This is a genomic window from Collinsella sp. BG-O-102 (genome assembly GCF_023656745.1).
Classification (GTDB): domain Bacteria; phylum Actinomycetota; class Coriobacteriia; order Coriobacteriales; family Coriobacteriaceae; genus Collinsella.
Genome location: NZ_JAMOKO010000004.1, coordinates 57179 through 162237 on the forward strand (window position 1 = coordinate 57179; position 105059 = coordinate 162237).

A 105059-nucleotide genomic window follows, 5' to 3' on the forward strand; every position below is an offset into this window, starting at 1 on the left:
GCGGGCTCGCCGGAGAAGAGTCGCTCCATGATATGGGCGATCATGTCGGTCACTCCCGCGGCGGTCTGGCAGGCGGGCAGGCTGAAGGTCAGCTCCGGGTCGAGGAAGGCGATGGCCGGGCGGTTGAGGTCCGTGTTAATGCTGCATTTGAGGTGCTCCTCGTCGTTGCTGATAACGCAGGAGTTAGAGGCCTCGGAACCGGATGCGGGGATGGTCACCACGCAGGCGACGTCGATGCGGTCGGCGGGAACGGCGCGCTTGCGGAAGAAGTCCCATACGTCGCCGTCGTATACCGCCCCAGTGCGATGGCCTTCGCGCAGTCCATGACGGAGCCGCCGCCCACGGGCAGGATGATGTCGGCGTCGTTTGCCCGTGCGAGCTCGACGCCTTCTCGTGCCAAGCCTATTTCGGGGTTTGGACGCACCCCTCCAAGCCCGATGTGCTCCACGCCCGCGGCATCGAGCGATGCCCTCACGCGGACGAGCGTTCCGCAGCGAACTGCGGAACCCCTGCCGTAGACAATGAGCGCTCAGCGGTAGCCGGAGGCGGACAGAGTCCCCCAACCTTGTCGGTCGCTTTTCGCCCAAAGACAAAGCGGGTGGGGGAGTAGAAGGAGAAATCGTTCATGGAGCTCCAATCTGGCGTTTCGCCCTACATGCGCGGAGGAGTTTTTCGGGCGCATCGCCTGCGTTCGCGTCGCAATCTCGGCGGCGCGGTGCGGTCCGCGGATTCCATCGTATCGCCCGCGGCACCCCTTACCGACGATTGAGGCGAGTCTGCATTTCGCGGCGCGACGTCCACCTGGCGGACGATATCCGTTCGCGACACGTGGCCGTCCCGGTCGCAATAGCGTATGCGCACCGGGTTGCCGAGATGGGCCTGCGACCCCTTCTCCTGATGCGAGCGCGCGAGACGGGTGAGCAGCGGCGCGAGCACCTGCTCGACCGTCTCCTCCCGATACCACGCCGCCACGGGCAACCCGTTCACGTCAAACCCGTACGTTCGCCATGCCATTCGCCTCGCCGCCTTCGCCGAACGAAACCGCGTATCCAGACCGCCGGTCCCCCACCCAGCACTTCGACGAGCCTTCGCGCTCACTTCTGCGGTCGGGATGCGCCCGCGAGGCGCTCGGCAGGCAGCGCCATTTCCGCTCGCTGTGTCGAGCGCGAGTGTCGAGAAGTCGCCATATGCCACTCAGATGTAGCATGGAGTGCCGAAGTGCACGCGCCCGTGACGAAACACTGGCGCCAACCCGTTCCGCGCACCACCCCGCCCGTAAGGTGTGTGGCGAAAGGAGGACCAGCCGCATGAACATCCCCGAGACACAGAGCCTACCTCGATCGCATTCCGCACGAGCTTCTCTGACATTTCCGCCCATTACCACGTGGAGGTCCCCGTCGCGGAGATCGCCTACGCATACGACTACATCAATTCCCGGCATGCCCCGCGCAGGCAGGCCACGCTGAACGACGGGTCCGCGGCCCGGCAGGACGAATGACGCGCTTCGGCACAGGCCATGCCGAAACGCGTCACGCAAGCAAAGGAAGGAAGCCAACATCACATGAGCATCATCGCAGCACGCATCGACAACCGCCTGCTACACGGCATAGTGGCAACCCAGTGGGTACCCGAGTTCCGTCCGCAGCGTCTCATGGTCATCGATGACATCGTCGCCAACGACCCGACCAAGAAGGCCGCCATGCGGATGGCAAAGCCCTCGGGAGTCGCCCTCTCCATTATCAACAAGGAGACGGCTCTCACGAACTATCGGGCGGGCAAGTACGACGACCACACGGTCTTCATCGTGGCGCGAGACCCCCAGACCATCCTCGACGTCATACAGACGGGCCAGGTTGTTCCCACACTCGTGGTCGGAGGCACAGTCTTTCCCGAAGAGGGGTCAGACGCCGTCCAGGTGAGCAGTCGCGCCTACGTCACCAAAGACGAGCTGCCCGCATATCGAGCGATTGCTGGCACCGGCTGCGACATCACCGTTCGCTATGTGCCGGCCGACAAGCCCGTAGAGCTCTCCAGCATCATCACGCTTTAGCAAGGGAGTGAACTTATGACACCATCCATCATCCAGATAGCCGTCGTTACACTCATCGCCTTCATCTACGGAGCCGAGAAGAACGCGGGACAAATTCTCACGAACATGTCCGTCACGCCAGCATGGTTCGTCGGACTTGCGCTCGGCGACCCCGTAACCGGCCTCGCCGTCGGCGCCATCGTCCAACTCATGAGCCTGGGCGTGGCGGCCATGGGAGGAGCCTCCGTCCCCGACTATCCCACTGCCGCCATCATTGGCGCCGTCGTTGCCATCACCTCGGGTCAGGAGGCGAGCGTCGGCGTTGCCGCCGGAATCGCAGTCGGCATGCTCGGCCTTCAGCTCGACGTCATCGCCAAGACGGCAAACGGCTTCCTCGGGCGTACCTCGCAGCGCTTTGCCGAAGAGGGCAAGTACTCGCAGATGAAGAGCGTACTTTTCCTCGGTCCGGTCTTCTATGGCCTTACGGCGGCCATCCCCACGTTTGCCGTACTGCTCTTTGGCGCCGATGCCGTCAACGCTTTCCTCTCCGTCATGCCCTCCTGGTTCACGACCGGCCTCTCCATCGCCGCCGGTATCCTCCCCGTCGTCGGCCTTGCGATGCTTCTGTCCTTCATGCCAATGAAGAAATTCATCGCCTACGCCATCGTTGGCTTCGTTCTGGCCGCCTACCTGCAGATAAGCATTCTCCCCATTGCCCTGCTCGGTGCCGCCGCGGCCATCGAGTACTACAAGTCGCACAGCAATCCGTCCGTAAACGCCCTCGACGCTGGAGGTCTGGAAGATGAGTAACGAAGTTAACGCCACCAAGGCAAACGAAGCGCCAACCCGCCTGGCAGACGGAACGTACCAGCCAGTCCTCACCGTTTCCGATCTCGACCGTTGCGGCCGCCGCTGGATGCTCGGCGCGTCCATCTATAACTATGAGTCCCAGTGTGCCCCGGCGGTCATGTTCGCAACCGAACCCGCCCTGCGCAAGATCTATGCAGGAGACGAGGAGGGCTACCGCAGGTCACTTCTGAGCACCTATCGCTATTACAATGCGACTCCCCAGGTAAGCGGCCTGCTCCTCGGCGCCGGCCTAGCCTTGGAGGACAAGGGGCACAATGACGCCATCGACGCGGTCCAAGACCTTAAGATTGGCCTCATGGGCTCCCTCTCAGGAGTCGGCGATACGATCTTCGCCATCCTCATTCCCACCATCTTCGGCTCCATCGCCGCCTACATGGGACAGGCGGGAAACCCCGTCGGCGTGCTTCTCTGGCTCGCCGTCGCCATCGCCATCTTCGTATGGAAGCTCTTTGACTGGCGCATAGGCTATAAGTTCGGCGACAAGCTCTTCACGACCCTTGCCGAGAAGATGTCCGTTTTCACCGAGTCGACGTCGGCACTTGGCATGATGGTCGTCGGTGCGCTCATCCCCACCGTCATCAAGGTCTCGTGTGGTCTCACGTTCACCATGGGTGACGTCACGCTCGACGTCCAGACGGGCATCCTCGACCAAATCATGGTCGGCATGCTGCCCGTAATAGCCACAGCCATCGTCTACGCCCTCGTCAAGCGCAAGGTCAGCATCAACAAGATTGTCCTCGGCATCCTCATCATCTCGTGGGTGTGCGCGGCTTTCGGCATTCTTGCTGCCTAGCCTAGGGCTAGACCAACCCACAAAGGACGCATTATGAGGCACATCATCATTGCATCGCACTACGGCCTGGCAGCCGGACTCGGAGACACGCTCAAGGCCATCATAGGACCGGGGCACGACATCAGGGTTGTCTGCGCGTTTACAGACGAAACCCCGCTCGAGGAGAAGCTCGCCAGCGCATTCGAGGGCATCGCCGAAGATGACGAGACCCTCGTTCTCACCGACATCCTTCAGGGCAGCGTAAACCAGCTCGTAGCCTGCTCGGCTCCGCGAGGCGCGTTCATAGTGACCGGCGTAAACCTTCCCGTGGCCCTCGAGCTCTCGCTCCACGCCGGACAGCTTACTCCCGATGTGGTGAGGCATGTCGTCACCCAAGCCAAAGAGCAGCTCGTCTACCTCGGAGATCTTACTCCGGACGTTGACGAAGAAGACGAATAGGAAAGACGCGACAGTAAGGAGGACGAGACATGCGCAAAGTCCCGACCAATAACCAGCACCTGTTCTACCAACCGAAGGACGTGTGGGTGGGAGACGTCATGCCCTTCGGCAAGGACGGCACGTTCTATCTATACCACCAGCGTGACACGCGCGACCCCGCTCCGCTTGCCGAAGGACAGCCCTTTGGGTGGTCGCTCGCGACCACCCAGGACTTCGTGACGTACCAGGAACACGGAACGGCGATCCCCCACGGCGGAGAAGACGACCAAGACCAGTTCATCTACGCCGGAACCGTTTACGAGGCAAAAGGGGAGGTACGCGCTTTCTATACCGGGTTTAACCGCAACTACCTGCGAGAAGGCAAAACGTCCCAGGTGCTCATGCAGGCGAAGGCCTGCTCGGATGATTATGCGACGTGGAAAAAGACGGGCGTTGCAGTAGAGCTCACGCCTCAGCCAGGATACGATGGGCGCAACTGGCGCGACCCTTTCGTAATATGGGATGACGACCGGAAGGAATACCTCCTCGTACTGGGCACGCGTAAGGGAGACGACCCCTCCAAAACCCTCCAAACTGGCAGGCTCGTTCACTTTACGTCGAAGGACCTCGAGCACTGGCAGTTCAAGGGCGACTTCTGGGCCCCCGGCCTCTACACCATGTTCGAAATGCCAGACATTTTTAAAATTGGCGATTGGTGGTACCTGGTCTACTCTGAGTACAGCGACGAGAACAAGATCGTCTACCGCATGAGCCGCGATCTCTACGGTCCGTGGGAGAAGCCGAGAGATGACGCCTTCGACGGGAGGGCGTATTACGCCGGACGGACCGCCTTCGACGGATCGCGCAGGATTCTGTCCGGCTGGGTCCCCACGCGCGAGAACGACGATGACCGGGCCAACTGGCTTTGGGGTGGCTCGTTTATGCCCCATGAGGTGTACCAGCGCCCCAATGGCACCCTCGGCGTTCGCCCTCCCCAAAGCATAAAGGATGCGTTCGAGTGCCCTGATGCCGTCCCGGATATCGAGCTTCGCGGAGACCACGAACGAACGGAGTGCGTAATCACCGAAAACGCAGGCGAGATCTTCTGCTTCGAGGCAGACGTGACGTTCAGGGACGCTTGCGACTTCTCAATTCGAGCCTACAAGAATCTCGAGACCGACGAGTCGTACGAATACCGCTTCGACCTCGACGCGAATCGGCTCTCGTTCGACAAGAGCCCCTGTTACAAGTGGTTCCGCGTAATGGATAAGGGGCTTTGGAGGCCAGTCTGGCTCGAGTCCGGGCGTTCTTACCACCTGCAGCTCATCGTTGACGACAACATCCTCGTCCTCTACCTCGACGGTACCGCACTCACGACACGCGTCTGCGAGAAGTTCGGCCACTCGCTTGCTGTTACGGTAACGAATGGCGAACTCAAACTGTCCAACATAGCCTTGGCGAAGGGGCTGCGCGAACAGGAAAAGTAAGCCAGTGAACCTCGTCGCCACAGCGACTCCCCCAGCAAAACACGCGAACAACGGGTCCGGCCGCATTCCGGCGACCGGACTCGTCCTGTGCCCTGATGGCACATGGCCCCGGGCTGCCGACAGCGAGGCGGCCTTAGGGGCCTCGCCTACAGATTCCTGAGTGCGTCGACGAGGGAGACCTTGCCCGCGGTGACCTCGTCGGCCTGCTTGATGACCTTTGCGGGCACGACGGCCACCACAGCGCCGGCGGCAGAGTCGATTCGAGCGATGTGGTCAGAGACGGAGCGAACGGCGAGCCGCTTGCCGACAGGGAGGCAGTCAAAGGTGGCAAAGCGCACTCCTACGGTTGGGATACGCCCGTGAGGCGCTCGGCGGACAGCGCTGTTGCCGCTCGCTGTGTCGAGCGCAGGTGTCGAGAAGTCGCCATATGCCACTACAGATGTATCATGGAGTGCCGAAGTTCACGTGCCCGTGACAAAACGCGGGCGCCAACCCGTCCCGAGCACCACCCCGCCCGTAAGGTGTGGGACGAAAGGAGGACCAGCCGCATGAACATCCCCGAGACACAGAAAGACCTGCTTGCCTACCTCGATCGCATCACGCGCGAGCTTGGCAGCACGCGGGGCGGGCGCATCCAGAACCGTCTCGACCACTTCACCACGGCATCTATAACCGACTCGCTCGCCATCTCGCGCAGCCTGGCAAGTCAGTATCTCAACGAGCTCGTGCGCGCTGGCCTCGTGGTGAAAGCAGGGGCACGACCGGTGTGCTACTTCCACCGCCGCTCCCTCGAACGCTTCTTCCAGTCTCGCATTGAGCGTAGCACCTACCCTTCGGTCGAGCAGCTCTTCGCCACGCTCGGAAACGGCGAGCGACTCGACTTCGACCGCGCAATCGGTCACGAGCTGAGCCTTGCGCCCTGCATCAGCCAGCTCTGCGCCGCGCTCAAGTACCCGCCAGCTGGCCTGCCCATCCTGCTCTGTGGCGCCTCGGGAACCGGCAAGGGTCTACTCGCCGAACTTGCCCTCGAATACGGCAAGAACGTCGGCGTCCTGCAGCAGGAAGCCAAGCTTGTGAGCATCGACTGCTCGCATTACGCAGACGATGCCCGCGCGCTCACTCACGACCTGTGCGCAGATGGCGGGCCTGCAGATCGGGCGAGCGGCGGCATCGTTTATCTCAAGGACGTCGACGCCCTCTCACCCGCTGCCCAGGACGCGCTCTTGGAGTGGGCCTCCGCACAGGCGGGCGCCATTGTGCCAGCCCCTGCTGTGCGCCTTATCTTTGCCACCTCAAACGAGGCAGACAGTACCGAGTGCCGCAGCCTCACGCGTCGCATCCCCATGTCCGCCCAGGTGCCGTCTCTGCGCGAGCGCACCCAGGAGGAGCGTGAGGAACTGACTCTCCACTTCCTCAAGGAGGAGGGCCGACGCATAGGACGCGACATCCTCATAAGTCGCGGAGCCTTCCGAGCCCTCGCCGGCACCAACTTCGAGGAGAACGTACGCGGCCTGCGCGACTGCATCACCAACTGTTGCGCCGAGGCCTATCTAGACACGAAGGGTGAAAGCCTGGAGATTCGCACCTACCAGCTTCCCTCCGCAATCCTTGCCGGCTCCGCACTCGAGCGCAGCGAGAACGACATGCAGCTCATCGACACCACCCGGAGCATCCAAAGCCAGGCGGACGACCGCGCACGGCATGTACTCGACGCCATGCTGGAGCCATACGAGAGCTATCGCGAAGGCACGCTTGATGGGGGCGCGTGCAGCGCTCAGCTGGTGGAGCGAGCCCGCGACCTCGAGGACTACCTGGCGTTCGGGCAAAACCCGGGCCGCTCGAAGTCCGACGCATACGAGCAGATCGCCGACAGCGTCGTCACTTCCGTGAACGAACTCTACTCGATCGATTTGTCCCGAAAGAGCTCGCATCTAATCGCCCAGGGCATCTGCCTCCAGCTGTGGCCGCCCGCAAGCCTCTCGCGTTGGAAGAGCTCCCATGCAAGCGAGCTTTCCGGCATGCGCGGCGTCGTGGCCCAGCGCAACCGCTTTGCCGTTACTGTCTGCGCCTGCATCGCTGATGAACTCAAGGCCACGCTCGGCATCGCACTCGACGATCTCACGTGTCTGCTCGTCCTTGCGCATGCGGCACTCGCACTCGACCCGTCTAAGCGTCGTCGGAGCGTCGGTATCGTCCTCAGTCATGGCTACTCGACCGCCACGAGCATCGCCGACGCCGCCAATCGGATTCTTGACACGAGGGTCTTCGAGGCCATCGACATGCCCTACGACCAGAAGGTTACGGACGTCGCTGTTCCTCTTCAGCAAATCATCGACCGCTTCTCCTACGCAGACGAGGTCGTCATCCTCGTGGACATGGGATCGCTCCAGGATATTTATAAGAGTCTGGAATCCACCTCCGGCATGACGCTCGGCATCATAAACAACGCCTCTACCGGCCTTGCGGTGGAGGTTGGCGCCGGACTTATCGCGGGTCGCTCCGTGCGAGAGGTTCTCGACGATGCTGCGGCAGCTTGCACCTGTAATTATCACATCGTGGCGCGCAACGCCCGACCGGACGCGATTGTCTTCTGCTCCGAAGGCGGACTTGACGCAGCTGCGCGGATCCGCGATCTCGTGGCGCAGAGCCTGCCTGGCGAGTCCCCCGCGCGGCTTGTCGCCGTTGACTGGCGGCAGCTCGCCAATAACGGATCTGAGGATGCCGCCTTCTCCCAGTACAACGTGCGCTCGGTCATCGGCACGGACAATCCGCACGCCGACGGAGTCCCGTTCATTTCGCTCGAGGAACTCATCGCCGGCGAAGGAACGGCCCAGATAGACCGCGCCTTCGCACGCTTGCTCGACGCGGACAGCTTGCGCACGTTCCACCAGAATCTCGTCAAGAACATGACCCTCAGGAACGTGGTCGAGTCCATCACAATCCTTAACCCCAACAAGCTCTTCGGCGAAATCGAGAGTGCCGCAGAGCGGCTCCAGCAGCTCACCGGAGACGTGATTGGCGCTCGTGTGAGCATGGGGCTCTACGTGCACCTGTGTTGTCTCGTGGAGCGCCTCGTGACCAGAAGCCCCATCGAGAACTACGCAGACGAGCAGCGCTTCGCCAATGAACACAACGATTTCGTCGAGGCATTCCGCACGAGCTTCTCTGACATTTCCGCCCATTACCACGTGGAGGTCCCCGTCACGGAGATCGCCTACGCATACGACTACATCAATTCCCGGCATGCCCCGCGCAGGCAGGCCACGCCGAACGATGGGCCCGCGGCTCAGCAGGACGAGTGACGCGCCTCGCAAGCAAAGGAAGGAAGCCAACATCACACGAGCATCATCGATCGCTGCGTGCAAGGCGGCGGGCCTCACCGTGTTCGCCAAGCGCGAGGAGCGTTTTGGTTTTTCGCAAGCAAATGCGGACGAAATCAGCGACCAGATTCCCGATACGCTCAAACATGCAGGGCCCCTATGTGTTTAACCTCATTTTTCCGTGTGCGGTAGAATGGAGTCGTTGAGATCGCGAACGCCTTAAAGGGAGAGTTTTTGTGGATGCGCATCTGGATGGGGGCTCTTCCGCCCCGCTGTATCAACAGGTGCTCGATTTGCTTAAGAGCGATATCGAACAGGGGACATATCCCGTTGACTCGCAGATTCCAACGGAACTTGAGCTTTCTAAGATGTACGGCGTGGGAAGGGTCACGGTTCGCCGCGCAATAGAGGAGCTTGTGGGCGAGGGGTATCTCACCAAGCGGCAGGGGCGTGGTACGTTTGTGACCGCGACAAAGATAATTCGCAAGGTGCATCAGAAGGACGATGTTCAGAGTTTTACCCAAGCATGCGCTGAAAACGGCATGAAGGCGGGCGCTCGCGTCGTTGCCCGCAAGACCGTTGCCGCCGATCGCGACCTCGCTTCTTTCTTTGGCTTGGATGAAGGCTCTGACCTCATCTTGGTCTCACGCGTGCGTACCGCAGACGGCGTGCCGGTCCTGTTCGAGAACAACTACTATCCTGTCGATGGATTCGAATTTCTCAAAGATATCGGTCTCTCCAATTGTTCGATATTCGAGGCCGTGGGGGAGCGTACGGGTAGGTATCCCTGCTCGTCCGATCCCTGCAGGCTGGAGATCGCCCGTGCGGGAATTGATGCCGCCCGCGAGCTCAAGGTCCCAGTAGGGGAGCCGCTGTTCTTCATGAACGCGGGCTTTCTCGATTCCAACGGAGAGCGCTTCTGCTATGGCAGACAGTACTACGTGGGTTCGCGCTACAGCTTCGATATCTAGCGGCTCTGTCTCACACAGCGCTGTTCTCGTATTGCCGCGGCAGGTCCGTTTAGCGCGTAAAAGTTACCACTTATAGAACAACCTAATATGTTTCTTGACCGACGCCTTCATGCAGGTTATACATAGAACAACCTAAGATGTTTGCCTATACGTGAAGGATTTTTGGCAAGCATCGTTGCTCTGGCAGGAGGTTAAGAATGCCGGATGCCAAACAGGAGAAGCCCAAGCGCAGATTCCATCTCCAGCTTCCCCATGTGTACACCATCGCGTTCATGCTGATCGTGTTCTTCGCGGTGCTCACATGGATCGTCCCATCGGGTCAGTTCGACCGCCAGACCATTCAGACGGCCGCGGGCGAGCGAGAAGTCGCCGTAGCCGGAACGTACCAAGAGGTCGACAAGGTCTACACCGATTCGGAGACGGGGGAGACCGTCGATCTGCGACAGGGCATCGATGCCGTCCTGCAGGCTCCCGCCAAGGGCATTCAGGCTGCGGCCGATGTCGTCGCGTTCGTCCTGCTGATCGGCGGATCGTTCGCCATCGTCACCAAGACCAACGCCCTAAACGCCGGCATGAGCCGCGTGATCAAGAAGCTGAAGAACAAGGACATCTTGATCATCCCCATCTCCATGATCCTGCTCTCGATCTGCGGCACCACGTTCGGCATGTCCGAGGAGGCGCTGCCGTTCTACGCGATCTTCATCCCCATCATGCTGAGCATCGGGTATGACTCCATGACCGCGTTCATCATCTGCTTCCTCGGCCCCAACCTTGGTTACTGCGCATCCACTATTGATCCTTTCAACGTGCTGATCGCCCAGGGCGTTATCGGCATCGAGGGAAATCCCCAGCTTTGGCTCCGCGCCATCCTGTGGGTCATCTTCACCGCCGCGGGCATTTTCTGGGCCATGCGCTACGCGCGCCGCGTCAAGCTCGATCCCAAGTCCTCCATCACCTATGAGGACGATAAGCAGAAGCGCATCGAGTTCTCTGTCACCGATGCCTCTATCGAAGAGGAGTTCACGCTTCGCCACAAGCTCGTCCTCATTGATTTCGCGGTCGGCATGGGCGTTATCGTGTGGGGCCTCGTTACCCAGGGCTGGTATATGGACGAGATCTCCATGGTGTTCCTGGCCATGGGCCTTCTTGCCGGCATACTCGGCGGCCTGGACGAGAAGACCATTGCGGAGGAGTTCGTCCGCGGAATCGCCGACTTCGCCTACGCAGCCTGCATCATCGGCATCGCCCGCGGCATCCTGGTCGTCGCAGAGGGCGGAATGATCATCGACTCTATTCTTAACTGGCTCGTCGGACTCCTTGCGGGCGCTCCGTCCTTCATCTATACCACCTTCATGTACATCGTCCTCGGCCTGCTTTCGCTGCTGGTTCCTTCCAGCTCCGGCCTCGCTGCACTCACCATGCCCGTCATGGGCCCGCTGACCGAGCTTATGGGCCTCAATCCCGGGGCTGCCGTCACCGCTCTGCAGTTCGCGAACCAGACCGTCAACACCATCAGCCCCGTTGCGGGCATGACCGTCGCGGGTCTTGCCGTGGCGAAGATCTCCTTCGGGCAATGGTGGAAGACCATCTGGAAGTTCTTTATCTTCATGGTTCTGTTCGGATTGGTCGCGACTGTGATCTCCGGCCTACTGCCGATGTAGGAGGTGCCCAGCATGGATTTAAGCGCTTCCACACCCCGTCTGCGTCGCGAGCAGGTCGCCGGCATGAACATTCACTACATCATGTGGTCGCTCGATTACTTCCTTGATGCTCAGCAGCGCCTTGGCTTCAAAACCATCGAGCTTTGGGCGGCCGAGCCGCACGTGACGCTGGACCACACGGGGTATTTCGAGGCCGACGAGCTTCGCCGCAAGATCGAGTCCCGCGGACTCTCCGTGAGCTCCCTGTGTCCGGAGAACGTGGTGTATCCGTGGCAGTACGCTGCCAGAAAGCCCCTCCACGCGCAGCGGAGCCTCGCTTACTTTAAGCACGGCATCGAGCTCGCCGAGGTGCTCGGCGCCCCGTATATGTCCATCAACTCCGGTTGGGGCGATTGGGACGAGGACCGCGAGGAGGCTTGGAAGCGCTCTGCCGAGCACTTGGCGATTCTTGCGGACTATGCCGGCGAGCACGGCGTGACCCTCTGCATGGAGAGCCTGAGGCCGGAAGAGAGCAACTTGGTGGTTACACTCGCGGACGCCAGGCGCATGCTTGACCAAGTAGCCAGCCCGCACCTTACTCCAATGGTGGACACTACCGCTATGGGAGTCGCCGGCGAGAGCCTTGAAGAGTGGTTTGCCGAGTTTGGCGATGGTGCCATAAGGAACATGCGCTTCATTGATGGCGACCCATATGGCCATCTGGTTTGGGGCGATGGAAAGCACAGTATGGACGATTTCGTACGCGTCCTCAACGCGCATGGGTTCGAGGGCTATCTTGGTCAGGAGATCACCGATGGAAGGTATTTCGATGATCCCGCAGCAGCGGACCGGCACAACATGGACGCCTTCGAGAGGTATTTTGTCGACTAGCGCGTAGCTCCCATTCGCGTGGGGAAGTCAACACGCTTGACGAGAAGACTCGCAGTAAACGTTGGCGGATTCGTCCGCCGTATCGAAAGGAAGAATAACAATGAACGCACATGATCTTATCGCCGACGCAATCGCTGAAAAGGGCGGTTTCGATAGCGTCTTCTGGGTTGCCTGCGGCGGCTCCCTCATCGACCTGCTGCCCGCCCACGAGCTGCTCAAGCGCGAGGCGACTGCGTTTGCCAGCGAGGCGTATACCGCCCGCGAGTTCGATATCATGCGTCCCAAGCGCCTGGGCGAAAAGTCCCTTGTCATCGCTTGCAGCCACTCCGGCAACACCCCCGAGGTAATCGATGCGTGCTCGATCGCCAAGGCGGCGGGCGCGACCGTTATCGTGCAGACGGACAACGCGGGTTCCGGCATCGATAACGGTGAGTGGACGTGCTGGGTATATCCGTGGGGCGAGGGAGTTCCGCAGGCGGAGGTGCCCGCCGGCATCTCTTTGGCTCTCGCTTCCGAGCTCCTGGATCAGCAGGAAGGTTATGCCGACCTTGCCGACATGTACGAAGGCATCGCCAAGATGGACCAGATCCTGCCTGCAGCTCGCGAGAAGGTCAACGCCGAACTCTGCGACCGTTTTGCCGCCCTGTGCCAGGACCACAAGTTCCTGTATATCTTGGGGTCCGGTCCCGTGTTTAGCCAGGCCTATGGCTTCGCTATCTGCTCGCTTATGGAGATGCAGTGGCAGAGCTGCGCCTATATCCACTCCGGCGAGTACTTCCACGGCCCCTTCGAGGTGACCGAGCCCGGAGTCTTCTACTTCCTGCAGATGTCTTCTAGTGAGTGCCGAGCCATGGATGAGCGCGCCCTCGCATTCCTCGAGACCCATACCGACACTCTTATGGTGCTCGACGCCATGGAGTACGGCATGGACCAAGTACCGGCGAGCGTTCGCGCGTTCCTTGATCCAATCCTGTTCTACGCGATGAACTGTGAGCTGCGCTCCGCTCGCGGCAAGGTGTTCGACCATCACCCGGACGTGCGTCGTTACATGGGCATCGAGAAGTACTAGCGATTTTAAAACGGGGCGCGAGGCGCGTTGAGACGTGCGAATCCCTCGCGCCCCGTCTGCTCGCCGTAACCACGGCGGTTTACCTGAATGGAGATAACCATGGCAGCCTATCCTATAAGCGTGCTTGGCTTTGGAGACAACGTTGTCGATAAGTACGAGCACATCAAGACCATGTATCCCGGCGGCAATGCAGTTAACTTCGCCGTCTTCGCCAAGAAGCTCGGCGTCGATCGCAGCGCCTACATGGGAATCTTCGGATCAGATGAGGAGGCCGAGCACGTTATAGCATCGCTCGAGGACGAGGGCGTCGAGCTTCTTCGCTGCCAGCAGGTCCTGGGCGTCAACGGCGCCGCTCGCGTGACCGTTGACGAGACCGGGGACCGTATCTTCCTGGGCTCCAATGAAGGCGGCATACGTGGCGACATGCGCTACGTGATAGACCGCTTCGCCGCCGAGTACGTCAGCGGCTTCGATTTGGTGCACAGCGGCAACTACTGCTTCACCGAGCGCGAGCTCCCCAAGATCAAGGCTGCCGGCGTGCCTATCAGCTTCGACTTCTCCGATGACTCCACCGACGAGTACTTCGGGCAGATTGCGCCATTTGTGACGTACGCCTTTATGTCCATGGGCGACGCTTCCCTGGAGGATATCAAGGCGAAGCTCGAGTGGGTGAAGGCCCTTGGCCCTCAAATCGTATGCGCATCGCGCGGGAGCAAGGGCTCCGTCGCCTATGACGGCGAAAACTTCTACGAGCAGGGCATCAAGCCCGTGGCGCCCGAGGAGCTCAAAGACGCTATGGCGGCCGGAGATTCACTGCTGACGGCGTTTTTGGTCACCTATCTTTCCAAGAAGAAGGCCGGCGAGTGCGGCGAGGCCGCGATTCGCGAGAGCTTGGACTTCGCTGCCGGTTTTGCGGCGGAGACCTGCAAGATCGAGGGCAGTTGGGGCCACCCGCTGGTCTACGAGAACTAGTTTTTTGTCGTGGCGGGGTGTCTTGGGGCGCCCCGCATTGCGTTAGGAGTCAAGATGTCCGTTCGTGCCTGCGCGGCAGGATTTTGCTGCGCCGATGTCTACCAGAATCTGGATCCCCTGGGTTGCATCCAAGGGGGCCTCTCAGGAGCGCTTCGAGGGGTGCTTCTTGAGTATATGAAGGCAAAAGGGATATGCAATCTTCATATACGGCCTTCTTTTAGAGGGCGTTGTCCTTACTCTTTCATCTCCTTGCCTATGGACATTTTGTCCATAGGCAAGAGTCCATGGTCGAGATCATGGTGAAGTTCTGCGGCCAGTAATTACTGCATTACATATTCTGTTGTCACCTGGGAGGCTCGCTTTTGCGGGCCTCTTTGCGTTGCTAAGGGGCCATGGTCTGTCGATAAATAAAGCGCCCGCTTGCGGGGGAGCAAGCGGGCGCCGTTGAGCGAATATGTTTGCGGCCCTAGCCGCTGCGGGTGATGGGTCCTCGACTAGTTAGTCGTGCCGGAATCGTCGCCCGAATCGGAGCCAGAAAGCGAAACCGTCAACGTGATCGTGCTGTCGGTGGACTGCTTGCCAGTGGGGGAGACGCCCGTAACGGTGGCGTTTTCGTTGCCGCTCACGGGGTTACCGTTCTGATCGCAGAATGCGATGTTGTAGAACCCGGCGTTGTTGAGCGCGGTAACGGCGGCGGAGATGCTCTTGCCGTACAGGTTGCCCGGAACGCTGGCTTTGCCGGACTTCTTGGCAATGACGACGGTAATCGTGGCGCCAGGCTTCTGCTTGCCGCTGGGGTTCCAGCTAATCACGGTGCCCTCGGTAACCGAATCGTTCTCCTGGTAGCTCACGTCGACGCCAAAGCCTGCCATATCGAGGGCGTTGCGCGCCTGGGCCTCGGTCATGTCGGTCAGATCGGGGACGGAGGTGGTGTCAGGACCGCTGGAGACCTTGTACGAGATGGTCGTGCCCTTCTCGACTTCCTTACCGGGTTCGGTGCCCTGCTCAAAGACCTGGCCCTCATCGGCCTCGTTGGCCTCCTCGGAGGCGTTGCCCTTCAGGCCAACGCTTGCCAGCGCGGCTTCTGCCTGGTCCTTGGTCAGGCCGACAAGCCGGGGAACCTCAACCTTCTCGGAGGGCTTGGGGCCCTTGGAGATTACCAGGTTCACCTTGGTGCCCTTGGCCTTCTTGGTTTTGCCGTTGGGCGTCTGCTCGGCGACCTTGCCCTCGTCGATATCGTCGTTGTAGCTTTGGTCGATGGTGCCGACCTCGAGGCCGGCTTCCTTGATCTGCTCGACGGCAGTCTGCTGGTCCTTGCCCAGCACATCGGGCACGGTGACCTGCTCGCCGCCAAAGAGTCCTGTGGCAAAGGCCACCACGATACCGATGACGGCAACGGCTGCCACCACGGCGGCGATGATCTTGTTCTTGTTGGATTTGGGCTTTTCGACCTCGTAGGAGCCGGTGGAGCCCGAAACCGAGCCACGAGCGGTATTCTGGCCGCTCACGCCCGAGACGGGACGTACCATGGCGCGCGTCTGATCGGAAAGCTCGCGAGTCTTGGTGGCGCCCAGCTCACCGGGTGCACCGATGATGCGCGTGGGCTCCGAGATGTTGACGGCACGGCCCGACAGGTAGCTGTTGAGCACCTGACGCAGCTCGTCGGCGGTCTGGAAGCGGTTTGCCGGGTCCTTCTCCATGCACTTGAGGATGATGCGCTCAAGGTCGGCGTCGACACCGGAGTTGATCTGGCTCGGCGGAATAGGCAGCTCGTTGACCTGCTTGAGTGCGACCGAGATGGCGTCATCACCGTCAAAGGGCACGCGGCCGGTGGCGCACTCGTACATCACGACGCCCAGCGAGTAGATATCCGAGGTGGGGCCGAGGTCCTGACCACGGGTCTGCTCGGGACTGACGTAGTGGGCGGTTCCCAGCACGTTGTTGTCTTGCGTGAGGTGGCTGTTCTTGGCGCGCGCGATGCCAAAGTCCATCACCTTGATGTTGCCGTCGGGCAGCACCATGATGTTCTGCGGCTTGATGTCGCGGTGGATGATCTCGTGCTTGTGGGCGACCGAAAGCGCGGAGCTGATCTGCGAGCCGATCTGGGCGACCTTCTTGGGGTCGAGGGCGCCGTGGCTCTTGATGCCGCTCTTAAGGTCGGTGCCGCGCAGGTACTCCATGACGATGTAATATGTGTCGCCGTCCTTGCCCCAATCGTAGACGCCCACGATATAGGGGGAGGAGAGACCGGCTGCTGCCTGGGCCTCCTGCTTAAAGCGTGCGGCGAAGGTTGCGTCGCCAGCATACTGCGGCAGCATGATCTTGACGGCAACCGTGCGGTCGAGGACCTGGTCCTGTGCACGGTAGACGGTCGCCATGCCGCCTGTCCCCACCTTATCCTTGAGGAGGTATCTTCCCCCGAGGACCCTCTGTTCCATTCCTGCTCCTAACATAACTATTCGCTCAACGATGTGTGTAGTACCTACGATGTGGCCGCTGGGGCCGTGTGGCGCGTTGCCGCTAACTCTTCGGCCGCGGCGCGCCTCGGGTGTCCGATTCAATCATGGGCATCACGCTCCCTGTGCGGCGAGCGCCGCGGTCAGGACGATGCCGGCAATCTTGGCCGCCTTGACGTCGTGTTTGTCGTAATCCTCCAAGGCCACCGAGATGGCGACCGTGGGTGAATCGTAAGGTGCAAAGCCAACGAACGTCGAGTTGACGTTGGTGCCGCCGGTCTCGGGCGAGCCGGTCTTGCCGGCGACCTTGACGCCGGGGACCTGGGCATCGGTGCCGGTACCGGACTGGACGACGGCGAGCATGGCCTGCTTGACCTGGTCGGCCGTGGCGGAGCTGACGGCCTGACCCAGCGAGCGGGACTGCGTGGTCTTGACCACAGTTCCGTCCGGGGCGAGTACCTGGGCTACAAAGTACGGGTCCATGACCACGCCACTGTTAGCGATGGCGGCGGCAATCACGGCGCTTTGCATGACGGTGGTCTGCGGGCCGGGCGTGTGGTCCATGCCGACAGGCTGGCCGGCGCCGGCCCAAGCGGTCTCCCACTCGGTCATGAGCGACGGGTCTGCCATGATGGAGGCCGCGGAGGTCAGGTCCTGGCCGAGCTTTTGGCCGTAGCCAAAGGCGTTGGCAAACTGCACGAGCGTGTTTGCGCCAACTTCGTTTGCCACCTGGCCAAAGACGACGTTGGAGGACACGGCAAAGGCCTGCTGCAGGCTGATGGTGCCGTAGCTCTCGTTGGCATAGTTGGTGACCGGTGCGTTGCCGATGTCCATGGAGCCGGGCGCCTGGTAGGTGCTGGTAAGGCTGGCGGTGCCGGTCTCGAGTGCCGCGGAAAGCGTAACGACCTTAAACGTGGAGCCCGGCGTGTACAGCGCGTCCATGGCGCGATTGTACATAGAGCCGTCCTCGCCGCCGCCAGCCTGCAGTAGGGCGTCGATGTTGGTGTTGTCGTAGGTGGGCGAGCTGGCACATGCGAGCACCGCGCCGGTACGCGGGTCGATGACCACTACAGCGCCCTTAAAGCCCTTGAGTGCCTGCTCGGCCGCCGTCTGGATGCGCGAGTCGATGGTGAGCTTGGCGGTGTTGCCCGGCTGGGTCTGGCCCGCGAGCGACGCGATGGCGTTGTTCCAGCTGGAGTAGTCCTTAGAACCGGTGAGCGTGTCGTTCATGACGCTCTCGATGGCGGTGGTGCCATACTGCTGGCTCACGTAGCCAACCACGTGCGCTGCCAGGTTACCGTTGGGGTAGGAGCGTACGTAGGTGCCGTCCTCCTGCTGCAGCGACTCGGCCAGCGTCACGCCGTCGGACGTGATGATGGAACCGCGCTGGATGTACTTGGAGCGGGCGATGGTGTGGTTGTTGGTCGGCATGTCCTGATAGTCCTTGGCCTTGATGACCTGGACATAGGTGAGGTTGCCGATAAGGATGGCGAATAGCGCCGTAAAGGCGAGCACCGCACGGGTTAGACGGTTGGCGAGCGCAACGCGGCCGAGCACACCGGATTCAGGCGTGTCGAGCAGGCGACGGCGCATGCGCGAGCCGACGGAATGGCTGCCGCTGCCGTAGGAAGACGAGGTGGCAAAGCGCGTGCCCGTCGGGGCGGCGGCAGATGCGACCTGATCATCGGTGATGGCGGCCATGGTGCCGGTGCCGGTAAGCTCGGCCTCGCGTCCGGTCGCCTCGTCACCGGCGCGCAGCAGGAGCGCGACGATGATAAAGCTTGCCAGCAGCGAGGAACCGCCCTGGCTCATAAAGGGCAGGGTGACGCCGGTCAACGGGATCAGGCGGGTAACGCCGCCCACGATCAAAAAGGCCTGGAAGCTGATGGCGGCCGTAAGGCCCGTGGCACTAAAAGCGGCGAGATCGGATTTAGCGCGGGCAGCCGTGGTGAGGCCACGCACGGCAAAGAGCATAAACAGGATGAGCACGGCGCCGCCGCCCAAAAGGCCCATCTCCTCGCCGATGGCCGAGAAGATAAAGTCGGACTCGACGACAGGGATGTTGTTGGCCATGCCGTTGCCGATACCAACACCGACCAGACCGCCATCGGCAAGCGAGAAGAGCGACTGGACGATCTGGTAGCCCTGGCCCTGGGCGTCCTTAAACGGATCGACCCAAACTTGGAAGCGCACCTGAACGTGCGACAGGAACTTGTAGGCGCCCACGGCGCCGACGGCCAAGAGCGCAAGGCCGATAACGACATACGAAAAGCGCCCCGTGGCAACGTAGAGCATCAGCAAGAAGATAGTGTAGAACAGCACGGCCGAACCCAGGTCGCGTTCGAAGACGACGACGAGCAGGCACACACCCCACACGGCAAACAGCGGCAGCAGCAGTCGCAGGCGAGGGATCTTAAAGCCCAAGATCTTGCGGTTGGAGATGGAGAGCAGCTCGCGGTTTTCGGCCAGGTACCCGGCCAGGAACAGCACGATAAAGACCTTGGCGAACTCGCCAGGCTGGATGGTAAAGCCCGCGATGCGAATCCACAGCTTGGAGCCCGAGATCGTGGTGCCGATAAAGATAGGCAGCATCAGCAGGATGATGCCGATGATGCCAAAGGTGTACTTGTAGCGCATGACCACGTCGAGGTTTTTGACCAGTGCGAGCGTTCCCACCATCAGGGCCACCGAGACAAACAGGATGATGAGCTGTGAGATGGCGAGAGCGGGGGCGAGGCGTGTCACGAACGTGATGCCGATGCCCGAAAGTATAAATACGATGGGTAGGATGGCGGGGTCGGCGCCGGGCGCCAAGATGCGCACGGCGATATGTGCCGCGGCGAAGGCGGCAAAGAGGCCGATCGGCACGGCGAGCGTCTCAAAGGAGATGGCGGCGCCCGCGGTGAGCACGTACATCGCATACAGCAGGATGACGGGGAACGCCGAGGCGATGAGCAAGAGCAGCTCGGTGTTGCGGCGACTCATAAGCGGCACTCCCTTTCTAATTCTTATCGGAGGCTTCGGCCTCGGCGGACTGTTCGGCGGTTTTCTCGGAATCTGATTCGGAGGTCGATCCCTGATTGGTGTTGTCGCGAATCGTCTGCGCGTCAATCACCTGGCGGGTCTGCTCCTCGTCGATCTGGTGGCGGTACTTGGATATCGTGTCCTGCGCATCGTCAACACTTGTTTGCGGAATACCCGCCTTGAGGCGGTTTTGCGTGTCTTCGGGCAGGTCGGACAGCTTGATACTGGTTTCGCTTTCGAGCCAGTGAAGCTTGAGTCCGAGCGGCTTGCCGGGAAGGCCGCGCCAGACGGCGACATTGCCCTGGTAGGTACCCAGGTAGTACGAGCCGGTGACACCCGTGTAGGCCCAGATGGCAGCCGCCAGCACCAAGACGAGACCTAAGACGACGCCGATGGTGACGTTGCGGCGACGCACGCGTTGCGCCTCGCGCATAACGCCATCGTCAACCAGGTCAACGACTACTACGGTCACGTTGTCGTGGCCGCCGGCGGCAAGCGCCGCGTCCACTAGGTTGTCAACGCAGATTTGCGCGGTTGAGGACTGCGTGGCGATGTTCTCGATATCGCTATCGGGAATCATGCTCGAAAGGCCGTCAGAGCACAGTATCAGGCGGTCGCCTTCCTCGATATGCAGAGTGAAGTGGTCGGCATACATGGCGGGGTCTGAGCCCAGCGCACGGGTGATGACCGAACGGTTGGGGTGGACGCGAGCCTCGTCTGCCGTGATCTCGCCGGCGTCCACGAGCTCCTCCACGTAGGAGTGGTCGCGGGTCACGCGGATGAGCGTGCCCTCGTGGAGCAGGTAGGCGCGAGAGTCGCCCACGTGGGCGATGGCGAGCGTGTCGTTTTCGATATAGGCGCAAGTGGCTGTGCAGCCCATGCCGGGCTTGCCTAGGCCGTTCAGGGCCGCCTCGATTACGGCGGCGTTAGCTGCCTCGACGGCTGCCGCCAGGCGTGCTGCGTCGGCGGACTGCGGGGCCGTCTTGGCAATAGTCTCGACGGCGATGGAAGAGGCTACCTCGCCGGCGGCGTGACCGCCCATGCCGTCGCATACGCAAAAGAGCGGCGACTGCACCAGGTAGGAATCCTCATTGTGCGGGCGCACACAGCCAACGTCGGAGCGGGCACCCCACATGAGTTGCGTGGTGGTGCCGGCATCATAGGTCGAGTCGGTCTCGATGCGCTCCTCGGTCAGGGGCTCAAAGCTCATGGTCGAGCCGGGGTCTTTGAGCTTGGCTTCAACGGCGGCTACGTCGATCTCGGCTGTGTCACCGGGAGAGACGGTGTCGGTCTCGGCGTTTGATTCGGAATCGCCGGTGTCCGGGGAGTCGGGCTCCTCGGACACGCGGGCGGTCGACTCGTCGTCTTGCGGGCTGACGTCTATAGGCTCGGGCGCCGGCGTAGACACGGGCGCAACCTCGGATGCCGGGGCTATGGGAAACGCCGGCGCGGCGGGCTCGGGTGCCGCAAACACCGCAGCGCTCTCGTTGATTGCCGCGGCGACAGGCTCTGCAAAGTGAGCTGGCGCCGGGGTTGCTTCGGGCGCTGTGGGCTGTTCCGCGGCATGTGCGCCGATGGGCGCCGCTACGGTATCCTCTTCGTCCTCGTTATCGGCGAGATCCGAAATATCATGCGTTACATGCGAAAGAGGCAGGGAGAACACGGTGTCCTCGGGTTCCACGGGTGCGGAGCCCGCCGGAGCGGCGTGGGCCGGCGCAGCTGTGGCGGCAGCCGGTGCCTCGGTCATAGTCGCGGACTTGTTCTCCTCGTCGATCATCGACGGTTCACCTTCATGACCACGTCGCCAATCTGGACTTCGTCGCCCTCGCGCAGCGTTGCGGGCTCCACAAGCTGGCGGCCGTTGACGAGCGTGCCGTTAAGCGAGTTGAGGTCTTCGATGATGAGCGCCGGGCCCTGCAGCGAAAAGCGCGCATGCGAGGCCGAGACGAACGGTTCGTTGATGCAGATGTCCGAAGATGGCGAGCGACCGACGATGACGGGGCCGAGCATGTCTACGTGGATGCCGCGGATACCGCGCGGACCCTTGTCCACATCGATCGTCCAGATAGCCGAGTCGCGGCGCTGTCCGCGCACAAGTCCCACGCCGGTCTTCATGACGGCGAACAGGAAGATATAGAGCAGGGCGACCAGGACGATGCGGCCTGCAAAAAGGACGATATCGATGTTCATAAGAGACTATCCCCTAAATTCAAAGGTGCTCAGGCCAAACGTCAGCAGATCGCCGTTGCGCAGCGGGCAGCGCGTAATGCGGCGGTTGTTGACGAGCGTGCCGTTGGTGGAATTGAGGTCCTCGATCGACCAATCCGAGCCCGTAAAGGTGAGCTGGGCGTGGCGGCGCGACACGTTGGGGTCGCGCAGGGCAATATCGGAAACCGAGCGCTCGCGACCGATAGTCACCTGTGCGGAGGTGATGCTATGGCTCTCGCCGCTCACGACGTCGACGAGCTGGGCGAGCGGGCGCTGCGGGGCGCGAGTGCTCGCCATGTTGGAGGCGATGCCGGCTGCGGCGCCTAGGCCCACGGCGGCACCGGTCGCGGCGGCTCCGCCCATGCCGGCAAGCGCGTCGCGCGAGACGGTCTGCGGCACCGGGATGGGTGCTGCGGCGGGGTCGGGGACGCTAGGCGCGAAGGGGTCTGCCACGGCAAGCGGGTCGGGAGCGGCGGCGCGAGGCGTCGGCTGCTGCTGGGGCATGGCGGCGGGGCGCTGCTGCTGCGGGGCAGCAAACTGCTGCTGGCCGGCGCGCGGGGCGCTGGCGGCACGGCTTGCCGCGGAGTTGTTTTGGCCCAGACCGTTTTGATAGGCGCGCTCTTCTTCGTACAGGCGGCCGAGCGTGGGGGCATCGACGTTCTCGGCAAAGACCGAGAACTTGCCGGCGCGCAGCTGCGGATCGATCATAAAGCGCACGAGGGGCTCGCCGACAAAGACATAGCGGCGCTTTTCGGCCTGCGCCTTCACAAACTCGCGGACCTCGCGCGAAAGCTCGGGGTAGAACGGGGCGAGCATGGGATCGTCGTCGGCGGCGATCAGGATGGTATAGAGTGCCGGCGCCGTGTTGACGCCGTTGATCACCAGAGTCTGATCCTCCATGTCGCGAGCGGCCTGCTTGGCAAGCTTCTTAAAGGAGAACGGGGCACGGGTGGCACCGAAGATGCCGGCCACGTGGTCCTCGAAGATGTTCAGGAAGTTCACGAAAGATCACTCTCCGTATAGGTTCTTTGGTATCCGAGCAAATATAGGCATATCCCAACGATTATAGAGGATAGGGTTCCCGCAACCGCCGCCTTGGCGACGACCGCGGCTGCAAGGCTGGCAATTTCCATATGGTGTGCAAGACAGGACGCCGCTGCGCAGCCGATGCCGGCGACAGCGATGGCGGCGATTACGGCAAGGTTTGAGCCCTGATCGGCACGCTTGGCATGGGCGTTGAGCAGCGCAGATGACGCCGCGGCAGTTGCCGCTACCAGCACAAAGGCAGCCCAAAGGAGTGGGTCTCCCAGCGCTGCGGCAACGTTACCGAGCCCCAGCACGCCTCCGGCTGAAAGCGCGACCGTGGCCAGACGGGCAAAAAGTGCGCCCATGCCCGTTGCCGCGGCGGCGCTTGCCGGGCCGAGCCAAAATGACGCGACGCCGGCGGTGACCCCAGCTGCCAGGAAGGTATTGCCGGTCAGACAGCCAAGCGCGAGTGCACAGGTGAGTGCGGCGCTCGCGGCAGCCTCGGTGCGACCCCAGGCGATCCACCAACCGGACATGGCGGCGGCAAAGATCACCGCGACGGGCAACATCGACAGGACGCCCTGTGCCTGCATGGTGGCGTTTGCCATGAGCACCAAAAAGCCCACAGCCGAGATGGCCGAGCCAATCTGGGGGGCCAGGCCGGCCGCCGCTCCGATCGCGATAGCCGCAATGACCAGGCCGGGAAGCGCCGCGACGCCGGCCGTCTGCATCAGCAAAAAGCTAAAGGCGCCGCACGTTAGCGCCGAGATAGCGTGCATGGCGTAGTCGCGCGCATGGCTCCAGCGCGTGCCTGCCCAGCCGAGTGCGGGGTCGACTTCGATGGTGTCGTCCTCGTAGTGCGACGGCTCGATATCGTCGAGCTCCTGCTCGTCATCCGAAAGTTCGCCAACCATTTGCTCCAGGCTGCGACGGCCTTCGCGCACGCTGCCCAGACCGGCAAGGAGCTGGTCGCAAAATGCCTCGATGCTGTTGGGGCGGTCCTGCGGCATGGGGGAGAGCGCGCTCATGAGCGCGGCCTCGGCTCCCGGGGGAAAGTGTGGTATCAGCTCGCTGGGATAGGTGGCGCCGCCGATGATGCGGCCGAGCGAGTCGGCGGGCGTGGCCGCCATAAAAGGAGCGCTGCCGCACAGGCCCTCGTAGATCACACAGGCGAGGGCAAAGACATCGGCGCGCTCGTCGACCGTGCCGGTCTCGATATCGAGCTGCTCGGGCGGCATGTAGCCGATGGTGCCGCCGCGTGAGCCGCCAAAGCCACCGGCGGACGACAGCCGCGCCATGCCAAAGTCGGTGAGCTTTACATTGCCCGAGTGGTCGATGAGCACGTTGGCGGGCTTAATGTCCAGGTGGAGTACGCCATTACTGTGGGCGAAGGTGAGCGCCTGGCCCAGGGCATCGGCAATGGCTGCGGCCTCGTCAAACGTGAGCGAATGGCCGTCCACGCGGTGCAAAAACTCGGCAAGCGACATGCCGTCGACATACTCCATGACCAGGTAGGCATAGGCGGTGTCGTGCGTAAAGTCGATAACCTGCACGATATTGGGATGTTGCAGCATGGCGGCGGTGTGGGCCTCGCGCAGCACATCCATGATGTCGCTGGCGGGCATGCCGGCGCCGTCCGTGAGGGGGATGCGCTTAATGGCGACGCGGCGGCGCAGGTGCGTATCGCGGCAGATCTCGATGGAGCCAAAACCGCCGGTCGCAAGCGTCTCGAGCGGCTGGTACCGCTTGAGCAGCTCGCGAGAGCTGGTGCCCTCCAAGGGAGCGTCCGGCGAGAACCGGGCGGTATGTTGCGAGAAAAGCGGCATGGCCAACCCTCGTGCGTTTAAAGTTCGTTTGCGAGCGGCAGGCGCGTGGCCGGGCCGTTCGCGGTGGCATAGTTGCTGCCAGTGTAGCACGCTTGGGTGGATGGCGAGGATAACGGGAGCGAGGCGGCCTGCTCGAGGCGGTCTCCTGGGCTCGACTTGGCCTCTGTCTCGGCTCATCCGGAAAGCGCATCCCAGTTTTCGGCCAAATACTGGGACATGCTTTCCGAATGGGGGGTGCTGCGGAAACTGCATCCCAGAATATTGCCCTGGAACGGGATGCGCTTTCCGAACCGGCGTCCAAAAGGAAACCGCATCCCGCTTTGATGTGGGGACTGCGAACAAAAGCCGGACCGTGATCTGGCGCGGATTGGAGTTCGCCTGAATCATTGATGCTGGCTGGTGTGAGAACAGAGATAAACGAGCGGCTCGAGCGATATAATGACACGCTATGGAGGCCGTATGCTCTTTTCCCGCCGTTCTGCTACATTTGCCTGCGCCATTGCGCTTGTCGTAATGGCGGTCACCCCTTATCACCGGTTTTCATCTTCAATCGGCCTAGCGTCAGGTGCAATGACCTGGCTCGTTATCCTGGGCGCATGCCTCGCGGCGTTTGTTCATGGTGCTGCGCTATGCAAGGGGGGAATGAGAAGGCCGAGGCATCTCGGTGCCATCGGTGTTTTCCTTGGTGTTATTGCAACGGTTCCCGAATGGGCCGACCTGGCTTTCTATGCTCGCGGAGACTCTATTCCAATCGTGTTTGCACCGATTTGGTTGTTACATGGCGTTTCGTGTGTCTCGTGCTTTGTTGGGTCGCTGCTTCTCTCATATGTTATTTGGGGCACGGCGGACTCTCCTTTGACGCAGAGGTCGACACGGACTGACGAAAGGGAAACTCGTCACCCGCAGGACGCGATTTTTACAGAAACAATAGCCGTCATGTCTTGCCTGCTGTTTTGCTGTCGAGTTTCATGGAGAGTCGTTCCCGAGCCATGGGGGATGCCCCCTGTAACGGCCGCGTCAATTGGCCTTGCGCTTTTTATTCCGTTGGTCTATCTCGCATTGACTGTGGCCCCGCCGTTTTGCCGCCCTCGTGCCTTTGGCCATGGGCGGCGCGACGTGTTTGCCTGTTCTGTGCTCGTAGCAGTTCCTATTGGTCTTATTCCGGCTGTTGAGGCGGCATACTTCGCAAGCGATGCCGTGGTCATTGCATTGCTGGCGATGGGGTCCGTTATCGCTGCTGCCTTCGTATGCATGTTGCTAAGGGGGAAACGGGACAACAATTCGGATATCGCCTGTGCGTCCGACACATTCGATGCGGGGGTGTTTTCCCCTGCCCTGTCGCCTAGAGAAGAGCAGTTTGTTCGACTGCTGCTCAAAGGGAAAACGCCGGCGGAAATTGCCAAGGAGACGGATACGAAGCCATCGACGGTGAGAACAACGCTTCACCGAGCATACGGGAAGGCGTCGGTTGCGGGCTCACGCGAGCTCGTGGCGCTGTTTGCGGGTGAGGGCGATACTGTAGGGCATGAGCTACCGCAGCGGCATGCTGACGATATAGTGGCATCAGCTCGAACGCGCCGGCTGTTTCGATACCTGCTCACATTATTCTTTATCCTCCTTGCGGCGGGGCCCTTGGTAATGGCGGATAGCGATTGGGGGTCCGGTGTTTCGCGGGCTGTCGCCTTTTCCCTCTTAAGCTACGCATTGGGTCTCGGACTGCTTCTGTCGCTACGCTACGCGGGTGGAAAAGCGAATCGTGGCGCTGCGCTGGATAGAGCGGGTGAAGCGATTTGGCTCGGAAGCCCGTACGTATGGGCGGTGCTATCTGCTGTGGAATGGTCTTTTATCTATATCGCGGCATTGATGTGCATACGCGTTCCGTTGATGGCTGTGCCGGTCCTGTTTTGCGGCGTGGCGTCTACGGCTTCGCTCGCTGTTGGGCTGCGTCCGTTTAAGGTGCATGCCCATGCTCGGGCTATCGTGCCGTTGGTGTCAATGGGCATGGTTGCCTTAATCTATGCGGTCGCTAGGGGGCGAATCCATGGACTTGCGGTGCTGACGGGGGTGCTGCTCACATATATAGTGATGCGAAGCTGTCCGCAGCGCAAAATGCTTGGGATATGGATGCTTTGCTTCGGGGCGACGGCTCCTGTTTGGGCTGTCTTGCTCAATATGGTGCAGGATCTGACGGTTTTCGAGCCGTTGTTCCTCGCGTCGTTGTTGGGGCAAAGTTCGGCTGTCAATGTCGTCGTGGCAACGGTGATTGTTTGCTGGTCTGTGCCCATGTTCGTTACGCACATCGCGCTCGCCCGCTCGGTTGAGGACGAGAAGGCCGTCTTGGAGTACCGGGCGAACGGGTCCACCGAAACGGCCCGCGTGCGCCAGCTGGCCCTGCTTACGTCGCGCTCCCTTTCTGATGTTCAGTCGCAAATTTTGCTGATGACGGCAGAGGGGGCAACGACAAAGGCCATTGCGGAGGATGTCGGTTACGCTGCATCTACGGTGCAAGCGCTGCGGTCTGCATCTTACCGCCAGTTGAAGATCAAGAATAAGGCGGAGCTAATTTTATTGTTATCGCAGGTAAATAACGTGTAAACGCCTGAGCAATCAACTCAATAGCGGGTGTTTACAGACATCTTTCTCTATTCATGCGAAGGTTGCCGTGCGTCGACGCATTGTTAACCGCTTTTGATTGGAGAAGGCCATGATTAAGCCAAGGAGCGCTATTGCTCGAATCGGAGTCGGCTTGGTGATTGCAGCTGGTCTGTCCCTAGGGGTTCCCGCTGCATCGTTTGCACAAGAGGAGTTTGACACCTCTCAGGTTTCCAGCATTACTCAAAACGCCGATACGGGAATTACGACCTGTACGAACAATGCCGATAAGGCATTTAGTTTTCAATGTGCCGGGACGAGTGCAACTGGCTACCGTCAAAAGGATGATTCCTCATCGCTCTATCTGGATATCCAGGGCCATACGGGAAATCCGCTTCGGTTATATACAGACGGTGCGTATAACACAAGCGGTAGCGGCAGCATGAATTGTACTCAGGGAACGTATCGTTCGAATCACAAGGGACAGTGGGAAATGTATAACCTCGTCCGTGAGAACGGGCGATCTGCGGCGCGACTGACTGCATGGGCGGAGTCTGGCTACGGCACTGTTATTGGCGTATGGAGCCCCGACTGCGTCGGGCATTTCCACAAGCTTCCCGCATAGTTGTTTGAAATGGCTCCCTTCCGGCTTTCTGGGTCGGAAGGGGGAGGAGGACGTATGAACCAAAAGCTCGCAAGATACGAACTGTCGAAAACGATTAGACGTCCAGCTTTTATCCTTGCTCTCTTGATTGCGGTCGCAGTTGCAATAGCTGCCGCGCTGGAGCCGTGGGCAAATTTGGAAAAAGAGCGCCACAACCTTCTTTCTTTTGGTTACGGCGTTGGCGTGCAAGCCGAAAATTATCTCGGTCAAACACGTGAAAGCAGCTTCGGTAACTGGATTGTTGTGAGCGCGAACGCGCCACTGTCTGCGTCGGTGTTTTTCTATGCACTGCCCCTGCTTGCAATGTTGGCTGGATCTTGGTCGTGTCTCTTTGAGCGTTTGAGTGGTTATGACATGCAGATATGCACGCGCGTTTCCAGAAAGGCGTACGTGAACGTAAAGATGCTGTCTGCTTTCCTCTCCGCGTTTACAGTGACTGCCATTCCTCTGCTCGTCAATTTCCTGATCGTCTCGATGCTTTTTCCTGCGTATCTTCCTCGGGTCGATGAGTCGACTTACGTAGGACTTTACCTGCATAGCTACTTCTCCGGTCTATTTTATTCGCATCCTTTGTCATATGTGCTCGCATACACGCTGTTCGATGCTGTCACGCTCGGGACTTTATCCATGGCTGTAACTGGCTTCTCAATTTTGTTTCGTAGCAGAATCAAAGCGATAATTGTCCCGTATCTGCTAATGGTTGCGTGGCATTTTGCAAATGGCTGGATCTTCGGCGTAATGGCTTGTGTGGGGTTTAACTGCAATATCCTCAACAGCATCAGGTCGGAATCGCTGAATAACTGGCCAGACATTCGAGCCGGTTTTGCGGAAATCATATTATTGACCCTTGCTTCGTTGGCTTTTTCTGGGGCGTGGAAAAGACGCGAGGTGGTCTGATGCTGTTTAGGCTGGTCGCCGCGGACCTGAGGACCGTTTTGAAGAAGAACATCCTTACTTTTATTGCAATTGCGGCAGTGACCGTTGCGAACTTGGTGTACGCCTACGGATTGTCTTCTGTGTATGGGGTTAGAACGGATACCTTGGGGTTTGCGGATAATCTTGCGCTCGTGTTTGCCGGATCTGCTCCGTTTGAGCCTAGGCCCGGGGTCATGTTTGTGCCTCCGCTAGGATGGCTATTTCTCATTCTGCTTATTCTCTATACAACACTCGACTATCCGACCGAATCGTTGCACGGGTTTGGTTTGCAAGCGCTTGTTCGATGCCGGGCAAGAACCCTTTGGTGGGTCTCGCGTTTTATCTTGGTGGCGGCAGTAACGGCATTTTCACTGCTCGTGGTGGTTTGCTCTGTTGTGATTTGGAGCTTGGTGGTGAGCTCCTCGTTCAGCGCGGTCATTCATGGTGAGTCGCTTCAACTGGCTAATTTGGCGCCGTGGTTTCTCAAAGCTGCCGAGGCAGATGCGCTGCCGTTTTTCATAGGTCTCTTATTTGCTTTTGAGGCGCTTGCGTTTGCGCAGGCAGCGGTTGGGTTTGTGCTTGGGTCGTCAGTCTCGTTTGTGGTTTTAATGAGCTACCTGATCTGCTCGGCATATGCACGACATTGGGCGCTATTGGGTAACGCCTTGATGCTGTTGCGCTGGGGTGGAATTGTCAAAGAGGGAATCGCGGCGGGCTCGAGTGTCTTGTCATCAATTGGGCTTATGTCGTTATGCCTATCGTTGGGTGGACTGTGGTTTCGAAGGGCCGACCTTATAGAAAAGGGGGACAAGATATGAGTGTGATCGTAAGGGGCGTATCGAAGCGCATGGGTAAAAACGATGTCCTGCGCAACGTGTCCATCGAGGTTGACCCTGGGACTGTGGTCGGGCTTCAGGGGATAAACGGTTCGGGTAAGACCATGCTCATGCGAGCGGTTTGCGGGTTGATCAAGCCTACCGAAGGCGAAATCTCTATCGATGGCCAAAGGCTTGGGGCGGACATCTCGTTCCCGCCGAGTCTGGGGATGTTGATCGAGGCGCCTTCCTTTTTGGGATATCTGTCTGGCTACGACAATCTGAAGCTCATCGCTCAGATCAAGGGCGTTGCCACCCCCGAGGACATTCGCTCTGCCCTGCGGCTCGTGGGGCTCGATGCAGACGAAAAAAAGAAGTTCCGAGCATACTCGCTTGGGATGAAGCAGCGTCTGGGGATAGCTGCGGCAATTATGGAGAAGCCGAAGCTGCTTGTTCTCGATGAGCCAACGAATGCCCTCGACGAAGCGGGCGTTGAAATGCTCAAGCGCGTTGTGGCGATGGCGGCATCAACGGGTCGCGAGGTCCTTCTGTCCAGCCATGACGGAGAGGTGCTCGAGGAACTGGCCGATCGGGTTTACTGCATGCGCGACGGTGCCGTTGTGAAAGTTCGGGAAAGGTCGTGAGCGCGATGAAGAAGACCCTGTGGACGAGAAGATCGGCGCTCGCGCTTTTTTGCTGTGCTGCTGCCGGCCTTGCGGGCATGAGGGTGAGCGTCGTTAACGGGAACCGGACGGTCATTCCTGAGAAATATTACGCGGAGGGCGAATGGCTCTCGATGGATGGAGCGTTTCTGGGGTCGAAGGATGTGGTGACTGATGGGTATTCGTTTTGCATAGACGGGGCAGAGTTGCTCACGCCGCGCGAGTATCTCAAACGAGCACATGACGATTATTCAAAATATGGCACCGTGGATACGAAAACGAGACTGAAGGATGCCGACATCACGTGCGTTATCGCCGTAAAGATGCGTGTCAGAAATAGGGATAATATCGACGGTGGAATCAAAGCGTATGTTTGGCATCTGGTCCCGGAGTCTGCGCCAAACTATGATTTTGTAGTCAATACCGATCTGATAACGCAAGCCATGCCGGTCCTTGGCGGCTCTGCTGCGTTTGCCGTGGAGGTTGGGGCAGAAAACGAGTTGCTCGTCCCATTTATGATGCAGAACACCAACGACTATTTCGAAGGTTACGAGACCGTCCGTTTTGAGAAAGCATTTCCCGGGACTTACACGATGAAGATGACCGATCTGCCGGAGCGGAGGCTCTTAAGGTTTGAAGTGAAATAGCTCGAGAGCAAGGCAAAACGGGTCCATTGGCGGTACGCGCGCCCGATTCCAGGCGCCCCGGCCCGGAATCGGGCGCGGGACGAGGCGCCTTCGGTGTCGGCCGGCCTACCGCTTCTTCTTGCTCTTCTTCTGCTTGCGCTGCTTGCCCTTGGTCTCCTGGGGCTTGTCGCCCTGTTTTGCTTCGGCAGCGGCCTTTTCTGCCTTCATCTTCTTGCGTTTGGTCTCGATGCGGAGCTTTTTGTTGATGCGCGCCTTAAGGAAGGGACCGAACTGCTCGGCATCGCCGCGGACAAAGGTGTCCTTAGGGATCGTCACGCCCTGGTCGGCGAACATGGCCACAAAGATGCGCTCGCCGTCGAGCACGTGGTCGAGCTTTTCAAACGGGAAGAACTGCGACTTGCCGCTCGTGCCCCAGACCATCAGACCGTCCTCGTTGGCGGCGACGCGGCGGTAGCGGCCACCCATGGACTCGTCGGCCTCAACGGCATCGATAAAGTCGCGGGCGAGGGTGTGGTGCAGGTTTTTGCTCCACCAGGCCAAAAAGGCGCCGAATACGATCAGGACGACGCCAAACTTGATCCAGTTACCGCCGGCCAACAGCATGCCAATACCGAGCAGCGCGGCAATTGCCGCGGCGACATACAGCGAGCCGCGACGCCTGGGCGAGGCGACCAGGCGGGCGAAGTCGGTGACCAGATCGTTTTCGTACTGATACTCGTTGAGGTACAGGATGCCGTCATCGGCTGCTGCCTGCGCCTCGAGCGCGACCTCGACCTGGTCGGCTGCTTCGGAGGGAACGAGGTTGCTCTCTGCGTCTGCCATGCTCTTTGGACTCCTATCGCGGCGGGCTCGCCGTACGGGTTATTATGGATGCAGTATGCCGTGCGACCGCATGGCCGCCGCGGCAACAGGACTCAGTATACCCGGGGGAGCACCCATGGAATCGTTGTACCGAAAGTATCGCCCGCTCACCTTTGACTCCGTGGTGGGCCAGCAGCATATCGTCTCGACGCTCGAGCACGCCATCACCGAGGGGCGCCTGTCCCACGCCTACCTGTTCTGCGGACCGCGCGGCACGGGCAAGACCACCATGGCGCGCATTCTGGCCAAGGCGCTGCTGTGCCGCAATGCCGAGGCGGCGCGCGCCGAGGGAGCAAGCGGCTGCATGCCCGACGGCACCTGCGAGGAGTGCGAACTCATCGCCGAGGGCAACCATCCGGACGTCTACGAGCTCGATGCCGCAAGCCGCACGGGCGTGGACAACGTGCGCGAGGAGATCATCAACTCCGTCAACTTTGCCCCGGTGCGCGGCAAGTACAAGATTTATATCATCGACGAGGTCCACATGCTCACGACGGCGGCGTTCAACGCGCTGCTCAAGACGCTTGAGGAGCCGCCGGCACACGTGATCTTTGTGCTGTGCACCACCGACCCGCAAAAGATTCTGGAGACCATCCTCTCGCGCTGCCAGCGTTTCGATTTCCATCGCATCGGCAACGAGGATATTGAGCATCGCCTGGCATACGTGTGCGAGCAGGAGGGCTTCGATTACGACGACGAGGCGCTGGCTATCGTGGCGCGTCATGCCAAGGGCGGCATGCGCGACGCGTTGTCCACGCTGGAGCAGCTGAGCGTCTTTGGCAACGGTTCTGTGCATGCGGACGACGCCCGCTCGCTTTTAGGCGAGGTTTCGGACCAGATTCTGGGCGAGTTTTCCCGTGCCATTGCCGATCGCGATGTTGCCGAGCTCTATGGACTGATTCGTGCGCAGGTCGAGGAAGGAAACGACCTGCTGGAACTGACGCGCGACCTGGTGGCGCATGTGCGTGACGTGTACGTTGCCTGCGTTGCCGGTGCCCGTGCCGAGCTGTTTGAGGGCGGCTCCGAGCAGGCCGAGGCGCTTGCTGCCGAGGCCGCTGCCTTTGGCGAGCATCCTGCCGACCGCCTGGCCCGTGTGCTGACAGTGCTCGACGATGCCGCACTGGAGATGAGGGGCGCGAGCGATGTGCGCCTGGTGCTCGAGATCGCCTGCACGCGCCTGGCACGTCCCGAGGCTGATATAACGATTGAGGCATTGGCCGAGCGCGTGGCACGCCTGGAGGCCATGGTTGCCAATGCCGCGGTGCCGGCGAGCGTGGCTGCTGCTCAGGCCGCCGCGCCTGCAGCATCCGTACCCGCTGCTGCCCAGCAGCCGACGCTAATTTCGGGCGTCCGTGCTGCTGCTCCGGCGGCATCCGCTGCCCCTGCTGCTACGTCCGCGCGCCAGGGCGGTATGCCTTGGGACCGTGGTGCTGCCGCTCCGGCTGCCCAGCCTGCGCCCAAGTCCGCGGCTCCTGCGCCGGCGCCCAAACCTGTAACGCCTGCACCTCAACCCGTTGCGGCTCCGGCCCCCGCGCCTGCCACCGTTCCGGCACCTAAGCCCCAGTCCAACAACGCCGCCCAGGTTGCTGCCGCTGGTGCCGCCGAGACCTCCGCGGTCGAGGATGCCGGAGAGCTGCAGCGCAAATGGGCTGAGGTTGTCGAGCGTGTCAAGGCGCGTCAGGCTTCCTACGCAGGGCTTTTGCTCAATGCCCGCGCCACAGCAGACGACGGCTCCAAGCTCACGGTCTCGTTCCCCGCGGGCTCGACCTTTGCCATCAAGATGCTCGGACGCGCCGACACGCAGTCGGTGGTCCTGCCGACAGTCAGTGCGGTCTTCGGTCGTCGCACCGTCGACTACGTCCTGGATGGAGGTGGCACGCTGGCTCCTCAACATGAGGAGCATTCTCCATCTGCACGGGCTGCGGCATCTGCGGACCCGCAACCCGTGTCCTCGGCGGCCCCTGCATCCTCGAACGTCAGCGCGACGCAGCCAAAAGCGGCACCGGTAGCGGCACCGACCCCGTCGGCGCCTGAACCCGCTGCGCCCAAACAGGCTGCTCCGGTCCCCGCGCCCAAGCCCGCCGCCGCGCCTGCGCCCAAGTCATCCGACCTGGGCAAAGCCCCCTGGCTGCGCTCCGACAACCCCGCTGGCGCTCCTGCCACGGGCAAGCTCCCGACCGAGCCCGCACCCCGAGCGCCCGAGCGCGCGTCCGCTCCCAAGGCTCAGCCGTCTGCGCAGTCTGCACCGTGGGAATCCGAGCAGGTGCCCTACGATGACGCCATGGTCGGCGGCTTCGCCGGCGATACGAGCGGGGACGATCTGCCCCCGTTCGACGTGCCGGGTGCGGCGCCCGCGCCCAAGTCCGCTGCAACTGCCCCCAAAGAGGAGGACGCCCCCGCTACCCCTTGGGAGTCCAACCCCGGCGCCGGCAGTCCCTTCGGCCACCAGGGCGCAGCCCCGAGCATTCCGCAGACCGAGGACGAGGCCAAAGCTCTCATCCGCAACGTCTTTGGCCAGGCCACCATCTTCAAACCGGTGGAGTAACCGTGCGGGCGGGTACGCTGCTCAAGAAGAGATCTCTTTGTCCGGGCGCATCTGTATTTCGGACATGTGTAGTGTGGTGCCGCGTATATCGCATTCGAGCAGACAGGCACGTGACGGTCGGCCTAGGATGCTGAGGTCGATGCGATATGTCGCATGGCTGTCCGTGTACTCGACTTGCTCGGCGTTGACGGTTGCTCCGATTGTAAATAAAGAACCCAGTTCGGCATCGACAATCTTGGAGCCCTTTATCTTGACCTTGAACTCTTGGTAGAGGGACGGGCTGTTGTAGTAAATGGTTCGGGTTCCGTCGGTGCACTCATCGGTCGCTTCCCATTTGACGACGGGCTGGTCCGAGCTGGCTATCAGCAGTTCTGCTCCAAAGGCTATGGCATGGGTGATGACAACCAGCAATGCCCAGCCGACAAAGAGATAGAGAACCACATATGCAACGGGGTGTTTTGAGCGGATGTTTTGGAGCATGTCGGGGGCATTCATGGGCACCTCCAAATTGCTATCTATGACAATCAAATTTTACCATGCCGTCATGAGCGCCACCTCGAGCGGCGGTTTAGCATTTTGCTATCTAGCTGGATGCAGCAAATGCCGGGTTCCGGCTCTACAAGATTTAGCTTTCGATATTATGTAGATGCGAATTATTCAACTTTGCATAATCTTTGGGCGCGGCTTGCACTCCAGGACGTGTATATCGACTGAGGTAGCACGACCGCCCCGCTCGCTTGCCCCGCGCCGTGGTACGATTTTTGAGTTTGAAAGTCCCGCCGCGCCTCGGCTGCCCTTGCAGCTTGTCGCGCGGCCGCACGTAAAGGAGCCATCATGGCCGGTATGAACATGCAGCAGATGATGAAGCAGGCCCGCAAGATGCAGGAGCAGCTTGCCGCCGCGCAGGAAAACCTCAAGTCCCAGACCGTCGATGCCTCTGCCGGCGGCGGCATGGTCAAGGTGACCGTTAACGGCGAGATGGAGCTCGTCAACCTCACCATCGACCCCGATGCGCTCGATCCCGAGGACGTCGATATGCTGCAGGACATGATCATGGCTGCCGTCAACGAGGCCGTCCGCGGCGTCAACGAGCTCGCCAACAAGCAGATGGGCGCCATCACCGGCGGTCTCAACATCCCGGGCATGCCGTTCTAAGACACGCATATAATGAGTGCGAATCACAGTCTGCAAAAACTGCTCGATGAGCTGGGTCGTCTGCCGGGCATTGGTCCCAAGTCGGCCCAGCGCATCGCCTACTACCTGCTCGAGGCCGATGCCGAGGAGGCCCGCCGCCTGGCCGAGGCCATCCTGGAGGTCAAGCAGGAGGTCCACTTTTGCAGCCGTTGCTTTAACTACGCCACGGCCGACGAGTGCTCCATCTGCCAGGACCCGATGCGCGATACCACCCGCATCTGCGTGGTGGGCGAGCCGCGCGATGTCCAGGCGATTGAGCGCACGGGCAGCTACCACGGCCTCTACCATGTGTTGGGCGGCGTGATCAGCCCCATGGACAAGATCGGTCCCGAGCAGCTGCATATCCGCGAGTTGCTGGCGCGCCTGGGCCATGAGGATATCCACGAGGTCATTATCGCCACCAACCCCAATATCGAGGGCGAGACCACGGCGAGCTACCTTGCTCGCACCATCAAGCCACTGGGCGTCGAGGTGTCGCGTCTGGCGAGCGGCCTGCCCGTGGGTGGCGACCTGGAGTATGCCGACGAGCTCACGCTCGGCCGCGCTATCGAGGCCCGCCGCGCGATCTAGGCGGCGTCAGCTCCGCGGCATGTCCCGTCGGCCTGCCGCACGGGGCGCTCATAATTGGGCACGTGTTCATGCATTTGTTGTGCAACAAACCTGCTTTTCATCCGCTTATTGCGTGGATGGGTCCACTTGCACCTCGTATTTGCCCATTCGTTGCGCAACCTTTTTGGTTCGCTGATACACTCAAATGTGGATATGAAAGAATGCGCCGCTTTTAAGCGGCGTGTTTTTGTTGGAGGAGAACGCATGCGGCCCGGGGGCACTCAGACAAAGCATGGCGCCGCGGTGCGCATGCGGCGCCGGCTGGGCCTGGCGCCTCGGGCGTATGTGCTGCTGTCTTGCTCGCTCGTACTGGTCATAGCCGGTGTTTCGGCTTATGGCATGACGGTGCCGTCCATGGTACAGGCGCATGCTGCGCGCGAGCTGCATATTGGGCGCAAGACCAAAAGCGACTTGGGAACGACAACTGGATTTGCGTGGGCGAGCGTGGTCGGGCGCACCGTGTTTGACGTCGATCCCGCGGACAAGGGCGAGCGGGCGTCCAACGAGATCACGCTGGCAAACGGCAAGACCATCGTGCTCACCAACACCAAGGTCATTACGAAGCTTTCCAATAACAGCGTGGCTTCTGTCGTTAACAAGGCGGAGCGGCAGAAGGAGCAGGATACGCAGCAGGCGGGTAAGCCCGGCGGCTCGGACGGGTCCAGTTCTGGCACCGGTTCGGCGGGCTCGGACGGCGGTTCCGGTTCGGGTTCCGCCGCTGGCGGTGGATCTTCGAGTGGCGGCTCGACGGACGGCGGTGCCGGCGGCGACACGGGCTCGGGTGGTCTCTCGGCTGCCGAGGAGGAGAGAATCCACAATTGGCTCGTGACCAAATACAACATGCTCGATGACTATGTCGCCCGCGCCAATAGCGCGGTCTCGACCTATAACGCAACAGGCGATACCGGGCCGTGCGATAGCCTGGCCAACGATATGTTTGTCATCCGTGCCGAGTTTGGCCGGCAAACGTTTTCTCCCCACTCAAAGTGGTATCGGCAGTACGCCAACCTATGGGGCTGCTACACCAACCTGTGCCAATGGGTGGGGCATTACGGCGATGATGACATTGCGCTTAACAACTTCAACAATAGCCTGGCGGCGATCGCCCTATGACGAACGATCTCGCTTCTGCGGCAGCCCAGTCGCTCAACCGTGATCCCATGGTGGGCCTGCGCCTGGCGCGCGTCGACGGGTTTGAGCCGGCCGTCGCCCTGGGCACGGACGAGCTTCCCGCCTACCTTCGCCGTTTTACGATGCTGTTTGCCGATGACGCCACCATGCGCCGTGGTGGTATCGGCCGTGTGACGCGTGCCGTCAACGCGCAGGGCGAGGCCGTGGCGCTCAAGCAGCTCATCTTGCCAACGCGCGACGAATTTGATGACGATGTCGCCCACGAGGCGCTGGTCACCAAGTTCAAGGCGGCGTTTCGCGAGGAATATGAATGCCATCGCGCCCTTTCGGGCCTTAAAGGCTTTCCCCGCCTGTATGGATGGGGCGAGGTCGACGGCGTGCCCGCGATTGTCATGGAGTGGGTCGAGGGCGAGACGCTCGCTCGCCTGCGCCCGCGCTTTGCCGTGGACGATGCCGGGCGTCTGTCGCCGCTCGTGGCGGCGCGCCTGGGTCGCGACCTGTTCGATCTGCTCTGCCGCATGAGCTTGGTGGGGGAGGGGTTCGTCCATCGCGACATCTCGCCGGCCAATATTATGGTGCGCACGGCGCGCCTGCCGCTCGACCGACAGCTTGCCGAAGGCACGTTCGATTTGTGCCTCATCGATTTTGGCTCGTCGCTGGCGCTCGAGCCTGCCTCTGCGGTGGCGGGAACCGGCGGCAGGGAGTCCTTTACAGAGCGCTACGCCACGTTGCGTCGCGCGACGGTTGCCTACGCTCCGCCCGAGATGCTCACCGACGATATTGCCGACCTGCGCGTTTTGCGCATGTCGCCGGCAATCGACGTGTATGCCGCGGCGAGCACGGTCTATGAGCTCATCGCCGGTGTCGCGCCGTACGAAGTAGCGCCGGGCACGTCGGGTACTTCGGGCTCGCGCAAAAAGACGCGCGATATCGCCAGCCCTTATCGTCTCAAGATGGATACGCTGCCCGATTATCCCGTCGGCGCCCACGCGCCCGGCTGCGACTTGACGCAACTGCTGCGACGCGAGCCCGATGTGGCACTTGCCGCGGCCGAACAGGCTCAGCAGCTGGGGCTCGATCCAAATTCCGAGGATCTGCGCGATGCGCTGGCGTTTGTCGACGCTCAGCTGTTCGATGTGGTGATGGCCTGCCTGTCCTGCCATCAGGAAGATCGTCCCGAGCCGGCTGCGGTGGAGGCGGCGCTCTCGGCATTTTGCGACCACTATGCGCAAAATGTCGCCCGCTCGCTTCGCGCCGAGCCGCTCATGCCCTGTCCCATGGACGCGTCCGGTCGCGCGGTCCGTCGCGCTGCGATGATTGGCGCTGCGGCTGTCTGCGGCCTCGTATGGGCCGTTATGGTGGTGTCGGCGGCGCTGCTGGCGTCGGGTGCTCGTATGACGGTTGCCGTGGGGCACATTTCGTGGTCCGGCACACTGCCGGGCATCGTCGCCGTGCTGGCGTTGGCGCTGCCGAGCGTGGCGGGCATTGCCGTCGGAGCCTTGGCGCGCAATCGCCGCGCGGGGTTCCTGCAGGGCGTGTTGGCCCTTTCCGCCTGTGAGGTTCCGGCTCTGGCCGCACTCGCATGCGCCGTGTTTTCCCAGCATGCCGTGGCGGGTGGCCTGGTGGCCGCCATAATTGCAACCTATGCGCTCACGTGGTTTTTGCTGGCGATGGGGTTTGCCTTTGAGCTTCCCGTCGTGTCAGCACGACGTGCGAAAATTCCCATGGCGACGCCGCTTGCCGGCGGAGCCGCGGCTGTTCGCGCCTTTGGCGGGCCGGCCGAAGTATCCGACACTATCTCTGCGACCAAGGAGGTCTAGGCCATGGCATCTCAAATCAAGCTCACCCCGTGCGGAGCCATGTTCGACATCTTTAAACGCGCAGCGCACCTGAGCCATATCGAGCTATGTGGCATGGTGCTTTCGAGCCGTCCGCTGGCCGATGGCCGCAGCCCCCAGAGCCGCGCCGCCGATCGCTCCTGGGTCTCGCGCTTTATCGTGCGCGCTCCGGTCGGCACGCTGCAGGAGCGCTATTTTGCCGATTACGGCACCTCGGCCGCGCGCATCATGTCGCATCTTGCCCTGCGCCGCCGCAATCCCATGAATGCCACGGCGGTGATCAACATGGTGTGCGGGCCCGCCGGCGAGCCCATGGTGCGGGCGCTCGAGGAATGCCATCAGGACACGAATCTCTACCGCAATGCGGTCGAGCGTTTGTCGCAGGCGGCGGAGCTTATGCCCGCCGAGCGTGCTGAGGCCGCGCTGGTGCTGTTTGTCGCCGTCGGCTGCTCGGCGGATGTTCGATCCTCGGTGACCTATGCCATCGACTACGCTCATGCGACCTGCGGCGGCGCCACGTCGACGCCGCGCTCGCTGAGCACCTCGACGGTCACGGGCAATCACGAGGCGGCGCCTGCGCATCCGCTGGGACTGCTGCGCGTGCAAAACGGTTACGTGGTAAGTGCCCCGCGCTGGATTCAGCCGAGCGAGCAGGGCGTGGAGATCGGTGCGCTGGCGACGGGGGAGGGCGATATCACCGATGTGGGCGATGACGTTTCGGCTCGCCATGCCCACGTGTGGTGCGATGACCAAAATGTCTGGTACGTCGAGGACCTGTCGTCCACCAACGGAACCGTGGTGGTAAACGGCGCGACGAACGTCTGCACCCAGGTCGAGCCCGGCCGCTCCGCTCAGCTCAACCCCGGTGACGAACTCAAACTCGGCGAATCCACCACCTACGCCATCCTCCTCGGCGCCCTCTAACTCATCTCCTAAATAAGTTGCGGTGAAATAGGGACTGTTTAAGGCCGCGACCGGCAAAAACAGTCCTCATTTCACCGCAACTGCCGTGTGGTCGGCGATAGAGAAACGAGAGTGGATTTCCGGACGCACGAGAGAGGATTTTCGGACGCACAACCCATGAGAGTGGATAATCTCCCACTTTTGGTCAAGATACAGGCAAAAAGTGGGAGATTATCCACTCTCGATGCAGGCTGCGACTTTTCCGTCCGAGGGGCCATCTCGCCCCTTGGCAGTCACCTAAGGTAAACCTTTACCGCCCGCCTATATTTGCCGAAATTACACTTGACGGCGGGGTACAATAAACCCGCATGCGGATTTCCGTTGCGGGCGCTTCCCATCGCCGGGGCGTGCCCGGGAGCATCCGGCATGCGGCCTTTGCGGCGCTCGGTCATGTGCAAGACGGGTAGCTGGGCCTGTGGAGCGCGTGCAGCCCTCCTCGTCCCGGCATGCCTTCTCTCCACGCCATGTACCTGCTGCTGAGTCCGCCTGTCAGATGATCGGAAGCAACAGCGAAAATCCCATCACGCCAACATCCCGGCGATCGCCGGGGCCTGTATACCTATATGAGAGGAGAGGGGTATATGGCGCGTAAGTTTAAGTCTATGGACGGCAACGAGGCGGCCGCATATGTTTCGTATGCGTACACCGAGGTAGCGGGAATCTATCCCATTACGCCGTCCAGCCCGATGGCCGACCATGTCGACCAGTGGGCGGCCCAGGGTCGCAAGAACATTTTCGGCACCCCGGTCAAGGTCGTCGAGATGGAGTCCGAGGCGGGTGCAGCCGGTACCGTTCACGGTTCGCTGGGCGCCGGTGCTCTGACCACTACCTACACGGCTTCTCAGGGTCTGCTCCTGATGATCCCGAACATGTACAAGATCGCGGGCGAGCAGCTCCCGGGCGTCTTCCACGTCTCCGCGCGTTGCGTCGCTTCCCACGCCCTAAACATCTTTGGCGATCACTCCGATGTCATGGCCTGCCGTCAGACCGGCTTCGCCATGCTCGCCGAGGGCAACGTCCAGGAGGTCATGGACCTCTCGCCGGTGGCTCACCTTGCCGCCATCGAGGGCAAGACTCCGTTCCTTAACTTCTTCGACGGCTTCCGCACCAGCCACGAGATCCAGAAGGTCGCCATGTGGGACTACAAGGATCTTGCCGAGATGTGCGACATGGACGCCGTCCAGGCTTTCCGCGACCACGCGCTCAACCCTGAGCACCCGCACACCCGCGGTAGCCACGAGAACGGTGACATCTTCTTCCAGAACCGCGAGGCCTGCAACAAGGTCTACGACGAGCTCCCTGCCGTCGTCGAGGGCTACATGAAGAAGATCAACGAGAAGCTCGGCACCGATTACGGCCTGTTCAACTACTACGGCGCTCCCGATGCCGATCGCGTCGTCGTGTGCATGGGCTCCTTCTGCGACGTGCTCGAGGAAGTCATCGACTACCTCAACGCTCACGGCGAGAAGGTCGGCCTGGTCAAGGTTCGCCTGTTCCGTCCGTTCTCCATCAAGCACTTTGTCGACGTTCTCCCCGAGACCGTCAAAAAGATCGCCGTCATGGACCGCACCAAGGAGCCGGGTTCCATCGGCGAGCCGCTCTACCAGGACGTCGTCTCCGCTCTCTACGAGGCCGGCAAGACGGGCATCAAGGTCGTCGGCGGCCGTTACGGCCTGGGCAGCAAGGACACGCCTCCCGCGTCCGCGTTTGCTGTCTTCGAGGAGCTTAAGAAGGACGAGCCCAAGCGCGAGTTCACCATCGGCATTGTCGATGACGTGACCAACCTGAGCCTGCCCGAGGCCGAGGATGCGCCCAACACCGCAGCCCCCGGCACCATCGAGTGCAAGTTCTGGGGTCTGGGTGGCGACGGTACCGTCGGCGCCAACAAGAACTCGATCAAGATCATCGGCGACCACACCGACAAGTACGTTCAGGCCTACTTCCAGTACGACTCCAAGAAGACCGGCGGCGTCACCGTCTCGCACCTGCGCTTTGGTGATTCTCCGATCCGCTCGCCGTACTACGTGACCAAGGCCGACTTTGTCGCCTGCCACAACCCCAGCTACATCGTCAAGGGCTTCAAGATGGTCCGCGACGTCAAGCCGGGCGGCACCTTCCTGGTCAACTGCCAGTGGAGCGACGAGGAGTTCGCCGAGCACATGCCCGCCGTGGCCAAGCGCTACATCGCGAACAACAACGTCAACGTCTACCTGATCGACGCTATCGACCTGGCTGCCAAGGTCGGCATGGGCAAGCGCACCAACACGGTGCTCCAGTCCGCCTTCTTCGCACTGGCCAAGGTCCTGCCCGCCGAGGACGCCCTGCAGTACATGAAGGACGCGGCCACCAAGTCCTACATGAAGAAGGGCCAGGCCATCGTCGACGCCAACCACAAGGCTATCGATGCCGGCGCTACCGCCTTCCGCAAGTTCGAGGTTCCGGCCGACTGGGCAACTGCCGAGGATGCCGCCCCCGTCGAGCTCTCCGAGGAGACCAAGTCCGCCATCGCCCAGCAGGTCAAGAACCTGCTCGAGCCCATCGATCGCATGGATGGCGACAGCCTGCCCGTTTCCGCCTTTGTCGATTGCGCTGACGGCCAGTTTGAGCTGGGCGCCTCCGCATACGAGAAGCGCGGCGTCGCCGTGGTCGTTCCTCACTGGGACGAGACCAAGTGCATCCAGTGCAACCAGTGCGCCTACGTGTGCCCGCATGCCACCATCCGTCCGTTCGCGATGACCGAGGACGAGGCTGCCGCCGCGCCCGAGGCTACCCGCACGCTCGACGCTATGGGCCCCAAGGCCAAGGGTATGAAGTTCACCATGGCCGTGTCCCCGCTCGACTGCATGGGCTGCACCAACTGCGTCAAGGTCTGCCCCAAGGGCGCCCTCGAGATGGTTCCCACCGAGCAGGAGATGGACCAGCAGCCCGTTTGGGACTACATGGTCGAGAACGTCTCCGAGAAGAAGGAGCTCATCGCGGCCAACGTCAAGGGCAGCCAGTTTAAGCAGCCCTACCTGGAGTTCTCCGGCTCCTGCGCCGGCTGCGCCGAGACCGCCTATGCGCGTCTGGTGACCCAGGTCGCCGGCGACCGTATGTTCATCTCCAACGCCACCGGCTGCTCCTCCATTTGGGGCAACCCCGCTGCCACCGCTCCTTACTGCAAGGACAAGGACGGTCACGGCCCGGCGTGGAACAACTCCCTGTTCGAGGACAATGCCGAGCACGGTCTGGGCATGGCCGTCGGTTACGAGGCCGTTCAGAAGAAGCTGATCGCTGCTACGCAGGAGATCATCGCCGCTGACGGTCCGTCCGACGAGCTCAAGGCCGCCGGTCAGGCTTGGATCGACTCCGTCAACGATGTCGAGGCTTCTAAGACCGCTGCCGCTGCCTACGTTGCCGAGCTCGAGAAGTGCGGCTGCGACGCCTCCAAGGCGATCCTCGCCGACAAGGCTTACCTCACCAAGAAGTCCTTCTGGATCTTCGGCGGCGACGGTTGGGCCTACGACATCGGCTTCGGTGGCCTGGACCACGTCCTGGCTTCCGGCCACAATGTCAACGTCTTCGTCTTCGACACCGAGGTCTACTCCAACACCGGTGGTCAGGCCTCCAAGGCCTCGAACCTGGGCCAGGTCGCTCAGTTCGCCGCTGCCGGTAAGGTGACCAAGAAGAAGTCCCTGGCCGAGATTGCCATGAGCTACGGCTACGTCTACGTGGCGCAGGTCGCCATGGGCGCCAACCCGGCTCAGACCCTCAAGGCCATCCACGAGGCCGAGGCCTACGACGGTCCGTCCCTCATCATCGGCTACAGCCCCTGCGAGATGCACTCCATCAAGAAGGGCGGCATGCAGAACTGCCAGGCCGAGATGAAGAAGGCTGTCGAGTGCGGTTACTGGAACCTCTTCCGCTTCAACCCCGAGGCTGCTGCCGGCAAGAAGTTCTCGCTCGATTCCAAGGAGCCCGCGGGCGGTTATCAGGAGTTCCTGATGAACGAGGCCCGTTACGCTTCGCTGACGCGTTCCTTCCCCGAGCGCGCCGAGGAGCTCTTCAAGGAGAACGAGCAGGCCGCCATGGACCGCTACGCTCACCTGCTGAAGCTCAAGACGGTGTACAACGAGGTCTAGGTCTCCCACCGCAGGATCTGAGGGCTGACCTTCGCGGACGTCCTCGGACATGAAAGAACCCCCGCTGCGCACTACGTGCGGCGGGGGTTCTTTCGTCCTGCGGAGTGTCCGCGAAGGTTAGCCCTCAGATCCTGCTACGACTACGTCCTCGGATTGTGGGGCTGAATGAAGGACGTGGCTGTGGGGGTGCCTTGTCCCGGTCGCTGTTTCGCGGCGTGGCCGCGAAACCACGCGCCACTTTGGGCATGGAGGGCTAGCTGATTGTGGCCTTCTGCTGCCCCAGTGCTGTTTCGCGCTTTGCGCGAAACATCGCAGCACTTTGGGCATAGTGGGGGAGTTGGTTGTCGCTGCCTTCTATCCCCTTGCTGTTTCGCGCCTTTGGCGCGAAAGGCGCAGTACTTTGGGCGTGGGGGCTGGCTTGCGGACTCAGATGACCTAGAGAGATATGGGTGCAAACGAGAAATCGTTGTTGGGGTCGTCCTTTTCCATAAACTCATCGAGACAGAATGTCATATAGATTGGAACGTAAAGGATCTTGCCCTCTTTGCAAAGGTTTTCGTGGCTCAGCACAACGGCCTCGGGAATTTTGTACTCGCCCACACTCATCAAACGGTCGAGGGCTGCATGTGCTCGAACTTTCTTGCCCGATTTGACTTCGATTGGGACAACATGCCCGCGGGCACCTTCGATTACAAAGTCGACTTCACCGACCTCACGCGTTTGGTAGTACCACGTATCTGCTCCGAGGGCAACGAGTTCCTGTGCGACCACGTTCTCATAGAGGCCGCCGAGGTTGGGGGTTTTCATGTCAAGGTAGACGGCGCGTGCCGTGCTGCCGGGATACCGCGATGCGAGCATACCTGTATCGGACTCGTATAGTTTAAAGGCCGTCGTTTTCTCCGTCCTCTTGAGAGGACTTCGTGCCTCCGTCACCTGGGGGACCATCAATCCAACGCCTGCGTTCACCAGCCATAGGAAATCCTGCTCGTATTTTTGAAGACGAGCTCCCTCGCCTAGAGACGAGACGATAAAGCGATGGGACTCCGCCTCAAGCTGAACGGGAATTTGCTCGAAAATGGAGCGAACGTTAAACGCTCGAGTCGATGCATATTTAGAGATATCGCTTTTGTACTGATCGACTAGCTGAATTTGAAGCTCACGCGTTCTCACGAGCGAATAGCCCGAATCGATATAGTTCTGAACGACCTCCGGCATGCCGCCGCAAACGATATAAGCTCTAAAGTTTTTGAGCATCGCCTCATGAATAAAATTTTCGACGGGACGCCTCTCGACAAGGCAGCTGCGGATGTCTGCAAGCACATTCTCGCTGATGCTGTTTGCCCAACAAAACTCTTCAAAATCCATTGGCCGCATAACAATGTGCTCGACATACCCCACCGGGAAAGAAGAGATCCCCTTAAACTCAGTCCCAAGCATAGACCCCGAGAAGACATAGCTAAAGCGTCCGTCCTCGACCAGCGCCTTCATAAGTGTAACGATCTGCGGATACTCCTGAATCTCATCGACGAAGATAAGCGTGTCTCCTTCAACAAGCGGTGCATCCGCAAGAAGGGCCACACGGTTGATGAAGTCAATGGAGTTCTTAGCGCCAACAAGTACGTCTCTTGCCTCGGCATCAAGTAGCAGATTGACCTCATAATACGAAGCGTAGTTGCTCTTTCCAAACGCGCGAATCGCATAGCTCTTGCCAATCTGACGCGCACCGGTAACAAGCAGGGCCTTATGGGAGTTATTCTTCCAGCTCAAAAGCCTATCAGTGACCTTGCGGCGTAGCATTAAAACACCTCATTGACAAAAATTGGCAAATAGATTTGCCCCTAATCATACAAAAATTGACAAATAGATTTGACCCAAATCATACAAAAATTGGCAAATAGCAAAGCTCACTTAGGCCTCAAAGCCAGCGAACCAGCACGGTACTTTGCGAAAAGGCTGGCGGCGCCGTTGTTGAGGGTGGCCAGGTTGACAGTGGCGCCGTTAGCGTTCTCGGCTGCTTGGGCGCGCAGGAGCGAAAGGGCGTCGGCAGCGTTCATGCAGAAGCCGACGGTAAAGTTCCATACTGCGAACTCGCAGTCGCTTGCCGCGGGGTGAAGCGCGATCGGCTATCCCTTATGTTGGATGAAAAGCCCCATGTTTTTGCAGGGGTGCATACTCGTCAAATTAATGTATAGAATCGCGTATAGTGCGAGTAAGATATTGCGCTGTCCGTTTTGTGTTTAGCAAAGATATAGTTTGCATAATCTGGTCTAATCCCTGCTCTATTTAAATAAAGTTGCACGTAAATGGCGTAGATATGCCTGAACTGGGCTTCTTTACGCTGAGCGGGTAAAATCGACCGTTCGCCGCTTAGGTATTTTCAAAATGAATAAAATGAGCGATAAAGAGAATATAAACCTTAATAAACTCGCGTATCGCACGGACGCGGGTTATTAATGGGTTGTAGGCCTTTTACAGAAAGGATTCCAGCAATGTCTAAGCCTCTTGGCAAGCCCGATCGTATTGTCGTCGCCCTCGGCGGCAACGCCCTCGGCAACAACCCCGTCGAGCAGATCGAGGCCGTGAGCAACACCGCCCACGCTCTCCTTGGTCTTATCGAGCAGGGCAACGAGATCATCATCACCCACGGCAACGGCCCGCAGGTCGGCATGATCCAGAACGCCTTCGCCGCTGCCCACGATGCCATCGGCACCCCCGAGATGCCGCTGCCCGAGTGCGGCGCCATGTCCCAGGGCTACATCGGCTACCACCTGCAGCAGGGCATCGGCCGCGAGATGCACAAGCGCTATAAGCGCTGGCACGCCGCCACCGTCGTCACCCAGATCGAGTGCGACCCGGACGACCCCGCGTTCAAGAACCCGACCAAGCCGATCGGCCCCTTCTACACCGAGGAGCAGGCCAAGGAGTTCATGGCCGAGGATCCCTCCAAGGTCTTCGTCGAGGATTCCGGCCGCGGCTGGCGACGCGTCGTCGCCTCCCCCGACCCCAAGAAGATCGTCGAGGCCGACTCCATCCTCAACCTGCTCGACAACGAGTTCATCGTCATCGCCTGCGGTGGCGGCGGCATCCCCGTCGTCCGCGACTACGAGAACAAGGGCTGCTACAAGGGCGTTCCCGCCGTCATCGACAAGGACCTGGGCGGCGAGCTGCTGGCCGAGGACTGCGACGCCGACGTCCTGTTCCTGCTGACCGCCGTCGAGCACGTCGCCATCAACTTCGGCAAGCCCAACCAGGAGGAGCTCGAGGACCTCACCGCCGACGAGGCCGAGCGCCTGGCCGACGAGGGCCAGTTCGGCAAGGGTTCCATGGAGCCCAAGGTCCGCGCCGCCATCAAGTTCGCCCGTTCCCGCAAGGGCCGCACCTGCATCATCGGCGCCCTGGACAAGGCCGCCGAGACCATGGCCGGCCTCTCCGGCACCCGCATCCACGAGTAGTCCCTACTCCGTTGCCTCTCCCGTGGGCGCCAGGCAAGACGCCCACAAACTAGCCTCTCTTCATGAGCCCCGCAGTCCGCTCCGACTGCGGGGCTTTTGCTATTCACCTAGTCATTGGGGACGTTCTTAAACGACTAGTCAAACAAGAACGTCCTCAACGACTACTCATTTAAGTCTGTCCCCAATGACTGCGGAAATCCGGCACTTGGGGACATTCCTTTCCTGCCGGCAGCTTGGGACAGTCCTTAAAGGCCACTGTCGATCAACTGCGGAAAGTGCATCCCAGGATGAACGTCCAAAACGGGATCTAGTTTCCCTTGAGGTCCTCAACGGGAAAATGCATCCCGGAATTTGGCCGAAAAGCGGGATGTTGTTTCCCAAACGGACCGCTAGCGGAAAGCGCATCTCACCATTGAGTTCCAAAGTGGGATGCGCTTTCCGTACCGGCGGTTCCTGGCAATCTGGGACTACTCATTTAAGTCTGTCCCCAATGAGTGTCCCCAATGACTAGTAGTAGGCCCACATGGCTTCGACTTCGTTGAGGACCTCTACGACGCCCCAGCGGCGGGCGCTGCGGCTGGCCGAGTTGGGGTCGTAGACTCCCACTTGATCGGCATCGTCGATGCCCCAGAGCACGATATAGTGTCCAACACTGGTAAAGGTGCCGGGACGAACCGATGCGATAATGGGCGCACCCGAGCGCAGCGCCTGGGTGATGGAGCTGCGATCGATATGGAGCTCCGTTCCGTTAAGGCCCAGCTGCCATGCGCCGCGCGTCATAAATGACCATTCGGTGGCGCCGGTGGGGGCATAGTTGCCCGCCTCGGAAAGGGCGCACATATCGACCGGCGTCATATCGGTGTGGCCGGTCTTAAAGATATAGACCATGGTGAGGCAAGTGGGACCGCAAGCATTTTCGCGAATAGTGCCACCGGCATAGGGCAGCTCCGACCATGCGGGGTCAATTTGGTAGATGTGGGGCATGGTGCCGGCCTGCCATTGCGAGCGTGGGGTCGAGAACGCAAAGAAGTAACCGGGCGCGACGGGAGCTTTAAGCAGCTTGTTCTCGGCAGTGGGCTCAAGACCGGCTGATCCGTGCGAGATACAGGATCCCAAAAACACAAAGACGAGGCAGGCGGCAATGGAGCAAAGCGCAAGGCGTAGGCGGCGGGCCGGAAGTGCGTGGCTTGTGGTGTGCGACGCGGGGCGAGGGGCGGAATTGCCGCGGTTGCGTTGAGGTCGCGAAAAGGAGCGTTTAACGTAGTAGTCGGTCTTACGGCGATCGTAGCGGCGCGGCTGCGATATGTCGGTCTGACGTTGGCGTGTGCTCGTACTCACGCGGTCTGACTGCTGCACGGTACGGCTTTGTTGCCGAGAAGAAGCCCCGGGCTGCTCTTGGGGGCGCTGCTGGTTGCCGTTGTCGGAGGTGCTTCTGGGCGTTGGTGTGGTGCGGCCGGCAAGGCGCACGCTTTGTGGCCGTTGGTCGCCGTCATTGTATCCGTATGCCATTCGAATCACCTTGCCTCGTGTGTAACTTGTCTATCCTACATAAAAAGATGCACGACACATGGGTATGTGCGCCAAAAGCCTGACAAATGGTATGAACGTTGCCGCGCCGCGCGCCACGCGTCACGGCAACGGGTATCCAAAAGCAGACAAGATGAAAGCGTCCAGGACGAATGACGTCTCTCGCCGTTCGTCCCAAAAACGGCGCCGCTCGTTTTGCAGTTCTGCCTTCGGTCGAGCCATAAACGGCAGCGCGGCGCCGAGGCCGTATCTTAAAGCCACGAAATAAAAGCGCGCGGTCAGACAGGCCGCGCAAGGGGTGACGCCAAGGGGCGTCAAAAAGGAAAGGAGGGGAACAATGGCGGACAAGAACGCAGAAGTTGCAGTCGAGGGTAACGGTGGCATGAAGAAAACGCTCTCGCTCTGGAACTTCTTCACCATCGGTTTCGGTGCCATCATCGGAACTGGCTGGGTTCTGCAGGTCGGCGACTGGATGGTCGTAGGCGGCGGTCCCGTTCCCGCTATGATCGCATTCCTCTTGGGCGCAATCTTCCTCGTGCCCGTCGGAGCTGTTTTCGGTGAGCTCACGGCTGCTATCCCCATTTCGGGCGGCATCGTCGAGTATGTCGATCGTAGCTTTGGCCGTACGATGAGCTACATCACCGGCTGGCTCCTGGCCCTGGGCAACGGCATCCTGTGCCCGTGGGAGGCCATCGCCATCTCGACCCTCGTGTCCGAGATGTTCGGCAGCCTGCCAGGCCTTGAGTGGCTGCGCGCCGTCAAGCTCTACACCATCCTGGGCGCCGACGTTTACCTGTTCCCGACGCTGATCGCGCTCGGCTTTGCAACCTACGTCATCTTCCTCAACTTCCGCGGTGCCAGCTCGGCCGCCAAGCTGCAGGCCTTCCTGACCAAGGCCCTGCTCTGCGGCATGCTGCTCGCCATGGGCGTCTCGCTGTTCACCGGTTCGCCGGAACACGCCATGCCCGTGTTCTCCCAGGTCACCGGTGCTGGCGGCGGCAAGCCCGCTACCGAGGGCACCAGCCTGTTCGCCGGCATCGTGTCGGTCCTGGTTTTGACCCCGTTCTTCTACGCCGGCTTCGATACCATTCCTCAGCAGGCTGAGGAAGCAGCCGAGGGCCTCAACTGGAACAAGTTCGGCAAGATCATCTCCCTGGCCCTGCTGGCCGCCGGCGGCTTCTACATGGTCTGCATCTACTCGTTCGGCACCATCCTCGACTGGCATGAGTTTGTTAAGAGCCCGGTTCCCGCGCTTGCCTGCCTCAAGGGCATCAACATGCTCCTGTACCTGGCCATGCTCGTCATCGCCACGCTTGGACCCATGGGCCCGATGAACTCCTTCTACGGCGCTACGAGCCGCATCATGCTCGCCATGGGCCGCAAGGGCCAGCTGCCCGAGAAGTTCGCCGAGGTCGATCCCAAGTCCGGCGCTCCCAAGCTCGCCTGCGCCGTTCTGGGCGTCATCACCGTCATCGGTCCGTTCCTGGGCAAGAACATGCTCATCCCTCTGACCAACGTGTCGGCTCTCGCCTTCATCTTCTCCTGCGGCATGGTCGCCCTCGCTTGCCTGCGCATGCGCTTCACCGAGCCCGACCTGCCTCGTCCCTACGAGGTGCCCGGCGGCAAGTTTGGCATCAGCCTCGCTGTCGCTGCCTGCGCCGTCATCATTGGCCTGCTCGTGGTCCCGTTCTCTCCCGCCTCCCTCAACATGGTGGAGTGGAGCATCGTGATCGGCTGGCTGGCCGTTGGCCTGGCCCTCATGGCCTTCACCAATTCCCGCAAAAAATAACGCCTAGCCGGGGCGGATCGGGTGCGCGGACCCCTCTCTTCCGCGCACCGAACCCGGCACCACTTGGGTAGCTTTGTGAGGCCATAACCCAACATGGCCTCGCCCACTATATGGATCCATAAGGAGGAACCATGTCCACTAAGTACGCAATCGTTGGCGGCAAGCTCATCGACGGTACCGGTGCCGAGCCGGTCGAGAACTCCCTCGTTCTCGTCGACGACAACGGCAAGATCGAGTATGCCGGTGCTATGCAAGACCTTCCCGAGGGCGTTGAGGTTATCGACGCCGCTGGCAAGACCGTCCTTCCCGGCCTGATCGACACCCACCTGCACTTCTCGGGCAACCTGACCGACGATGACACCGATTGGGTCATGCAGCCGCTCCTCGAGAAGCAGGCCGTCGCTGTCAAGCAGGCCTACGACTGCCTCACCCACGGCCTCACTACCGTCTGCGAGATCGGCCGCTTTGGTATCCAGATCCGTGACTGCATCGACAAGGGCGTCTTTAAGGGCCCGCGCGTTCTGGCCACCGGTCTGGGCTTCTGCCGCGTTGCCGGTCACGGCGACTCCCACCACTGCACCCAGGAGCTCAACAAGGAATCCCATCCCTGGGGCGACCAGGTCGATGGTCCTTGGGATCTGCGCAAGGCCGTCCGTCGTCGCCTGCGCGAGAACCCCGATGCCATCAAGATCTGGGCTACCGGTGGCGGCATCTGGCGTTGGGATTCCGGTCGCGACCAGCACTATTGCTCCGAGGAGATCCAGGCCGTGGTCGAAGAGGCAAAGATGGTCGGCATCCCCGTGTGGAGTCACTGCTACAACAACCACGCCGCCGCCTACGATTCCGTCCGCTTTGGCTGCGAGCAGCTGATTCACGGCTTCGATATCGATGAGCGCACCATGGACCTCATGGCCGAGCAGGGCACCTTCTTCACCCCGACGATCGCCTTCCTGCCCACCTGGTACGCCACCTATCCGCCCGTCTACGTCCCCGAGCTGCACGACAAGTACGAGGGCACCCTGGTCGAGAAGGAGCTGCAGCGCAACTACGACTGCCTGCGCGAGGCCAAGAAGCGCGGCGTCGTCATGACGATCGGCTCCGACTCCTTCTCCTTCGTCACCCCGTACGGCACCTGCTCCATCGAGGAGATGTACGAGTTCGTCGACAAGATCGGCTTCACTCCGGTCGAGACCATCACCTGCGCCACCCTCAACGGTGCCAAGATGTGCCACATCGAGGACGAGACCGGTTCCATCGAGGCCGGCAAGTGCGCCGACCTGCTGGTTGTCAACGGTGACGTCGCCGCCGACATCCACGTGCTCAACACCGACAACATGGACGTCATCATGAAGGACGGCTGGATCGTCGAGGCTGGCACTTTTGGTGAGGCTAACAAATACAGCGCCTAAGATACCGTTTGTCGATGGCTTGATGTAAAACACAGTTTTCGATTGCATAATGCAATGGAGAGGGTCGCTTGCGGCCCTCTCCATTGCTATGGGTGCTACGGACAAGAGGGGATGACGGTGGATTTAAACAGGCTGATTCTGGGCAAGAGCTACAACTCTACCAAGGTCTTTCGTACGGCCCAGCATGTGGTTCAGGCCATCCTGCTCGGTATTGTCGTTCCGGCGCTTATCCTGCTGCTTATCTGGGATTTAACCGATAATCCCAATCCCGTTCCGGGCGTTGTCGTTATTGCCGGCCTGGTCATGCTGTGCTTCTTTTTCTCGTATGTCTTTGTGGTCCCCGACGACCTCACATCGAGCGCAACCGACCGTACGCTCGCCATCGCATCAAAAATATTCGCCTACACGTCGCGTGGCCTTACGCCCGAAGCTGCCCTGGGCGCCTCCAAAATCATTCTGTCCGAAACTATCGCCTCGGCCATCTGCTTCACCGACGGCAAGCAGGTGTTGGCAAGTTGGGGCGAGGATTCGACAAAGTGTCCCGCCGGCACCCCGGTCGTGCTCAAGACCACGCTCAGTGTGATTGAGACGGGCGAGCAGAGCGTGTTTTCGCGTGACACCTCCAATGAGACGGGCGGCTATTTTCCCCGCCTGCGCGCCGGCATTGTCGCGCCGCTTACCGTGCGCGGGCATTGCGTGGGTACGCTCGAGCTGTACTATCCCCGCCTGAGCAGCATCGATATGCGCCAGACGGCGTTGGCCTCGGGCTTTGCCGATCTCATTTCCACGCAGCTCGCCAGCTTTGAGCTCGAACGCCAGGACGAGCTTACGGCCCGCGTGGAGCTGCGCGCCCTGCAGTCGCAGGTCGATCCTCATTTTCTGTTTAACACCATCAGCACCATTGTGTCGCTCGTACGTACCGAGCCGGACAAGGCCAGGTCGCTGCTCATCGACTTTTCCAATTACTACCGTCAGACACTGTCCGATTCCGATACCCTCACAACGCTCGAGCACGAGGTGGAACAGGGCACTCGTTACATCAACCTTATGCAGGCCCGGTATGGCGACGGCCGTCTGCGCGTCTCGGTCGATATCGACTTTGAGGTGCGCGATTGCATGGTGCCGCCGTTTATCTTGCAGCCGCTGCTCGAAAACTGCATCAAGCATGCGCAGCGCGAGACCGAGCCGCTTTCTATTCGTGTTAGGGCTTTTGAGACCGATGACGGTCTGGAGATCATCGTCGAAGATGACGGCATCGGTATGAGCGAAGAAGTCTGCGCGCACCTGTTTGAGCAGCATCGCCGAGAGGAGCCCGAGAGCATTACCGCCGACGGCTCCATCAAGCGAGGCTGCGGCCTGGCGCTCTTCAACGTGCTTCAGCGCATCCATTTCTTTTACGGAGAAGATTCTGGCATGCGCGTGAAGTCCCGGGAGGGCGTGGGAACGCAGGTCATCGTCGAGCTGAACGGCGAGCCGCATGAGCCGGCGCCGCTAACGGTGTAGCACGCTGTTGGATTGAGAGAAAAAGAGGGGAAGCGCATATGTCCGAAGGCTGGAACATCCTGGTGGTTGATGACGAGCCCCCAATTAGGGCTGAGCTACGCTATCTGTTGGAAAAGGATACGCGTGTGGGTCAGATTGCCGAGGCGGGCAATGTCACCGAAGCCGTGGAGCTGATTCTGTCGAACAAGCCCGACGTGCTGTTTTTAGACATCACGATGCCCGGGCGCTCGGGAATTGAGCTTGCCGAGACCCTGCAAAACCTAAAGAGGCCGCCGGTCGTGGTGTTTGTGACGGCATTTGCCGAGTATGCGGCCGATGCCTATAACCTCGATGCTGTCGATTACGTCGTTAAACCGGTCGAGGATGCCCGCTTGTCAAAGGCGCTCGACAAGATCGAGACTGCCCTGGGCGCTCGCCGCGTCGTCCATGCTCCGCGCCAGCCTTTGCGACTGACGGTGGATCGCGGGGGCAAAAAGGTGTTCATTCCCGTGGCGGATGTCTGCTACTTTGAGGCGCGCGCCGATTTTTGCAACGCCGTCTGCGCCGAGGGGACGTACCTGATCAATGAGTCGATTTCCTCGCTCGAGCGTCGCCTGGCCTCCGAGGGCTTTATCCGTGTCCACCGCAGCTATCTGGTTAATTTGGAAGACGTGCACAATGTCGAGATCGGCTCCACGGGCCTGATGGAGCTCAGGCTCGATCGCGTAACCTCGACGGTGCCCGTGTCCCGCCGTCGCGCTGCCGAGGTCAAATCGCACTTGGGGCTTGCGTAAGGGTCGGTGTGCCATCGTTTGCCGTTACAGGTTTGGCATGACTGTGCGGTGGGCATAATGGATTGCATCGAATGAAATCGAAAGGATTATTATGCCCGCGCTCATTACGCATCATCTGTTTGGCGAGGAAAGCATCGACCGTCTTCCGCAGGGCGTTATCACGTCCGACGAGGAGCGCATCGCCTTTATCCTGGGAAACCAAGGTCCCGACCCGTTTTTCTTCCACATGCTCACGCCGCGCATTTCCGACTGTATGTCACTTGCTCAGGTCATGCATCGCTCGCGCATGTCGCGCCAGTTCTCGTGCCTGCGCGACGGCGTGTCGCACCTGCAGCCGCGCGATGCCAATCTGGGTCGTGCCTTTGCGCTGGGCCTGCTGTCGCACTATGTGCTCGATCGCAATGCCCACCCCTTTGTCTACGAGCAGCAGTTTGGCATTGTCGAGTCCGATCCCGAGCTCGAGGCTTCGGGCAGTCAAGTTCATGCCGTGCTCGAAAGCGACCTGGACGTGCTGATGCTGCAGCTCAAGCGCGATGGGGCTACGGTCGAGGATTATCCGCCGGCGGGCGAGATCGTCACTACCGACCGCATCAATCGCGTTGCCGGTGTGCTGATGAGCTATGTTGCCGGACGCGTGTACGGCATCGATATCCCGGTGGGAGAGTACGGCGGCGCCGTAGCCGACATGCAGCTGCTCTACCGCACTATCGAGCCCGCCGGTTCGGCCAAGACGCGCGCGATTGCCCTGCTTGAGGGCTTGGTGCACGATTATTCGCTGCTCGACGGCCTTGCGCACCGCGTGACGACCGAGCTGCCCGAGCGTACCGGCAATCTGGGCCACTTGGCATGGAAGAGCCCCTTTACCGATGAAGCCTCGACCGAGAGCTTCCCCGAGGTCTTTGACCGCGCACTGCTCGATTACGAGCTCACCGTCGCCCGCTTTATCGAGACCGGCGATATGGAAGCCGTGACCAACCACGTCAATTACAGCGGTCGCGTGCTCGGCGCCGACGAAGAGTTCGACCGCGAGGAGTAGGGCTCGTGCGTGCCCCTTTGCCGAATCCTTACCGGCGCCTCTGGACAATTGGGGTACGATGAACTAACTGCATATCGGGCGAATACGAAGGGGCCCTGTCCATGAAATACACCAAGCTCGAGCGTAACTGGGTTATGTACGATGTGGGCAACTCGGCCCTCGTGCTGCTCAATACCTCGGTGGTGCCCATCTACTTTAACGCCATCAATACCGGTGCTTCCTCGGCAGACCTGGTGGTCGCCTGGGGCAACGCGCAGACGATTGCCTCGCTGGTCATTGCCATGCTCATGCCCATTCTGGGCGCGCTTGCCGATTACGCCGGCAACAAGATCAAGTTCTTCTTGGGCTTCTTCCTCACGGGCCTGGTTCTTTGCCTGGCGCAGGCTATCCCAATGTCCGCCATGGCATTTTTGACCGTGTACGTGCTGTGCACCATCGGCCTTAACTCTTCCATGACGTTCTACGACGCTATGCTGCCCGACATTACCACCGACGAGCGCATGGACGCCGTGTCCAGCTCGGGCTATGCCTGGGGCTACATCGGTTCCACCGTGCCGTTCATCATCTGCCTGGCGCTTATCATGGGTGGCCCCGCTCTTGGCGTCCCCACCATGCTGGCAACGCGTCTGTCGTTTGTCATCACCGGTGCCTGGTGGCTCATCTTTACCCTGCCGCTCATTCGCACCTATAAGCAAAAGTACGGTCGCGAGCGCGGTCCCCGGGACACCATCGGCCACATCGTGGGCGGCGTGTTCTCCGAGGTCGGACACACCATGCGCGAGATCGCCCACAACAAGACCGTGCTGGTCTACATGATCGCGTTCTTCTTCTATATCGACGGTGTGCACACGGTCATTTCCATGGCAACCAGCTACGGATCGGCCTTGGGCATCGATTCGACCCAGTTGGTCCTGGCTCTGCTCGTTACGCAGTTTGTGGCCTTCCCGTCCGCCATCATCTACGGCAAGCTCGCCGGTCGCGTGGGCACACTCAATATGATCTTGGTGGCCGTCGCCGCCTATATGGGCATCGTGCTCTTTGCCGCGTTTTTCTTGAAGACCGCCTTTGAGTTTTGGGTGCTCGCTATTTTGGTCGGCTTGTTCCAGGGTGGCGTGCAGGCGCTCAGCCGCAGCTATTTTGGCCGCAGCATCCCCAAAGAAAAGTCCAACGAGTACTACGGCTTCTTCGATATCTTTGGCCGTTACGCAAGCGTTATGGGCACCTTCCTGGTGTCGGTCGTCACCTCCCTGACCGGCAACCCGTCGCTGGGCGTCCTTTCTATTGGCGTTCTGCTGGTTGTTGGCTTTGTGCTGCTGGTCCGTCTGTCCCGCATGGCTCAGGCGGCGGCGTAAGGCAACCGGGCTCAGTACGGCATTTGTGCCTATCTGCAGTACTCTTTTGGAAGTAGCTGCATAAATCATTCTGACTTCCGAACAATGTTTAGCCCAAGTGGGTATGATGGAACCAGCTAGGTCGCGGGGCGTCGCCTGTGTTTGGCGGCGCCCCGTTTTTTGTGTTGCAAGGAGGGTAAAGGTATGAACGCCACGGTTGTGATCCCAACATATTGGGCGGGCGATGATACCCAAGCAAACGCTCCCGGCACCTACGATCATTCGACGTCGCTCAATGCCGCCAACCCGGAACTCGATCGCTGCCTGACTTCGCTCGAACAGGTGCGCGACATTCCGCGCATTATTCTCTTGGTGGTCTGTCCGGTTTCTGCCACGGCCGACGTATCCCATCGCGTGCACGAAATCGTTAATGCGCATCCCACACTTAAGGTCACCATCGTTACCAATACTCAGGCTTCGCGTGTTGCCGACCGCGTGGCGCAGATTGCGCCCAAAGGCTCGGGCGAGTGCGTGAGCCTGCGCGGCTACGGCGCCATCCGCAACATGGGTCTTGCCTGCGCGGCGGTGCTGGGGCACGACGCGATTGTGTTTTTGGATGACGACGAGACCGTCATCGATGCCGACTTTATGAAGCGTGCGACCTATGCACTGGGTCAACAGACGCGTCAGGGCCTGCCGATTTTAGTCAAGAGCGGATACTTTTACGATCGCGACGGGTCGCCGCTGGCTCCCACGGACAAAGCGGGCATTTGCCATCGCTGGTGGACCAAGCGTATCGAGTTCAATCGCTGGATGAAAAAGGCGCTCTCGGGCACCCGCATCTCGCGCTCCAATTACGTGTGCGGTGGCCTGATGGCCCTGCACGCCCGCGCCTTTACGCGCGTGGCCTTCGACCCGTTTATCACCCGCGGCGAGGATCTGGACTATCTCTTTAACATGCGCATGTTCGGCTATGACGTGTGGTTCGATAACGAGTGGACCGTGCGCCACCTGCCGCCCGAGTCCGAGAAGCGCTCGCCGCGCTTTATGCAGGACGTGTACCGTTGGTACTACGAGCGGGCCAAGCTGACGTTTGCTGCGCACCAAAAGGAGCTCATTCCGGTTACGGCCGCATCACTCATGCCCTATCCGGGTCCGTGGATCTCGCGCGAGCTCGACGACCGCGTGCGCAAGACTGCCATGGTCCGCAGCATGTTTACCCGCGAGCACGAGGGGTATCTGCGCATCTGGCGTCATGGTATTGATGAGGCTAAGGCCTATGCCCGCCAAAACGCCGCAAGCTACCTGCGCTTTCAGAGTTTCTGGCCCAAGATCATGGACGAACTTTGGCGCGACGCACAACTGATTAGCATCCTGGAGGGGGCTGAATGATCGACCGCCGCGCCCAGCGCGATAATTCAATTTCAATCTTTCGCATCATCGCCGTTGTCTGCGCCGTTTGCGTGTTGGCGTACTTTATCTTTGCCCTGGCGACTGGCATTGAGCCGATTGCCACGGTGATCGCCTGTGCGTTGCTGTGTATCTTCCTGTGCATCTTTATCTATTTGACGCTCAATCCCGATTCGGTACGCTCCCAGTACACCGAGGAGACACTCTCGGTTGCTTCGGCCATGCTCGAGGACATTAAGGGCGGTCTGACGCAGGAATCGGCGCTTTTGGTGTGCCGGCGTATCCTGCCCGAGACACGTGCCATGACCGTTGCCATCACCGATGAGAGCAACGTGCTGGCCTGCGCGGGCGAGTTCGAGGAAAAGCTGCTGCCCGATTCGCCCATCCATACGCTTGCCACGCGCTACGTCATTGAGCACGGCATCGTGCAGTCGTTCAACCGCGTAGTGGACGTGGTGGGTTCGGATGGCTCGCACAACCATGTTCCCGCCGGCATCATCGCGCCCATCAAGGTGGGCGACCGTACCGTCGGCACGCTCAAGTTCTACTACAAGACCCCGCGCGCCGTCGACCGTACCCAGTATGCGCTCGCCTCGGGCTTTGCCGAGATCCTGTCCACGCAGCTCGCCATCCACGAGCTCGAGGTGCAAAAGGAGCTCACGGCCCGTGCCGAGGTTCGTGCCCTGCAAGCGCAGATCAATCCGCACTTTCTGTTTAACACGCTCAACACCATCGCGTCGTTTACGCGTACCGACCCGCTGCGCGCCCGCGAGCTGCTGCGCGAGTTCTCCTCGTTCTATCGCGCCACGCTCGACAACTCGGGGTCGCTTATCCCGGTCTCGCGCGAGGTTGCCCAGACCAAGCGCTACCTGACGTTTGAGAAGGCGCGCTTTGGCGAGGACCGCGTACTGGCGACCTTCGATGTCTCCGAGGATGTCGAGGACACGTTGGTTCCGGCCTTTGTAATCCAGCCCATTGTCGAGAACGCCGTGCGGCATGGCATGGGCGATGGCGATGCCCTGCAGATCGATGTGACCGTCCATCAAGACGGCGACGACGCAATCCTGATTGCCGTGGCCGACAACGGCGTGGGCATGGACGAGGGCACCGCCGCCAGGCTGTTTGATGAGCGCTCCGCCCGCCCCGATGCCAGCTCTCCGCAAGGTGGCGGCGCCGGCGTGGCCATGCACAATATTTCTGAGCGCATCCATCGCTTTTATGGACCGCACACTTATACGCGCGTCGAATCGGCGCCGGGCAAGGGCACCAAAGTGCTCCTGCATCTTGATTTGTCAGAGAGCATCTTTGACATTCAAGAGTAGAATAAAATGCTATGGGCTCAACGCCAAGCGGCGGATGCCCAGCCTAGTTTGTTGACGAAAGGTTTAATCCCTATGCTGCGTGCGATGATTGTGGATGATGAGGCCCCGGCCCGTTCGGAACTTCGCTTCTTGCTCGAGCAGACGGGCAAGATCGGCACGATCACTGAGGCGTCGAGCGTCCGCTCCGCCATTGAGATGTTGATGGAAAGCCGCGTCGATGTCGTATTTCTCGATATCTCGATGCCCGGCGCTTCTGGCCTGCAGCTTGCCGAGGCACTGCATAAGCTTAAGAATCCGCCGGCGATTGTGTTTGTGACCGCGTATAGCGATCATGCCGTCGAGGCGTTCGACGTTGATGCCGTCGATTACCTCATGAAGCCGGTTGAGGAGGCACGCCTGGATCGCGCGATCGAGAAGGTCATGCAGCACGCCAAGCCCGTCACGGACAGCAAAGCCACCATCGAGCGCATTCCGGTGGAAAAGGGCGGCCGTAAGGTCCTCATCCCCGTGGATGACATTCGCTTCATCATGGCCAAGGACGATTACTCCTGTATCTATACCGTCGATGATCGTTTTCTATCGACGACTTCGTTGGCGCAGTTCGAGGCCAAGCTTTGCGACTTTGGCTTCTTTCGCGTTCATCGCCGCTATATCGTCAACTTGGCGTGCGTCACGGATGTCGAGACGGTGCCCTCGGGCGCTATCCAACTGGGCATTACGGGCGTCGACGAACGCGTGCCGGTCTCGCGCCGCCGCGTTGTGCCGCTCAAGAAGGCCCTGAGCCTCTAGCACACTGGCCCCGCAGCCCTGTAGACCAATTGTCTGCGGAGCCGTGGGGCTTTTTGTATATACGTCGAATCGGTTTTGCAGAAGGGATCCCATGAACAGTGCAAGTGCCAAGCGCATCGACATCATCTCGGACACCCACGGCTATCTATCGCCCGCGCTTCTGGACGAGCTCAAGGGCGCAGATCTGATCATCCACGCCGGAGACCTAACGTCCGAGATGGATTACGAGCATCTATGCACCATCGCCCCCGTGCGAGCGGTCCTGGGCAACAACGACTACTACCGCGATTACGGCCCCGATGTAGACCGTCTGGCCCTCTTCACCTACGAAGGACTCAAATTCGCCGTAGCCCACTACCGCGAAGACCTTCCGGTGGGATCCGTAGACGTAGCCATCAACGGTCACACCCACGTAACCAAAGAAGCCCAAGTAGGCCGCTGCCTGGTCCTCAATCCCGGTAGCGCCAGCTACCCCAGAGGCACCCGAGGCCCCACCATGGCCAGAATGCTCGTCAAGGACGGCAAGATCCTGAGCACCAAATTTATTGACCTGGAGTAACCGCAACAAAAACGGGGGATGCACAACGCATCCCCCGTTTTTTATGAGCCAAAGGCGGAAGTTCAACAAGATCCATCAGACCAACCCCGCCGAGGAGCACGCGGGCTAGCCGCGCAGCGGCGCACGCCTGCAAAACTGGTTGAATAATGTGACGGCAGGGAGGGTCTCCGGGGCTGGGGGCGGGGGTTAAGTTTGTCGCGAGTTCCGCACGCAAAGGAAAGCACTTAATGTGCTTTCCGTCTTGCGCAGGACTGTAGAGCAGCAAACTTAACCCGCGCCAGCCGGCCCCGGAGACCCTCCCGGAGGGCCCAAAAAATATTTTCAAAAAAGTTGTTGCGCACCGGACAGACTTCTGTGTATACTAATCCCCGCAGCGCACGCGAGCGGAAACAAACGCGAACGACTGCCTGGGGAGTTAGCTCAGTTTGGTTAGAGCGCCGGCCTGTCACGTCGGAGGTCGCGGGTTCGAGCCCCGTACTTCCCGCCAACGCAATTAAAGCCACGTCTTCGGACGTGGCTTTTTGCGTTTGATAGGACCTTGATCCCATCGGCCCCTTTCACCCAAAACAAAATCCTTCCAATTCCCGGACAAGCTCCGTTTGAGACATGTGTTCAAACAAAGCGTTTGTTGCGCAACACCTGTTCAACGAAGCAGGGGGTTAGGTTATACTGATTTGCACTATGGGCCGTTTTTGATGCAAGAGGCTTCAAACGCGGCATTCAGTGGGCACCCGTTTTGCTATTTGGGCGTCCATACGGTCATTGGTGTCTCGACGTAAGCTCGGCTCCGGAGCTCGTTCGAGCTGTTCCTATTCCTTGAAAGGGGAAAAATGGACATATCGAGGAAGACTGATTACGCCCTTCGCATGCTCGCGATGCTTGCCGAGGACCCGGAGCGTCTGCTTTCTGTTCGCACCGCCGCCGAAGAGGTCAATGTCCCGTATTCGTTTGCCCGTTCGATTCAGCATGGTTTGGTTCAGGCCGGTATTGTGGAGAGCCTGCGTGGCGTCCATGGCGGCATGCGTCTTAAGGTCAGCCCCGACGATGTCACCATCCGCCAGGTCGTCGAGGCCGTTCAGGGCCCCATGGTCATGAACGATTGCACCGCGCCCGATGGCGACTGTGCACGCATGGGTACGTGCTGTTATCATCCCCTGTGGGCCGGAGCTCAAGCGCTGATGCGCGACTACCTCGATTCCGTTTCGCTGGGCGATATCGTCGCTCACCGCCAGTTCCCGGCCGTCGATTCCAAGTTCGCCGACCGCGACGCGTTTCCCGAGTACGCCACCTGTGCGTGCGCTTGCCGGGAGGAATAGCGCTGCATAAGGAGCATAGCCATGATTCAGGACCCCTTTCGTTCGATGATTCGTTCGGAAGGGGTCCTGCGTTATCGCGACCTTCCGTGGCGCCGCACGCGCGACCCGTACATTATTTGGCTTTCCGAGGTTATGCTGCAGCAAACGCAGGTGCCGCGCGTGGAGACGCGTATGCCCGCGTGGCTCGATCGCTTTCCGACCGTGCAGGCGCTTGCCCAGGCCGCGCCTTCCGATGTTTTGGACGCTTGGCAGGGGATGGGCTACAACCGGCGTGCTCTGGCGCTTCACAGAGCCGCTCAGTGCGTTATGGAAGACTGGGGTGGGGAGTTTCCACGTGAGACGCGCGACCTGGTCGCCCTGCCCGGTATTGGCCCAGCGACGGCGCAGGGCATCCGGTCGTTTGCGTTCGATCTACCGGGTGTGTATCTGGAGACCAACGTGCGCACGGTCTTTCTGCATCATTTCTTTCCCGATGTGCCGGCCGTTCCCGATCGCGAGCTGGTGCCGCTGATTCAGGCCGCCTGTCCGGCGGCTCCCGGTGCGACGGCGGATGAGATCGCTCCCTTTGCCGTGCCGCTCGACGATGCCGACACACCGCGCGCATGGTATTACGCGCTGCTGGATTATGGCGCGTATCTTAAGAAGACGCTGCCCAATCCGTCCAGGCGCTCGGCGAGCTATAGCCGTCAGTCCAAGTTTGAGGGCTCGCGCCGCCAAAAGCGCGCTCATATTGTGCGCATGCTGCTGGCGGCGCGCGATGGGCGGCCGGCGGGCATCACACTCGCCGAGGCGGTGGCGGGTGTCAACGAAATGGAGGCGGCGGCAGGCCGCGAGCCGGTCGATCACGATCTTGTCGCAGGCATTTTGGCCGACTTGGAGCGTGAGGGCTTTTGCCGTGTGGAGGGTGACCGCTGGCTAAGCGTGTAGCCCACCCGAATCTGAAAAACAGGATTGTAAGGTTTAGATTTTCGACATGAGGGCATCCTAAAGACAAGGTCGCTCGAAGCCTACGGGCGGCATGTGTTGAAGGGAAGTACACCTATGGATTTTGAGAACTCTCAGACCAAGAAGAACCTCGAGACCGCTTTTGCCGGTGAGTCCCAGGCGCACACTAAGTATCGCTACTATGCATCCAAGGCCAAGAAGGACGGCTACGTTCAGATCTCGAATATATTTGCCGAGACCGCAGGCAACGAGTCAGAGCACGCCAAGCTGTGGTTTAAGTATCTGCATGACGGCGCCGTTCCCGACACTCTGGACAACTTGCGTGATGCCGCTGCGGGCGAGAACTACGAGTGGACCACGATGTACGACGAGTTCGCCAAGACCGCCGAGGAGGAGGGCTTTACTGAGATCGCCGCAAAGTTCCGTGGCGTCGGCGCTGTCGAGCAGGCTCACGAGGAGCGCTACAACAAGCTTGTCGAGCGCATTGAGTCGGGCGAGGTGTTTGAACGCGAGGGCGTGAAGGTGTGGAAGTGCCTGAACTGCGGGCACCTGCATGTTGGTGCCGAGGCGCCCGAGGTGTGCCCGGTTTGTAACCACCCGAAGGCGTACTTTGAGGAGCAGGTGGTGAACTACTAGCGCCGATACGAACGTGGGCTGGGCCGGGAGGGCGGGATTACCTTCCCTCCCCGCTCACGGCTTCGCAGGGTCGCGTTGAGGGAAGGTAATCCCGCCCTCCCGGCCCGCTTTGGGTCGTCGCGTGCTCGTTACTGAAAAGCTGATTAGAAGTTTGTGTGCCGCCCCTTTTGGGGCGGCACGTTTTTGTAGGGGGACTGGTTGGGACGGCATCGTTCATGGGTGGGGTACACTGGGTAGCGACTTTTAGTTTATCTACTACCTGATGGGGTGTTTTTGTATGGGTAAGAAGTCTCGGGCTCGGGTTGCTGCGGCGGGGACTCGCAAGGATCCTGGTCGTCGGGTCCCTGAGGGCAAAAAGGCCGATCGTGCCGAGAAGGACAAGAAGGTCGGCGCGCATGCTCATCCTGAGTGGGCGCCCCATTTGAATTCGGCGAGTGAGGACCTGACCGCCAAGCTGTTTACGATGGTCGAGGTTATCTTGGGCGTGGTGCCCGTGGTGGTCATCGGTCTGTTCCTGGCCTCTAAGGATGCTACGAGTGTGGATAAGCTCACCGATGTCTTTTCTCAAGACCCCTCGATGGTGGTTGCGTTTATCTCTGCGTGCCTGCAGCCGTTTGTGGCGTACATGCTGTACATGATTTATCGCAAGTACTGCGAGGGCGATGCGGGCTTTGCCGCCGGCAACCTGATCGGCCTCTTGTGCTCCGAGATTTTGTTGCTCAATATCCCGGGCGTTATCGGCATGGGCATCTTGCTGTGGCGTGTTTGGCGCAATGTCGCCCCGCACTTTGAGAGCTGGCTGTTTGAGCGTCGTTTTACGGGCGTGGTGGCCGACATTGCCGGTTCGCTCGTGATTCTAGTCTTGGCGTTTTTGTGTGCCACCGCTGCTCGCGGTCTTTCGGGCATGTAATCTGCCCCCACCGACCACGGAGCGCAGGGCGGGGAAACCTTTCCCTCTCGCTCACGGCTTCGCAGGGTCGCGCGAGGCAAAGGTTTCCCCGCCCTGCGCTCCGGCGTTGAGTCGTCGCATGCTCGTTACAGAAAAGCTGATAATAAGTTTGTGTGCCGCCCCTTTGGGGCGGCACTTTTTGTGTGGGGTCCCGGTCTCCACAATTTTCGTCAAGCTTTTGGTTAGATTTTGGTCAGTTGGCGTAAGGGTGGAAGGCCAAAAGATTGCTGGCGAAAAAAGCTCAGAGAAAGTGCTGGTAGGGGAGTTGTTGAGCTTTTCGACAGCTTTTGAGCAAAAGAAACTTTGTGGCTATTGCCGGCGATTGCGTTGTCGCGGTCATGGCGGTGCGGGATGCTGGTCGTAAGCGTCGAACGCTCCGATTTTGGAGGCCAACATGGACCTGTTTCTTGAGACCCCACAGCAACAAGCCGAGCGCATGCTGCGGCAGCAGCGGCGGCTTATAGAGATGCAAATGCAAGGGGTTGCCAACCAGGCGCCCGTGCAAAACGTCGTGCCCGCTGCTGTACCTGCAGCCGTGCCCGGGTGCGAATCGGCACCAGAGGCCTATTCCGTACAGCAAGATTCATATGCGCAGGAGCTCGCGTTCGACAAGCGTCGTGCGCGTCGTCGCCGCGTGGGCCAGCGCCTGCGCACATTGGCGATGATCGTGCTCATTCCGTTAGGACTTGCGGCAATCTTCTTGGCCTCATATGCCCTCACGTGCATTCTCAACGGTGCCTCGCCCAATGAGGTGCTCCAGCATCTAGCGGCCCTGGGCCAGCGCCTAGGCGATGTCGCAACAACCATCCGCGCCGGCTGGGAGAGTTAGCGTTTGTCACATTAGGACTTCCAGGGTGTACGAATTATCGCCACGAGCAGAATTCTTGCATCCTGTGGGTCCTGTCGTGCGACTGAATAGTATTATTGAAGATAAATAATAATAGGATTTGCTATGTATAAGCAGGATTTAGAGCAGACTCTTTTGGGCATTGACGAAGAGGCGGAGCTGGAAATAGGTCCAAGAGACGACAGGCCGAACGTTGTATTGGTGGGAGGAAGCGCCTTCATGCTAAACGATGTGACGAATCGTTCGGTTACACATGACATTGATGTGTTTGAGGCAGATAGGTGCCTCCGCGAGATCATAGCTCGATACCCCGAGGTGAATGGTATGGCGGTGGCATATTGTAATCAGATGCCGTTCAATTACGAAGATCGTTTGATTCCCTTGGATATTGGGGCGCGCTTTATCAGGTACTTTACGCCATCCTTGGAGGACCTGGCGGTAATGAAGCTCTATGCCTGTCGTCCGAACGACATCATCGATCTTCATAGCCAGGCATTCGTCGACCGACTTGATTGGGGACTGCTCGAACGGCTTATATTCGACGAGGGCGAGGCGCTGGCGTCGTCGCCTTCGGAGCGGAGTTATCAAGAGATGGTCTGCGCATACAGCCAATACAAAAAGGAGGTGCTCGGTTGAATCTGACCTTTGAGGGATTCTTAAAAGGCTATTGCCGAGAGCTATCCGGACAGCAGTCGCTCAGTTTTAGAAAACTGGTTAAGCAAGCGACGACGGTTGCGCCGCGCGTGGCGGAGCCCCTGTTTTTGCTCGCTTTGGCACAGGGTAAAGCCGAATACGTTCTGGGTTTATCCGAGGGTTCGTGGATGGAAGAGGGTTACCGAGGCGTTTTGTCCTTGTACGCCCAAACGGGTAGCCTGGCATCTCTATGCGCCGAGGACAAACTTCCTAATCGTTATGCCAACGTTTGGCGTGCGTATAGAGCGGTGAAGGAAAAGCCAGTGGCGGACAGAAGAATCAACGCCCTGATGCGAAAAAGAACGTTGGGAGCGCTAGAGGAATCGGGTGTAACGCGCTACGGTCTCTGCCGCGATTTGAATCTGAATAAGGGAAACGTGTACGCATATTTAGCCGGTGATGACTCAAAGGTGAGCAGGAAAACGGCGCGCCGCATTATGGAATATGCGGAGGAGAGGGGTGCCCAAGAAGGGGCCGGGCGCCCGGTGCGTGTGGCGGGGTAAGATTGATCGCAGTTTTGATTGATGATCGATTGGGTTTGTTGGGCGGAGTCTATGTCTGCTATTGATATTGCGCTTGTTGTGATTGCCTTGGTGGCGGTGGGAGTTGCTGTGGTTTGCGCCCTGCAGCTTAAAGGCCTTCGTGCCGAGTTGCGAGAGCGTGGCGGCAACGACGCGGAGACGCTCGCGGCGCTCGAGCAGGCCAACAGCGCGCTCGATGCCCTCAACGTCGCGCTGGCAGAAACCCGCCGCACGGCAAATGCCATCGCGCAGCAGCAGACAACCGATGCGGCCGTGGAGCAGCAGCGCTACCTGACCATTGCGCGCGAGTTCTCGCAGGCCGGCGACCGTATGGATGACCTGCGCCGCGAGACGGCCCAACAGCTTGGCGCCAACCGCGAGGGCATCGAGCGCCGCCTGGACAAGGTGCGCGAGACGGTCGATGCACAGCTGGGCGCCATCCGCAAGGACAACAACATGCAGCTCGATCAGATGCGCGCGACGGTGGACGAGAAACTCTCCCGTACGCTCAACGACCGTCTGTCTGCATCGTTTAAGCAAGTGAGCGACCAGCTCGAGGCCGTGTACAAGGGTCTGGGCGACATGCAGTCTATCGCCACCGGCGTGGGCGACCTTAAGCGCGTGCTGGGCAACGTCAAGGCGCGCGGCATTTTGGGCGAGGTGCAGCTGGGCGCGATCCTGGCGGACATCCTTACACCCGACCAGTATCTGGAAAACGTCGCCACCAGGCCCGGAGCCTCGGAGCGTGTTGAGTTTGCCGTCAAGCTGCCGGTGGACGAGGGCGACCCCGTGCTGCTGCCGATTGACTCCAAGTTTCCGGGCGACGCGTACGAGCACTTGCTCGACGCGCAGGAGTCGGGCGATGCGGAGACCGTGGCGGCTGCGCGCAAGACGCTCGACACCATGGTCAAGCGCGAGGCCAAGGACATCTGCGAAAAGTACCTGAGTGTGCCGGCAACGACCAACTTTGGCATCATGTTCGTGCCGTTTGAAGGACTGTACGCCGAGATCGTCAGCCGCCCCGGGCTTATCGAAACTCTGGGCCGCGACTATCACGTCAACGTTGCCGGTCCCAGCACCATGGCCGCCATTCTCAACAGCCTGCAGATGAGCTACCAGACGTTTAAATTGCAAAAACGTACCGACGACGTGCTGCGCGTGCTTTCCGCCGTCAAGGCCGAGCTGCCGCGTTATCAGGCGGCGCTGCGCCGCGCCCAGCAGCAGATCGAGACCGCGGGCAAAACGGTCGAGGGCATCATTACCACGCGCACCAACGTCATGGAGCGCAAGCTCAAGGACATCGACGCGCTGGAAGACGCCGACCAAGCCGATGAGATCTTGGGACTCACGCCCGCGGGCCTTCCCACAGACCAAGAAGACGAGGACTAATTGCAACAAGACGGTGGGGCATCGGCACAAACGCGGGTGCCCCACCGCTTTTCGTATCGCACTTGTCTGAAGCGTGCTCCAATGTGCAACAATGGCGTTTCGCCCTATCAGACGCGAAAGGAAGCCCATGTCTCAGAGAAGCACCAGCCCGCTCAGCCGCTCCACCGTGCGCCGCACGCTGCAGCGGTTTTGGGGTGTCACGCGCACGCAGCCGCTGATTGTCTTTCTCTCGGTGTTCTCGTCGGCGGGCTACATCTTTTTGCTGACGTTTGCCAATACCTATGTGATGGCCCTCATTGTCGACCGCGTTCAAGCCGGTCCCGTGGCGGGTGATCAGGTGTTTGAGGTCTTCGGCCCCTATATCCTGGCGCTCGTGCTCGTTAACCTGGTAGGCCAGATCCTCTCCAAGCTGCAGGACTACACCGTCTACAAGCTCGAGATTGCGGGCAACTATCACCTGGCGCGCTTGTGCTTCGACACGCTCTCCAATCAATCCATGACATTCCACACCAGCCGATTCGGTGGATCGCTTGTGAGCCAGACGAGCCGTTTTATGAGCGGCTACACGGGTCTGGTGGACGTGACGGTGTATTCGCTCATTCCCACCATCACCTCGGTTGTCTGCACGGTGGTAGCACTTGCCCCGGTGGTGCCGACGTTTACCGTAATCCTGGTGGGCATCATGGTCGTCTACATCGCGTTTGTCTGGCTTATGTATAAGCGCATCATGCCGCTTTCGGCCGCGACGTCCGCCGCGCAGAACAAGCTGTCGGGCGTGCTGTCCGACGCGGTCACAAACATCCTGGCCGTCAAGACCTGTGGGCGCGAGGACTTTGAGCGCGACCTGTTCGATGCCGCCGACCGCGCCGCGCGCGACGCCGAGACGGTTTCGATGCACGCCATGATGCAGCGCAACTTTACGACCTCGGGCCTTATCGTCATTACCATGGCCGTGGTGAGTGTGTTCGTCGCGGGCGGCAACGCGTGGTTTGGCATCTCGGCCGGCACGCTCGTCATGATCTTTACCTATACGTATAACCTCACTATGCGTCTGAACTACGTGAGCTCCATGATGCAGCGCATCAACCGTGCGCTGGGCGATGCGGCCGAGATGACGCGCGTGCTGGACGAGCCGCGTCTGGTGGCGGACGACGCGAATGCCCCCGAGCTCAAAGTGACCGAGGGCGCGATTGATTTTGAGCACTTGAGCTTTGCATACCGTGACGCCGCGGCAGGCGAGAGCGTGTTCAACGACCTGACGCTTCATGTGGCGGCGGGCCAGCGCGTGGGCCTGGTGGGCAAATCGGGCTCGGGCAAGACGACGCTCACCAAGCTGTTGCTGCGCCTGGACGACGTGCAGGGCGGCCGCGTGCTCGTGGACGGTCAGGACGTCTCGCGCTGCACGCAGCAGAGCCTGCGCCGCCAGGTTGCCTACGTGCCGCAGGAGGCGCTGCTGTTCCACCGCTCCATTCGCGAGAATATCGCCTACGGCCGCCCCGACGCCACTGACGAGCAGATTCGCGAGGCAGCGCGCCTGGCCAACGCGACCGAGTTTATCGATCGCTTGCCCCATGGCTTTGATACCATGGTGGGCGAGCGGGGCGTTAAGCTCTCGGGCGGCCAGCGCCAGCGCGTGGCCATCGCCCGTGCCATCCTCACCGACGCGCCGATTCTGGTGCTCGACGAGGCGACCTCTGCCCTCGACAGTGAGTCCGAGGCGCTGGTGCAGGAGGCGCTCGAGAACCTGATGCGCGGCCGCACCTCCATTGTGGTGGCGCATCGCCTGTCCACCGTGGCGGCGCTCGACCGCATCGTGGTGCTGGCGGACGGCGAGATTGTCGAGGACGGCACGCATGCTCAGCTCGTCGAGGCGGGCGGCGAGTACGCAAGCCTGTGGGGACGCCAGACCGGCGCATTTTTGGAGGCGTAAGGTCCCCGTACGTGGGACAATCGTTTCCGTGAAGTTATGTTTTTGCCGAGCCGAGGAGTCGATATGCCACGCGAGACCAATGCCGCCAAACGCGAGCGCGCCATCGAGGTGTGCGAGCGCCTTAACCGTCGCTATGGCCCGGTCGAGTGCTTCTTGGACCACGAGAATCCCTTTAGGCTGCTCATCGCGGTACTGCTCTCGGCTCAGACGACCGACGCGCAGGTCAACAAGGTGACGCCCCAATTGTTTGCCCAGTGGCCCACGCCCGAGGCCATGGCCGGAGCAAGTGTGACCGACGTGGCGGACACCATTAAGTCGCTCGGCTTTTATAAGAGTAAGGCCAAGCATGCCGTGGAGGCCGCGCAGATGATCGTTGCCGACTACGGCGGCGAGGTACCGGCCGACATGAAGGAGCTTGTAAAGCTGCCGGGCGTGGGGCGCAAGACAGCGAACATCGTGCTCAACGTGGGGTACGGCATCGTGGAAGGCATCGCGGTGGATACGCATGTCAACCGCATCGCGCACCGCCTGATGCTGAGTCCCAAGACGCACGCCAAAGAGCCGCTCAAGACCGAGCAAGATCTGCTCAAGATCTTGCCGCACGAGTATTGGGAGTCGGTCAATCACCAGTGGATCACCTTTGGCCGCGAGATTTGCGATGCCCGTAAGCCCAAGTGCGACGAGTGCCCGCTGGCAGACCTTTGCCCCAGCGTGCGTGTGACAGGGTAGGGCCCGGCACGTTTTGTCGGCACCCGAAGACGGCGACCAATGTTGCGCAACACATTTGGGCTGCGAAGGCTCAATATGATGGCGGCAGATACCGTTTGTTGTGAGGGGATGCCCGAATATGTTTTGCACCAAGTGTGGATCCGAGATGCCCGACGGAACCGATTTTTGCACGAACTGCGGGGCGCGCATGGGCACGGCCTCTCCGGCTGCTGCGCCCGCCGAGACCGCGTCGATGCCGGCGGCAGGGATGCCTCCCGTGCAGGGTGCCGTACAAAAGAAAGCGCATAAGCGCGCGGTGATTGCCGGCATGTGCGTGGCGGGCGTGCTCGTTGCCGGCGGTTCCGCTTTGGCGCTGACCGGCGTACTGGGTCCGCTTGGGCAGGGCAACTCATCGCAGATTACGGTACTTGGGTCCGACGAGGGTTCGGACGAGCATAAGGACAAGGGAAGCGCCAAGGAGAAGCCTGCCGAAGAGCAAGAGGAGCCGGAAGAGCCCGGGCAGACGGGCAGCAGCGTAAAAGTCGACCTCAATGACCAGGCAACCTATGCCGCCGCGAATCTGTTCCTGTCGAACTTTACGGAGGAGCACTTCGATCGGGACTGGTATCAGACGGGCGGCTTCGATTCGACTGACGGCCTTTCTGATGACGAGAAATACAAGCTGGTTAAGTTTATCTGGTGCCATTTTATTGACAACGCGCCGTATCGAATCGAGAAAGGCGACTATGACAACGGTAATAGCCAGCGTGTGGCGACTGATGTGATCAATAGGGAACTCAACCGCTTGACGGGTCTGACGCTTTCCGATGCCGATATGACTTATGACAGAACGCCGGAGGGGCAGGCGATTCCTGATTCGGCCGAAGCGCATGACGGGTACTTGTATCTGAAGCAGGAATACGGCCAGGGAAATTACAACCCATCGTGTGCCATCGTTACGGGCGCGACTGACCTTGGCGACAACATCTACGAGCTCACCTATGAGGTCTACAGTGCTGGCGGCATGTTACTTCCTTCCGACATCCCCGAGAGCACCTACGGCCTGCCAAAGGACCAGTTCATCGCCGCAATTCAAGCGGATGCATCCATGGGCCGTACCGAGACTTGCACGGTCCGCGTCGCGCAGGGTGACGGCGCCCCGACCTTCACGCTGCTTAAAATGGGCGTCTACGACTAGGCTCGGCGTATAGCTCACTCTGATAGCGCCAGGTGGCTCGTCTGTCTGGCGTTTTTGTTGCGGGGCTGGGCGTGCGCTTGAGCTGGAGTATATGTTGCCTCCCGCTGCCTCATGCAAAAATGTGTTGCTAATTTAGAAGCTTATTCAAGCGCGCCGAAGTCGCGGCGTGCTGGCGTAGCATGAGCAAAAAATCAAGCAATGGAGGGTAACGTGGCAATATCGAAGACGCGAGAGCTCGAAGATTATTTTGAACGCATCGTGCGCACGCGCGAAGGCGACCTGCCTGGTCGTCGCAAAGGCGACGAATACTTGTCTCAAACCCATGCGCTCTACCATGGTGATCCTGCGCCCTGGGCTCTGACGCCAAAGATATTCGACAAGGATATGACGGCGCTTCTTAAGGAGGCCGCCGAGCGCATGTACGGCATTATGGACAAGGTGACGCGGGCGTTTTGTTCCGATGCCTCCGTGCGTGCGTGGTTTCGCATGGATCCGGCTTTTGCTGACCTGTGCGCTATGGATGCCGGCTATGACTGTCAGATTCCCCTCGCGCGTGTCGATATCTTTCTTGACGAGGACACCGGGTCGTATACGTTTTGCGAGCTCAATACCGACGGCAGTGCCGGAATGGTAGTGACCGATGCGGTCAGTCAGGCTGTTCGGATGACGCCCTCCTTTGAGGAATTTGCATCCGACCATCCCGGCTTTCGGCAGTACGACTTGTGCGGTAGCTGGATAGATGCATTGTTTGAGACCTATGCAGAGTGGAAGCGGGTCCATCCTCGCCGCACCGAGGATGGTGCACGATCGGACGACGGGGCCCGCGTTGACGAGGGGCTCTATGCGCCACAATCAAAGATATATCCCGCTTCGGTGGCAATCGTCGACTATTCGGAAAGCATTGACTTGGAAGATGCGGCTCATTTTGTCGACCTTATGAGGCGACGGGGTGTAGTCGCGCGCTTTGCGGATGTGCGCGACCTGCGGATTGGCGAAGACGAGAGCGGTGCTAGGCGGCTGTGCGATGCCGCCGGTCCTATTGATTGCGTTTGGCGGCGCGCGGTGACCGGCGAGCTGTGGGATAAGCCGTGCGACGGACGCTCGGCCTTAATCGAGGCGGCTCAAGAAGGGCTCGCGTGCATCGTTGGTGGTTTTAGAACGTGGCCGTGTGCGACTAAGACCGTATTTGCATTTCTGTGGTCTCGGGCCGGTCAGTCCTTGTTGAGCCCGGAGGAGCAATCGTTTGTACGGGAGCATGTGCCCTATACCGAGATTTTGGACGAAAGCGCCCAGTTGTCGAGATTTGCCGAAAAGGATCGATGGATTGTCAAGCCGTGCGGCGGCTACAACGCGGTTGGCGTTGTTGCCGGCTTGGATGCCACGGAACGGGAATGGTCCCAGGTGCTTGCTCGCGCTGCGGCCGCTGGGGCGATTGTACAGGAGTATGCTCAGCAGTATCAGACTCCCTGCTTGCGCGGAACGCTTGTCAATGGGCCGCATCGAGGAGAGGCACCCAAAGGACTTGTGGATGATCTTGGTTTTGCGCCCGCTTCTAATATGGAAGGCCTGTACCTGTATCGCGGTCGTTTCGCGGGCGTGTACACACGCGTCGGCTTTGCCAACACCATAGGCGAGTGGACGAGCCGCTTGAACGTTGCGAGCTTTTTTGAGGAATAGCCGTTTCTTGGGGCACCTTCCGTGGTTGCGGCGTTCGAAGTGACGGGGAGATTTTGGCGAAGCCGATGAGCCCGGTTCTATCTGGCGTTTTTGTTGCGGGGCTGGGCGTACGCTTGAGCAGGAGTCCTCTCCATGCGCTACCATGACAGGCAATGATTTTTGACGTACGACCCGCCGAGCTTGCCCCGGCGGGCTTTTGGCGTTGCAATGCCGGAGGAACAGCATGCTCATTCACCGTATAGCCGCGCAGCTCTACACTGCCGAGGCGCTGCAGACTGTCGAGGCCGGACTCGATGCCGGCGAGGACGTGACGCTGGCCGTGTCGCAATCGGGTCGCACGCTTATGGCGGCAGCCCAGTTTGCGCGCCGTCCGCGCCCCACGGTCTACATTGTGAGCGGCGAGGACGCGGCCGATCGCGCCGCGCGCAGCCTTGCTGCTTATGTGGGCCTGGCGCACGTGTGCCGTTTTCCCGAGCGCAAGGACTATCCGTGGCGCGAGCAGGCGCCTGACGATGCCGTGGTTGCCCAGCGCTGCGAGGCGCTCGGGCGCATCGTGCGCGGGGACAACTGCATCATGGTCGCCTCGGCCCGTGCGCTGCTGCGTTGCGTGCCGCCAGTCGAGAGCCGCTACTGGGAGTCCACTACTTTTGCGGTGGGCGAGGAGATTCCTTTTGACGAGGTGCCACAGCGCTTGGTGGGCATGGGCTACACCAATGCCGGTGCCGCCGACGCGCCCGGCCTGTTCCGTGTGCACGGCGACACCGTCGAGGTGTTCCCCGCGCAGGAAAAAGCGCCCGTGCGCATTGAGTTTTTCGGCGACGAGATCGATCGCATCCGCCGTATGGTGAGCTCAACGGGCCAGACCATCGGCAACGAAGACAGCATCGAGATCTTCCCCTGCCGTGAGCTGGCGCTTACCGACGAGGCCGTCCACAACATGCATGTGGCGCTCTATCGTGCCAGCCAGGACGACAGCAAACTGGCCGCATTGCTCGAGATGGTGGATGCGCGCATCGTCACGCCTGAGCTCGATCGCTTTTTGCCGGTGATGTACGGCCAGACCGTAAGCCCGCTGTCGCACGTGAGCGGCAAGGCGCTCGTGGTGCTGTCCGAGCCGCGCTCGCTGTTCGACGATTGCCTGCGCGCCTACGAGGATATCGAGGCCCGTGCCGGCGAGGCGGGGGTCGATCGCCTGGACGGTCTGTACGTGCGTGCCCAGCAACTCGACTTTGGTTCCCAGCAGCGCCTGAACTACGTGAGCCTCATCCGTGCCGGCGGTGCGGTGACGGCCGAGCTCGAGATTGAGCAGCCTGCCATCGCAGGCTCGGACAACCGTTTTATGACGCGCATCCAGGAGGTCGTGGGCAAGCGCTATGCCTGCGTGTTTGCCATTCCCGACCGCGGTGCGCGCGAGTCGATGGAACTCACCTTTGGCGACGAGGGCATTACCTTTGAGGAATCGCTGACCGCGGCGCCCGAAAACGCCGGCGCTATCGGCGAGCGCGTGCGCGTGGCAGCGGCGGATTCCGCCGACCGTGCCGCACGCCAGGAGGCCCATGCTTCCATTCGCGAGCGTCGCGCCGATGCGCTCAACGCCCGCTCGCTCGAGGCGGGCGCCGCGCAGGCTGCCGCCGGCGCCGCCGTGCCCACGATCTCGCGCGGGCGCGTGACCTTTGTGGACGCTGCCCTGCCGCAGGGCGTGGTGGTGCCCGACGCCAACCTGGCCGTGTTCTCGATCGCCGACCTCAACGCCCGCATGGACGCCAACCGCGCGCGCAGCCGCCGCAAGGTGGACATTACGCAGATCACCTTCCCGTTTAAGCCGGGCGACTACGTGGTGCACGCCACTCACGGCATCGCGCTCTTTAGCGAGATCGCGCGCCAAGAAGTGGGCGGCAAGGAGCGCGACTACTTTTTGCTGGAATATGCCGATGGCGACAAGCTCTACGTGCCGCTCGAGCAGGTCGACCGCATCACGCGCTATGTTGGCCCCGACGGCGACAAGCCGCGCCTGACCAGGCTCAACACCGCCGACTGGACGCGTGCCACCAACAAGGCGCGCAAGAACGCCAAAAAGCTGGCGTTTGACCTGGTTGACCTGTATACGCGCCGCTCGTCGATTACCGGTATCGCTTGTCCGCCCGATACGCCCGAGCAGATCGAGATGGAGGAGAGCTTCCCCTACGACGAGACACGCGACCAGCTGGAGGCTATCGCCGACATCAAGGCCGACATGGAGGCGCCCAAGCCCATGGACCGCCTGCTGTGCGGCGACGTGGGCTTTGGCAAGACCGAGGTCGCCCTGCGCGCGGCGTTTAAGTGCGTGGACTCCGGCCGCCAGGTCATGGTGCTCTGCCCCACGACCATTCTGGCCCAACAGCACTACGAGACATTCTTTGAGCGCTTTGCCCCGTTTGGCCTGGAGGTCGAGGTGCTCAGCCGCTTCCGTACCCCGGCGCAGCAAAAGCGCGCGCTCAAGGCGTTTGCCGAGGGCACGATTGATGTGCTCATCGGCACGCACCGCTTGCTTTCTGCCGATGTGAACCCCAAGAACCTGGGCATGGTGATCATCGACGAGGAGCAGCGCTTTGGTGTGCAGCACAAGGAGCAGCTCAAAAACCTGCGCGAGCAAATCGACGTGCTCACGCTCTCGGCAACGCCGATTCCGCGAACCATGCAAATGGCCACGAGTGGCGTGCGCGACATGAGCCTGATCACTACGCCGCCGACCGGACGCCGCCCCGTGATCGTGCACGTGGGGGAGTACGACCCCGACGTGGTGAGTGCGGCGATTCGCCTGGAGGTGGGCCGCGGCGGTCAGGTGTATTACGTGTCCAACCGCGTCAAGACCATCGACGACGCCGTGGCGCGCGTGCACGAGGCCGCGCCCGAGGCGCGCGTGGGCGTGGCGCACGGCAAGATGAGCCCGCGCGAGGTCGAGGACGTGATGATCGAGTTCGCGACCAAGAAGATCGACGTGCTTATCGCCACGACCATCGTGGAGAGCGGCATCGACAACGCAACGGCCAACACGCTCATCATCGAGGACTCGCAGCGTCTGGGCCTGGCACAGCTCTACCAGCTTAAGGGCCGCGTGGGCCGCTCGGCCACGCAGGCATACGCGTACTTTATGTTCCCCGGTGAGCTGCCGCTCACTGAGGAAGCAACGGCGCGCCTGACCGCGCTTTCCGAGTTCCAGGACCTGGGCAGCGGCATGCGCATTGCCATGCGCGACCTGGAGATCCGCGGCGCCGGTTCGCTCATGGGCGCCGAGCAGCACGGCAACCTGTCGAGCGTGGGCTTCGACCTGTTTACGCAGATGCTGGGACAGGCCGTGGCCGAGGCACGCGGCGATGACGATGCCGGCGTGGAGGCAGCGAGCGTGGGCATCAACCTGCCGGCTGACTACTTTTTGTCCGAGGAATACATGCCGGCGGTGGACCAACGCGTGCTCGTGTACCGTAAGCTCGCGGCGGCTGAGGACCTGGAGAGCATCGACGAAGTGCAGGAGGAGACCGAGGCGGCGCACGGCGAGCTTCCGTTGGCGGGGCTCAACCTGTTCAATCGCGCGCGAATCCGCATTCGCGGCGAGCGCCTGGGGCTCGAGAGCGTCACGCTCAGCGGCGGACGCATCACGTTTTTGGGCGTCGACGTGCCCAAGAAGGTGGCCTTTGAGCTTAAGACCCGCTATGGCGCGGTGAACTTTCCCAAGAGCCGCAAGCTGTCGGTGCCCTACAAGGCGGGCGCCGGCGCGGGCAGCGGCCTGGGTCGCGGCCTCGATGCCAACGACGGCACCGGCCCGGTGGCGGCCGCGCTCATGCTGCTGCAGCAGCTGGGTGCTAGTGATGATGACTAGCGAGTCGACGCTGCAAACGCCCCATTTGGGCAATCTGGTTCCATCGAGAGGAAAGCATGTTCGGATACATCTATAAGAAAGATGTCGCCATTATCGCGGTTGTCCTGTGTCTTTGTCTGGGCGTGGGCAGCTTCTTCGATTATCAGATCTCGAGCGCGCTGTTCAACATCGGCAGCATGTACGGCCGCTTTATCGAGGCGGCCGGCGAGCTGCCGTTCGAGCTGACGGCGAGCATCGCGGGCGTTATGCTCGTGCGCTCGGCGCGACCCGATTCCAAGACGAGCAAGTGGCTCGCCGTGCTCGGCATCCTCGTCAACGTTGGCCTGACCGGCTACGAGATCGTTTCGTCCCTGAGGGTTGGCGGCAAACTCATCGCGGTTCAGTTGGTGCTGACGTTTGTGCTGGTCATTGCTGCCAACCTCATCGTCTATCGCTTTACGCGCACGACCGAGCCCGACGAGCTCACGCGCTGGGCGTTGATGGTGCTGGCCGTGTGGGTCGCTCAGGCCATCATCCTCAACGTCATTGTTAAGCCGTTATGGTCGCGCCCGCGCATGCGCGTGATCGAGGTCACGCCGGGGCTCAATTTTCAGCCGTGGTGGGTGATCGGCAACCCCGACAAGTGGGCCTATATCGCCGCCGGCGTGATTAAGGACGGGTTCAAGTCGTTTGCGAGCGGACACACGGCGCATGCGGCGATTGGCCTTATGCTCGCCGGGCTTCCCGCGGCAGCCTTTAAGGAAAAACCTTCGCGTCGCCGCGTGATCTTTTGGGCGGCGGCTGTGATCGCGGCGCTCGTCGCCTTTGGGCGCATCGTGATTGGAGCGCACTTTTTGAGTGACGTGAGCTGCGGTTTTGCCCTGGTACTGGCACTTGAGTGCCTTGCCGCGCGCATCGCCTATCCCAACGGCGTACAATAGCCCCGTTTGAATCATCTGGCCGATACCCGGTAAGAGAGGATTGCCATGCTCGCGTTTAACAACGACTATTCCCACGGTGCACATCCGGCGGTGCTGCAGGCGCTTGTCGACACCAATATGGAGCCGCAGCCCGGCTACGGTACCGATGCGCACACCGAGCGTGCCAAGCAACTTATCCGCGAGGCCTGTCAGGCCCCCGATGCCGACGTGTTTTTTCTGGTGGGCGGCACGCAGGCCAACGCGACGGTGATCGACATGTTGCTTGCGCCGTACGAGGGCGTCGTTGCTGCCGAGACCGGCCACGTCGCCTGTCACGAGGCAGGCGCCATCGAGTTTGGCGGCCACAAGGTGCTCACCATCCCCGGCTACGAGGGCAAGATGCACGCCGAGGACCTCGAGAACTATATCCAGGTGTTCTACGAAAACGAGAGCTACGAGCACACGGTGTTCCCGGGCGCCGTGTACGTGAGTCTATCGACCGAGTACGGCACGCTGTACTCCAAGGCCGAGCTCGCGGCGATCCATGCAGTGTGCCAGAAGCGCGAGATTCCGCTGTTTGTGGATGGCGCCCGCCTGGCCTATGCGCTGGCGGCCGATGAGTGCGACATTACCCTGCCCGAGCTGGCGCAGCTGTGCGACGTGTTCTACATCGGCGGCACCAAGTGCGGCGCTCTGTGCGGCGAGGCTGTGGTGTTTTGCGGCATGCACACCCCGGCGCATCCCATTCCGCGTATTAAGCAGCACGGCGCGCTGCTTGCCAAGGGCCGCCTGACGGGTGTGCAGTTCGAGGCCCTTTTTACCGATGGCCTGTATTTTGAGATTGGTCGCCAGGCGATTGAGACCGCTCAGGCGCTGCGTCGCGTGCTGCACGAGCGCGGCTACCAGTTCTTCTTGGAGACGCCGACCAACCAGCAGTTTGTGATTCTGCCCAACGAGGACATGGCCCGCATTCGCGAGCATGCCTCGATCGAGTACTGGGAAAAGTACGACGAGACCCACACGGTGGTGCGCTTTTGCACCAGCTGGGCCACGACGCAGGAGGATATCGACGCGTTGGCGGCTGTCCTGTAGCCTGATGTAATGACAAGGGGCCGCCCTGCGCCTGAGCTTGGCGCAGGGCGGCCTTTGCTTTTGGGGAGAAGGGTTGTATGACCGAGATGTCCGAGCCGACGATTCGCCTGGCGACGCCCGATGATGCGCCGGCGTTGCTTGCCATCTATGAGCCGTATGTGCGCCAGACGGCGATTACCTGCGAATACGAGGTGCCGAGCGTTGAGGAGTTCGCTGGGCGCATCGAGCGTACGCTCAAGCGCTATCCATATTTGGTGATGGAGTTGGACGGGCGTCCGGTAGGCTATGCCTACGTGAGTTCGCTTAACAGCCGCGAGGCGTACGACTGGTCGGTCGAGACATCGATCTACCTGGCGCGCGATGTGCGCCACGGCGGGCTGGGCCGCAAGCTGCACGACGCGCTCAAGCAATGTCTGATCGCGATGGGCATCACCAACATGTGCGCGCTCATTGCCGTGCCGCACGACAAGGACGACGAGTACCTGACGCACAACAGCCAGGATTTCCATGCCCATATGGGATATCGCCTGGTGGGCGCCTTCGACCGCTGCGCCCAAAAGTTCGGCCGCTGGTACGACATGTGCTGGATGGAGCTGGTCCTGGCCGAGCGCGTCCCTAACCAACCTAAGCCAACCTGGTTCCCCGACCTCCTCGCCTAAAACCACCACAAAGGTGCCTGTCCCCTTTGTGGTGGTTTTGGTGTTGGTTAGCCGATGGGTTCGGTGTATTTGGCACGGTCGGTGCGTTGGATGCGCTTGGAGACATGGAGCGGGCGGCCGTCGGTGTCGTAGACGTAGTCGGTGATCAGGATTAGTGCCTGCCCGCGCTCGACGTTGAGCAAAAACGCCTCGTTTTGCGAGGCGTAGCACACCTCAAAGGTCTTATGCCCCTGTGCCGGCGCGCGATGGAATTCTTGGCGCAGCGTCGCGTAGAGCGAACCGTTGATATCGCGATCGATGAGCGTCTCGAAGCTTGGCGGCAGGTAGGTGGTCTCCAGGCACAGCGGCACGTCGTCCAGGTAGCGCAGACGGACAAGTTTGACGAGCTTGCTGCCCACGGCGGCGTCAAAGAACTTAGCTATGCTGCCGGCCGCCTTGGCAAAGCCCGAGTCCACGGTGCGCGTGGTGGGCTTCATGCCCTGACCCTGGACCTGCGCCGTATAGCTCGAAAACACCAGGTTGTTCTCGTGGAGCGCCGGCGTGTCGGCCACAAAGGCGCCGCGCCCGCGCTCGGTTCGAACCAGACCCTCATCGACGAGCACCTTAAGAGCATGGCGCACGGTGCTGCGCGACAGCCCCGATTCGTCCATGAGTTCCATCTCGGACGGCAGCTTGTCTCCGCGTGCGTAGATGCCGGCGGCGATGCGGTCACGCAGCGTACCCGCCAAGCGCTCGTATTGGGCCAGTTTCTTCTTAGACGAAGCGTTCATGCGATCAACCTGTATCTAACTTGTATGTGAATCTAATTAAGCATGTATCCAATACAACAACAAAACCGCTGGTAACAAATTATCAAAAACCGCATCAGCAATATTTCTATGACAAATATAGCATACAACTAGTCGACATAACCAAAACATGTATGTAACTTGTATGCCATCGAGAGCATCAAACGAGAAGAAAGGCTGATGCACGATGACTACTCAGGAACAGGTTAAGGATGTCGTCTCCCAGGTTTTGGCTGACAAGGCAGACAAGGGCGGCATCAAGCGCGTCGTGTGGATTGGCGCCGGCGGATCCAACGGCGGCAACTATCCTGCCCAGTACTTTATGGAGCACGAGGCCACGCAGGTCGTGAGCTCCAGCTACACCAGCAACGAGTTCGTGCACGCCACCCCGGCCTACGTCAACGAGAACACCCTGGCCGTCGTCGTGTCCATGCGCGGCACCAAGGAGACCATCGTCGCCGCCCAGGTCGCCAAGGACCACGGCGCCAGCACCATCGCAATCTATGTTGACGAGTCCGGCCTCACCGAGGTCTGCGACTACAAGATCCAGTACGACAGCCTGGCCGTCGACGAGTCCTGCATGGGCCGCACCAACTCTGCCGTCGTGACCATGACCGCCATGGAGCTTACGCAGCAGACCGAGGGCTATGCCGAGTACGAGACCGCTATGGCCGCGTTCGACTTGGTCGACCCCATCTATCGCAAGGCCGTCGAGTACACCCGTCCGCTCGCTGCTAAGTGGGCCGAGCAGAACGCCGACAAGCCCTGCATCAACGTCATGGCTCAGGGTCCGCTCTTTGGTGCCGCCTACGTCTTTAGCATCTGCAACGTGCAGGAGATGCTGCAGATCGACTCCTGCACCATCAACACCTGCGACTTCTTCCACGGTCCTTTCGAGATCCTGGACAAGCGCACCTCGCTGTTCCAGCTCATCAGCGTCGGTCGCAGCCGCTGCAACGACGAGCGCGGCATCCGCTTCGTCAACCAGTACGGTGGCGAGCGCGTCTATCAGCTCGACGCCAAGGAGCTCGGCCTCAACGACATCAAGGACAGCGTGAGCGAGTACTTCAACCACCTGATCTTTGCCCCGATCCTCAACAACGTGTACATGCGTGCACTCTCTGCAGTCACCCACAAGGACTACATGACGCGCCGCTACATGTGGAAGCTGGACTACTAGGGGATATTGGTTCCGCCGTTCTACCGAACGGCGGACCGGCCGACGCTGCGCACCCGGCATTTGGCCAATCTGCCGTTCAATTTCAAAGGCGCGACCAGAAGGTCAGCGCCTTTTCATTTCACGGCACCTTGGCTCAAATGCGGCCCGCTCGCTGATTTATGCTCAACCAGCGGCGCTTTAGTCGTTGGGGACGTTCTTAAATGGCTAGTCATTCAGGAGCGTCCCCAACGACTAGTCATTTAAGAACGTCCCCAATGTCTAGGTAGAGCAGATTTTTCCGTTCGGCGATTTGTGTCTTGAAAAATGTATATAACGACTATAACGTAGTGTGAAACATATTGGAAACAATACCGAGGAGGCTGCGTTGAAGAAAAGCAATCTGGGCTATGTGCTGGTGCTGGTCGCCGCGCTTATGTGGGGCAGCATCGGAATCTTTGTAAACGGCATCTCGGCCATGGGCGTTTCGTCCCAGAGCATGGCTGCCTTTCGCTTGTTGGTCGGAGCGCTTATCTTGGCGCCGGTCCTGATGTTTATGGGCTGTCGTCCGGGTGAGGGGTCTACCGTGGCTCAGGGTCCGCTGGCCCTGTTCAAGGCGAGCCCTAAAGAGCTTGTTCCCTGCGCGCTTGTCGGTATCGTCGGTTTGGCCGCCGCCAACACCTGCTATTACGAGTGCATGGGCGAAGTGGGCATGTCCACGGCCTCGGTGCTGCTCTACACCTCGCCGGTGTTTGGCGTCGTGCTCGGCCGCGTGCTTTATCGCGAGGACGTGACCCCCAACAAGCTCGTTGCCATTGTCTTTAACATCGTTGGCTGCGTGCTTGCGGTGACCAATGGCGACCTTTCCGGTTTCCATTTTTCGGTTTGGGGCGTCACGTCGGGCGTGATTGCAGGCCTTTGTGGTGCGTCGCTCGCGGTGTTTAGCCGAATAGCAACCAAGACGGTCCACCCGCTGGCTGTCACGTTTTGGGGCTTTGTTTTTGGCGGTGCGGTTATGGCGACTATCGCGGCTCCGTGGCCGGATGTCGCCGCGGCAATATCGCCACAGCTGCTGCTGCTGTTCCTTGGCTTTGGGCTCATCCCCACAGCCGTGGCTTACATCTTATATATGCAGGGTCTGTCCATGGGGCTCGAGACGTCGAAAGTTCCCGTTGTAATGTCTTTCGAGACGGTCGTCACCGTACTGGTGGGCATTGGTGTCTATGCCGAGCCCGCCGGCGCGATCAAAGTCTTGGGCATCGTGCTGGTGCTCGCGTCCATCCTGATCATGAACACCGACTTCTCCAAGCTGCGCAACAGTGTGTTTGTCGGTCATGTCGTTGAGAGCATGACCTTTAGGCCCAACGCGTGGTGGACGGAGAAATCGCAGGACATGGATCTGTTTAAGGAACGCACCGGCATCGCGCTGGAGCCCACCGTGCAGGAAAGCCCCTGGTACTTCGTGCGATAGGGGATGGGCGAGACGTCTGATCGAGTGCCGACAAGACAGTGCCGACCTGTCCTGCACCAACGTTTCGAGTACGTTAAACCCGCAAACGGTCGATTTTCACCCGCGAACGGTCTTTATACTAATTAGCAATATCCGCAACGTATAAGACGTTATAATGACCATAACGAAAAGGAGGAGGCAAGATGAATCAGATCATTCTCGCATCTCATGGCGGCCTGGCCGCAGGCGCCAAAGACACGCTCGAGATGGTTCTCGGCGACGTGTCGAACGTCCACGTCGTGTCGCTTGCTCGTGATGACAAGGAGCCCATCACCAATAAGGTGGACGCCATGATCGCCACGTTCAACGCGGACGACACCGTCTATGTGCTGACCGATATGCTCGGCAGCTCGGTCAACAACAACATGGTCGAGCTTTCCAAGAACGGCACGAAGTTCACGGTTGTCAGCGGTTTCAACATCCCGCTGGCGCTCACGCTTGCTATGAGCCCCGTCCCCGTCAAGGGTGCCGAGCTCGCAGCCCTCATCAACGAGGCCCGCACCGGTCTGACCAACCCCAACGCACCGGTCGAGGCCGCCGCGGCTCCCGCCAAGAAGGCCAAGGCATCCCGTCACAGCTCCGGTCCCGCCAAGATCGTCCTCGCACGTCTTGACTACCGTCTGCTGCACGGCCAGGTCGTCTTTACCTGGACCACCAAGGTTCAGGCCGAGCGCATCATCGTCGTCGACAACGCTGCCGCCAACGATGACATCAAGAAGGGCGCTCTTAAGCTGGCCAAGCCCCAGGGCGTGCGCCTGAACGTCTTCACCGTCGAGCGTGCCCTCGCCAAGATGGACAAGCTCAACACCCTCGGCGAGCGCGTCATGTTCGTCTTTGGCAACACGGCCGAGATGCTGCAGTTCTGCCAGGGCTACAAGCTCGACGCCATCAACCTGGGCGCCACCGCCAACCACGACGGTGCCGATCAGATTGGCGGCAAGGACAGCTCCGTCTTCCTCGACGCCACCCAGAAGGCCGACGTCAACCAGCTGCTCGACATGGGCATCAAGCTCTACGTCCAGCAGACCCCTACGTATCAGAGCGTCGACATCGACGCCAAGCTGTAATCAACCAGGCTTTTGCCTGACTGAAAGGAGAAGGGTATGAATACGTTCATCAGTGCGGTGCTCGTCGGCCTCGTCGGCGTGTTCTGCATGTGGGACTCCCGCCTGCTCGGTCGTCTTAACTTCGAGCAGCCCCTCGTTGGCGCTACGCTCGTCGGTCTGCTGCTGGGCGATGTGCCCACCGGCCTTGCCGTCGGTGCCGCCGTCGAGCTCGTGTCCATGGGCCTGGTGCAGGTCGGCGCCGCCGTTCCGCCCGATATGGTCCTGGGCGGCATCGTGGCCGCTGCCTTTGCGTGCCTGACCGATGCTTCCGCCGAGACCGCCATGACGATCGCCATCCCGGTCGCCGTCCTGGGTCAGCTCCTCGGCATCGTATTCCGTTCCATCATCGCCGCCCTCACCCATGTGGCAGATAGCGCGATCGATAACGGAAAGTTCAAGACCGCCTACCGTATGCACATCTGCGCCGGCTCCGGTCTGTACGCCATCATGTACTTCCTGCCGATCTTCCTCGCCGTCTTTGTTGGCACCGACCTGGTTCAGGCCATCGTCAACATGGTTCCCGAGTGGCTGTCCACTGGTCTTAACGTTTCGACCAAGATCATGACCGCCTACGGCTTGGCCCTGCTGCTCACCATGATGATCAAGAAGGGTATGACTCCGTTCCTGTTCATCGGTTTCCTGCTCGCCGCTTACCTCAACCTGTCCGTCATCGCGGTCGCTCTGATCGGCGTGTGCCTGGCTGTCGTCTTCATGGGCTTCAAGTTCAATGGTTCCCATGCAGTCGCCGGTGTCGATTCCGACTACGATCCGCTCGAAGACGACGAAGACTAAGGAGGAACACACTATGGCAACCGCAACCAAGGACGTGTCCCTGAACAAGAAGGTCAGCCAGTTCTTCTGGCGCTCCTGGGCCATCCAGGCCTCTTGGAACTACGAGCGTCAGATGAACATGGGCTTCCTCTACGGTATGGTTCCCACGCTCGATCGCCTCTATCCGGACGAGTCCGACCCCAAGCAGCTTGCTGCTAAGAAAGAGGCTTACCACCGTCACATGGCGTTCTACAACTGCACCCCGCAGACGAGCGCTTTCATCCTGGGCCTCGCCGCCTCCATGGAGGAGGAGTACGCCAAGGATCCCGAGAACTTCAACCCCGATTCGATTAACGCGGTCAAGACCTCCCTTATGGGCCCGCTTTCCGGCATCGGTGACTCCTTCTTCCAGGGCACCATCCGCGTTATCGCCTTTGGCTTGGGCGTTCAGCTGGCTCAGCAGGGCTCCATCATGGGCCCGATCCTGGCCCTTCTCATCTCCATCGTCCCCTCCGTGCTGATTACTTGGTTCGCAGCCAAGATGGGCTATCAGGGCGGCCACGAGTACCTGAGCAAGCTTCAGGGCGGCGACCTCATGGAGAAGCTCATGTATGTCTGCGGCATCGTGGGTCTTATGTCCGTGGGCGGCATGATCGCCACGCTGATCGGCGCCACCACCCCGCTGCAGTTCGCTGACGGCACCGTCGTTATCCAGGACATCCTGGATGGCATGATGCCCCAGATGATTTCCCTTGGCCTCACTGGCCTTATGTACTGGCTCATCAAGAAGAACGTCAACACCGGTTGGCTTCTCGTGATCGCCATTGTGGGCGGCATCGCCCTCTCCGCGGTCGGCATCCTGGCTTAGTCGCGACTAAGCGCCTAACCGCTTTCCCCCGGGGGCCTGCCTGGCATCCCATACCCCAGGCAGGCTTCCATCCCCAAAATGCGACAATGGGACAGTCCCTTTGTCGCATCCTCAACGGGCCGGCGACTCGGCCCAAACCACGGTAACCCTGCGAGCGCCCGGCAATGTGGCGCCGCAAAAATTGAAAGGAATGTGTCAGATGTACGAGATCGACCTTAACCTCCCTAAGCAGATCGTCGCTGACGTCCTGTCCAACCACGAGATTCACAGCGTCGCCTTCGTCGGCTGCGGTGCTTCCATGTCCGACCTTTACCCCGCCAAGTACTTCCTGGCCAACAACACGGACAAGCTGAACGTTCAGATCTTCACCGCTAACGAGTTCAACTACGACACGCCTTCCTGGGTCAACGAGCACACCTTCGTGATCACCTGCTCCCTCGGTGGCTCCACGCCCGAGACCGTCGAGGCCAACAAGACCGCCAAGAAGCACAACTGCCCGGTCGTCTCCCTCACCAACAAGGCTGGCTCCGCTCTGACCGTCGACGCTGACTACGTCATCGTTCACGGCTTCCACGCCAACTTCGCTGCCAAGTGCGAGAAGCCCGGCTACGCCATCGCTCTTGCTGTCGAGATCCTTCAGCAGACCGAGGGCTATGACCACTACGAGGACATGATCACCGGCCTCACCAACGTCTTCGAGCTCTGCGAGAACGCTGCTCAGTCCTGCAAGAAGCTCGCCAAGAAGTTCGCCGAGGACTTCAAGGACGACAAGATGATCTACTTCATGGCTTCCGGTGCCTCCGAGAAGATGGCTTATTCTCACGCCGCCTTCCTGTTCACCGAGATGCAGTGGATCGACGCCGCCGCCTACAACACCGGTGAGTACTTCCACGGCCCGTTCGAGGTTTCCACCGAGGGTAAGCCCTACGTCTTCTTCATGTCCGATGGCGCTACCCGTCCGATGGACGCCCGCGCCCTCACCTTCCTTGAGCGCATGGGCGCCAAGGTCGCTCTGATCGACTCCAAGGACTACGGCCTGGCTGACGCCGTGCCCGCGAGCGTCGTCACCTACTTCAACCCGCTGCTGCACCTCGCCGTTATGCGCGAGTACGGCAACCAGATCGCCGAGGCCCGTCAGCACCCGCTGACCATGCGTCGCTACATGTGGAAGCTTTCCTACTAATCACAAGTAAGTAGACCTTACGGGTTGATTGAGAGGGGATGGGGTTTGCGCCCCGTCCCCTTTTTTGCTATCGAAAGGAGATGCGTATGATCAAGGCAGTGCTGTTTGACATGGACGGCGTGCTGGTCGATACCGAGTGGTTCTACAACCGTCGCCGCGTGGCATTTATGGAAGAGAAGGGCTTCCACTTTGACGAGATCCCCGATCTTTCGGGGTCTAACGAGCCCGCCATCTGGAAGGCGCTGGTGCCCGACGATGTTGAGCTGCGCGAGCGCCTGCGCGTGGAGTACAAGCAGGTCTACAGCCCGGACCACCCCGTTCCGTATGCCGAGCTTCTCAACGAGCAGACGGAGCCGGTGATGCGTGAGCTGCACGAGCGCGGCGTGAAGTGTGCCATCGCGAGCTCGTCCTATCGCGAGCTGATCGACGAGCTAGTGGAGATTGCCGGTATTGCCGACGTGCTGGACTACACTATCAGCGGTCACGAGTGCAGTGCGTTTAAGCCCGACCCCGAGATCTACCTGCGTGCCATGGAGGCGCTGGAGGTGGAGCCTACCGAGTGCCTGGTTATCGAGGATTCGCCTTTGGGCATCGAGGCCGGCAAGCGCTCCGGCGCCCGCGTCCTGGCACTGCGTCCGCACGAGGGCGTCAACCTCGACCAATCGCGAGCCGATGCCGTTATCGATAATCTGACCGACATTTTGGCCGCTTTGTAATGTCAATCCGCCGCGAGAAGCACAGGTTCAAACGTTTTTTGCGGTGGACTGGCTCAATTTGGTTTCGATTTTGATCCGTTTGGCTTCGATTCGGGCTAAGTGAGTAGACTTTTTGGCGCAGGCTGAGCACAATGCATATCTTCCTTTGTAAAACCGCAGGTCACAGAGGTGGCTGTTTTGGGTGTGCTCGGCAGATCGTAAAAAGTCTACTCACTTGGAATTTAGCCCTTTGGTCGTGGGGGTTGCTGGTCCCGTTTTGGTTGTCGAGAGAGGGTGAATTGAAGCGCCCCCGCACGCTCCATGCTACAATCGCGGGCATGCCCCACAACTACATCTGCCTTCGAAGGGAGCCTACGTGGCGAACGCCATCGAACAGCTCACGGATCGCGTGCTCGTGCTCGGCCGCCTCACCATCGTCCGCCGCGCCATCACCGCCGTGGCGGTCACCATTTCTGCCGTTCTCCAGACATTTCTGATCCAGGCGTTCATTCAACCCGCCGACCTGCTTCCGAGCGGTCTCACCGGCGTCGCGGTCCTACTCGATCGCGTTACCTCGCTGGGCGGCGTCCACATCGACATCTCGCTCGGTATGCTTGCGCTCAACATTCCCGTGGCGCTCCTATGCTGGAGCGGCATCAGCAAGCGCTTCGTCATCTTCTCGATGATGCAGGTCGTGCTCTCATCGCTGTTCCTCAACATCTTTCACTTTGCTCCGTTTTTGGGCGACAAGATCATGCTCATCATTTTTGGCGGCGTGGTCTCGGGTCTGGGCGCTGCCATCGCGCTAAAGTCCGGCGCATCCACCGGCGGCACCGACTTTATCGCGCTGTGGGTCTCCAATCACACGGGCAAGACTATCTGGGGTGTCATCTTTGGTTTCAACTGCTTTATCCTGGCGATCTTTGGCTTTATGTTTGGCTGGGACAATGCGGCGTACTCCATCGTGTTCCAGTTTATTTCGACCAAGACCATCGACAGTTTCTATCGTCGCTACGACCGCGTGACGCTGCAGATCACGACGCGCAAGGCAGACGAGGTCATGACCGCCTATGTTGACCATTTTCAGCACGGCATTAGCTGTGCCGAGGTCATCGGCGGATACAGCCGCGAAAAGATGTACCTGCTGCACGCCGTTGTCTCGACCTACGAGAGCCAGGACATTATCAAGCTGGTGTGCGACATTGATCCCGGCGCCGTGATCAATGTGTTCCACACGCTCAACTTTGTGGGCGGCTGGTGGGGCGGTCATGTCGACGAGCCCATGCCCACGGCCGTACCCGATCCCGACAAGCCCGCGCGCATGGCCAGCAGGCAGGCGCGCCTCAGCGAGCAGGACAGCCTGCAGCAGGACGACGGCAAGTAGGGTATTGGCATTTTGCCGGCCCGGCGCAACCCTTCCGCATGAGCCCCTCGAAAGCCCCGTTGCTTTCGAGGGACTTTCGTTTGCCCAGATAAAACCTACCAAAATGAAGCTGTCGCTTTTTGGTAGGGATGGTGTATCGTTTTATCAATATGAGATAATATGAAACTAGACGTTATATACGTATTAGTTATTTCGATATTTCGATAAGAGTGATCAGATATGCCTGCGCCCAAAAATGCACCGCTTTACCAGCAGATTTATGACGAGATCAAGGATGCGATCGAGAAAGGTGTTTATGCACCCAAGGAGCGTATTCCGTCCGAGCTTGAGCTAGCCGAGCAGTACGACGTGAGCCGAATTACGGTGCGTCGCGCCGTCGAGGAGTTGTGCTCCGATGGCTACCTGGTTAAGCAGCAGGGCCGCGGTACCTTTGTTTCCACGCCGCACATCAATCGCCAGTTCCACGCCTCGACGCTGCAGACGTTTACCGCGCTGTGTGCCAACAACGGCATGAAGGCCGGTGCGCATGTGGTCGATCGCCAGATTGTTCCGGCGCGCCAAAACGAGATGGAGTTCTTTGGTTTGCAGAAGGACGCGCTGCTGCTGCATATCAAGCGCGTGCGTACGGCCGACGGCGAGCCCATATTTGAGGAGAACATCTTTGTGCCGTTTGACGCCTACCGTGAGCTGTTGACGGCCGATCTTGAGGACAAGTCGATTTTTGCCGAGGTCGAGCGTGTTGGCGGAACGCCGATTGTCTCGGTTGGCTACCGCACGGTCGAGGCCGTTCGAGCTAACGCCGAGCAGGCGGCCGAGCTGGGCATTGCCCCGCACGATCCACTGCTCAACCTGCGTGCCGGCTTTACCGGTCCCAACGATGAGCCGGTCTTGCTCGGCAAACAGTACTACGTGGGTAGCCGCTACGTCATGGTGATGTAAGTTACGCGGTTTTACCAAACCGCGTAATCAGCCGACGCTGCAAGCCCGCCAGAGCGGCAATCTGCCTTTCAACTTCGGCGGCATGACCAGAAGGTCAATGCTGCCTTGTTTCAAGGCACCTTGCTCGCTCTGGCGGGCTTCGCTGACATTGCCAAAACATCGACTACCCGCAGAATGAGCGTGGATAATCTCCCGTTTTTGGCTTGGTGACGGGTTCAAAGTGGGAGATTATCCACGCTCATCCGGAAAGTGTCCAAAAATCCACGCTCGTTCCCTTCGGATTGCATCGCCCGTGGCCGACAGCGGCGCGGCACCGGTCCGCGTGGCGGCGTATAATCGGCGGCAGATGACTTGAACGTTAGGAAACCATGACCGATAGCATGCAGCAGATGGCGCTCGACACGCTCGGCGCCTATTTTGGCTACACCTCGTTTCGCCCAGGACAGGACCGCATGGTCGATGCGATCCTTGCCGGTCGCGATGCGCTGGGCGTTATGCCCACGGGCGCCGGCAAGTCCATTTGCTACCAGGTGCCCGCGCTCATGCTGCCCGGCATCACCTTTGTGGTGAGTCCGCTGCTGTCGCTTATGGAGGACCAGACCCGTGCGTTGCTCGCGGCGGGTGCGCGACCCAGCTATCTCAACTCCAGCCTTACCCCGGCCCAGCAAAACACTGTGCTCAAGCGGGCGCGCGAGGGCCGCTACCAGCTTATGTACGTGGCGCCCGAGCGTCTGCTCGAGCCGCGCTTTTTAGCCTTTGCGCAGGAGGCCGCGGCGGACGGCGGCATTGGCGTGCCGCTCGTGGCCATTGACGAGGCGCACTGCGTGAGCCAATGGGGCCAGGATTTTCGCCCCGCCTACCTGCAGATTCGCGAGTTCATCGATTCCCTGCCGCAGCGCCCCATCGTGGCGGCCTTTACCGCTACGGCGACCGAGCGTGTGCGCACGGATATTCAACAGATGCTCGGTCTGCAAAACCCCGCGACGGTGGTGACGGGCTTCGATCGCAAGAACCTCTACTTTGGCTGCGAGGAGATGGGCGACAAGGCCAAGGCCGCGTGGGTGCGCGACTATGTGATCGCGCATTCGGGAGAGAGCGGCATCGTGTATTGCTCGACCCGCAAGACGGTCGATGCGCTGGCGGGCGAGCTTGCCGAGGCGCTGGGCCCCAGCGGCATTCGCGTTGGCCGCTACCATGCCGGCATGGGCAACGACGCCCGCCGCCAAAGCCAGCGCGCCTTTATCGACGACGATATCCAGGTGATGGTTGCCACCAACGCCTTTGGCATGGGCATCGACAAGCCCAACGTGCGCTACGTGATCCACAACAACGTGCCCGAGAGCATCGAGGCCTACTACCAGGAGGCGGGCCGCGCCGGCCGCGATGGCGATCCGGCCAGCTGCCACTTGCTGTGGAACGGCAATGATTTTCGCATGCGCCGCTTTCTGATCGATCGCGGCGATGCTGCCGATGAGGCACTCGACGACGAGCAGCGTGCGTGGGCGCTCCAGAATCGATATCGCCTGCTCAGCCAGATGGAGGGCTACTGCAATACCACCGGCTGCTTGCGCGAATACATGCTGCGCTACTTTGGCGACGAGGCCGCGGCCGAGCATGCTGTCGCGGCTGCTGCGGGCGGCACCGCAGACGACGCCGAGGGCTGCGGCAACTGCAGCAACTGCCTTACGCAGTTCGAGGTCGAGGACGTCACCGATATGGCCCGCGCTGCCGTGCGCTATGTGGCCACGCGACCCATGCGCTTTGGCAAGTCGCTCATCGCCGACGTGCTTCACGGCGGCAACACCGAGCGCATTCGCCAGATGCATCTGGACGAGGACCACGGCTACGGTGAGCTGTCGAGCGAATCGGTCGGGCGCATCAAGGACATCATCGGCCAGCTGTGCGGCCGCGGTTATCTGGCTACCTCGCAGGGGCAGTACCCGGTCGTGGGGCTGGGCCCGCACGCCGGCGAGGTCGAGGACGAGGCGTTCACCTTTACCGTTAAGCGTCGCGCGTCCAAGCGCAAGGCCTCGGCCCGCGCCCGCCGTGCGGTGGATCTGCTGCGCGAGGAGGCCGAGCTGGATCAGCGCCCGCGTGTGGGTGACGATGCCGAGCTGTTCGAGCGCCTGCGTGCCCTGCGCAAGGAGATCTCGACCGAGCTGGAGATGGCGCCGTACATGGTCTTTTCCGACAAGGCTTTGCGCGGTCTATGTCGCCTACGCCCGCAGACGCGCGACGAGCTTATCCAGGTCAACGGCATCGGCGAGAAAAAGGCCGACGCCTTTGGCGAGCAGTTTATGGCGGCGATTGAAGAGTTTGAGTCCGAACATGCACGGAATGGAGCATAACGATGGCATCCGACGATAAAACCGAGCGCACTGAGGTGTCCGCCGTGCCGCTGTACCAGCAGGTTATGGATGACCTAAAGGGCGAGATCGCGCGTGGCGTGTACGCATCCGGCTCGCGCATTCCTTCCGAGATGGAGCTCGCGAAGTACTACGGCGTGGGACGCATCACCGTGCGCCGCGCTATCGAGGAACTGTCGCGCGCGGGGTATCTCAGCCGTCAGCAGGGGAGGGGCACGTTTGTGTGCGCGCCCAAGCTCAAGCGCAAAATTGTCCAGAAGGGTGACGTTCAGAGCTTTTCCGAGGGTTGCGCTGCCAACGACATGGTGGCCGGAGCACGCCTGGTGTCGCGCACGGTGGTTGCGGCGACGCGCGAGGACGCGGCGTTTTTTGGGGTGGAGCCCGGCTGCGAACTCATCGTTGTCGAGCGCGTGCGCACGGCAGATGGCGTGCCCGTCATGCTCGAGAACAACGCCTTTGTGCTGGCCGACCATCCCTATCTGCAGACGCTTGCCGACAAGGACCTCACGGACAATTCCATCTTTGCACTCGTTGCCGAGCATTCGGGCCGCGCGCCGCTCAAGTCCGACCCCTGTACTGTGGAGATTGCGCTTGCCGATGCTCAGTCGGCCTCGCTGTTGGAGGTGCCGGTCGGCGAGCCGCTCTTTTATATGGAGGCATACTTTACCGATGAGGACGAGCGGCCCCTGCTGCTCGGACGCCAAAAGATCGTGGGCTCGCGCTACGTGTTCGACATCTAACGTCCACAGATAGAACAATATAGAACAAGTTTGGTGAAATGACTTCACGGGCGTCGTCGTGCGTGCTATAAATAGGACAACATAGAACGACCGCAGGTACGAGTTGTAGTCGTTCAAAACCGCCACACAAGAAGGGGCATCACCATGAACGCACACGATCTGATTCAGGAAATTATCGAGCGCAAGGGCAAGATTGAGAACGTCTTTTGGATCGCCTGCGGCGGTTCGATGATCGACCTGATGCCGGCCAACGAGCTGCTCAAGCGCGAGGCAACCACGTTTACCTCGACGGTCTACACGGCGCGCGAGTTTTGCCTGATGGCTCCCAAGAGTCTTGGCGAGAAGTCGCTCGTCATCGCCTGCAGCCACAGCGGCAACACGCAGGAGGTCGTCGACGGCTGCGAGATGGCGCTGGCAGCCGGCGCCGAGGTCGTGGCCATGACCGACTGCGAAGGCTCCAAGATCGATAACGGCAAGTGGACTACCTGGGTCTATCCGTGGGGCGAGGACGTGCCGCAGGCCGAGGTGCCGCAGGGCATCGGCGCTCTGATCGCTGCCGAACTGCTCGACCAGCAGGAGGGTTACGAGGCACTCGCCGACATGTACGCCGGCCTTAAGCAGATGGATGCCCTGCTGCCCGCTGCCCGCGAGAAGGTCAACGCCGAGCTGGGCGATCGCTTTGCCGAGCTCTGCCAGCAGCACGAGTTCTTCTATATCCTGGGTTCCGGCCCCAACTTTAGCCAGACCTACGCTATGGCCATCTGCTCGCTCATGGAGATGCAGTGGCAGCACTGCTGCTATATCCACTCCGGCGAGTACTTCCACGGCCCGTTCGAAGCCACCGAGCCCGGCGTGTTCTACTTTGTACAGCTCGGATCGGGCGAGTGCCGTCCCATGGAGGAGCGTGCACTTGCGTTCCTCAACACGCACACCGATACGGTTATGGTGCTCGATGCGCTCGAGTACGGCGTGGGCGAGGTGCCCGCCAGCGTGCGTTCGTTCCTGGAGCCGATCTTCTTCTATGCGATGAGCTGCGAGCTGCGCGCCGCCCGCGGCAAGGTGTTCGACCACAGCCCCGAGGTCCGTCGCTACATGGGCATCGAGCAGTACTAGGCACCGGGAAAAGTATTCACCTTCGATTCGCAAGGGCACTGCGTGAGTCAAAAAAGCGGGCCGCGCCGGGGATTTCCGGCGCGGCCCGCTTGGTATCGCGTTTAGATTCGCGAGATTGCGGCGATTGACGGTCTACTTGCCGACAACGCCTTCGGCGTCCCACCAGTCGAGCTGGGCGATGTTGTCGCGGATGTGCTGGCAGCTCTTGTGGAAGCCCTCGAGCTCGTGCTCGGACAGGTCCAGTGTGTAGACTTCCTCGACGCCCTCGGCACCGATCACGCACGGCAGGGAGGTAAAGATGCCCTCCTCGCCATACTGGCCGGTCATAAGCGTAGAGGCCGAAAGCACGGCGTGCTCGTTGTGCAGCACGGCGGCGCAGACGCGCGCGGCGGAGTTGGCGACGGCGTACTCGGTGCACTGCTTGCCCTGGTAGGTTACGTAGCCGCCCTTGCGCGCGAGCTCCTCAATCTCCATGTGGTCGAAGGCATACTTGTCGGGGTTCTCGGCCTGAAGTTCGTTGAGGCTCTTGCCGGCGATGGTCGCGGCCTTAAAGGCAGCCAGCTGGCTAAAGCCGTGCTCGCCGATCATGTAGGCGTCGATGGACTTGGGGCTCACGCCGACCTTCTTGGAGATCTCGGTGCGCAGGCGGGCGGAGTCCAGGCCGCAGCCCGAGCCGATGATCTTCTTGGGATCGTAGCCGGTCAGGTGCCACAGCTCGGTGCACACGACGTCGCAGGGGTTGGAGATGCTCACGAAGATGCCGTCAAAGCCGGCGTCGACGATGCGCTTGGCAAAGGTGCGGGCGGCGTCGGTGGTAAAGAACAGCTCGCCGTCGCGGTTGCCAGCGGCCAGCGCGACCTTACCGGCAGCGTTGACAATGACGTCGCAGCAGGCCAGCTCCTCGTAGTGGTCGTAGCAGTTGACGATCTTGGTGTTGTACGGAACAAACGAAAGGGAGTCGCGCAAGTCCTGGACCTCGGACGTCACCTTGGCCTCGTTGATATCGCACAGGTACAGCTCATCGGCAATGCCCTGCATAAGTAGGCTGTTGGCGACATGTGCTCCTACGTGGCCCTGGCCGACCACACCGATCTTACGCGTCTGGTACATATATGTATCCTTTCGGCCGAGTTTTTCGCGTCGAACCATTGTAGCGTTCTGCTGTTACTTTGCTAGGCTAAAGTGCCGTAGATTTTGGGACATGCCTTAATCTCTACTTTTGGCTGTTTTGAACCACTGGCGGTGTCTCGGGGCGATACGCTCGCGCGGATGGGGCCGGTCGTTGTACCATAACTGCAACTGACTCGTAAGGAGCATCCATGCCCATTCGCATCCCCGACGCCCTCCCTGCCGCCGCGCAGCTCGAGAGCGAGAACATCTTTGTCATGACCGAGTACCGCGCGCTGCACCAGGACATCCGCCCGCTGCGCGTGCTCATCCTCAACCTCATGCCCACCAAGATTGCCACCGAGACGCAGATCATGCGCAAGCTCTCCAACACGCCGCTGCAGGTGGAGGTGGACCTGCTGCGCACCAAGACGCACGAGGCCACGCACGTGAGCGCCGGCCACCTGGAGACGTTCTACCGCACGTTCGACGACATCCGCGACATCCACTACGACGGCCTGATCATCACGGGCGCGCCGGTGGAGCAGATGCCGTTCGAGGAGGTCGACTACTGGCCCGAGCTCTGCCAGATCATGGATTGGTCAACCACGCACGTGCACTCTACGCTGCACATTTGTTGGGGCGCGCAGGCCGGCCTGTACCATCATTACGGTATCCAGAAGTACGACCTGCCGGCAAAGGCGAGCGGCGTGTTCGAGCATTATCTGGTGAAGCCGCAAAGCCCGCTGGTCCGCGGCTTTGACGACCGTTTCTATGCCGTGCATTCGCGCAACACCGATGTGCGCCGCGAGGACGTGGAGGCCGAGCCGCAGCTTGAGGTCGTGGCCGTGTCCGACGAGGTGGGCCTGTACATCGTCAAGTCGACCGATAGCCGCCGCTTCTTTGTCTTTGGCCATCCCGAGTACGATACCGACACGCTGCGCCTGGAGTACGAGCGCGACGTCAAGCGCGGACTCAACCCTCAGGTGCCGGCGCATTACTTCCCGGGTGACGACCCCACCGCCGAGCCGCGCAACGTCTGGCGCAGCCAGGCTCAGCTGTTCTACACCAACTGGCTCAACTACTACGTCTACCAGACCACGCCCTACGACCTGGCCCGCGCCGGCGAGGAGCACTAGGCTGCGGCTGTAGCTGTGGTTGCTGCTGCGGCCGTTGCTGTGCTCGCGGCGTGACGAACGTGGATTTTCGGACACACGAGCGTGGATTTTCGGACGTTTACAAATCGGGCGTGGATAATCTCCCACTTTTGGCTCAAAACTAGGCTCAAAACGGGAGATTATCCACGCTCATTTTTTAGGCATGTAGATGCCGATGGCTCGGCTAAGAGACGGTGCATGCAGAGGCAAAGTCGCATTTGGCGTAGTCTTGAATCTCGACGGGTTTTTCTTTCTGATAATCCAATGGACCAAGGCCTCAAAATGTGGAGACGGGGACCTCTCGACAACCGCCCTACCTGCAGATATAAGTCATCAGCCTAAAACGTCCAAAACCGTCAAGCATTTGGTCAGCGCCTGGACAGCATTTGGTCAGACTTCGCATGAAACCGTCTGGTACGTTTGCGCCGTTCCAAGAGTTGGGAGGCGACATGGGAAACATGACGGCGAATCAAAGACTTACAAGCCACATTAAAGCATGCGAACAGCAGATGAGCTGCGTGTACGCACGCACGGCGGCGGAGGCAAAGCAGATTGAGCGGCGGGTGGCGGCGGGAAGTCTAGAGGCGGTCATGCCGGGGCTGTATGCGCGTCCGGATTATTGGTCCGAGCTCAAGTTTCGGCAGCGTTATCTGCACCGGGTGCGGGCCCTTGCGCAAAAGCATCCCGACTGGACGTTTTGCTCCTATACGGCGGCTGTTATCTATGGCCTTTCGGTTTCGCATGCCAATTTGAAGCACATCCATATCGCCGCGGCGCCGGCGCAATCGACGACGCCGGGCTCTCAGGTGATTCGACATCGTTATGCTCGTCAAACGCGGGCAATCCAGATGGATATTGCCGTGACCGATATCGATCAGACGATTGCGGATTGCCTGGTCGATGCGTCGTTTGTCGAGGGACTGATCATTGCGGACTCGGCGCTTCATGAGCGGCTGTTGTCAAAGGAGCATCTCGTTGAGATGGTCGACAAGCTTGGCCTGAATCGTCGCGGTGTTGTGACGGCGCGCAGGGTTGCGCGGTGTGCCGATGGCCTGTCGGAAAGCGGTGGCGAGTCCAAGGCACGCGCGCTGATGATTGAGCGCGGCTGGCAGACGCCGGAGCTGCAAGTTGAGCTGTTCGACCCAGTTGAGCCGGGACGGCCATATCGCGTTGACTACTTGTGGCGCGTGGGCGACCGGCTGATTATCGGTGAGTTCGACGGATTCGTTAAAAACGAGAAGGCGGCGGAGGAGGGCAAGCTCGCAAAGGCGCAATTTGATGAGCGTCAGCGCGAGTCGAGGCTTTCGCTACTTGATAACTGTAAGATCGTGCGCTTGTGCTGGGATGATCTAAGGGATTCGGCAAAGCTCGATCGCAAACTCAAGGTTGCCGGCGTGCCGCGTGCGTGTTGAGGCGGTTGCAGGGCGTTGAGCCGCACAAGCGTGGAAATCCGGACGGACGAGTGTGGAAATCTGGACGCGCATTGGTTAAGCGTGGATTTTCGGACACACGAGCGTGGATTTTTGGACGCTTGTTGAATGAGCGTGGATAATCTCCCGTTTTTGGCTCGTAAGGGGGCTCAAAGTGGGAGATTTTCCACGCTCATCTTGCGGGTGCGATACAGCGGCGATCAGGCGCTGATGATGTGGGGTAGCGGCAGGTCGTGGGCGTCGGTGGGAACGTGGCCGACACGCTGCTCGTCAAAGGCTATGCCGATGATTTGACATGCGGACGAGAGCATGGGCAGGTAGCGGTCATAGCAGCCGCCGCCGTAGCCCAGGCGCGCGCCGGCGCGGTCGAATGCTACGAGCGGCACGATAATCATGTTGAGAGCCTCGGCAGGCACGATAGGGAAGCGACCGCTGTCGATGTCTGTGGCCGCGAAGGCCCGCGTGGGGTGGGCGATAAACGGCGCCGCGGACGCATCGTCGGCGGCAACTGCCCGCATGCACATGCGCTGGCCACAAGCTGCGGCGTCTGTTGCCGAGAACATGCACGGATAGGCCACGCGCCAGCCGTGTTTGGCGGCCGCAGCGGCAAACGCGGCTGGGTCGACCTCGGAACCCATCGCGGCATAGACGGCAACGGTGTGCGGCGCTGCGGTACCCAAGTGATCCAACAGCTCAACAAGCCGCGCACAGATAACGGCAGACTTCGCGGCCCGCACATCCAAATCAAGAGCGTCGCGCCGAGCAATCACCGCCTTCCGCAACTCGGCCTTGTCCATCCCAACCTCCTCTAGCAAACCTACCAAAAAGGGACAGGTTTATTTTGGCAGGTTTTATCTGGGCAAACACCCAAACCACCACATAAGCCATCGCAAAGGGGGCGGTTCATGGACACCTTCGTGGGTTTTGACGAAGAGCGGGTGTTCGCGGCGGTTTGTCTCGATCTGTAACAGTAGCTCGGCAAAATCGGACCTAGATGTTACAGATTGAGACAAAGGGCCGGCATCATCCGAAAACGTCTCGATTTATAACATCTGGAGCCAATATTGCCGCCTTGGCGTTACAGATCGGGACAAACTGGTGGGATGGGCTGAGCTGCCCCGCCCAAGCAGCGGCAAAAGAAAAGGTAGATTTTCAGGCATATCCCAAAAATCTACCTTTGTGCGTTAGCCCAACAGGTCGACGACGTTAAAGCCGGCGTTGCTCTTGGCGATGACGTCTCGGCCGCCAAAGACGCACGTTGGCGACTCGGCTGCAATGCGCGTCACGTCGGCGCCGAGCGAGCGAAGCTCACCGGGTGTGGCCGCGAGCATCTGGGCGCGGCGCTCCTCGCGTGCGTGCGGATCGAGCCCAGCCAGGTAGGTCGTATTGCGGCGCTTGGTGAGCGCGTACGGCTTCACGGGCGCGTCCATGCCGCTCACGCAGCTCACGATAAAGCCCTCGAAGGCGGCCTCGTCGGGCTCAAAGCTGCCGAGCCATGCGCCTGCGCGCGCCACGCGCTCAATCGAAGGATCGACCGCCGGGTCGCGGTAGGTGTAGAACGCCGCCTGGCGCTCGCCGGCAGCGCGGAATCCGCAGCCGTACGCACCGCCCTTCACGCGGATCTCGTTCCACAGGTAGTCGTAGGAGAGCGCGTTGGCAGCCACTGCCCAAGCGCCCGTCACGTCAATGCCCAGGCGACGCGGGTCGCACGCGCTTGCCGCAAAGCAGATGTCGCTGGGGATGACAAAGGCCTCGTGACGGTCGTGCGGCGCCGGCACCACGAGCGCGTTGCGGCCGGCATCGGTGCCGTCGCCCGCGCCAAGCCCCAGGTTACCCGCGGCGGCCCAGTACGCGTCAAAGTCCTCGTCGCTGCCGGTAAAGCTCGCCATGCAGCCATCGGCCACAAAGATGCGGCCTGCCAGCTCGGCAAGCTTGGCGCGCAGGTCGTCCAGTCGCTCGTCAAAGTGGTCGAGCAGATCGCGCAGAAACAGGTAGAAGTCCACGCCCGAGAGCTGCTCGCGCACCACGGCCGAAGGCGAGCTGTAGCTCATCGCGCGACCGAGCGCCGCCGAGTGTCCGTTGTTGATAAAGCCCTGCTCAAGCCCAATGCGAATCTGCGTGAGCACGTCGCGCACGCGGTCGGCGTCGGCATCGAGCAACAGCGTGCTCGACCATACCTCGCGCGGCAGGCTCGCCAGCGCGTCGATCTTTTCGGACAGGGCGCCGGCGCTCACCAGCAGGTAGGGGCGCACGCCGTCCACGTCGGGCTGGGTCATGACCTCGGTCGTAAAGCTCAAAAAGCCCAGCTTGCCGGCGAGCAGGTTGTCGAGTTCCTCGGCCGAATGCTCGCGCGTGGGCAGCTGCTTGAGCAGGCGGCAGAGCAGCGTCACGTAGGGCAGGTCCTCAAATGCGACGCAGCTCAGGTCGAAATACTGCATGGCGTAGGCCAGGCGGTTGGTGGGGATGCCGTGACGCAGGCAGGGGATGGGCGCGGTCGTGTCCACAACGAGCGGCGGCTCGGGGCGTGCCTCGCCAATGTCGGAGACGCGCAGGCGCGGCAGCGTAGCCTTGTCCTCGGGCGTGTCCTCCGCCTCCTGCGCGGCACGCAGCGCGGCCGTGCGCTCGACCACGTCCGCCAGCTCGGCATCGGTCATGGCGTCGCGCTTGGCAGCCAGCTCGGCAGCTTCGGCGCCCTCCGCACCCTCGGCAGCGTCCACCGGCACCAGCTCGACCAGCGCCATGTGGTCATTCTCCAGCACGAGCTCGCGCAGCAGGTCCTCAAAATAGCTGCCGTCCAGCTCGCCGCGCAGCTCCTCGTACACCGGGCCGTACTTGAGCGCCAGCGTCGCGGCGTCGTCATCGTAGAGCCACGTGCTCAGCGCGTCGCACGCAATGGCCACGCCGTCGGCGATGCCATAGTCGCGCTGGCGCAGGTCGTACTCGTTGCTGCTGATGATGGCTTCCAGGCGCTCGCGCGCCACGCCGTGCTCACACAGGTCGCGGCAGGCGTCCTGGAACACGCGACGTAGCTCGCGCGCCACGCCGGGCTGTGCGTTTTGCAGCATGATGAGCTCGTAGGGCTGCAGGCACTCGGCCGCGGTGTAGCTCACCACGTTGCCGCCCAGGCCGGCGGCCAGAATGGCCTTCTTGACCGGTGCCTCGTTGGAGCCCAGCAGCGCCTCGAACAGGATATCTGCTGCGATCGTGCGCTTGCGGTCGAGCGCGCTGCCCAGCACCAGGCCCAGGCCCACCAGGGCGTTCTCGGGCGTAGTGGCCATCTCGACGCGCTTATACTCGCAGGTCACAGGCTCCTGCACGCCCAGCGGATTGGGCGCCAGCGTAGACGGGTCCTCGCCGGCGGCAACGGCAGCGTCCATGCGGCGGCTCGCGGCGCTCGGCTGCGACAGGTAGCGCTCGTCCAAAAAGGCCAGCGCGCGGTCCACGTCCAGGTCGCCGTAGAGCGTGATGTAGGAGTTGGAAGGATTGTAGTGGCGCGCGTGCGTGTCCAGGAACTGCTCGTAGGTGAGCGCGGGAATCGCGCGCGGGTCGCCACCGCTCTCGTGCGCATAGGCGGTGTCGGGATAGAGCGCGGCGTTGACGGCGTCGTCCAGCACGCTCATGGGGTCGGACAGCGCGCCCTTCATCTCGTTGAACACCACGCCGTTATAGCGCAGTGTGCCCTTGCGCAGGCTCGCGGAGCTGTCGTCGCCCTCGCTCTCGGCGCCCTCCGGCAGGTCCAGCTCGTAGTGCCAGCCCTCCTGCTCAAAAATGGTGGGCTTGGTGTAGATGGCCGGGTTGAACACCGCGTCCAGGTACACGTCCATCAGGTTGTACAGATCCTGCTCGTTGGTGGTGGCGACGGGGTAGATGGTTTTGTCGGGGTAGGTCATGGCGTTGAGGAACGTCTGCATGGAGCTCTTGATCAGGTCGACAAATGGCTCCTTGACGGGGAACTTGGCCGATCCGCACAGCACCGAGTGCTCAAGAATATGGAACACGCCGGTGGAATCGGCCGGCGGCGTCTTAAAGCCAATGGCAAAGGCCTTGTTTTCGTCGTCGCACGCCAGGTACAGCAGGCGAGCGCCCGATGCGGTGTGGCGCAGCACGTAGGCGTCCGAGTCGAGCTCGGGCACGGTCTCGCAACGCTCGACGGCAAAGCCGTGGCAGGTGGTACCGGGTACCAGCAGCGCGGCAGCAGCAGCGCGCGGGTCGGTTGAGGTGGTGGGCATATGCAGTCTCCTTTGACGCCCCAGCGGGGGCGAATCGAGTCGAATCCTCGAGAGTATACCCATATGGGGCCGCGGCTCTGCGGCGAACTGGAGACGATGTGGGTGGACTAGCCTAGCTAGGTTGATAACGAATGCCGCGGGTAGCCGCTGCACCCCGCTAAAGTGAAATAACACCCCGTTTACCGAATCATTTAGGAAATATATGGACTCCTAAAAAGTTCTAATACAATATAAGTCATCTATCTATAAGCTGCTGATTCCTTGCAAAGGTATGGTTGATATGGTTGAAGCAAATAGCGTTATCCCCCTGTACAAACAGATTGTTCGTGCGCTCTCTGATTCGATCGCCAACGGCACGTACCGCCCGGGAGATAAGCTTCCGACCGAGGCGGAGCTCATCGAGCAATTTGGCGTGAGCCGAATAACGGTTCGCTCCGCAATTAAAGAAATGGAAGATGCTGGGCTTGTTGAGAGGGCCCGCGGCAAGGGCACGTTCGTTTCGTCGGACACACAGATGTATGCCGCGGACGACCGTGAGAGCTTTACCCATTCGTGCCAGCTTGCTGGAAAACAGGCGTCTACCAGGGTTCTCGCAATGGGCTGGGACTTCCCAAGCCTGCGAGACGCGAAGTTCCTGGGCGTAGACGATACCCAAAAGGTATTGCGTAGTCGTCGTCTGCGCCTTGTGGATGACAAGCCCACGATGCTGGAAACCAATAGCTATTCCGCTGCGCTTTCTTTTTTGGAGCATGAGTCCCTCGAGGATTCGCTGATGGCGGTACTCGATCGCCAGGGAATCAAGATGGGTCCCAACACGCGTACGCTCGAGGTCTGCTATGCGAGCGAGCTCGAGGCGGCATACCTTAACGTGGAGCTTGACTCTCCGCTGCTTCTGTTTGTCGATAGACGTTATGCTCCAAGCGGCGAGCCGCTTTTCATCTCCCGTCAGGTGTACTGCACCGAGCGACTGAAGTTCTATTTGTAAATTAGAGATAGATTAGTCTATTTACCGACCAATTGCTACCGTTCGCGGATTTGGAAAACCTTGATTATCGACTTTATCCGAACACCTCCCACATTCATCCGCACATGTACGGATGAATGTGGGAACCCGATACCCTGAGGGCCGGATCGGTCGGCCCCGGGAGATCGGAGGACGGCATGTCCGGAAAGAAGAAGAGTGGCTCCGCGAGGGCGGTCCCGAGGGCCTACGGAAGGCTCACGAGGCACGAGCGGGACACGGTCCAGAGGATGCTGGAGCGCAGGGCGTCGTGCAGGGAGATCGCGAGGGAGCTGGGCAGGTCGCCCTCGACGGTGAGCGCCGAGGTGGCGTCGCACAGGTTCGCGACGGCGCCGAAGGCCAGGCGCGGCGAGCGCGTGGACGCCACCGCCGACCTGTCGGCGGCCTGCCCGCGCCTGGCCGCGTGGCCGCGCTGCTGCAACGGGTGCGGGCGGTACCGCGCGATCGGCTGCAAGCGCCGCCCCCACGTCTTCTACGAGGCCCGGGCCGCGCAGCTGTGCGCCGACTCGGTCCTCGTCTCGTCCAGGCGCGGGATAGACGCCGACGAGCCCGCCGCGGCGGCCAGGCTGGAGGCGATAAGGGACTGCCTGCGCCGGGGGCTGTCGCCCGAGCAGATGGCGGCGCGCAACGGCGGCCCGGTGGACCTGTCGCCGTCGACCATCTACCGCTGGGTCTCGGCGGGCTACGACGGCATGACCAACATGGAGCTCAGGCGCAAGGTCGGC

86 protein-coding genes and 1 tRNA gene (1 of these 87 cut by a window edge) are annotated in these 105059 nt (G+C 60.7%); 68 read left to right on the forward strand and 19 right to left on the reverse strand.

Annotated features, from left to right (window positions below; all coding sequences use genetic code 11):
• The 3 genes from NBH09_RS03085 to NBH09_RS03090 form a co-directional block, all read right to left on the reverse strand.
• On the reverse strand, positions 1-221 hold the start of the coding sequence (locus NBH09_RS03085) for a hypothetical protein (protein ID WP_420482012.1). Its footprint begins 574 nt before the window's first position; the window shows 221 of its 795 coding nt (coding positions 1-221); it begins with the start codon at positions 219-221; its stop codon lies beyond the left edge, outside the window.
• The gene (locus NBH09_RS10090; RefSeq protein ID WP_308196324.1) at positions 215-475 is read right to left on the reverse strand and encodes an iron-containing alcohol dehydrogenase; all 261 of its coding nucleotides are present in this window, start codon (positions 473-475) and stop codon (positions 215-217) included. The genes NBH09_RS03085 and NBH09_RS10090 overlap by 7 nt, the downstream gene beginning before the upstream one ends.
• A gap of 176 nt (positions 476-651) precedes the next feature.
• On the reverse strand, positions 652-1014 hold the full coding sequence (locus NBH09_RS03090; RefSeq protein ID WP_250787025.1) for a hypothetical protein: 363 nt from the start codon (positions 1012-1014) through the stop codon (positions 652-654).
• Positions 1015-1561: 547 nt separating this feature from the next.
• Here NBH09_RS03090 and NBH09_RS03095 point away from each other — a divergent pair.
• The 5 genes from NBH09_RS03095 to NBH09_RS03115 are packed head-to-tail and all read left to right on the forward strand — an operon-like array spanning position 1562 to position 5596.
• Complete coding sequence (locus NBH09_RS03095; protein ID WP_118080235.1) at positions 1562-2050, forward strand: PTS sugar transporter subunit IIB; 489 nt, start codon at positions 1562-1564, stop codon at positions 2048-2050.
• Between the two features lie 15 nt (positions 2051-2065).
• Positions 2066-2839, forward strand: a complete 774-nt coding sequence (locus tag NBH09_RS03100; RefSeq protein ID WP_118080237.1) for a PTS mannose/fructose/sorbose/N-acetylgalactosamine transporter subunit IIC — start codon at positions 2066-2068, stop codon at positions 2837-2839.
• The gene (locus tag NBH09_RS03105; protein WP_118080239.1) at positions 2832-3692 is read left to right on the forward strand and encodes a PTS system mannose/fructose/sorbose family transporter subunit IID; all 861 of its coding nucleotides are present in this window, start codon (positions 2832-2834) and stop codon (positions 3690-3692) included. Before NBH09_RS03100 ends, NBH09_RS03105 begins: the two co-directional genes overlap by 8 nt.
• Before the next feature lie 33 nt (positions 3693-3725).
• A complete protein-coding gene (locus NBH09_RS03110; protein WP_118080241.1) occupies positions 3726-4130 on the forward strand; it encodes a PTS sugar transporter subunit IIA in 405 nt (134 codons plus the stop codon).
• A 29-nt stretch (positions 4131-4159) separates the two neighbouring features.
• Complete coding sequence (locus NBH09_RS03115) at positions 4160-5596, forward strand: family 43 glycosylhydrolase (RefSeq protein ID WP_118080243.1); 1437 nt, start codon at positions 4160-4162, stop codon at positions 5594-5596.
• 146 nt (positions 5597-5742) lie between these two features.
• Here NBH09_RS03115 and NBH09_RS03120 read toward each other — a convergent pair whose 3' ends face one another.
• Entirely contained in the window at positions 5743-6030 is a 288-nt protein-coding gene (locus NBH09_RS03120) for a hypothetical protein (protein WP_199574332.1), read from the reverse strand.
• Between the two features lie 114 nt (positions 6031-6144).
• Here NBH09_RS03120 and NBH09_RS03125 point away from each other — a divergent pair, with 114 nt between their 5' ends.
• The 6 genes from NBH09_RS03125 to NBH09_RS03150 all read left to right on the forward strand — a co-directional run bounded on the left by NBH09_RS03125 (position 6145) and on the right by NBH09_RS03150 (position 14459).
• Positions 6145-8898: a PTS sugar transporter subunit IIA domain-containing protein gene (locus NBH09_RS03125; RefSeq protein ID WP_158567254.1), complete on the forward strand. Its 2754-nt coding sequence runs from the start codon at positions 6145-6147 to the stop codon at positions 8896-8898.
• Between the two features lie 254 nt (positions 8899-9152).
• Positions 9153-9887 (forward strand): GntR family transcriptional regulator, encoded by a 735-nt coding sequence (locus NBH09_RS03130; protein WP_118080248.1) that lies wholly within the window; start codon positions 9153-9155, stop codon positions 9885-9887.
• Positions 9888-10084: 197 nt separating this feature from the next.
• Entirely contained in the window at positions 10085-11548 is a 1464-nt protein-coding gene (locus NBH09_RS03135) for a YfcC family protein (RefSeq protein WP_118080251.1), read from the forward strand.
• Positions 11549-11560: 12 nt separating this feature from the next.
• The gene (locus tag NBH09_RS03140) at positions 11561-12418 is read left to right on the forward strand and encodes a sugar phosphate isomerase/epimerase family protein (protein WP_118080253.1); all 858 of its coding nucleotides are present in this window, start codon (positions 11561-11563) and stop codon (positions 12416-12418) included.
• Positions 12419-12518: 100 nt separating this feature from the next.
• Positions 12519-13487: an SIS domain-containing protein gene (locus NBH09_RS03145; protein ID WP_250787026.1), complete on the forward strand. Its 969-nt coding sequence runs from the start codon at positions 12519-12521 to the stop codon at positions 13485-13487.
• Between the two features lie 99 nt (positions 13488-13586).
• The gene (locus NBH09_RS03150; RefSeq protein ID WP_118080257.1) at positions 13587-14459 is read left to right on the forward strand and encodes a PfkB family carbohydrate kinase; all 873 of its coding nucleotides are present in this window, start codon (positions 13587-13589) and stop codon (positions 14457-14459) included.
• 494 nt (positions 14460-14953) lie between these two features.
• Here the strand turns inward: NBH09_RS03150 and pknB are convergent, their stop codons facing one another.
• The 6 genes from pknB to NBH09_RS03180 form a co-directional block, all read right to left on the reverse strand.
• Positions 14954-16897, reverse strand: a complete 1944-nt coding sequence (gene pknB / locus NBH09_RS03155) for a Stk1 family PASTA domain-containing Ser/Thr kinase (RefSeq protein WP_250787027.1) — start codon at positions 16895-16897, stop codon at positions 14954-14956.
• A gap of 132 nt (positions 16898-17029) precedes the next feature.
• Entirely contained in the window at positions 17030-19900 is a 2871-nt protein-coding gene (locus tag NBH09_RS03160) for an FtsW/RodA/SpoVE family cell cycle protein (RefSeq protein ID WP_250787028.1), read from the reverse strand.
• 16 nt (positions 19901-19916) lie between these two features.
• Positions 19917-21716, reverse strand: coding sequence for a Stp1/IreP family PP2C-type Ser/Thr phosphatase (locus NBH09_RS03165; RefSeq protein ID WP_250787029.1), 1800 nt, complete (start codon positions 21714-21716; stop codon positions 19917-19919).
• Positions 21713-22129: an FHA domain-containing protein gene (locus tag NBH09_RS03170; protein ID WP_006235180.1), complete on the reverse strand. Its 417-nt coding sequence runs from the start codon at positions 22127-22129 to the stop codon at positions 21713-21715. Before NBH09_RS03170 ends, NBH09_RS03165 begins: the two co-directional genes overlap by 4 nt.
• Positions 22130-22135: 6 nt before the next feature.
• The gene (locus NBH09_RS03175) at positions 22136-23149 is read right to left on the reverse strand and encodes an FhaA domain-containing protein (protein WP_035136732.1); all 1014 of its coding nucleotides are present in this window, start codon (positions 23147-23149) and stop codon (positions 22136-22138) included.
• Complete coding sequence (locus tag NBH09_RS03180; RefSeq protein ID WP_250787030.1) at positions 23146-24999, reverse strand: serine/threonine-protein kinase; 1854 nt, start codon at positions 24997-24999, stop codon at positions 23146-23148. Before NBH09_RS03180 ends, NBH09_RS03175 begins: the two co-directional genes overlap by 4 nt.
• Before the next feature lie 459 nt (positions 25000-25458).
• Between NBH09_RS03180 and NBH09_RS03185 the strand changes: the two genes are divergently transcribed.
• The 6 genes from NBH09_RS03185 (at position 25459) to NBH09_RS03210 (ending at position 31294) form a co-directional block, all read left to right on the forward strand.
• On the forward strand, positions 25459-27594 hold the full coding sequence (locus tag NBH09_RS03185) for a helix-turn-helix transcriptional regulator (protein WP_250787031.1): 2136 nt from the start codon (positions 25459-25461) through the stop codon (positions 27592-27594).
• 109 nt (positions 27595-27703) lie between these two features.
• The gene (locus NBH09_RS03190; RefSeq protein WP_124785772.1) at positions 27704-28216 is read left to right on the forward strand and encodes a DUF2712 domain-containing protein; all 513 of its coding nucleotides are present in this window, start codon (positions 27704-27706) and stop codon (positions 28214-28216) included.
• 54 nt (positions 28217-28270) lie between these two features.
• Positions 28271-29152 carry a hypothetical protein gene (locus tag NBH09_RS03195; RefSeq protein ID WP_089573265.1) on the forward strand — a complete coding sequence of 294 codons (882 nt, stop codon included), beginning with the start codon at positions 28271-28273 and terminating at the stop codon, positions 29150-29152.
• Between the two features lie 38 nt (positions 29153-29190).
• A complete protein-coding gene (locus NBH09_RS03200) occupies positions 29191-29988 on the forward strand; it encodes a DUF2705 family protein (RefSeq protein WP_147347923.1) in 798 nt (265 codons plus the stop codon).
• A complete protein-coding gene (locus tag NBH09_RS03205) occupies positions 29985-30629 on the forward strand; it encodes an ATP-binding cassette domain-containing protein (protein ID WP_089573263.1) in 645 nt (214 codons plus the stop codon). The genes NBH09_RS03200 and NBH09_RS03205 overlap by 4 nt, the downstream gene beginning before the upstream one ends.
• A 5-nt stretch (positions 30630-30634) precedes the next feature.
• A complete protein-coding gene (locus tag NBH09_RS03210) occupies positions 30635-31294 on the forward strand; it encodes a DUF5028 domain-containing protein (RefSeq protein WP_117584193.1) in 660 nt (219 codons plus the stop codon).
• Positions 31295-31399: 105 nt separating this feature from the next.
• On the opposite strand, the gene NBH09_RS03215 is transcribed toward NBH09_RS03210, so the two are convergent.
• Positions 31400-32116: a hypothetical protein gene (locus tag NBH09_RS03215; protein ID WP_250787032.1), complete on the reverse strand. Its 717-nt coding sequence runs from the start codon at positions 32114-32116 to the stop codon at positions 31400-31402.
• 115 nt (positions 32117-32231) lie between these two features.
• Between NBH09_RS03215 and dnaX the strand changes: the two genes are divergently transcribed.
• On the forward strand, positions 32232-34700 hold the full coding sequence (dnaX, locus tag NBH09_RS03220) for a DNA polymerase III subunit gamma/tau (protein WP_250787033.1): 2469 nt from the start codon (positions 32232-32234) through the stop codon (positions 34698-34700).
• A 21-nt stretch (positions 34701-34721) separates the two neighbouring features.
• Here dnaX and NBH09_RS03225 read toward each other — a convergent pair whose 3' ends face one another.
• Positions 34722-35195: a hypothetical protein gene (locus tag NBH09_RS03225; protein WP_250787034.1), complete on the reverse strand. Its 474-nt coding sequence runs from the start codon at positions 35193-35195 to the stop codon at positions 34722-34724.
• A gap of 339 nt (positions 35196-35534) precedes the next feature.
• Between NBH09_RS03225 and NBH09_RS03230 the strand changes: the two genes are divergently transcribed.
• From NBH09_RS03230 to nifJ, 6 genes are all read left to right on the forward strand, one after another.
• Complete coding sequence (locus NBH09_RS03230) at positions 35535-35855, forward strand: YbaB/EbfC family nucleoid-associated protein (RefSeq protein WP_006235174.1); 321 nt, start codon at positions 35535-35537, stop codon at positions 35853-35855.
• 12 nt (positions 35856-35867) lie between these two features.
• Positions 35868-36464, forward strand: a complete 597-nt coding sequence (recR, locus tag NBH09_RS03235) for a recombination mediator RecR (RefSeq protein WP_006235173.1) — start codon at positions 35868-35870, stop codon at positions 36462-36464.
• Positions 36465-36707: 243 nt separating this feature from the next.
• Complete coding sequence (locus NBH09_RS03240) at positions 36708-37616, forward strand: hypothetical protein (RefSeq protein ID WP_250787035.1); 909 nt, start codon at positions 36708-36710, stop codon at positions 37614-37616.
• Positions 37613-39454 carry a serine/threonine protein kinase gene (locus tag NBH09_RS03245; RefSeq protein WP_250787036.1) on the forward strand — a complete coding sequence of 614 codons (1842 nt, stop codon included), beginning with the start codon at positions 37613-37615 and terminating at the stop codon, positions 39452-39454. Before NBH09_RS03240 ends, NBH09_RS03245 begins: the two co-directional genes overlap by 4 nt.
• Positions 39455-39457: 3 nt before the next feature.
• A complete protein-coding gene (locus tag NBH09_RS03250) occupies positions 39458-40396 on the forward strand; it encodes an FHA domain-containing protein (protein WP_250787037.1) in 939 nt (312 codons plus the stop codon).
• 620 nt (positions 40397-41016) lie between these two features.
• The gene (gene nifJ / locus NBH09_RS03255; RefSeq protein WP_250787038.1) at positions 41017-44556 is read left to right on the forward strand and encodes a pyruvate:ferredoxin (flavodoxin) oxidoreductase; all 3540 of its coding nucleotides are present in this window, start codon (positions 41017-41019) and stop codon (positions 44554-44556) included.
• 435 nt (positions 44557-44991) lie between these two features.
• Here the strand turns inward: nifJ and NBH09_RS03260 are convergent, their stop codons facing one another.
• A complete protein-coding gene (locus NBH09_RS03260) occupies positions 44992-46353 on the reverse strand; it encodes an ATP-binding protein (RefSeq protein WP_089573252.1) in 1362 nt (453 codons plus the stop codon).
• Positions 46354-46460: 107 nt separating this feature from the next.
• The gene (locus NBH09_RS03265; RefSeq protein WP_156333784.1) at positions 46461-46610 is read right to left on the reverse strand and encodes a hypothetical protein; all 150 of its coding nucleotides are present in this window, start codon (positions 46608-46610) and stop codon (positions 46461-46463) included.
• 435 nt (positions 46611-47045) lie between these two features.
• On the opposite strand from NBH09_RS03265, the gene arcC reads away from it, so the two are divergent.
• The gene (gene arcC, locus NBH09_RS03270; protein ID WP_006235166.1) at positions 47046-48008 is read left to right on the forward strand and encodes a carbamate kinase; all 963 of its coding nucleotides are present in this window, start codon (positions 47046-47048) and stop codon (positions 48006-48008) included.
• Between the two features lie 507 nt (positions 48009-48515).
• On the opposite strand, the gene NBH09_RS03275 is transcribed toward arcC, so the two are convergent.
• Positions 48516-49517 (reverse strand): C39 family peptidase, encoded by a 1002-nt coding sequence (locus tag NBH09_RS03275; RefSeq protein ID WP_250787039.1) that lies wholly within the window; start codon positions 49515-49517, stop codon positions 48516-48518.
• 355 nt (positions 49518-49872) lie between these two features.
• Between NBH09_RS03275 and NBH09_RS03280 the strand changes: the two genes are divergently transcribed.
• The 27 genes from NBH09_RS03280 (at position 49873) to NBH09_RS03410 (ending at position 80771) form a co-directional block, all read left to right on the forward strand.
• Positions 49873-51324 carry an APC family permease gene (locus tag NBH09_RS03280; RefSeq protein ID WP_250787040.1) on the forward strand — a complete coding sequence of 484 codons (1452 nt, stop codon included), beginning with the start codon at positions 49873-49875 and terminating at the stop codon, positions 51322-51324.
• A 131-nt stretch (positions 51325-51455) separates the two neighbouring features.
• On the forward strand, positions 51456-52733 hold the full coding sequence (locus NBH09_RS03285; RefSeq protein ID WP_117655955.1) for a metal-dependent hydrolase family protein: 1278 nt from the start codon (positions 51456-51458) through the stop codon (positions 52731-52733).
• Positions 52734-52850: 117 nt separating this feature from the next.
• Positions 52851-54236, forward strand: coding sequence for a histidine kinase (locus NBH09_RS03290; RefSeq protein WP_250787041.1), 1386 nt, complete (start codon positions 52851-52853; stop codon positions 54234-54236).
• Between the two features lie 38 nt (positions 54237-54274).
• Positions 54275-55009 carry a LytR/AlgR family response regulator transcription factor gene (locus NBH09_RS03295; protein WP_250787042.1) on the forward strand — a complete coding sequence of 245 codons (735 nt, stop codon included), beginning with the start codon at positions 54275-54277 and terminating at the stop codon, positions 55007-55009.
• Between the two features lie 91 nt (positions 55010-55100).
• Positions 55101-56045 carry a zinc dependent phospholipase C family protein gene (locus NBH09_RS03300; protein ID WP_250787043.1) on the forward strand — a complete coding sequence of 315 codons (945 nt, stop codon included), beginning with the start codon at positions 55101-55103 and terminating at the stop codon, positions 56043-56045.
• Between the two features lie 101 nt (positions 56046-56146).
• On the forward strand, positions 56147-57397 hold the full coding sequence (locus tag NBH09_RS03305) for an MFS transporter (protein WP_250787044.1): 1251 nt from the start codon (positions 56147-56149) through the stop codon (positions 57395-57397).
• Between the two features lie 183 nt (positions 57398-57580).
• Positions 57581-58768 carry a glycosyltransferase gene (locus NBH09_RS03310; protein WP_250787045.1) on the forward strand — a complete coding sequence of 396 codons (1188 nt, stop codon included), beginning with the start codon at positions 57581-57583 and terminating at the stop codon, positions 58766-58768.
• Complete coding sequence (locus tag NBH09_RS03315; protein ID WP_250787046.1) at positions 58765-60108, forward strand: histidine kinase; 1344 nt, start codon at positions 58765-58767, stop codon at positions 60106-60108. Before NBH09_RS03310 ends, NBH09_RS03315 begins: the two co-directional genes overlap by 4 nt.
• Before the next feature lie 72 nt (positions 60109-60180).
• Positions 60181-60897 (forward strand): LytR/AlgR family response regulator transcription factor, encoded by a 717-nt coding sequence (locus NBH09_RS03320; RefSeq protein ID WP_118238181.1) that lies wholly within the window; start codon positions 60181-60183, stop codon positions 60895-60897.
• A 91-nt stretch (positions 60898-60988) separates the two neighbouring features.
• Positions 60989-61456, forward strand: coding sequence for a YfcE family phosphodiesterase (locus NBH09_RS03325; protein WP_250787047.1), 468 nt, complete (start codon positions 60989-60991; stop codon positions 61454-61456).
• Between the two features lie 409 nt (positions 61457-61865).
• A tRNA-Asp gene (locus NBH09_RS03330) sits at positions 61866-61943 on the forward strand.
• Between the two features lie 343 nt (positions 61944-62286).
• Complete coding sequence (locus NBH09_RS03335) at positions 62287-62772, forward strand: RrF2 family transcriptional regulator (protein ID WP_099432564.1); 486 nt, start codon at positions 62287-62289, stop codon at positions 62770-62772.
• A 21-nt stretch (positions 62773-62793) separates the two neighbouring features.
• The gene (locus tag NBH09_RS03340; protein ID WP_215694835.1) at positions 62794-63699 is read left to right on the forward strand and encodes an HhH-GPD family protein; all 906 of its coding nucleotides are present in this window, start codon (positions 62794-62796) and stop codon (positions 63697-63699) included.
• 114 nt (positions 63700-63813) lie between these two features.
• Positions 63814-64353 (forward strand): rubrerythrin, encoded by a 540-nt coding sequence (rbr, locus tag NBH09_RS03345; protein ID WP_138374381.1) that lies wholly within the window; start codon positions 63814-63816, stop codon positions 64351-64353.
• A gap of 277 nt (positions 64354-64630) precedes the next feature.
• Positions 64631-65263, forward strand: coding sequence for a hypothetical protein (locus NBH09_RS03350; protein WP_250787048.1), 633 nt, complete (start codon positions 64631-64633; stop codon positions 65261-65263).
• Positions 65264-65696: 433 nt separating this feature from the next.
• Positions 65697-66131 (forward strand): hypothetical protein, encoded by a 435-nt coding sequence (locus NBH09_RS03355; protein WP_022095171.1) that lies wholly within the window; start codon positions 65697-65699, stop codon positions 66129-66131.
• 123 nt (positions 66132-66254) lie between these two features.
• The gene (locus NBH09_RS03360; protein ID WP_022095170.1) at positions 66255-66785 is read left to right on the forward strand and encodes a DUF6036 family nucleotidyltransferase; all 531 of its coding nucleotides are present in this window, start codon (positions 66255-66257) and stop codon (positions 66783-66785) included.
• Complete coding sequence (locus NBH09_RS03365) at positions 66782-67345, forward strand: hypothetical protein (protein WP_250787049.1); 564 nt, start codon at positions 66782-66784, stop codon at positions 67343-67345. The genes NBH09_RS03360 and NBH09_RS03365 overlap by 4 nt, the downstream gene beginning before the upstream one ends.
• A gap of 51 nt (positions 67346-67396) precedes the next feature.
• A complete protein-coding gene (locus tag NBH09_RS03370) occupies positions 67397-68752 on the forward strand; it encodes a DNA recombination protein RmuC (protein WP_250787050.1) in 1356 nt (451 codons plus the stop codon).
• 127 nt (positions 68753-68879) lie between these two features.
• The gene (locus tag NBH09_RS03375) at positions 68880-70682 is read left to right on the forward strand and encodes an ABC transporter ATP-binding protein (RefSeq protein WP_250787051.1); all 1803 of its coding nucleotides are present in this window, start codon (positions 68880-68882) and stop codon (positions 70680-70682) included.
• 63 nt (positions 70683-70745) lie between these two features.
• A complete protein-coding gene (gene nth, locus NBH09_RS03380; RefSeq protein WP_225094159.1) occupies positions 70746-71411 on the forward strand; it encodes an endonuclease III in 666 nt (221 codons plus the stop codon).
• Positions 71412-71529: 118 nt separating this feature from the next.
• Entirely contained in the window at positions 71530-72588 is a 1059-nt protein-coding gene (locus NBH09_RS03385) for a zinc ribbon domain-containing protein (RefSeq protein WP_250787052.1), read from the forward strand.
• 210 nt (positions 72589-72798) lie between these two features.
• On the forward strand, positions 72799-74265 hold the full coding sequence (locus NBH09_RS03390) for a hypothetical protein (RefSeq protein ID WP_250787053.1): 1467 nt from the start codon (positions 72799-72801) through the stop codon (positions 74263-74265).
• A gap of 223 nt (positions 74266-74488) precedes the next feature.
• Positions 74489-78121, forward strand: a complete 3633-nt coding sequence (gene mfd / locus NBH09_RS03395; protein ID WP_250787054.1) for a transcription-repair coupling factor — start codon at positions 74489-74491, stop codon at positions 78119-78121.
• A 56-nt stretch (positions 78122-78177) separates the two neighbouring features.
• Positions 78178-79041, forward strand: coding sequence for a phosphatase PAP2 family protein (locus NBH09_RS03400; protein WP_195645222.1), 864 nt, complete (start codon positions 78178-78180; stop codon positions 79039-79041).
• Positions 79042-79086: 45 nt separating this feature from the next.
• Complete coding sequence (locus NBH09_RS03405; RefSeq protein WP_195645221.1) at positions 79087-80112, forward strand: threonine aldolase family protein; 1026 nt, start codon at positions 79087-79089, stop codon at positions 80110-80112.
• A 77-nt stretch (positions 80113-80189) separates the two neighbouring features.
• Entirely contained in the window at positions 80190-80771 is a 582-nt protein-coding gene (locus NBH09_RS03410) for a GNAT family N-acetyltransferase (RefSeq protein ID WP_118080704.1), read from the forward strand.
• 47 nt (positions 80772-80818) lie between these two features.
• Here NBH09_RS03410 and NBH09_RS03415 read toward each other — a convergent pair whose 3' ends face one another.
• On the reverse strand, positions 80819-81541 hold the full coding sequence (locus NBH09_RS03415) for a GntR family transcriptional regulator (RefSeq protein ID WP_250787055.1): 723 nt from the start codon (positions 81539-81541) through the stop codon (positions 80819-80821).
• Between the two features lie 205 nt (positions 81542-81746).
• Between NBH09_RS03415 and NBH09_RS03420 the strand changes: the two genes are divergently transcribed.
• From NBH09_RS03420 to NBH09_RS03475, 12 genes are all read left to right on the forward strand, one after another.
• Positions 81747-82739, forward strand: coding sequence for an SIS domain-containing protein (locus NBH09_RS03420; RefSeq protein ID WP_250787056.1), 993 nt, complete (start codon positions 81747-81749; stop codon positions 82737-82739).
• Positions 82740-83103: 364 nt separating this feature from the next.
• Positions 83104-84186: a DMT family transporter gene (locus tag NBH09_RS03425; protein WP_250787057.1), complete on the forward strand. Its 1083-nt coding sequence runs from the start codon at positions 83104-83106 to the stop codon at positions 84184-84186.
• Between the two features lie 182 nt (positions 84187-84368).
• Positions 84369-85292 (forward strand): PTS sugar transporter subunit IIAB, encoded by a 924-nt coding sequence (locus NBH09_RS03430; RefSeq protein ID WP_117646618.1) that lies wholly within the window; start codon positions 84369-84371, stop codon positions 85290-85292.
• 36 nt (positions 85293-85328) lie between these two features.
• Positions 85329-86123, forward strand: coding sequence for a PTS mannose/fructose/sorbose/N-acetylgalactosamine transporter subunit IIC (locus NBH09_RS03435; RefSeq protein WP_250787058.1), 795 nt, complete (start codon positions 85329-85331; stop codon positions 86121-86123).
• A 13-nt stretch (positions 86124-86136) separates the two neighbouring features.
• Positions 86137-86970: a PTS system mannose/fructose/sorbose family transporter subunit IID gene (locus tag NBH09_RS03440; RefSeq protein WP_118226101.1), complete on the forward strand. Its 834-nt coding sequence runs from the start codon at positions 86137-86139 to the stop codon at positions 86968-86970.
• Between the two features lie 199 nt (positions 86971-87169).
• A complete protein-coding gene (locus NBH09_RS03445; protein ID WP_022095159.1) occupies positions 87170-88153 on the forward strand; it encodes an SIS domain-containing protein in 984 nt (327 codons plus the stop codon).
• A gap of 86 nt (positions 88154-88239) precedes the next feature.
• Positions 88240-88869, forward strand: coding sequence for an HAD family hydrolase (locus NBH09_RS03450; protein ID WP_250787059.1), 630 nt, complete (start codon positions 88240-88242; stop codon positions 88867-88869).
• A gap of 355 nt (positions 88870-89224) precedes the next feature.
• On the forward strand, positions 89225-90232 hold the full coding sequence (locus NBH09_RS03455) for a YitT family protein (protein WP_118450051.1): 1008 nt from the start codon (positions 89225-89227) through the stop codon (positions 90230-90232).
• A 219-nt stretch (positions 90233-90451) separates the two neighbouring features.
• Complete coding sequence (locus NBH09_RS03460; RefSeq protein WP_250787060.1) at positions 90452-91171, forward strand: GntR family transcriptional regulator; 720 nt, start codon at positions 90452-90454, stop codon at positions 91169-91171.
• A 368-nt stretch (positions 91172-91539) separates the two neighbouring features.
• Entirely contained in the window at positions 91540-93519 is a 1980-nt protein-coding gene (locus tag NBH09_RS03465; RefSeq protein ID WP_250787061.1) for a RecQ family ATP-dependent DNA helicase, read from the forward strand.
• A gap of 2 nt (positions 93520-93521) precedes the next feature.
• Positions 93522-94277 carry a GntR family transcriptional regulator gene (locus NBH09_RS03470; RefSeq protein ID WP_250787062.1) on the forward strand — a complete coding sequence of 252 codons (756 nt, stop codon included), beginning with the start codon at positions 93522-93524 and terminating at the stop codon, positions 94275-94277.
• A gap of 144 nt (positions 94278-94421) precedes the next feature.
• Positions 94422-95390, forward strand: coding sequence for an SIS domain-containing protein (locus NBH09_RS03475; RefSeq protein WP_250787063.1), 969 nt, complete (start codon positions 94422-94424; stop codon positions 95388-95390).
• Positions 95391-95522: 132 nt separating this feature from the next.
• Here the strand turns inward: NBH09_RS03475 and NBH09_RS03480 are convergent, their stop codons facing one another.
• Positions 95523-96500 carry an L-lactate dehydrogenase gene (locus NBH09_RS03480; RefSeq protein WP_250787064.1) on the reverse strand — a complete coding sequence of 326 codons (978 nt, stop codon included), beginning with the start codon at positions 96498-96500 and terminating at the stop codon, positions 95523-95525.
• Positions 96501-96709: 209 nt separating this feature from the next.
• Here NBH09_RS03480 and metA point away from each other — a divergent pair, with 209 nt between their 5' ends.
• Both metA and NBH09_RS03490 read left to right on the forward strand, forming a co-directional pair.
• Complete coding sequence (gene metA / locus NBH09_RS03485; RefSeq protein ID WP_006235124.1) at positions 96710-97636, forward strand: homoserine O-acetyltransferase MetA; 927 nt, start codon at positions 96710-96712, stop codon at positions 97634-97636.
• 476 nt (positions 97637-98112) lie between these two features.
• Positions 98113-99066: a hypothetical protein gene (locus NBH09_RS03490; RefSeq protein WP_250787065.1), complete on the forward strand. Its 954-nt coding sequence runs from the start codon at positions 98113-98115 to the stop codon at positions 99064-99066.
• Between the two features lie 218 nt (positions 99067-99284).
• Here the strand turns inward: NBH09_RS03490 and NBH09_RS03495 are convergent, their stop codons facing one another.
• Both NBH09_RS03495 and NBH09_RS03500 read right to left on the reverse strand, forming a co-directional pair.
• Positions 99285-99881, reverse strand: a complete 597-nt coding sequence (locus tag NBH09_RS03495; protein WP_250787066.1) for a 5-formyltetrahydrofolate cyclo-ligase — start codon at positions 99879-99881, stop codon at positions 99285-99287.
• A 387-nt stretch (positions 99882-100268) separates the two neighbouring features.
• On the reverse strand, positions 100269-103313 hold the full coding sequence (locus tag NBH09_RS03500) for an insulinase family protein (RefSeq protein WP_250787067.1): 3045 nt from the start codon (positions 103311-103313) through the stop codon (positions 100269-100271).
• A 280-nt stretch (positions 103314-103593) separates the two neighbouring features.
• Here NBH09_RS03500 and NBH09_RS03505 point away from each other — a divergent pair, with 280 nt between their 5' ends.
• Positions 103594-104298, forward strand: coding sequence for a GntR family transcriptional regulator (locus tag NBH09_RS03505; protein WP_215674199.1), 705 nt, complete (start codon positions 103594-103596; stop codon positions 104296-104298).
• Positions 104299-104474: 176 nt separating this feature from the next.
• On the forward strand, positions 104475-105059 hold a 585-nt coding region (locus NBH09_RS03510), incomplete at its 3' end, for a helix-turn-helix domain-containing protein (protein WP_250787068.1).

Coding starts and splice junctions, on each gene's coding strand:
- NBH09_RS03090 (WP_250787025.1), bottom strand. CDS start 1,014: ATGGCATGGCGAACGTACGGGTTTGACGTGAACGGGTTGCCCGTGGCG.
- NBH09_RS03095 (WP_118080235.1), top strand. CDS start 1,562: ATGAGCATCATCGCAGCACGCATCGACAACCGCCTGCTACACGGCATA.
- NBH09_RS03100 (WP_118080237.1), top strand. CDS start 2,066: ATGACACCATCCATCATCCAGATAGCCGTCGTTACACTCATCGCCTTC.
- NBH09_RS03105 (WP_118080239.1), top strand. CDS start 2,832: ATGAGTAACGAAGTTAACGCCACCAAGGCAAACGAAGCGCCAACCCGC.
- NBH09_RS03110 (WP_118080241.1), top strand. CDS start 3,726: ATGAGGCACATCATCATTGCATCGCACTACGGCCTGGCAGCCGGACTC.
- NBH09_RS03115 (WP_118080243.1), top strand. CDS start 4,160: ATGCGCAAAGTCCCGACCAATAACCAGCACCTGTTCTACCAACCGAAG.
- NBH09_RS03125 (WP_158567254.1), top strand. CDS start 6,145: ATGAACATCCCCGAGACACAGAAAGACCTGCTTGCCTACCTCGATCGC.
- NBH09_RS03135 (WP_118080251.1), top strand. CDS start 10,085: ATGCCGGATGCCAAACAGGAGAAGCCCAAGCGCAGATTCCATCTCCAG.
- NBH09_RS03140 (WP_118080253.1), top strand. CDS start 11,561: ATGGATTTAAGCGCTTCCACACCCCGTCTGCGTCGCGAGCAGGTCGCC.
- NBH09_RS03145 (WP_250787026.1), top strand. CDS start 12,519: ATGAACGCACATGATCTTATCGCCGACGCAATCGCTGAAAAGGGCGGT.
- NBH09_RS03150 (WP_118080257.1), top strand. CDS start 13,587: ATGGCAGCCTATCCTATAAGCGTGCTTGGCTTTGGAGACAACGTTGTC.
- pknB (WP_250787027.1), bottom strand. CDS start 16,897: ATGGAACAGAGGGTCCTCGGGGGAAGATACCTCCTCAAGGATAAGGTG.
- NBH09_RS03160 (WP_250787028.1), bottom strand. CDS start 19,900: ATGAGTCGCCGCAACACCGAGCTGCTCTTGCTCATCGCCTCGGCGTTC.
- NBH09_RS03165 (WP_250787029.1), bottom strand. CDS start 21,716: ATGATCGACGAGGAGAACAAGTCCGCGACTATGACCGAGGCACCGGCT.
- NBH09_RS03170 (WP_006235180.1), bottom strand. CDS start 22,129: ATGAACATCGATATCGTCCTTTTTGCAGGCCGCATCGTCCTGGTCGCC.
- NBH09_RS03180 (WP_250787030.1), bottom strand. CDS start 24,999: ATGCCGCTTTTCTCGCAACATACCGCCCGGTTCTCGCCGGACGCTCCC.
- NBH09_RS03185 (WP_250787031.1), top strand. CDS start 25,459: ATGCTCTTTTCCCGCCGTTCTGCTACATTTGCCTGCGCCATTGCGCTT.
- NBH09_RS03190 (WP_124785772.1), top strand. CDS start 27,704: ATGATTAAGCCAAGGAGCGCTATTGCTCGAATCGGAGTCGGCTTGGTG.
- NBH09_RS03195 (WP_089573265.1), top strand. CDS start 28,271: ATGAACCAAAAGCTCGCAAGATACGAACTGTCGAAAACGATTAGACGT.
- NBH09_RS03205 (WP_089573263.1), top strand. CDS start 29,985: ATGAGTGTGATCGTAAGGGGCGTATCGAAGCGCATGGGTAAAAACGAT.
- NBH09_RS03210 (WP_117584193.1), top strand. CDS start 30,635: ATGAAGAAGACCCTGTGGACGAGAAGATCGGCGCTCGCGCTTTTTTGC.
- NBH09_RS03215 (WP_250787032.1), bottom strand. CDS start 32,116: ATGGCAGACGCAGAGAGCAACCTCGTTCCCTCCGAAGCAGCCGACCAG.
- dnaX (WP_250787033.1), top strand. CDS start 32,232: ATGGAATCGTTGTACCGAAAGTATCGCCCGCTCACCTTTGACTCCGTG.
- NBH09_RS03225 (WP_250787034.1), bottom strand. CDS start 35,195: ATGAATGCCCCCGACATGCTCCAAAACATCCGCTCAAAACACCCCGTT.
- NBH09_RS03230 (WP_006235174.1), top strand. CDS start 35,535: ATGGCCGGTATGAACATGCAGCAGATGATGAAGCAGGCCCGCAAGATG.
- recR (WP_006235173.1), top strand. CDS start 35,868: ATGAGTGCGAATCACAGTCTGCAAAAACTGCTCGATGAGCTGGGTCGT.
- NBH09_RS03240 (WP_250787035.1), top strand. CDS start 36,708: ATGCGGCCCGGGGGCACTCAGACAAAGCATGGCGCCGCGGTGCGCATG.
- NBH09_RS03245 (WP_250787036.1), top strand. CDS start 37,613: ATGACGAACGATCTCGCTTCTGCGGCAGCCCAGTCGCTCAACCGTGAT.
- NBH09_RS03250 (WP_250787037.1), top strand. CDS start 39,458: ATGGCATCTCAAATCAAGCTCACCCCGTGCGGAGCCATGTTCGACATC.
- nifJ (WP_250787038.1), top strand. CDS start 41,017: ATGGCGCGTAAGTTTAAGTCTATGGACGGCAACGAGGCGGCCGCATAT.
- NBH09_RS03260 (WP_089573252.1), bottom strand. CDS start 46,353: ATGCTACGCCGCAAGGTCACTGATAGGCTTTTGAGCTGGAAGAATAAC.
- NBH09_RS03265 (WP_156333784.1), bottom strand. CDS start 46,610: ATGAACGCTGCCGACGCCCTTTCGCTCCTGCGCGCCCAAGCAGCCGAG.
- arcC (WP_006235166.1), top strand. CDS start 47,046: ATGTCTAAGCCTCTTGGCAAGCCCGATCGTATTGTCGTCGCCCTCGGC.
- NBH09_RS03275 (WP_250787039.1), bottom strand. CDS start 49,517: ATGGCATACGGATACAATGACGGCGACCAACGGCCACAAAGCGTGCGC.
- NBH09_RS03280 (WP_250787040.1), top strand. CDS start 49,873: ATGGCGGACAAGAACGCAGAAGTTGCAGTCGAGGGTAACGGTGGCATG.
- NBH09_RS03285 (WP_117655955.1), top strand. CDS start 51,456: ATGTCCACTAAGTACGCAATCGTTGGCGGCAAGCTCATCGACGGTACC.
- NBH09_RS03295 (WP_250787042.1), top strand. CDS start 54,275: ATGTCCGAAGGCTGGAACATCCTGGTGGTTGATGACGAGCCCCCAATT.
- NBH09_RS03300 (WP_250787043.1), top strand. CDS start 55,101: ATGCCCGCGCTCATTACGCATCATCTGTTTGGCGAGGAAAGCATCGAC.
- NBH09_RS03305 (WP_250787044.1), top strand. CDS start 56,147: ATGAAATACACCAAGCTCGAGCGTAACTGGGTTATGTACGATGTGGGC.
- NBH09_RS03310 (WP_250787045.1), top strand. CDS start 57,581: ATGAACGCCACGGTTGTGATCCCAACATATTGGGCGGGCGATGATACC.
- NBH09_RS03315 (WP_250787046.1), top strand. CDS start 58,765: ATGATCGACCGCCGCGCCCAGCGCGATAATTCAATTTCAATCTTTCGC.
- NBH09_RS03320 (WP_118238181.1), top strand. CDS start 60,181: ATGCTGCGTGCGATGATTGTGGATGATGAGGCCCCGGCCCGTTCGGAA.
- NBH09_RS03325 (WP_250787047.1), top strand. CDS start 60,989: ATGAACAGTGCAAGTGCCAAGCGCATCGACATCATCTCGGACACCCAC.
- NBH09_RS03335 (WP_099432564.1), top strand. CDS start 62,287: ATGGACATATCGAGGAAGACTGATTACGCCCTTCGCATGCTCGCGATG.
- NBH09_RS03340 (WP_215694835.1), top strand. CDS start 62,794: ATGATTCAGGACCCCTTTCGTTCGATGATTCGTTCGGAAGGGGTCCTG.
- rbr (WP_138374381.1), top strand. CDS start 63,814: ATGGATTTTGAGAACTCTCAGACCAAGAAGAACCTCGAGACCGCTTTT.
- NBH09_RS03350 (WP_250787048.1), top strand. CDS start 64,631: ATGGGTAAGAAGTCTCGGGCTCGGGTTGCTGCGGCGGGGACTCGCAAG.
- NBH09_RS03355 (WP_022095171.1), top strand. CDS start 65,697: ATGGACCTGTTTCTTGAGACCCCACAGCAACAAGCCGAGCGCATGCTG.
- NBH09_RS03360 (WP_022095170.1), top strand. CDS start 66,255: ATGTATAAGCAGGATTTAGAGCAGACTCTTTTGGGCATTGACGAAGAG.
- NBH09_RS03370 (WP_250787050.1), top strand. CDS start 67,397: ATGTCTGCTATTGATATTGCGCTTGTTGTGATTGCCTTGGTGGCGGTG.
- NBH09_RS03375 (WP_250787051.1), top strand. CDS start 68,880: ATGTCTCAGAGAAGCACCAGCCCGCTCAGCCGCTCCACCGTGCGCCGC.
- nth (WP_225094159.1), top strand. CDS start 70,746: ATGCCACGCGAGACCAATGCCGCCAAACGCGAGCGCGCCATCGAGGTG.
- NBH09_RS03385 (WP_250787052.1), top strand. CDS start 71,530: ATGTTTTGCACCAAGTGTGGATCCGAGATGCCCGACGGAACCGATTTT.
- mfd (WP_250787054.1), top strand. CDS start 74,489: ATGCTCATTCACCGTATAGCCGCGCAGCTCTACACTGCCGAGGCGCTG.
- NBH09_RS03400 (WP_195645222.1), top strand. CDS start 78,178: ATGTTCGGATACATCTATAAGAAAGATGTCGCCATTATCGCGGTTGTC.
- NBH09_RS03405 (WP_195645221.1), top strand. CDS start 79,087: ATGCTCGCGTTTAACAACGACTATTCCCACGGTGCACATCCGGCGGTG.
- NBH09_RS03410 (WP_118080704.1), top strand. CDS start 80,190: ATGACCGAGATGTCCGAGCCGACGATTCGCCTGGCGACGCCCGATGAT.
- NBH09_RS03415 (WP_250787055.1), bottom strand. CDS start 81,541: ATGAACGCTTCGTCTAAGAAGAAACTGGCCCAATACGAGCGCTTGGCG.
- NBH09_RS03420 (WP_250787056.1), top strand. CDS start 81,747: ATGACTACTCAGGAACAGGTTAAGGATGTCGTCTCCCAGGTTTTGGCT.
- NBH09_RS03430 (WP_117646618.1), top strand. CDS start 84,369: ATGAATCAGATCATTCTCGCATCTCATGGCGGCCTGGCCGCAGGCGCC.
- NBH09_RS03435 (WP_250787058.1), top strand. CDS start 85,329: ATGAATACGTTCATCAGTGCGGTGCTCGTCGGCCTCGTCGGCGTGTTC.
- NBH09_RS03440 (WP_118226101.1), top strand. CDS start 86,137: ATGGCAACCGCAACCAAGGACGTGTCCCTGAACAAGAAGGTCAGCCAG.
- NBH09_RS03445 (WP_022095159.1), top strand. CDS start 87,170: ATGTACGAGATCGACCTTAACCTCCCTAAGCAGATCGTCGCTGACGTC.
- NBH09_RS03450 (WP_250787059.1), top strand. CDS start 88,240: ATGATCAAGGCAGTGCTGTTTGACATGGACGGCGTGCTGGTCGATACC.
- NBH09_RS03460 (WP_250787060.1), top strand. CDS start 90,452: ATGCCTGCGCCCAAAAATGCACCGCTTTACCAGCAGATTTATGACGAG.
- NBH09_RS03465 (WP_250787061.1), top strand. CDS start 91,540: ATGACCGATAGCATGCAGCAGATGGCGCTCGACACGCTCGGCGCCTAT.
- NBH09_RS03470 (WP_250787062.1), top strand. CDS start 93,522: ATGGCATCCGACGATAAAACCGAGCGCACTGAGGTGTCCGCCGTGCCG.
- NBH09_RS03475 (WP_250787063.1), top strand. CDS start 94,422: ATGAACGCACACGATCTGATTCAGGAAATTATCGAGCGCAAGGGCAAG.
- NBH09_RS03480 (WP_250787064.1), bottom strand. CDS start 96,500: ATGTACCAGACGCGTAAGATCGGTGTGGTCGGCCAGGGCCACGTAGGA.
- metA (WP_006235124.1), top strand. CDS start 96,710: ATGCCCATTCGCATCCCCGACGCCCTCCCTGCCGCCGCGCAGCTCGAG.
- NBH09_RS03490 (WP_250787065.1), top strand. CDS start 98,113: ATGACGGCGAATCAAAGACTTACAAGCCACATTAAAGCATGCGAACAG.
- NBH09_RS03495 (WP_250787066.1), bottom strand. CDS start 99,881: ATGGACAAGGCCGAGTTGCGGAAGGCGGTGATTGCTCGGCGCGACGCT.
- NBH09_RS03500 (WP_250787067.1), bottom strand. CDS start 103,313: ATGCCCACCACCTCAACCGACCCGCGCGCTGCTGCTGCCGCGCTGCTG.
- NBH09_RS03505 (WP_215674199.1), top strand. CDS start 103,594: ATGGTTGAAGCAAATAGCGTTATCCCCCTGTACAAACAGATTGTTCGT.